Origin of the sequence: Streptosporangium sp. NPDC049046, assembly GCF_040649155.1 — a bacterium.
Classification (GTDB): Bacteria; Actinomycetota; Actinomycetes; order Streptosporangiales; family Streptosporangiaceae; genus Streptosporangium.
On record NZ_JBEZEZ010000005.1, the window covers coordinates 55,370 to 170,076 of the forward strand.

The window sequence follows — 114,707 nt, forward strand, 5'->3', positions numbered from 1 at the left end:
GGCGCGGCCGGCGGGCACCGGTGATGCTCCAGCAGACCAAGTCCCTGCACGGCTGCCGTCCCAACCCCTGGCCGTCCCCCCGGCGCTGACCCCGGCCTCGCGCCCGCGTAGGACGGGCACGGCGGGCATCTCGGGCAGGGCGATGGGGGCGATGGGGACCCTGACGGACACCCGTGGCGGCTCGATGTCGTGCCCGCCGCGTCCGGCATCGCGCGGGCGACGGATCCCCCACCGGTCCGGCGCGACGGTCACCCAGCGCCGGATCAGCTCCCCGTACGGCAAAGCGGTCACCGGGAGGGGATTCGCCGCCCCCTCCCGGGGCACCCGGTAGGCATGCGAGTAGCAGTGGTGGGCGCGACGGGAAACGTGGGCACGAGCGTGGTGTCCGCCCTCGCGGCCGATCGGAATGTCACATCCATCGTGGGCCTGGCCCGCAGGCGACCGGAGTGGGACCCTCCCAAGACCACCTGGCGGACCGTGGACGTCGCCGGCGGCGACCTGGCGCCGCACCTGGAGGGGGCCGACGCGGTCGTCCATCTGGCGTGGCTGTTCCAGCCCACCCGCGACCCCGTGACGACCTGGCGGAACAACGTCCTGGGCAGCATCAGGGTCTTCGACGCCGCCGCGCGGGCGGGTGTCTCCGCGCTCGTGCACGCCTCCTCGGTGGGCGCCTACTCCTCGGCGCCCAAGGACCTGACGGTCACCGAGGACTGGCCGACCCACGGCTGGCCCGGCGCCGCCTACGGCCGGGAGAAGGCCTACGTGGAGCGGGTGCTCGACCTGTTCGAGCGCGACCACCCGGACATCAGGGTCGTGCGGCTGAGGCCGGGCTTCATCTTCAAGCGGGAGGCGGCGGTCGGGCAGCGGCGCCTGTTCGGCGGGCCGTTCATGCCGCAGCGGCTGGTACGGCCGGGCCTGATCCCGTTCGTGCCCGAAACCCCCGAACTCCGCTTCCAGACGGTCCACGGCGACGATGTCGGCGAGGCCTACCGGCTCGCGGTCACCCGGCCGGTGTCGGGAGCCTTCAACATCGCCGCCGACCCGGTGATCGAGCCCTCGGTGCTGGCCGAGCTGCTCGGTGCCCGGCTGGTGCCCGTCTCGGGCTGGGCGCTCAGGAGCACCGTCGCCGCGGCCTGGCGGCTGAGGCTGATCCCCGCCTCGCCCGACCTGGTCGATCTGGTGCTCAGGATGCCGATCATGGACACCGGCCGTGCCCGCACCGAACTGGGCTGGCAGCCGCGCCACACGGCGGTGGACGCGATGAGGGAGCTGTTCGAAGGGCTGCGAAGCGCGGAGGGCATGGACACCCCGCCGCTGTCGCCGCGCACCGGAGGTCCCGCACGCCTGGGCGAACTCGCCGGCGGCGTCGGCGGGAGGCCGTAGAACCCGGCGCCGCGACGGCCCCGCTCCCGGCCGGGAGCCGTCACCGGGCGGAGGAACGTCGGGAGCGGGAGACGCGCCGGGTCTGTCAGGGAGGACGGGAACATGGGCAGGATCTGTGTGGGCACGGCCTCGTGGACCCACCGCTCACTGCTGGAGTCCGGCTGGTATCCCGAGGACGCCTCCACCCCGGCGAAACGCCTCGCCTACTACGCGACGCGGTTCCCGGTCGTCGAGGTGGACGCCACCTACTACCATCCGCCGTCGCGGAGCACCGTGGAGGCCTGGCGCGACCGCACCCCCGCCGGCTTCACCTTCGACATCAAGGCGTTCTCCATGCTCACCGGGCACCCCACCCGGCCCGCCTCCCTCTACAAGGACCTGCGGGAGAGCCTCGGCGCGCCACAGGGGCGCAACCTCTACCCGAAGGACGTGCCACCGGAGATCCTGGACGAGGTCTGGCGGCGCTTCCTCGACGCGCTGGGCCCGCTGCACGAGGCCGGCAAGCTGGGGGCGGTGCTCTTCCAGTTCCCGCCGTGGTTCCCGATCGGGGAGGGCAACAGGCGCCACATCCTGGAATGCGCCCGGCGCTGCGCACCGATGCGCGTCAGTGTCGAGTTCCGCGACCGCACCTGGATGAGCGAGGAGAACCGTGAGGACACCCTCGCCTTTCTCGCCGGGCACGACCTCGCGTACGTGGGGGTCGACATGCCTCAGGGGCACGCCTCGTCGGTCCCGCCGGTCCTCGCCGCGACCTCCGACCTCGCCGTGGTACGGATGCACGGGCATTCCGACAAGTGGACCAGCAAGAACGTCGACGAGCGCTTCGCGTACCTGTACTCGGAGGAGGAGCTCGCCCGCTGGGCGGCGAGGGTGAAGAAGCTCGCGGAGGGCGCCGAGATCACCCATGTGCTCTTCAACAACTGCTGCGCGGACAACTCCCAGCGCAACGCCGCCCGTTTCCGCGCCCTCGTCGGCGAATCCGGAGATCGTGGCGAGGCCGAGGACCCCCAGGGCGCCGTGAGCCCGGGGAGGCCGCGGTGAACCGGTCGGCTCCGGGCGGACCGGACCGGGCGCCGGGCGGGCGGCGCCGACGGGCCCGTTGACAAGGAAGGCCGCGCTACCTGACCTGCCGCTTCGCCCTGGTCATGGTGGCCCTGCGCTCCTCCGGGGTGGTGCCTCCCCACACGCCGTACATCTGCTGGGTGTTCAACGCGTACTCCAGGCAACGCCCGCGCACCGGGCACAGGCGGCACACCGCCCTGGCGCGCTCGTACTGCTCACGGCCCGGCCCCTCATAGGACACGGGAAAGAACAGTTCGGGGTCCTCGCTGAGACAGGACGAACGGCGAGACCAGTGGATGATCGGAATGACGTTGCTCTTAACAGGCATGGCGATCCAATTGGGAGTGGGAACGGCTCAGATGTCGGCGTCTCGGATTGAGAATCGCGTGCCCGCTGTAATGGCATTCATACCTTTTAAGCGGAAAAATCGGGCCTTCTTGACCGAGGATCTCTCCCTGGCTGAAGGTCCTGGTCGGCGGGCTTCCGGGGCGGATGGATCATCTCCCCGCGCCCGCGGGACGCCGTCCCCGAGCACCGGCCCACGCCTTCCGCCGCCGGGCCGGAGTACGGTTCGCTCCGGCCCGGCGGCGGTTCGCTAACGCTCCGCCCGCGCCCGCTCGTTGGGCACGCAGTGGGTCATCTTCATACCCTCCACCGGGCGGGGCCCGTTCTTGCCCAGTCTGGACATCCGCTCACGGTCCTCGTCACTCAGGTCCTGGCTCGCCAGCGGCTCCAGATGGGAGACGTCGTCGGGGCTGATCCCGAGCCCCTCCCCGACCCTGAGGCCGAGATCGTCCTCGACCATCAGGAAATGCCAGACCATGCGCTCCTGAACCGGGCGCGAGGCCTGGGAGATCAGGTCGACGAAGTTCCGCACGAGGTCGTCGCGCTCCCACTCCTCCATCAGCAGGTAGCGCTGGCCCGCCTGCGTGTAGTCGTTGGTACGCGGGATGCGCTTACGGGTCACCCGGCCCGAGATGAGCGGGCCCTGCTCGTCGTGGGCGGGGCTCTGCCCCTCCCTGAGCCCTCCGGTGATCGACGGCTCGTAGTTGACGTGCGGGTTCTCGCCCTGCCCGTCGACGTGATAGGTCATCAGGCCGTCGCGCTGGTTGGTGCGCACCTCGGCGTTCTTGGCCTGGTTGACCGGCAGCTGCAGGTAGTTGGGCCCCACGCGGTAGCGCTGGGTGTCGCTGTAGGAGAACGTACGGCCCACCAGCATCTTGTCGTCGGAGAAGTCGAGCCCGTCGACCAGAACCCCGGTGCCGAAGGAGATCTGCTCGTTCTCGGCGAAATTGTTGGCCACGTTGCGATTGAGGACCATCTTGCCGACCGGCATGGGCGGGAACTCGTTCTCGGGCCACACCTTGGTGTCGTCCAGCGGATCGAAGTCCAGCTCGGGGTGGTCGTCGTCGCTCATGATCTGCACCAGCAGCTCCCACTCGGGGAAGTCGCCGCGGTTGATCGCCTCGTGCAGGTCCTTGGTGGCATGCCCGAGATCCTGCCCCTGGACGACGGCGGCGTCCTCCTCGGTCATGCTGCGCACGCCCTGCTTGGGCATCCAGTGATACTTGACCAGGTGGGTCTCGCCCTGGGCGTTCACCCACTTGTAGGTGTTGACCCCGAATCCCTGCATATGCCGGTAGTCGGAGGGGATGCCGCGTGGGCTGAACAGGTTGACGATCATGTGCATGCTCTCCGGCGTCTGCGACATGAAGTCGAAGATCCGTCCCGGCTCCTGCCTGAACGTCACCGGGTCCGGCTTGAGCGCGTGGATCACGTCGGGGAACTTGATGGCGTCCCTGATGAAGAAGACCCCCAGGTTGTTGCCGACGAGGTCCCAGTTGCCGTCCTCGGTGTAGAACTTCACCGCGAACCCGCGGGGGTCGCGGGCGGCCTCCGAGGAGTCCCTGCCGCCGATCACCGTGGAGAAGCGCACGGCCACGTCGGTCCGCTTGCCCGCCTCCTGGAAGAGCCTCGCCCTGGTGTAGCGGCTGATCGGCTCGTCGCCGAGCTTGCCGTAGGCCTCGAAGTGGCCGTAAGTGGTCACCCCCCGGGCGTGAACCACCCGCTCGGGGATGCGCTCGCGGTCGAAGTGGCTGATCTTCTCCAGGAACTGGTAGTTCTCCAGCGTGGCCGGGCCCCTCGCGCCGACCGTGCGCTGGTTCTGGTTGTCGTAGACCTGGTGCCCCTGACGGTTGGTCAGGACCGGGCGGTCATCACCCGACTGGGGGCCCATGCTCGACACATCCGTCATGACAACGTTTCCTTTCCCTGCCGCGGTCGCTTCGGCGTGCCAAGTACATACCGACACACGGGCTCCTTATCCGACATAAGGCGCTTTATAGCGACAAAGGAAAAAATCTTCACGAAAAAGGGCGGCGGTTTACGGGGGGCGCGCCCCTGAGCGTCCCCCGCGCGATGCCCCTGTGCCCCTGGCCGCGCCTACCCTTCCCCGGTCGCGCCGTCGGTCCACAGGTGCCCGAAACTCATCCGCCTGACCGGCGGCAGGGCGTCACACAGGCGGAACCAGGTCTTCGCGCCGTGCCGGACGAGAGGACTACGGGAGATCATGAAATTCGTGAATCTCGCGGAGGTGCGGACGGCTCCGAAGCCGTACTCACGCATCCGGGCCTCGTAGCCGCCGACGGCCTCCGCCAGGGTGCCCCGACCCCGTTGGAACGCCACCAGCCTGCTCGCCAGCAGCGCGGCGTCGCGCAGCGCCGTGTTGGCGCCGAAGCCCATCGCGGGGGTCATGTTGTGGATGGCGTCCCCGAGCAGTGTCACCGTCGTCGTGGGCCAGCGGCCGACGGGGACGGAGGTCTTGAACGGCATCAACCGGACGCTGGCCGGATCGGCCTCGGCGACCAGGCGGCGCAGGGCGGGATGCCAGCCGGAGGTCATCGTCCCGGCCAGATCCCTGAGCCCGCCACCGTCGAGGTCCGCGGTCCCTGCCGGATAGATCCCACGAGGGGCGACGAAGGCCCACAGCACGTAGTCCTGAAGATCGTCGGCCAGAGCCCTCAGGTCGAGCCCGAACCCGGCGAGATCGGTCTCCAGACCGGCCCCATCCCCTTCCCCGGCGGCCGGCCCGGCTCCGCGGACGAAACCGAGGCCGCTCCCCTGGGCGAGGAGGCTCTCCGCCCTGCGCCTGCCGTTGAAGGCCGCGGTGAACATCGCGCTCCCGCTCGGCGGCAGGATGAGATTGAGCCCGTCGGCAAGGTTTCGTGGCAGCCACCCACGAACCCGGTCGTCCAGCGGCAACCTGGCGCCGATCGCGAGCGCGCCGGTGTCGACGCGACGGGCCCCCGGCAGATACTGCCCGCGTACGCGCGAGTCGGCGCCGTCCGCGCCGACCAGCACATCACCGGTGGCCGAGGTGCCGTCGGCGAAGAAGGCGGTGACCCTGCCGTCCGGTCTCGTCTCGTAGCGTTGGAACGTCTTACCGTGGTGGACGACGCCCTCCAGACCGGCGAGCAGGAGCCTGCGCAGGGTGGTGCGGCTGACGGCGTACTGGCCTCCGGAGGGATCGGCGGCCCCGCCGGTCATCACGCTCTCCTCCACGAACACGAGCTCGCGCAGCCGGTGGGTGTGGAAGCCGAAGCCGGGGCCGGGGTGGCCCGAGGTGGCGAGGAACGCCTCCCACAGCGGGCGCGGCAGGCAGCGGTGCAGGGCCCTGCTGCCGATCTGGTTCATGTGGATGCGGTAGCCCTGCACCCAGTCGGCGGCCTCGCGCGCACGCTCGTAGACCTGGACGTTCACCCCTGAGGGCAGTAGTGCCTGAGCCAGCGCCAGCCCTCCTATGCCACCTCCGACGACGAGGACGTCGAGTGGTTCGGCGGGCATGTCAGGCTCCTCCTTCGTCTTCGTCGGGGGTGGCATCGGAGGGCGTTTCCGGGGATCCACCGGTGGCGCCGAGAAGCCGGGGCAGTTCCTCAAGCAGCGTCTCGTGCCACGTGATCTCCGCCCGCAGGCGGATGAGGGTGTGGTCGAAGCCGAGCGGTTCTAGGCCGCGCAGGTGGGGGGTGGCCGCCTCCCTCAGCCGCTGCCAGCTCTGGAGCTCGGCGGTGAGCCTGCGATGCCGGTCCTCGAGGACGGCCCTCAGCTCCCGCTCGCCCATGTCGGCGCTGAGCTGAAGAGCGAGGTCCACGGGATCGGGCCGCAGCCGGGTGTCACGCAGGGCCGCCTCACGCAGCGACTCCAGCTCCAGCGCGCCGTCCTCGGTGATCGCGTAGACGGTCCGCGCCGGGAGGTTGCCCTGCTGCTCGGTGCGCACCGTCTCGATCACCCCCTCGGCCTCCATGCGGTGCAGCGCCCCGTACAGGGAGCCGACCTTGATGTCGGTCCACAACTCGGTCCGGTCCGTCTGCGCGCTCTGCCGGATCTGATGACCGTGCATCGGTCCCCGGCGAGCCAGCGCCCCCAGGATGAACAGTCGCGTACTACTCATGCGACTACTCAAACACGAGTAGGTGACATAGTCAAATATGAGTACTCGTAAGCGAGTGCAAGGACGAGAGAAAACCCCCGTGAGGACGTCCACCGGCTCGCTTCGGACTCGACGCCCCGCCTCACCGGGATACGCCGTCGACATCCGCGACGAACGTGCCCAGACGGTCACTCACCAGGAGAAAGACCCGAGCGATCTCTCCGTCCGGACACCCATCCGGCTCGCTTCAAGCTCGACGGGCGCATCCGGCCCGAGTCCGCCGGACATCCCCGGATGGGCCTCCCTAGATCGGCTCGCCCTCGTTCTCGTCGCCCCGATCCGGCCCTGGCGTTCCGGTCCCGCTCTGGCTCGGCGACGGTGACGGCGTAGGCTCGCCGGGCTCGGGTGTCGCCGGGACCGGCGGCGGGGTCGGGACGAACACCGTGGGCGGCAGCGGCCTCGGCAACGGCTCGGAATCGTCTTCCCTGCGCAACAGAAGCCAGACCATCACGGCCAGCAGCACGAGCAGCACGGTCAGCACGACCCCCGCGATGATCACGGACCGGCGGGTCTCGGTCGGCGGCGGCGCGCCCTTGGGCGGCGGTGGCAGCGCCGGGGAGCGGTCACCCACCCAGTGCGGCGCGAAGTCAGGGCCGTGCTGCTCACCGATCAGCGTGCCGCTGACCAGCACCGCCTCGAGGAACCGCTCCGCCCCCGCCCGGTCCGGCTCATACGGCGTGGCCACCCACGGGGCGCTCCCACCGTCCATCGCCAGCACCTGCGGGACCGCATCGGCCACGGCGGTACGCGTGCGCGTCGCCCAGGCCATCCAGCCCCGTACGCCGGAACGGCTCGCCGTCGCTTCGCGGACCCCGGTGACGAAACGGTCACGGGCCGCCGGGTCGAGCGCCGCCCCCTTGGTCAGCACCGCGACCGAGACGGCCCGGCCATCGGGCGCCAACCCGAGGTAGACCAGACCCGCGGGTCCCACGCGCAGACGGGCCTGCACGACGAAGGGCCCCAACTGGGGCGGATCACCGTACTGGAGTGGAGTGGCCACGTCTGACATGAAAGCACACCCCGCCGATCGCACCACGCTTCACGGGGACCGGGATCGACCACCCGACGGGACTCCGAACGGAACCCGCCGGACCTGCGGCAGGACCGGCACACGAACCCGCCGGGTCCCGCTGCGGGCCCTATGCGGGCCCTATGCGGGCACTGTCAGGAAATACGGAGCGAGCCCGCCGTGCGAGCCGCCACTTCATTTGATGGAATACCGACATGACCGTCGCCGAAGAACTGCCGCGCGAGACCGACACCGGATTGCTGCGCGACGCCCTGGCCGAGGTCCGGCGGGTCATCGTCGGGCAGGAACACATGGTGGAGCGGCTGCTCGTGGCACTCCTCGCCCGAGGTCACTGCCTGCTGGAGGGCGTGCCCGGGGTGGCCAAGACCCTGGCGGCCTCGACCCTGGCCACGGTGGTCGGCGGGGAGTTCGCCCGCATCCAGTTCACTCCCGACCTGGTCCCCAGCGACATCGTGGGAACCCGGGTGTACCACCCCTCCCGCGAGGCCTTCGATGTCGAGCTCGGCCCGGTTTTCGTCAACTTCCTGCTCGCCGACGAGATCAACCGGGCCCCGGCGAAGGTACAGTCGGCGCTGCTGGAGGTCATGGCCGAGCGGCAGGTGACCCTGGCCGGGGAGACCCACTCCCTGCCGAAGCCGTTCATCGTGCTGGCCACCCAGAACCCGATCGAATCCGAGGGCGTCTACCCCCTCCCCGAGGTCCAGCGCGACCGGTTCCTGTTCAAGGTCCGCGTCAGCCACCCCAGCGCCCATGAGGAGCTGGAGATCCTGCACCGGATGAGCGTGACACCGCCGACCCCCAGAGCGGTACTCGACCCCGCGCGGCTGGCCGCGCTGCAGTCCATGGCCGACCAGGTGTCGGTCCATCAGCTCGTCGCCGACTACGTGGTCAGGCTTGTGATGGCCACCCGCTCCCCCGCCGACTACGGCCTGGCCGAGCTGCAGGAGAACATCGAGATCGGCGTCAGCCCTCGGGCCACCCTCGGCCTGGTCGCCGCGGGCCGCGGCCTGGCGCTGCTGCGCGGCCGTGACTACCTGCTCCCCGACGACGTGCGCGACGTGGCGGTGGACGTGATGTCCCACCGGCTGATGCTCACCTTCGACGCCCTGGCCGACGGGATCGACCCCGAGGAGGTGGTCCGCCAGATCCTCGCCGCGGTACCACCCCCCCTGGTCGTCTGGAACCAGGGCCCCCGGTAACCCCCCGGAAAAAGGCTGTAAGGCCCAGGAGGGCTGGACCGAAGAGGGCCGTGAGGCCGCGCCGGGGACTGGACTGAGGAGAGGAAGGTCGTGAGGAACGAACGACCTTCCTCGACGAGGGAAGGAGCCGGACAAGAGCGGCCGAACCGCGACGCGAAGCGTCGCCGACCAGCACGTGAGGCCGCGCCGGGGACTGGACTGAGGAGCGAAGGAGCGAAGCGGATGAGCGACGAGGGAAGGAGCCGGGTAAGAGCGGCCTCACCGCGACGCGAAGCGTCGCAAACAAACACAGCCGAGCAGGCGTTGCGGCGGCTGGAGCTCACCATCGTCCGGCGCCTGGACGGGCTGCTGCAGGGGGCCCACCAGGGGCTCCTGCCCGGTCCGGGCAGCGAGTTCGGCGACAGCCGGGTCTACGTGCCCGGCGAGGACGACATCCGGCGGATGGACTGGGCGGTGACCGCGCGCACGACCGTCCCGCACGTGCGCGACCTGATCGCCAACCGGGAACTGGAGACCTGGGCCCTGGCGGACCTGTCGCCCAGCATGGACTTCGGCACCGCCGACATGGAGAAGCGGGATCTGGTCGTGGCCGCCGTCGGGGCGATCGGCTTCCTGTCCGGCCGGATCGGAAACCGCTTCGGCACCTACGTCCTGCACGACGAGTACGTCCACCGGATGCCCGCCAGGAGCGGCCGCCCGGCCCTGTACGGCCTGCTGCACTCGCTGATGGACGCCCCGAGGGGCCGTGCCGTCGCCGATGCCCCGGACCTGGCCGAGGCGATCGAGATCCTCGCCTCGGCGCGGCGGCGGCGCGGTCTTCGAGTGATCGTCTCCGACTTCCTCGACCCCGAGCCCACCCTCGATCCCGGCCTGGAGCTGCCCTGGGAGCGGCCGATCCGCCGGTTGGCCGCCCACCACCAGGTGCTGGCCGTCGAAGTGATCGACCCTCGCGAGCTGGAGCTGCCACCGGTGGGGCTGGTCACCATGACCGACCCCGAGACGGGCAGGAACCGCCAGATCCAGCTCACCCCCAAGGTCCGCCACGCGTACGCGGAGGCCGCCGCCGCGCAGCGGATGACCAACCGGATGGCGCTGCGCCGCTGCGGGGTGGCCCACCTGGTGCTGCGCACCGACCGCGACTGGGTGTTCGACATCGCCCAGTTCGTGCTGCGGCAGCGCCGTATGGCACACCTGACCCATCGGCCCCCAAGATCGGGAGCGACCCGGTGACCTTCCTCTCTCCGGTCTGGCTGTGGCTGTTCGCCGCGCTGGCGCTGCTCGTGGCCGGCTACGTGGCCGCCCAGTTCGCCCGGCGCCGCTACGCGCTGCGGTTCACCAACCTGCCTCTGCTGGCGCTGGTGTCCCCCGCGGGGCCCGGCTGGCGGCGGCATGTGGCCCCCGCGCTGTTCCTCGTCATGATGAGCCTCCTGATCGTGGGGGCGGCCCGCCCCGCCGACTCGGTACGCATCCCCCGCGACCGCGCGACGATCATCATCGCGCTGGACGTCTCGCTCTCGATGGAGGCCGGCGACGTCCAGCCGAACCGGATCACCGCGGCCAAGGAGGCCGCCCAGAAGTTCGTCGCCGACCTGCCGGAGCGGTTCAACGTCGGGCTGGTCGCCTTCGCCCGCTCCGCCTCGGTCGTGATCTCACCCACCACCGACCACCAGGCGGTCAGCACCTCCCTCGGCAATCTCAGCACCCGGGCGGGCACCGCGATCGGCGAGGCGGTCTTCAGCTCCCTGGAGTCGCTGCGCTCCTTCGACCAGCAGGCGGTGACCGACCCGCCTCCGGCCGCGATCGTGCTGTTGTCCGACGGCGACAACACCTCGGGCCGCTCGGTGGCTGAGGCGATCGAGACGGCGATGAACTCACGGGTGCCGGTCTCCACGATCGCCTACGGCACCCAGGACGGCACGGTCTCGATCGACGGCCGCGACGTGAACGTGCCGGTGAACAAGGCCACCCTGCAGACCCTGTCGGACGGCACCGGCGGCCGGGCCTACGAGGCGGAGTCGGGCAGCCAGTTGCGGCAGGTGTACGAGCAGATCGGCACCTCGCTGGGTTACCGGACGGTCAACCAGGAGATCACCCAGTGGTTCGTGGTGGCGGCGATCCTGGCCGGGCTGGTGACCGCCGGAGTGGCCTTGCTGCTGGGGTCGCGGATCCCCTGATCTCACACGTCGGGGCGGACATACGGCTGGGGCGGCGGGTGAGGGCGGGCGCTCCCGTCTCCGCCGACCGGCCGGGAGCGGGGCGGGTGTACGGGGTGGTCCCGCGCCTTCGGCGTCGTGGCCGCCCTGAGCCGGTCCCCGCCGTTGGTAACGTTCTACGACGTGGCACATTACTTCGAGGAGCGTCCGGAGACCGCGGGCCGTCCCGGCTCGGTCACGCTCGTGCTCCCCGACCTTCATCTGAAGCTGGAGACCGACAGCGGGGTGTTCTCCGCCGAGCGTGTCGACCAGGGCACCCGGATCCTGCTGGAGAGCGTCCCGCCTCCCCCACCGAGCGGTGACCTGCTCGACCTGGGCTGCGGCTACGGGCCGATCGCGCTGACGATGGCCTCGCGTGCCCCGGAGGCGACGGTCTGGGCGGTGGACGTCAACCGCAGGTCGGTCGAGCTGTGCGCGAGAAACGCCAGAGCCGCCTCCCTTGACAAAGTAAGGTCGATGCATGTCGACGAGGTCCCCCCGCAGGTGCGCTTCTCCGCCATCTGGTCCAACCCCGCGATCCGCATCGGCAAGGCCGCGATGCACGAGATGCTGACCCGCTGGCTGTCGCGTCTCACCCCCGACGGCGTCGCCCACCTGGTCGTCCAGAAACACCTGGGCTCCGACTCCCTGCAGCGCTGGCTGAACGAGCGGGGCTGGCCCACCGAGCGCGTGGCCTCCCGCTCCTCGTACCGGATCCTCCGGGTGGAGGCGCGCCCGGGGACGGACCCCGCGCCGTGAGCGGCCGTTCTCCGGCGGGCACCAGAGGCGCCGAGGACTCCCGACACCGGATGGCACCGGGTGGCGACTGAGCGGCACTGAGCGGCCCTGAAGTGGTGAGACACGACGAGACACGGTCACCGCGGACCGAGCGCGGAACGACCCCTGAACGAACTCTGAACGAACCCGGAACCAACGAGGAACGACGAGAAACAGTGAACGACCAATGACGGCGAATCCGCGCAGGCAACTGCGCCCGACCGATGTCAAACGCCTCAACCGCACCTGGCGGAGGAACACCGAAGGGCGGCTGGCTCTGATCCTGGAGTCGGTGACCGGCCCGTTCAACATCGGCTCCATCTTCCGCACGGCCGCCGCCTTCGGTGTGGAGCGGGTCTGGCTGGCGGGCAACGCCACCCCGCCGACCAACCCCAAGGCGCAGAAGACCGCGTTGGGCACCGACAGGCTGGTGGCCTGGGAGGAGCCGGTCCCCGTCCTGGAGGCCGTACGGGCGGCGAAGGAGGACGGGTTCGCCGTGGTGGCGGTGGAACTCACCGGCGACGCGGTGCCTCTGTCCGAGGCCAGGCTCGACGGCGACGTGTGCCTGGTGGTGGGCAGCGAGGACCACGGCTGCTCCCCCGCGCTGCTGGAGGCCGCCGACGGCGTCTGCTACATCCCTCAGGTCGGCCGGGTCGGGTCGTTCAACGTCGCGGTGGCGGCGGCGATCGCGATCGCGGAGGCCCGCCGCCAGGAGTGGTCGGGCAAGGTGCCCGCCGAGGAGTGACGGCCCTCGACGGGCGAGGTGCCGCCCGAGGAGCGACCGCCCCGGCCGGTCACGGCGACCTCTTCTCCTCCGTTCCGCGGCCGACGGCCGCGCGCCCGGCGCGGTCGCGCCCGTCGTGCCCGCCGCTCCCCTCACGCCCTTCACGCCCGTCGTGACCGTCGTGACCGCCGTGATCCCCGTCGCCGAGCGGGACCTTCTCGCCGCCGTACGCCCTGCTCATCCTGGCGCGGAGTTCACGCAGCGGGTGGTACTTCCCTCCGCGCGGCGGGCCGCCGTCCCCGCCGCCCTCCTCGGCCGCCCCTTCGAGGATCGGGACCGGCTCCTTGCCTCGGACCTGGGCCTCGATGGATTCGAGGGAGGGGACGTGGACCTCGAAGTACTCACCCGTGGGCCGGCGCTTGATCACACCGGTCTCCACGCCGTGACCGAGGGCGTCGGCGTCGCGGCGCTGCAGCCCCACACAGATCCGGTAGGTGACGAGGTACGCCAGTGCCGGGCCGAGGAAGACCAGGACCCGGCCAATGTAGATCATCTTGTTCAGCGAGAGGTGGAAGACCGAGGCGATCACGTCGTTGGAGGCCATCAGCCACAGGACGCCGTAGAACGTGACCGCCGACACGCCGATCGCGGTGCGGTGCGGGTTGTTGCGGGGACGGTCCACGATGTGGTGCTCGCGGCGGTCCCCGGTGACCCACTGCTCGACGAACGGATAGAGCGCCAGGCCCGTCAGGATGATCCCCAGAGGGACCAGCGCCGGGATCAGCACGCTCATCGGCAGCGTGAAGCCCAGGAAGTTGATCTCCCAGGAGGGCATCAGGCGCAGCGAGCCGTCCAGGAGCGCCAGGTAGAAGTCGGGCTGGGTGCCCGCCGAGATGTCGGACGGCACGTAGGGGCCGTACAGCCAGACGGGGTTGATCTGGGCGAAGGTGCCGAGCAGCGCGACGACGCCGAAGGTGAACATGAAGTAGGCGCCTGATTTGATCATGAAGGAGGGGTAGGTCGGCGCGCCCACCACGTTGTCGTTGGTGCGGCCCTTGCCCGGCATCTGCGTGTGCTTCAGCACCCACGTCAGGATCAGGTGGGCGGTGATGAGTGCCAGCAGTACGGCCGGGATGAGCAGGATGTGGATCGAGTAGAAGCGCGCGATGACGTCCTGGCCGGGATACTCGCCGCCGATGAGGAAGAAGCTGAGCCAGGTGCCCACCACCGGCAGCGACTGCGCCACACCGGCGGTGATCCTCAGGCCGGCACCGGAGAGCAGGTCGTCGAGCAGGGAGTAGCCGGTCAGGCCCTCGAACAGTGCGAGAGCCAGCAGGGCGACGCCGATCAGCCAGTTCAGCTCGCGCGGCTTGCGGTAGGCGCCGTTGAAGAACACCCGCAGCATGTGGATCATCATGCCGCCGATGAACAGCAGGGCCGCCCAGTGGTGCATCTGCCGCATCAGCAGGCCGCCGCGCACGTCGAAGCTGAGGTCCAGCGAGGAGGCGTACGCCTCGGACATCGTGACGCCCCTGAGCGGCGAGTAGGAGCCGTTGTAGACGACCTCGTTCATGCCGGGCTTGAAGAAGAACGTCAGGAACGTGCCGGTCAGCAGCAGGATGACGAACGAGTAGAGAGCGATCTCGCCCAGCAGGAACGTCCAGTGGTCGGGAAAGATCTTCCGCATGTTCCGCTTGAGGAACGTCGCCGCGCCGAGGCGATCGTCGAGGAAGACGCCCACGCGCGCCAGGCGTCCGGGAGTGCTTCCCGTGCTCATGCGCGGCCTCCGTTCTCACAACCAGGGCCTCGACGCCACCTGCCCCCGAAGAAGGAAAAACCGGGCGTAACGGCGAGACACCCCGTGGACAACCAGGTGTTTTTCCATCATCCACGGCGATAGGCAGGCCAGGGCAAAGCCTTGCCCCGGGTCAGGTCGGCGCCGGGCGGCCGCTGTCACGCCCTCCGTCCCGCTCTGCCCGTCCCCTCCCGTTCAGGGCCTTGTGATCCAAACGTTCACCTGCCCGCGATGACGCGCCCGGCCCGCAGGGGGCATACTCCTGCACGTGCAACGCCGTTACGCCTTCCTCGACCATCCCGGCCCGCTGCCCTTCGCGCACAGGGGTGGTGCCGCCGAGGGCAGGGAGAACACCTTCCCCGCCTTCGAGCGGGCCGTCGAACTCGGTTACACGTATCTGGAGACCGACGCGCACGCCACCTCCGACGGCGTGCTGCTCGCCTTCCACGACCACACCCTGGACCGGGTGACCGACCGCAGGGGCAGGATCGCCGGACTGCCGTACCGGCTGGTGCGCGAGGCGCGGATCGGCGGCGTGGACGAGATCCCGCTGATGGAGGACCTGCTGGGCTCGTGGCCCGAGGCGCGCTTCAACATCGACGTCAAGGAGTCGGCGGCCATCGCGCCGCTCGCCGCCGCGGTCAGGCGGACCGCCTCCCACGACCGGATCTGCCTCACCTCCTTCTCGGAGGAGCGGCTCGCCAGGGCCCGTGCCGCGATCGGCCGCGACGTGTGCTCATCGCTCGGCCCGCGCGGCGTGGCGACCCTGCGCGCCGCCGCCTCCACCTCCGGCTACGGCCGCCTGCTCGCCCGCCTGGCCCGCGCCGGGGTGCCGTGCGCGCAGGTGCCGGTCGGCTTCCGCGGCCTGCGGATCACCACGCCCGCCCTGATCCGCACGGCGCACGCGCTCGGCATGCAGATCCACGTGTGGACCGTCAACGACACCGGGGTGATGGAACGCCTGCTCGACCTCGGCGTGGACGGGCTGATGACCGACAACATCTCAGGGCTGCGCGGCGTGCTGGAGTCTCGCGGCCAGTGGTATCCGGGCCGTCTCGCCGCGTAAGCCGTATCCCCGCGATCCCCTGTTTCCCCTCTCCTCTCCTCTCCCCGCCTCCCCCCTCCCCCCTCCCCCCGAAAGACCGAGGACCGCCCATGACCTCAGAACAGGTCGTCGAGGACTCCCCCCAGTCCCGCCGCCGCGAGCAGCGCGGCTGGTACTTCTACGACTGGGCGAACTCCGCCTTCCCGACCACCATCCTGACGGTCTTCCTCGGCCCGTACCTGACGACGATCGCGGAGACCGCCGCCCAGGGACGCCCGTACGTGGACGTGATCGGGTTCGACGTGCGGCCCAGCGCCTACTACTCCTTCGTGGTGGGCTGTGCGGCCATCCTGCAGATCATCCTGATGCCCGTCGTGGGCGCGCTGGCCGACCACACCGGCAGGAAGAAGGAGCTCCTCGGTCTCTTCGCCTACCTCGGCGCCGGCGCGACCGTCTGCTTCTGGTTCGTCGCCGACGGACGCTACCTGCTGGGCGGCGCGCTGTTTTTGGTGTCCAGCGTCGCCTTCGCCGCCGCGTTCGTGATCTACAACTCGTTCCTGCCGGAGATCGCCACGGCGGACGAGCGCGACAAGGTCTCCGCCAGGGGCTGGGGCTTCGGCTATCTCGGCGGCGGCCTGCTGCTCGCCGTCCACCTGGCTCTGTTCCTCTATCACGAGTACTTCGGCATCACCGAGGGCGAGGCCGTGCGCATCGCCCTGTCGTCCGCGGGCCTGTGGTGGGGCGGGTTCACGATCATCCCGCTGCTGCGGCTGCGCAACCGGCGGGCGCTCCCCTCGGGCGCGGAGAACGTGGGCCAGGCCATGACCGGCAGCTTCCGGCAGCTGGGCCGCACGATCAGGGAGCTGCGGCGCTACCCGCTCACCCTGGGTTTCCTCGTCGCCTATCTGATCTACAACGACGGCGTGCAGACCGTCATCTCCTTCTCGGCCACCTACGCCGACAAAGAACTCGGACTGGATCAGACCGTACGGATCGCCGCGATCCTGATGGTGCAGTTCGTCGCCTTCTTCGGCGCCCTGCTGCTCGGCAGGCTCGCCGCCTCGTACGGGGCCAAGCGGGTCGTGCTGGCCGCGCTGATCGCCTGGATCGCCGTGGTGGCCGTGGCCTACTTCCTGCCCAAGGGCGCGGCCCTGCCCTTCTTCGCGCTGGGATTCGCCATCGCGATCGTGATGGGCGGGACACAGGCCCTGTCGCGATCGCTGTTCTCCCACGTGATCCCGAAGGGCAAGGAGGCGGAGTACTACAGCCTGTACGAGATCAGCGACAAGGGCTCGACGTTCCTCGGCTCGTTCACCCTCGGCCTGGCGCTCCAGCTGACCGACAGCTATCGCCTGGGAATCATCTCTTTGGTGATCTTCTTCGTGCTCGGATTCGTGCTGCTCGCCCTCATCAACCTGCCCAAGGCCATCAGAGCGGCCGGAAACCAGGTGCCGGAACGCATCTGAGAACCCCAGAAAAAAGGGTCCTTCGCAGACCGGGTCAAGAACGTGCGATTGGATCACCCTGTCTGTGGGAATCCACACACGGTACCAAGCGTTGTACGCCGTGGGAGACGAACCCCTCACGACGGGGCCCTCAGGAGGCATTCAGACATGGGCGAGCGTGCGCTACGCGGCACCAGACTCGGGGCGACCAGCTACGAGAACGACCGCAACACCGATCTGGCCCCGCGCCAAGAGGTGTCCTACACCTGCCCGAAGGGCCATCGATTCGACGTTCCGCTTGCCGCTGAAGCAGAGATCCCGGCGACCTGGGAGTGCCGCATGTGCGGCGCGACCGCCCTCCGGGTGGACGGCGAGCAGCCGGAGGCCAAGAAGGCCAAGCCCCCGCGAACGCACTGGGACATGCTGCTGGAGCGCCGCACGATCGAGGACCTGGAGGAGGTGCTCAACGAGCGCCTGGCGATTCTACGCGCCCAGCGCCGCAAGAGCGCCTGACCGAATTCGGAGAGTTGGCGACCCCCGGCCCCGCGAGGGCCGGGGGTCCGTTCTTTCCCGTCCCCGGGCTCTCCCCTGACCGTCGCTTCCCCCACTCGCCCCGAGGCTTCCAAGAGCCTCACCCTCCCGCTCGGAAAGAGCGTCCCCGCCTCGAGGGTCGTCCGGCTCTTCCATGCGGTGAACGAGGCGAAGTGGCCTAACCGGCTGGTTGGGAATTGGTGCTTAAGATCGATCCACTTCCCGGCTAGGGTCGCTTCCATGACCATTTCCACCAGTGAGGACACCGGCGGTTCCGCGCCGACGACGGCCCATGAGAAAGCCACGGCGCTACGGGCGCTGCACGTACCCGGCCGTCCGCTGGTAGTGCCCAACGTCTGGGACGCCGCGTCGGCCCGTGCGGTCGAGGCGGCGGGCTTCCCGGTGATCGCCACCGGCAGCGCCGCGATCGCCCCGGTGCTCGGCTACGACGACGGCGAGGAGACCCCGGTCGAGGAGATGCTGGCCGCGATCGCCAGGATCAGCCGCTCGGTCGGCCTGCCCGTCACCGCCGACATGGAGCGCGGCTACCGGCTTGAGCCCGCGGAGCTGGTCGAGCGGCTCGTCGCCGCGGGGGCGTCAGGCTGCAACCTGGAGGACTCCGACCCCCGTACGGGCGCGATGATCGACGTCGACGAGCAGATCGCCTTCCTCTCCGCCGTCAGGAGTGCCGCGACCGACGCGGGCGTGGACCTGGTGATCAACGCCCGAGTCGACGCCTACATGCAGGGGCCGGGAAGCCCCGAGGAGCGACTGACCGAATCGGTGCGGCGGGGGCGCGGTTACCTGGAGGCGGGCGCCGACTGCGTCTATCCGATCTTCGTGGCCGAGGCGGAGGCCGTTCGCGCGCTGGTCGAGGGGATCGACGGACCGATCAACATCCTGTTCCGTCCCGGCACACCGTCCATCGGCGAGCTCGCGGCCCTCGGGGTGGCCCGCGTGAGTTTCGGCCACGGCCTGCACAAGGCTGTGCAGGCGTACGCGGCACGGATGCTCGCGGCGATCCGGGACGGCGAGAGCCCTTATCCCTCCGAGCCTCCCACCCCCTGACTCCGACGGCCCGGGCCCTGGAACCGTCTGATCTCGACGGTCCAGGGCCCGGTGACCTGTCCGTCCCCACGGGGCCCGGCGCCCTCCGACCTTGGCACCCGGGCCCCCTTACGCCTCCGCCCGAGGGTGGCCATCACCACTCGTCGGCGGGCAGGTCGACGCCGTTGACGCGGTCGTAGATCACTACCCCGTCGGACAGCCTGACCACGCGCACCCTCCTGGCGAGCCCTGCCGTCTCCAGGCTGCGCGCCGAGTTCACCGCGTACTTCGGGAAGTGATAGCGGTCGTGGGTGCCGCCGTGCGGCTCGTCACGCTCGCAGACCACCTCGTAGCGGTCCTCCGGCCATACCGGAGGCGGTGGCGTCTTCTGTCCTCGACCGGCGAGCCTGCTCATCGGCCCGCCTCCTCTCCTGGGATGTTCACGTCAAGTGAGTGAGACAGTCACCGCGTGCTTGGTTTAGACATTCGTAATCACCCCATTATGGCCATGCGCAACCGAAGAACTGTAAGGTGAGCTCCCCTCGTAGTGATTGGCCGATCAACCAGTCACTGCCCGAACCACCCCACGGCCACCTCATGGCCATCCCACGACCACTCCCGCACGCCAGCTCGGCCCGACTCCGTCCTGGCACGTTCCATTACCCCCGCACGCCAGCCCGGCCTGACCCCGTCCTGGCACGTTCCATTGCCCTCCCGCATGCCAGGAGTTCGTCATGTCCCCCATCGACCATTTCGCCTACGGGCTCGTCACGCCGGTCGCCTCGTACATCATGTCGAGCACCGGATCCCTGCTGGGACTGCTGTTCGCCGCGCGGGCCCGAGGGGCGGAGGGCAGCTCACGCGCGCTCTGGCTCGGCGGCGCGGCCCTGTCCATCGGCGGGACCGGCATCTGGGTGATGCACTTCATCGCGATGATGGGCTTCGACGTCATGGGCACGTCGATCCGCTACGACGTCCCGCTCACCGTCGCGTCCGCACTGCTCGCGATCGTCGTCGTCGGCGCCGGCCTGTTCCTGGTCTCGCACCGGGAGAACAGCACCGGCGCGCTCCTCGCCGGCGGTTTGCTGACCGGCCTGGGCGTGGCCGGAATGCACTATCTGGGCATGGCGGCCATGAACATGTCCGCACACGTGAGCTACGACCCCCTCCTGGTCGGACTGTCGCTGATCATCGCGGTGGTCGCGGCGACGGTGGCACTCTGGTTCAGCGTGCGCGTGCGCGGGGCACTCGCCACCACCGGCGCCGCCCTGCTGATGGGCTTCGCGGTGAACGGGATGCACTACACCGGTATGTTCGCCATCGGGGTCGAGTTGCACGACACCCCCGCCCCGACGAGCGGGGCACAGGGAATGGACTTCATGCTGCCCCTGCTCGTCGGGATCAGCATGCTCAGCCTCGGCCTGCTCTTGGCGATCTTCCTGTCCCCCTCGGAAGAGGAGATGCGCGAGGACGCGAGACTCCTGTCCCAACTGCGGCGCGATCGCCCGAGCGAGAACCCCCGGCCCGCGGGGTCGATGGAGCCCCACGCGCGGCCGGCCCGGCGGCACGAGCCCTCCCTCTTCGACGACCACGGCTCCGGGCACTGACCGAGGACCGGCCACCCGGGCCCGGCAGTGCCGTCCCTCGTCCTCCTCCGCCTCGGCCCCGGGGAAAACCCGTGGCACCGGCCGCTTCCCCGCGGGCACACTGCCCTCGTGAGCGAAACATCGGGCCGCACGGTGAGCGTCCTCGTGACGTCGGGCACCGAATGGCTGGGAACCGTGGGCCCGTTCCCCGTGGCCGAACCCTGGTGGGCCGAGGTCGGTTCGGTCGTGACCCATCTGGAGGGCGTGCTCGGCACGCCCGTGGTGGTACTGCGCCTGGTCGACGTCGAGAACGGCGGCGGCCCTCGCGATGGCCCTCGCGACGGTCACACGACCTATCACGTCGAGGCTCTGGACCGTCCCGCGGCCGGTCCGGCCGACCTCCGGCCCGGCGCCCCGGACGTGACCGGCAGGCCGGTCCCGGGAGACCTGGCGGGCCCCGTGGCGCACCGGGCGGAGTGGGCGAAGGCGTCCGGAGTGCGCGAGGCACTGGCCTGGGCCCAGGCCGCGCTGCGTGAGGCGGGCAGACCCGCCGAGGGTCCCGTCCGGCAGGTGAGGACCTGGAACCTGGCGGGGTTGTTCCGCATCCCCACGCGCCCGGGACCGGTCTGGCTGAAGATCACTCCTGGGTTCGCCTCCGACGAGGCCCGCGCGATCGGGATGCTCGCGGCGCAGGATCCCGGCCTGGTGCCCGCGATCGTGGCGGCCGACACCCCGAACCGGCGGGTGCTCCTGGAGCACGTGCCCGGCGGCGACTGTCACGGGGCGTCGCGGGAGATCGTCGTCGAGGCGGTGAGCCGCCTGGCGAGGGCACAGGCGGCCCTCGCCGAACACGGGTGCGCGCCACCCGACGGACTTCCCGACCGCACCCCCTCGGTTCTGGCCGCGCTGGTGGGCGGACTGCTCGACGGTGAGGCGGCCGACGACCTGAACACCGGGGAGTTGCGCCTCGCCCACCGGCTCGCCGGTCGTCTGCCGTCGCTCGCCGCCTCGCTGGAGTCATGCGGCCTGCCGTGCACGCTGGTGCACGGCGACTTCCATCCGGGCAACTGGATGGCGGGACCGCGCGGCACCGTCGTGCTGGACCTCGCCGACAGCCACTACGGCCACCCCGTCCTCGACGGCCTGCGCCCCCGTGACTTCCTGCCCGGCGACCTCTGGGAAGCGGCCGCGGAAGCCTGGTGCGAGACGTGGGCCGCGGCCGTCCCCGGCTGCGACCCGGCCCGCGCGCTGCTCCTGGCCGAACCTCTGCAGCACCTCGCGTACGCGGTCCGCTATCAGGAGTTTCTCGACAACATCGAGCCCAGCGAGCGGCGGTACCACGAGGGCGACCCGGCGCAGGCCGTCCGCGCGGCCGTGACCGCCGCCGAGGCGATCGGCGTCCTCTGAAGCTGGGGGACGCCGGGCGACGCCGAAGAACACTGAGGGACGCCTGTTTCCGAGAGGGCCTCCCGCCGGGAGGTCACCGGGGACGGCGCCGCCGGGCCTCTCCGCGCCCGCGGGCCGTTTCCCTGCCGGCCGTTCGACCGCCCGTCACTCACCCGCGCACAGGGCGGGAGCCTTCTGGTGCGGGTAGACGTGGTCCAGATCGTGGTCGGGAGGCAGGACGCAACGGCGCTCGTCGCCCTCGGTGTGCGGGCATCGCAGCGCGTCGCTGCGGCGCGGCAACGTCGCCGTCTCCTCGCTCCCGGCGTCGGTGACGGCGGCTTCGTCAGTCATGGTGCGTGTCCTTCTGTGGCATCCGGGCGGTGACGGCCGGATGGTGAGCGGCCTGGACGACGGCCCGCGCGGGGCGTGCCCGGGAGAGGAGGGGAACGGGCGTCGTGAGGGCCCCTCTCCACCGATCGGCCGCACGTGCGGCGCGGCGATGCGTCCTCGCGAGTTCCGGATGCACAGAACAAGTCATTGACGCTGCTCCGTTTGGTCACTGTTGGTAACTGTCGAGAACCGGCACCTGTGCGCCGAAGGCGCGGTGACCAGTCTTTCAGAGTTCCCCCCGGCCGCGCGAGTAGGGGAAGCACCTGATCGTCCATCACTCCCCGCCGTTTCGGCCATATTCCTGAACCGTTTCGGTCGCATCACCTCTCCGGGAGGAAGGTGTTCGCGAGCACCGTGCCCTCCACCTCACCCCAGACCCGAAGGTGATCAAGCCCCCATAACATCGCGATAGGGATTTTTTGGGAGATCCCCCCGCATGCTTCTCACCAATACCTTGACATCACCCCTCACAAGGAGTGTGCATGTTACGTCGAGGTACTCTTCTGGCTGGAGCCGCCACCGTGGCTCTGTACCTGGTCGCCACCGTGTCGCCCGCCGTCGCGACAACCGCCCCCCCTGCCCCCGCCCCCCAGCCTCCGGCCGCGATGCTCGAGGCTCTCCAGCGCGACCTCGGCCTCACCGCCGAGCAGGCCGTCCAGCGCCTGGCCAACGAGCACCGCGCGGCCGCCTCGGAATCCGCCCTGACCCGGGAACTGGGCGCCAAGTACGGCGGCGCCTGGCTCAACGGCGACGCCTCCCAGCTCTCCGTGGCCACCACCGACGCCTCCGCCGCGGCCGCCATCAAGGCCAAGGGCGCGCAGCCCGTGGTCGTCAGCCGCTCCCTCGCCGACCTCGAGGCCGTCAAGGCCAAGCTCGACGGTGCGTCGGCGGAGGCGAAGGCCGGCGCCTCCCTCTGGTACGTCGACGTCACGACCAACAGCGTCGTCATCCTCACCGGCGACCAGGCCGCGGGCGAGGCCCTCGCCGCGGCCGCGGGCGTGGACAAGGGCGTCGTGAAGGTGACGCTCTCCGCCGAGAAGCCCGAGCCCTTCATCGACATCATCGGCGGCAACGCCTACTACATCGGCGGCAGCCGCTGCAGCATCGGCTTCTCCGTGTGGCGGGGCAGCACCCCCGGCTTCGTGACCGCCGGTCACTGCGGCAGGGCGGGCAACGCCACCACCAGCCCGTCCGGCACCTTCCAGGGCTCGTCGTTCCCCGGTAACGACTACGCCTGGGTCGCCACCCCCGGTCACACCCCGCGGCCCTGGGTCCGCGGCTCCGGCGGCGCCAACGTGGTCGTCCGCGGCTCCACCCAGGCCTCGGTCGGCTCCTCGATCTGCCGCTCCGGCTCCACCACGGGCTGGCGCTGCGGCACCATCCAGCAGCACAACGCGAGCGTCACCTACGCGCAGGGCACGGTGAGCGGCCTGACCCGCACCAGCGCGTGCGCCCAGCCAGGCGACTCCGGCGGCTCCTTCATCTCCGGTAACCAGGCACAGGGCGTCACCTCCGGCGGCTCGGGCAACTGCTCCATCGGCGGTACCACCTACCACCAGCCGGTCAACGAGATCCTCTCGGCGTACGGGCTGACACTCGTCACCGGCTGATCTCGCCTCCTCACCAGCCTGCTCCCCGTGAGCAACCCCCCGATGGCCGAGGAGGCCCGCCAGAAATGTCAAGGATCATTCGCTCCGGCGTCGCCCTCATCCTGGGGCTGGCCTTCCTGGTGACGGTCACCCCCGCCCAGGCCGCGCCCGCCCACGCGGCGGACGCCCGCACGGCAGCGGTTCGCGTGCTCAGGTATGACGCGAGCAGGGCCGCGGAGTTCCGATCCGCCGTCGACCAGGCGGCCCAGATCTGGAACTCCAGCGTCTCGAACGTACGACTGGTGGCCGGCAGCCCCGCGGACTTCGTGGTGCTCGCCGACAACGGCTGGCCCCGTGCGCAGCCCACCAGTCTGGGCCGCGGAACCGTGTGGATGGGCCGGCAGGCGACCGCGGAGGGTCACAACCCACTGCGGATCGCCACCCACGAGATCGGCCACATCCTGGGCCTGCCCGACCGGCGTACCGGCCGGTGCACGGACCTGATGTCCGGCGCGAGCGCGGGTACGAGTTGCACCAACGCGAACCCGAACGCGGCGGAGAAAGCCGAGGTCCAGCGCAATTTCGCCGGATTCGCCCCGGCGGTCGACTTCGGCCGGATCTACGTCGACAGTCCCGAGCACGCGGCGTCCTAGACCCCGCGAGCACCTCGCCGGTCCGGCCGTCCCCTCGGCCGGGCCGGCGAACCCGTGTCCGGGCGACCGGCCCGGCACGGCCCCGGCACCCAGGAGAACCGCCCTTCGCCGCGAGCGAGAGGGCAGATCAAAGAGGCTTCTGGAAGCAGAGGGAGCCCGGGAGACGGTCGTAAGGCGGGAAGACCGGGACGGGCGTGTAGCCCTCCCGCTCGTACATCCTCACCGCGTCCGGCTGGCGGGGACCGGTCTGCAGGACGACCCGGGGCGCGCCCAGCGCGCGGGCGGCGTCCTCGGCGGCGGCCAGCAGGGCCCGCGCCACGCGGGTACCCCGATGGGACGGGGTCACGAACATCCGCTTGAGCTCCAGGTCGCCACCCAGCCTGCGCAACGCCACGTGCCCGACCGCGACGCCCTCCGCCACGTAGGCGACCCCGGTGTAGGCGACGGTCTCCGGCTCGACGTTCATGCCATCGGGCACGAGGCCGATGACGGCGAGCAGGTCGGCGTAGCGGGCGTCCATCTCCTCCGTCATCGCTCCGCGGAGCGCCACGGCCGCCGCATCGTCCCAGCCGACCGGCCTGACCTCGACCAGGTCGGCTCCCTGTGCGAACGCGGTCATCGCGAACCCGCCCCTCTCCACGCTCTCCCGGTGTCGTTCTTCCCGCCGCGAACCGTCCCGGGCGCGCCGTACCGTCACGTCTTCGCCCTCTCACGGTCCACAGTCACACTGAATCTCGACCTGAAAGGGAGACGAGATTCCTCCAGCACCTTCGTCGGCGCCCGTCACCGCCCACGGCAGGATCTCACGGGGGCACGGGGGCACGGCGAGGTGTCCGGAGGGTCGGCGGGCGGAGGCGGGGAAGGAACCGTGGATGACCCGTTCCCACATCAGCGTCTCCGTGGACGCGCACGCCCGGCCCGAGCAGGTGTTCTCGGTCCTGACCGACTGGCCGAGGCACCACGAGTGGATGGTCCTGACCCGGGCGCGCGTCACCGCCGGAGACGGTCGCGGCGCCGGGAGCCGTCTGGAGGCCTTCACCGGGGTGGGACCGGCCGGGTTCCTCGACACCATGGAGATCACCGAGTGGGATCCGCCGAGGAGCGTGGGAGTCCGCCACACCGGACGGCTGGTGCGCGGCACCGGGGTTTTCCGCGTGCTGCCCCGCGAGGGCGGCGGCAGCACGATCGTCTGGGAGGAGGACCTCGACGTGCCGTTCGGCGCGGCCGGGCGGCTCGGCTGGCGGGTGATCAAACCGCTGAACGCGGCCCTGTTCCGGCTCTCGCTGCGCCGCCTGGCCGCGCTCAGCGACCGATGATCCCCCGGTCGGAGTCCTTGGTCCCGCCTGGGCCTCCCGCGTCCCCCGGCTCGTCGCGGATGACCTCGCCGTGGACGACCGGCCCGGAACCCGGGGGCCTCCCGCCGTCGCGCAACACGTCGAAGGGCGAACCCGCGCCGAACGGCGAGCCGAGCCCGGCACCACCCGCGTTCCTCTCGACGAGGGTGCGGATCCGGCGGGCGAGAAGCCAGGATCCGAGCCCGCGGACCATCGGCCGGGTGAACGGCAGCAGGCACAGGAGACCGAGGACGTCCGAGAGGAATCCCGGAGCGATCAGCAGCATGCCGCCCACGAGGGTCAGCCCGCCACCGGCGAGCTCGCGCTCGGGTGCCCGGCCGCTCTGCAGCGCCTCCTGGAGTCTGCGCCAGGCCCGGCGGCCCTCGCGGCGCACGATCCAGGCGCCGAGCAGGCTGCCGGCGAGCAGGAGGGCCACCGTGGGCCACCCGCCGATGAGCTGACCGACCTGGATGAGCACCCATATCTCGAGGAACGGCACCACGAGAAAGGTCAGGAACAGCAGAATGCGCATTTTTCGCCTCAACTCGTGCGACAGCCGTACGACATGAACAACGTCCCGAAGCGGCGGCGCGTTCCGCGTTCGCTCAGCGTGGACGGTTTCCTCAGGTCCTCAGCCGGCTCTCAGGACGGTGCTCCCCTCCGAGCCGGGGGCGGCCTCACGGAAGCGGCGCGGACGGCCAGGATCGGCCGGACGCACCACCGCGGGGCCAGGGGTCAGCGACCTCGGCGGCGGCGCAGGCGGGCGGGCAGACCGGTGACACCCCAGACGGTGACCCGCCACAGTGCCTCGACCACGATGCCGCGGCTCATCTTGCTCGCCCCGACGGTGCGCTCCACGAAGGTGATGGGCACCTCGGTGACGCGCATCCCGCCGCGAGCCGTGCGCAGGGTCAGGTCCACCTGGAAGCAGTAGCCCCGCGACTCGACGTCGTGCAGGCTGATCTTCTCCAGAGCCGAGGCACGGTAGGCGCGGAAGCCCGCCGTGGCGTCCCGGACCGGGAGGCCCAGCATCAGCCGGGTGTAGACGTTCGCGCCGCGTGACAGGAACTCCCGCGAGACCGGCCAGTTGACGACCTTGCCGCCGGGCACCCACCGGGAGCCGATCGCCAGATCGGCCCCCTCGGCCAGCGCGTCCAGCAGCTTGGGCAGCTCTTCCGGCTGGTGGGATCCGTCGGCGTCTATCTCCACGAGAACGCCGAACCCCTCCTCAAGACCCCAGCGGAAACCCGCGATGTAGGCGGCGCCCAACCCCTGCTTGCCACCCGGCCGGTGCAGCACGTGGACGTGGTCGTCGTCGGCCGCCAGCTTGTCGGCGATCGCTCCCGTGCCGTCGGGGCTGTCGTCGTCCGCGATCAGGAGGTGGGCGTCGGGGACGGCCTCGCGCAGCCGCCGGGTGATCAGCGGCAGGTTCTCCCGCTCGTTGTACGTCGGGACGATGACGAGCACCCGACCAAGCATCCGCTCCATCACGCGTCTCCCACCTGCTGATCGTCCTCCCGGTTCGCGAGGTGCCCCGCACCGGGCGTCCGGCGCCGCCAGGCGGTGGCCACCGCACCCGCACCCGCAAGTATCAAGGCCCACTCGGGCAGCGCACCCACGCGTGTGGCGATGGTCTGCGCGGTCCTGACCGGAACGGTCAGGACGTTCATGGCGGGAACCAGCTCGCCGGTGCGCCAGGCGATCGAACCATTCGGGGTCACATATGCCGATATACCAGTAATTGCGGAAGTGATCACAGCCCGATTGTGCTCCACGGCCCGCAACTGGGACATGGCGAGTTGCTGCGACGGCAGGTTGGTCAGGGCGTAGGTGGCGTTGTTGGTCTGCACCACCAGCGGCGTGGCACCCGTCCTGGCGGTGTCGCCCACGATGCCGTCGAAGGCCACCTCGTAGCAGTTGATCGCGCCGACGGTCACCGGCCCCAGCCTGAGGTCGCCGTCGCGGGTGCCCGCCACCGACTGCTTGCCGACCAGGGAGGCCCGCTCGAACAGGGCGAGCACGAGGCCCTGGAGCGGGGTGAACTCCCCGAAGGGGACCAGCTGCTGCTTGTCGTAGTGGGCGCCGGGGCCGGTGACCGGATCCCAGACGATGCTGCGGGTCGCCCGGTTGTTCTCCCCGATCCCGACCACGGCGCCGACCAGGACGGGCACCCCGATGTCCTTGACCGCCGCGTCGATCTCGCTCCGGGCGAACTCGTTGCGCAGCGGGTCGATGTCGGTGGAGTTCTCCGGCAGCACGACCAGGTCGGGACGGGGTGTCCTGCCCTCTCGCACCTCCCGTGCCATCTGGTGGAGCATCCGGGTGTGGTTGCCGAGGACCACGGCGGGCTCGTCGCCCAGCGGGTGCATGCCACGGCCGGGAACGTTGCCCTGGATGACGCCGACGGTCACGCTCCTGCCCTCGTCGCCGTACCGGGGAACGGCGAGGGCCGCGACCGGCACGGCCAACGCCCCAGCGAGCGGCAGGGCCAGTGCCCGCCCCCAGCGCGGGCCCCGGGCACGGCGAGGGCCGGGAACCACGGGAGAGCCGGAGGACTCGGGCGGAACCTCGGCCGAGGCCGGGAGCCGGTCCGTGCGCGAGAGCGAACCTTGGGACTCGGCCGAGGCCGGGACCTGAGCCGAGGCCGTGCTTGGGGCCGGGGCCGTGGCCGGAGCGGGGTCCGTGGTTGGGGCCGGGGCCGTGGCCGGGAAAAAGCGCAGCACCGCCAGGGCGAGCAGGCCACCGCACAAAGCCACCGCGAAGCTCACCAGCGGCGCCCCGCCGAGCGCGGCGTACGGGGTGAAGATCGACTCTCCCTGGCTGAAGGCCACTCGCGCCCAGGGAAATCCGCCGAAGGGGAACTGCCCTCGCGCCCACTCGGCCGCCACCCAGAGCGCGGCGCCCCACAGCGGCCACAGACGCAACCGGGTCACCACCGCGACGCCCGTCCCCCACGCGGCGTAGAAGGCGCTCTCCATGGCGACCAGCCCCAGCCAGGCGTCGGTGCCGATCGGGCTCACCCAGTGCAGAGCGGGCAGCAGCAGGGCGAGACCGGTGAGGAGGCCGAGCCAGGTGCCCCGGCGCGGGCGGGTGCCACGTACGGCCAGGATCGCCGAGGCCATGCCGAGCGGCGCGAGGAACCAGAGCCCGAGCGGCGGGAAGGCGAGGAACATCAGCAGACCGCCGGCCACCGCGCCCGCGGCCCGGGCGAGCGGCACCAGGCGCGAGCCGGGGGACGAAACCTCCGCGCCGAGCGGGCCGCCCGCGACACCGTCCGCACCGTCCGCCGGCACGGCCGCGGCACCGTCCGCCGGGCCGGTGGTCGCCCTCCTCGCGGGACCGGTCACCGAGCCGGTCACGGAACCGGCCGCCGCACCTCCCGCGGGAACGCCCTGCGCGGGCCGCTCCGGTACCGGAGCGGCCGTCTTGTCCTGCACCACGGGCGAGGCTCCTTGCGATGTCGTGCGGCGGGTGACGTCTGGCCTTCCTGACCGGTCTTGCTAGCCGGAACGCTACCGCCCAGCAGGCACGCCCCCAAAAATTCTCCGCCACATTAATCAGAAACAACACCAAAGCACTTCAAACCCAGCAAAACCCCGATAAGCGGACTCCAGACGCGGCAACGGGGCAGCCCGGGGTGTCGATCGACACCCCGGGCCGCCCCGACGCTTGCGGCGCTCGCACGGGAGCGGGAAGAGGGCCCGGACGACCCTTCGGACCGGTTCCGTCCCGTCGGCGGCGAGCGCGGATTGCCGTTGTCTACTGGGTGCCCGGACCCCTCCTGGGTCCAACCCCCCGCCCGGAAGGAGTGCCCCGCCTCGACGGACTGCCGTCCCTGCGCCTGGCTGTACGGACGGGGAAGACCCCCGTCACGGGCGCAGGAGACGGCGATGTCGAAAAGCGGCCGACCGGCCAGTCCCGTGCTGGACTGGGCAGCAAACTACCGAGCCCAGCGCAGATGTCAACCGTGTCACTAACAGCGGAAACATCAAGTTTTCGCAGCTGGGACATGATCGACGAGAGCCGTCAATGCTCTCATGTGATCCGATGTCGCTCAAGTCGAGCGAGGGCACCGGGAAGCGGGCCGTCGTGCACGACGCCAAGCCGCTGGGTGGCGCGGGTCAACGCCACGTAAAGATCGCTCGCCCCGCGTGGGGACTCGTCCAGGATCAGCTCCGGTTCGACCACGACGACCGCGTCGAACTCCAGCCCCTTGGCCTCGGCGACGGTCAGCACCGCCACCTGCGCGTCCAGGGCCGCCGCTCCCGGTCCGGCCACCGCGCCGTCGACGGAGCGGACCACGATCGCCCCGAACTCCTCGGCGCGCGACTCGGGAACGATCACGACGAGCCGTCCGCCCTCGACGACCTCGGCCTTGACGACCTCGGCGAGGGAGTCCGTCGGGGAGGCCGCCCACGGCCGCGCCCCCGTCTCCCGCACCGAGGCCGGGGCGCTCAGCGCCGGATCCACCAGGGTGAGCACATCGGCGGCCACGGCCATCAGCTCGGCCGGGGTGCGGTAGTTGACGCTGAGGGTCTCCTCACGCCAGCGTCCCGCCACGTACGGATCCAGGACCCGGCCCCAGGAGCGCGCTCCGGCCGACGAACCGGTCTGGGCCAGGTCGCCGACGATCGTCATCGACCGCGTCGGGCAGCGGCGCATCAGCATGCGCCAGTCCATCGGCGACAGCTCCTGCGCCTCGTCGACGATGACGTGCCCGAAGGCCCAGGTGCGGTCGGCCGCCGCGCGCTCGGCGGTGGTCAGGAAGACGTCGTCACCGAGGTGACGGGCGGCGAACTTCTCCGCGTCCATGATGTCGGACAGCCCGGTCAGCTCCAGGACCTCCTTGGCGTAGGCGAGCTGGTGCTGTCGTTCGTCGAGCGCGGCGGCGCGCTGCGCGGCCTGTTCCTCCTCGGCCATCCACGCTCCGGCCCGCAGCACGGCGGGGTCGATGTCGCCGAGCAACTCGGCGGCCTCGTCCAGGAGCGGCACGTCGGACTCCGACCACCAGTCCTCCCCCTTGCGGGGCGGCTCGCGCAGCATCAGCTCGCGCTCGGCCGCGCCGAACTCGGCCGCGGCGTGGTCGAGGCGCTCGCGGGAGGTGAACAGGCCGATCAGGAGCTGCTGCGGGGTGACGTAGGGCCACAGCCGGTTCAGCGCCGCCTTGACGGGCCGCTCGGTGCGGAGGTCCTCACGGATGTCGGCCAGCTCGTCGTCGTCGATCATCCCCTTGCCGAGCTGCCTGGCGGCCTGCCGGGCGAGCGCGTTGAGCAGGTGGCGGACGAAGACCGCGCGGGCCTCGTTGTGCGCCCTCTTGGAGCGGGCCGCCCGGCTGCGGGCGGCCTCCAGGACGTTCCCCTCCAGCTTGAGGGTGTAGCGGTCGAGCTTGATCTCGATCGGCTTGCGCGGCACCCGCTGCCGCTCGCGCACGGCCCGCGCGACGACCTGGGCCATCCGGACGTCCCCCTTGACCGCGGCCACCTCCGCACGTTCCCTGCGGCGGGGGACGACTCCCGGGTACAGCTCGGAGACGGTCGACAGCAGCACGTCGGTCTCGCCCAGGGAGGGCAGCACCTGCTCGATGTAGCGCAGGAAGGTCAGGTTCGGACCGAGGATGAGCACGCCCCTGCGGGCCAGTTTCTCCCGGTGGGTGTAGAGGAGGTAGGCGGCGCGGTGCAGCGCGACCACGGTCTTGCCCGTGCCGGGACCACCCTGCACGACCAGCACCCCGTTGAGGTCGGAGCGGATGATGCGGTCCTGTTCCGACTGGATGGTGGCCACGATGTCACGCATCCGGCCGGTGCGCCTGGCCCCGAGGGAGGCCAGCAGCGCGGCCTCCCCGTTGAGGGTGGCCACGTCCTCCTCGGTGAGGCTGTCGAGGTCGAGGAGGTCGTCGTCGATCCCGATCACCGTACGGCCCTTGGTCTGCAGGTGCCTGCGCCGGGTGACGCCCATCGAGGCCGCGGGGGTGGCGCCGTAGAAGGGCTGCGCCACCGGCGCCCGCCAGTCGATCAGCATCCGGCGCTGGTCGTCGTCGGCCATGCCGATGCGACCTATGTAGAGCGAGGTGTCGTCGGCGTTGTCGAGCCGGCCGAAGCACAGGCCGTTCTCGACCGCCCACAGACGGCCCAGGCGTTCGGCGTACATCCCCGCGAAGCTGTCGCGCTCGGAGCGGTTCTGGTGCGTGCCGCCACTTCCGCCCTGCGCGAGAACGCTGTCCAGCTGTCGCTGAGTGCGCTCGCGCAGCAGATCAAGCCGGGCATAAAGGCGGGAAACGTACTCCTGCTCCCTGGCCAGCTCGATTTGACGGGTTGCCGTCGCTCCATTATCGTTACTAGTAATGGGATACTCCGGGCCATTGCACTGGTTGTTATGACAAACCATCACCCTAGCAGGTCCGTCGAGAAGTTTACCCGTCCCGCCGTCATCACAGCTTGATTGCGGCCTCCCCTGCCTGCTTGACGAGAATCCGCGGGGCTCCTTACATTCACTCGAAGTTAGGAAAGTTTCCTAACTTCGCCGCGCAGGTGGACGCGAGGACGTACGCGGAGGACCAGTGACCCAGCCGACGCCCGGCACCCCCAGCCTGCTGCGCGCGATCAACGACCGCGCCGCCCTGCAAGCGCTGCTGGAGCGCGGCCCGCTGACCCGCCCGGAGATCGGCGTCCTCACCGGCCTGTCCAAGCCCACCGCCTCGCAGCTCCTCATCCGCCTGCAGGAGGCGGGCCTGGTCGTGCTCGACGGCATCCGCGAAGGGCTGCCCGGCCGCACCGCCGAGGTCTACCGGCTCAACCCCGCCGCCGCGCACGTCGCCGCGCTGGACGTCACGCGCGCGGGCATCGACGTCAGGGTCGCCGACATCACCGGCACCGTGACCGGCGAGCACCGTCTGCCCAGCCCCGGCCGCTCCGGCGGCGACGCGCTGGAGCGGGTCCGTGCCGCGCTGGAGGGCGCGAACGCCCCCGCGGCGCTGCGGCGCGTGGTCATCGGCGTGCAGGGCACGATCGACCCCGGTACGGGGAAGATGGCGTACGCCACCAGCAAGGACATGCCCGGCTGGCACATCCCCGACCTGGTCCGCACCCTCGGCGACGGCCTCGGCGTGCCGGTCTCCGTGGAGAACAACGTCAACCTCGTCGCCCAGGCCGAGCAGGCGCACGGCGTGGCCCGCGGGCACGCCGACTTCGTGCTGCTCTGGGCCGACGAGGGCCTGGGCGCCGCACTGGTCCTCGGCGGCCGGCTGCACCGGGGCGCCACCGGCGGTGCCGGGGAGGTCGGCTACATGCCCACCCCCGGCGCCCCGACCGCCAGGGACACCGGCCGCTACGCCAACCACGGCTACCAGGCCCTGACCGGCGGCCCGGCGGTACTCAAGATCCTCAGATCGTACGGCGTGCGCGGCACCACGCCCACGCAGGCGGTGCTGAACGCCGTGCGGGCCTCCACCTCCACCGGCAGGCGTGCCGACGACGCCCGCGCCGGGCTGCGCGACATCGCCTCCCGGCTGGCCGTCGGACTGGCCTCGATCACCTCGGTCGTCGACCCCGAGATCATCGTGCTGACCGGCGGAACCCTCCTCTCCGGTGGCGACACCCTGCGCGAACTCGTCGAGCACGAACTCCACGCGCTCACCATCCCCCGGCCCCCGCTGCTGCTGTCGACCGTCGAGGGCAACCCCGTCCTCGCCGGCGCGCTCGACCTCGCCCTCGCGACCGCCCGTGACGAGGTCTTCGGCTCAACCGTCCCCTCCTGACCCTTCCCGGCCTCGGCCGCCCTTCCCCGACTCGCACGAAACTCCCCGAGAACGCCCCCCGGATCCACCGCCCTCAGGAGGCAGCCGTCGTGCACCGACGCCTTCCCACCTTCGCCCCGACCCCCCTCACGGAGAAAAAGAACCACACGCTCTTTCCCTGGCCGGTGTCCTCGCGAGCACCGCGCGGTGTGCGGTGGAACCTCACCGGGGTGACACCCCTGCTCGTCACGGCCCCGGTGATCGTCGTGTTCCTCCTCGCCCAACAGGTCCTCATCGAGAGCGTCACGCTGACAGGAGCAAGAGGGTGAAACTCGCCGTTGTCGGAGGCGGTTCGACGTACACGCCGGAGCTGATCGACGGTTTCGCCCGGCTGCGCGACGAACTGCCGCTGAGTGAGATAGCGCTGGTCGACCCGGACGCCCGGCGGCTGAGGTCGGTGTCCGGCATGGCGCGCCGGATGCTGGCGCGGGCCGGGCATCCGGCCACGGTCGTCGCGACCTCCTCGGTCGAGGAGGGCGTCACCGGAGCGCACGCGGTCCTGCTGCAGCTGCGCGTCGGCGGCCAGGCGGCGCGCGACGTGGACGAGACGCTGCCGCTGGAATGCGGCTGCGTCGGTCAGGAGACGACCGGTGCCGGTGGGCTGGCCAAGGCGCTGCGCACGGTGCCGGTGGTGCTGGACATCGCGGAGAAGGTCAGAAGGCACGCGCCCGGCGCCTGGATCGTCGACTTCACCAATCCGGTCGGCATCGTCACCAGGGCACTGCTGGAGGCGGGGCATCGGGCCATCGGCCTGTGCAACGTGGCCATCGGCTTCCAGCGTCGCTTCGCCGCCACCCTGGGCGTCGCCCCCGCGAGGATCTCGCTGGGCCATGTCGGTCTGAACCACCTCACCTGGGAGCGGGCCGTCCACCTGGACGGGGTGGACGTGCTGCCCAGGCTGCTGGAGAGCCACGCCGAGGAGATCGGCGGGGACGTCGGCCTGCCCGCCGCGCTCATCCGCCGCCTGGGCGTGGTGCCCTCCTACTATCTGCGCTACTTCTACGAGCACGACCTGGTGGTGGAGGAGCAACGCGGCAGACCGTCGCGCGCGGCCGAGGTCTCGGCGATGGAGACGGCGCTGCTCGAGCTGTACGACGACCCCGCGGTGGACACCAAGCCCGAACTGCTGGGCAAACGCGGCGGGGCCTTCTACTCCGAGGCGGCGGTGGCGCTGATCGCCTCGCTGACCGGCGACCGCGGCGACACCCAGGTGGTCAACCTGCGCAACGACGGCACGCTGCCGTTCCTGCCCGACGAGGCGGTCATCGAGGTACCGGCCACGATCACCTCGGCGGGCGCGGCCGCACTGCCCGTCGACCCGGTGGAGCCCCTCTTCACCGGGCTCGTCGCCCACGTCACGGCGTACGAGACGCTGGCGCTCGAGGCCGCGCTGCACGGAGGCGAGGACCGCGTCGCCGACGCGCTGCTCGCCCACCCGCTGATCGGCCAGGCCTCGCTCTCCGGCGACCTGGCCAGGCGCCTGGTCGAGGCCAACCGCGGGCACCTGTCCTGGGCGACCGCGTGAGAACGGTCCTGGCGGTCGACGGCGGCAACAGCAAGACCGACGTCGCGCTGGTCGCGGAGGACGGCTCGGTCCTCGCCACCGGACGCGGCGGCGCCTTCCAGCCGCAGACCACGGGGGTGGGCGTCGCGATCGACGTGATCGGCGACACCGTGCGCTCCGTACTCGGACCGGGAACGGTCACACCGTACGCCGACCACGTGGCCGCCTACGTGGCGGGCGCGGACCTGCCCGTCGAGGAGGAGGCGCTGTGCGCGGAGATCCTCTCCCGGGGGTACGGCAGGCGGGCGAGCGTCGGCAACGACACCTTCGCGCTGCTGCGCGCCGGGGCCTCCGGGCCCGCGGGGGTGGCCGTGGTCTGCGGCGCGGGGGTGAACGCGGTCGCGGTCTCCCCCTCGGGGGAGGTGGCGAGATACCCCGCGCTGGGACGGATCACCGGCGACTGGGGTGGCGGTCTCGGCCTCGGCGAGGAGACGCTCTGGCACGCCGTGCGCGCCGAGGACGGCCGGGGCCCGGCCAGCGCGCTGGCCGTCGTGGTCCGCGAGCACTTCGGCACCCGGACCGTCGAGGAGGTGTCACTCGCCATCCACTTCGGCGAGGTGCCCCACGGCAGGCTTAGCGAGCTGGTCCCGGCGCTGATGGCGGTCGCGAACCGGGGGGACGCGGTGGCCCGATCGCTGGTGACGCGGATGGCCGAGGAGGTGGTCGTGCTCGCGGTGGTCGCGATGCGACGCCTGGACCTGCTCTCCGTCCCGACGGAGGTGGTCCTGGGCGGAGGCGTCCTCACCGCCCGCGACCCGCTGATGAGCGAGCTGCTGGAGCGAGGCTTCGCCGAGCGCGCCCCGCTGGCCAGGCCGATCGTCTCCGACGTCGCACCCGTCATGGGCGCCGCCCTGCTGGGTCTGGACGCCCTCGGCGCCACCGAGGAGGCCAGGGCCCGCCTTCGGGCCCACTTCCACGCCCTGCCCTGAGGCTCCGCCCCTCCAAAGCGGCCTCAGGACTCGATGGACTCGGCGACTCCGGCGTAGACGGTCAGCAGCAGGTCCCAGAAGCGGCCCACGTCGAGGGAGGTGCCGACCAGGGCGTTGGGAACGCGGCCCCGGAGGGCGAAGTCGGTCACGGTCATCCCCGCGGTGAAGCGGCCCGCCGTCTCGACGTCCACGACGGCGGGTTCCAGGGTGATGAGTGACGGATCGATCAGGTGGGCGATCGCGCAGGCGTCGTGGATCGCGGGGCCGTCCTCGGCGGTGATCATGCCGTAGAACCGCACGCACGGCAGGAGCAGGTCGGTGCCGAGCCTGCCCATCGTCGCCATGCGCTCCGCCACCGCCTCCGTGGTCACGGCGCCGCGGCTCACGTCGAGACCGATCATGGTCACCGTCCAGCCCGCGCCGAAGACGATCGCGGCGGCCTCGGGGTCGGCGGCGATGTTGAACTCGGCCGCGGGAGAGAAGTTGCCCCTGGTGTAGGACCCGCCGAGGATCGTGAGCCCGCGCGCCCAGTTCACGATCGCGGGCTCCCTGAGTACGGCGAGCGCCACGTTGGTCAGCGGGCCGATCGCGACCAGGGTCACCTCGCCAGGGTCGGCCCTGAGCGTCTCGATGATGAAATCGGCCGCGTGCCCGGCGGCCGGCGGGAGCGACGCCGCGGGCAGCAGCGCGTTCCCGAGGCCCGAGCCTCCGTGCACGCCCGCCGCGTCCACCCGGGGGCGCAGAAGGGCACCCGCGCTGCCCGCGACGACCGGCACCTCGCCGAACCCGAGGAACTCGCGGAGCCGCAGCGCGTTGTCGGTGGTCCTGGCCAGTTCGACGTTGCCGCCGACCGTGGTGATCCCCAGGATCTCCAGCTCAGGGCTCCCGTGGGCGAGGACGAGCGCCAGCGCGTCGTCGATTCCCGGGTCGCAGTCGATGATGATCTTTCTGGGAGGCACCCGTCCAGCTTGAATCAATTGCCTCACCCCGGCAAATCAGGAGCAACCCCCCAACAGGAGAGCGAAACCGGTCAGCGCGCCCGGAAGAACCCCCGGCGCCCCCTCATCACACGAGAGGACGAGCCCGTCCGGGACGACCCCGCCCCTGGGAAAGGTCAGGCGCGCTCCTCGGGCTTCCCTTCGTCCTGACCCGCCGGCTCAGGGGCACGATGCTCGTACGGCGTGCTGAGCACGACCGTCGTGCGGGTGGAGACGTTGGCGGCGGTGCGGATCTGGTTCAGCAACTCCTCAAGCGCGATGGGCGAGGCCACCCGCACCTTGAGGATGTAGCTCTCGTCCCCGGCCACACTGTGACAGGCCTCGACGGCGCTCAGGTGGGCCAGCCGCTCCGGCGCGTCGTCGGCGGCGGCCGGGTCGATCGGCTTGATGGAGACGAACGCGGTGAGCGGGAGCCCGATGGCGTCGTAGTCGACCAACGCGGCGTACCCGCGCAGCACCCCGCGCTTCTCCAGCCGGCGCACCCGCTGGTGCACCGCCGACACCGAGAGCCCGGTCTCCCTGGCGAGATCGGTGAAGCTCATCCGGCCATCCCTGGCCAGCAATGTGACGATACGGCGGTCGATCTCCTCCATCCGGTAAACGGTAACGGCATTCGGATCGGCGCGCGCCGTCCGCGTGTCACGGCACGGTCCCAACCGCGATCTCCGAAGAGTCCTCCTGCCGCTCCGGCGCGACGGCCTCGGCGGGGAACGTGATGACGAAGCGGGCGCCCTCGTCGTACTCGGTGTCCAGCCTGATCGTGCCGCCGTGCTGCTCCACGATCTTCCTGCAGAGCGCCAGGCCGATCCCCGTGCCCTCGTAGGCGTCCCGCTGGTGCAGCCTCTGGAAGATGATGAAGATCTTTTCTGCGAAGGTGGGCGAGATGCCGATGCCGTTGTCGGTGACGGTCATCCGCACCTCCCCGTCGATCCGCTCGGACTCGATCGTGACCCGGGGCGCGCGGTCGGGGTCGCGGAACTTCAGGGAGTTACCGATCAGGTTCTGCCAGAGCATCACGAACTGGGTCCGGTCACCGACGACCGCGGGCAGCTCACCGACCTCGATCTCGGCCCCTGACTCCTCCACCGCCGCGGAGAGGTTGGACAGAGCCCTGTCGATCACGTCGTTCAGGTCCATCTCGACGGGTTCCCTGGTGATCCGGCCCACCCGGGAGAAGGTCAGCAGCTCGTTGATGAGCACCTGCATGCGCTTGGCGCCGTCCACGGCGAAGTCGATGTAGGTGTTGGCCCTCTCGTCGAGCTGGGAGGCGTACCGCTGCTGGAGCATCTGACAGAAGGAGGCGATCTTCCGCAGCGGCTCCTGCAGGTCGTGTGAGGCCACGTAGGCGAACTGCTCCAGCTCCGCGTTGGAGCGCTTCAGCTCCTCGGCCTGGGCGGCGATCCGCAGCCGGGAGCCGCGTGCCTCCTCCAGTTCGTTGACGATACGCCCGCGCATCGCCTCCATGTCGTCGGCCAGCTCCGCGAGGTCGGCGGGGCCGCCGGTGTCCACGTGGTGCGCGAAGTCCCCCATGGTGACCCTGCGGGAGGCCTCGCGCAGCCGGGCCAGAGGGCCGAACACCGCGATCTTCAGCAACACCGCCACCGTGATGATGGTGATCAGGAAAGCGGCCAGGATGCCGAAGAAAGTGGCGTCCCTGACCGCGTGGGCGGCCTCCAGATCGGCACGGGCCGACTGCCTCGCCTGGCCCCAGGCGGTGTTCTGGACGTCGATCGCCTTTCTGACGGCGTCGAAGGAGCGCTTGCTCTCCTCCGACTGCTCGGCGCTCACGCTCTTGGGACTCTCGTCCCTGACCTTGGCGATCATCGGTTCCGCGTAGCGGGTCCGCCACTCGGCGGCCAGCCGTTCCACCTCCTGGAGCGCGCGCAGCGGTTCCGCGCCCGGCGCCAGCCGCCCGATCTGCGCCGACACGGCGAGCTCGTCGCGCCGCCCGTCCAGGTACGGCTGCAGGAACTCCTCCTTGCCGGTGAGGACGAAGCCCCGTACCCCGGTCTCCTGGTTCAGCAGGGTCGCCTGCAGGCGTTCGGCCTGGATCCTGCCCACCGAGATGTGGTCGATCAGCCTGGTGGACGCGGCCGCCGCGTTCCGCAGGACCGTGGCGCCGATGATCGCCGACAGCCCGAGCAACAGGGTCATGGCGAGCAGCACGACGTTGAACCACGTCTGCGCGCTCCAGCGGCTTTTGCGAGATCCGCTCGGAGGTGTCTCGGTGGTCATGCGGCCTCTCACTTCACGCGATGTCCGTCCCACCGGAGCGGTGGGCGACCGTTGGGGTGGACGAAAGATACCGGAACCGGACGCCGACCACGCACATGATCCCCACCCGGGGATTGTGCCACCCCGTGCCCGGCGGGACCGGATCGCACCGTACATTCGCACAATGAGCAACCTGGAAACGGATCCGCGGGAGTCGGCCTGCGGCGGCCTCGCGGACGTGTCGGCGAAACCGGTGAACGAGTTGCTGACCGGCCGGGACGTGGTGCTGGGCGGGCCCCGGGCGATGAAGGTCACCAGGACCCTGCCGAACCGGGACGTCAGGATGGTCGGCGCGTGGTGCTTCGTCGACCACTACGGTCCCGAGCGGGCGACGATGCACGTTCCCCCGCACCCGCACACCGGCCTGCAGACCGTCAGCTGGCTCGTGGAGGGCGAGGTCCTGCACCGCGACAGCCTCGGCAGCGAGCAGCTGATCAGGCCGGGCCAGCTCAACCTGATGACCGCCGGGCGGGCCATCTCCCACGCCGAGGAGTCGCCGGCCGAGGCCGTGCTGCACGGGGTCCAGCTGTGGGTGGCGCTCCCCGCCGCCGCCCGCGAGACCGCCCCGGCCTTCGAGCACCACCCGGCGCTGCCCACGCTGACCGCGGCGTCGTCGCCGGGCGTCACGGTGACCGTCATCATGGGCGAGCTGGGCGGTGTCACCTCCCCGGCGACGGTCCACACCCCGCTGGTCGGGGCGGAGATGACGCTGGAGGCGGGCGCCGGGACCTCGGTCCCGCTCCGTCCCGGCTTCGAGTACGCCGCGCTGGCCCTGTCCGGCACGGTACGGGTCGGCGAGACGGATCTCGCCCCCGGCCCGCTGCTCTACCTGGGCAGCGGGCGCTCGGAGCTGGCCGTGAGCGCCGAGGTGCCCGGGCGGCGGCTGCTCCTCGGCGGCGAGCCGTTCGAGGAGCGGATCGTCATGTGGTGGAACTTCGTCGGCCGCAGCCACGAGGAGATCGCCGGGTTCCGGCGGGAGTGGATGGAGGGCGAGGGGTTCGGCACGGTGCCCGGCACGGGAGCCGCCCCGCTGCCCGCCCCAGAGCTGCCCCTCACCCCCCTCAAGGCGCGCGGGCGCCGCCGCTGACCCCCGCTTTTCACACATCCCCCTGATCTACCTGGAACGACCGGAACGGAGGACAGGGCCGAAAGCGGAAAAGCCGGGGAAAGGCTGGACGGCCCGCGCACGAAGGCGACCCGCCACGGTCCTGAAGGCGTGACTCCGGCCGAGGGGTGCGAAGCTGGTACGACCGGCGTCGCCGGAGGCGGCGCGCGGTCGATGGGCCGGTTCTCTCTGGGAGGTAAGTCGTGTCGGACGAGTTCGACGTGGTGGTTGTGGGCGCGGGCCCCGCGGGCGAGAACGTCGCCGACCGCGCGGTCAAGGGAGGACTGACCGCCGCGATCGTCGAGAGGAACCTGGCCGGTGGCGAGTGTTCCTACTGGGCGTGCGTCCCCAGCAAGGCGCTGCTGCGCCCGGTGGAGCTGGTCGCCGAGGTCTCCCGGGTGCCCGGCCTGACGCTGGGCCCGATCGACACCGCCGCCGTGCTCGCCCGGCGCGACGAGGCGGTGTCCCACCTCGACGACGGCGGCCAGGCCGAGTGGATCAAGAGCGTGCCGGCGGAGTTCGTCCGCGGGCACGGGCGGCTGGACGGTCCCAAACGGGTCGCGGTCACCGCGAAGGACGGCTCGGTCCGCACGCTGACCGCCCGGCGGGCGGTCGTGCTGGCCACCGGCAGCGGCGCGGCCGTCCCGCCGATTCCCGGCCTGGCGGAGGCGTCACCGTGGACGAGCCACGAGGTGACGGCCGCGACGAGCGTTCCCGGACGGCTGGTCGTGCTGGGCGGCGGCGTGGTGGCCTGCGAGATGGCCCAGGCCATGCACGGGCTCGGCGCCCGGGAGACGACGGTGCTGGCGCGCGGCGGGCTGCTCGGCAGGATGGAGCCTTTCGCGGGTGAGCTGGTGGCCGAGTCGTTCGCCGAGGCGGGCATCACGGTGCGCACGGGCGTCCAGGTGACGAAGGTCGAGCGGCCCACGCCCGGGGGGCCGGTGACCGTCCACCTGTCCGAGGGCCCGCCCGTCGAGGCCGACGAACTGCTCGTGGCCACCGGCAGGCGTCCGGCGACCGGCGACCTCGGCATGGAGACCGTCGGCCTGGAGGCCGGGCGCTCGGTGGAGGTCGACGACAGCATGCGCGCGACCGGCGTCCCCGGCGACTGGCTGTACGCGGTGGGCGACGTCAACGGCCGCGCCCTGCTCACCCACATGGGCAAGTACCAGGCACGGGTGTGCGGCGACGTCATCGCGGCGCGGGCCAAGGGCGAAACCGACGACCTGCCGGGCCTGCGCGACGTGGCGGACGTATACGGCGCGCCGCAGGTGATCTTCACCGACCCGCAGGTGTGCTCGGTCGGCCGGACCGAGGCGCAGGCCCGCGCCGAGGGGTTCGACGTCCGGGCGGTCGAGTACGACCTGGGCAGGGTGACGGGGGCCTATCTGCAGGGTGACGGCTACCGGGGCAGGGCCAAGGCCGTCGTGGACGAGCGGCGCCGCGTGCTTCTCGGGGTGACCTTCGCCGGTCCGGCGGTGGGCGAGATGCTGCACTCGGCGACGATCGCCGTCGTCGCCGAGGTGCCCCTGGAGCGGCTCTGGCACGCGGTCCCGTCCTTCCCCACGGCCAGCGAGATCTGGCTGCGGCTGCTGGAGACCTACGGGCTCTGACCCGGCGTCCCGGCCGGGGGCCGACACGCTCCCGGTTCGGACCGCCGCCGGGACCGTGCGGCCGGTCACCGGCGCGCGGACCGCTCCGCCCTAGACGACCACCAGCTCGCGCGGGCGGTGGTTGACCCGCTCGCCACCCTCGTCGGTGCAGACGAGGATGTCCTCGATGCGGGCGCCGTGGGCTCCCGGCAGGTAGATGCCCGGCTCGACGGAGAAGGCGAAGCCGGACGCCAGCGGCTCGGCGTTGCCCGTGACGATGTAGGGCTCCTCGTGGGTCTCCAGGCCGATGCCGTGACCGGTGCGGTGGATGAAGTACTCGCCGTAGCCCTCGGCCGTGATCACCTCTCGCGCGGCGGCGTCGACCGCCTCGCACGGCACCCCAGGGCGCACGGCGTCGCAGGCGGCCTGCTGAGCGCGCCTGAGCACCTCGTAGTACTTCAGGAAACCCGCCGGAGGCTCGCCGACGGCGTAGACGCGCGTGGAGTCCGAGCAGTAGCCGTCGGGCATCTGGCCCCCGATGTCGACCACGATCGGCTCGCGCTCCCGCACGACGCGGTCCGACAGCTCGTGGTGCGGGCTGGCGCCGTTGGGCCCTGAGCCGACGATGACGAAGTCGACGGTGGAGTGACCGGTCGCGAGGATCGCCTCGGTGATGTCCCTGCCGATCTCGCGCTCGGTCCTGCCTGCCCGCAGGAAACCGGGCACCTGGGCGTGGACGGCGTCGATCGCGGCCCCCGCCCTGCGCAGCGCCGCCACCTCTGCCGGGGTCTTGCGCATCCTCAGCCCGCGCAGGACGGTCCCGGCGAGCACCTGCTCGGCCCCGGGGATCGCGTCGCGCAGGCGCAGCGACTGCATCGCCCACATCCGGTCGGCGAGGCCGACCTTGCGGACCGGGCCCAGCCGCCGGCCGACGACCGCGTACGGATCGTCGGTCTCGTCCCACGGGACGAACTCGACGCCGAGCCGCGACGCCGGGGAGCGCTCGGCCGCCGGCAGCTCCAGGCGGGGCACCATCAGGAACGCCTCGCCCTCGGCCGGCAGCACCAGGCAGGTGAGCCGCTCCAGCGGCAGCGCCTCGTAACCGGTCACGTAGCGAAGGTCGGGGCCTGGCGTGAGCAGCAGCGCGTCGAGCCCGGCGGCGGCGGTCGCCTCGCGGACGGCGGCCAGGCGGGTCACGGGATAGAGATCAGAGGGCTCCGTCGTCACGCCGACCAATCTAATCCCCGGCGGAACGGCGACGCATCCGGGCCCCGCCCCGGAACCGAAAGTCAGGGAAAGGAAGGCACGAGAGCAGCCTCACCACTACAATCTGTTGAAGTACGATCACACTTTGTTGGCAAAGTATCCATAAAGCCACACATCGAGAGCGAGCTACATGGTCGGCGTAGTGGGCGGCCACCAGCCACCCCTCCACCCACGAAACGACCAGGTGACCGGTCCGGCCTCATCGACCGCCGCTGAGACGGCACAGCGGTCACGCGGTGAACCGGACGAGCACATGGCCGTTGAGCGACACCTCCTCACCGCACGCCTCGCGCACGCGGAGCGCATGGGTGAGATGGGCTGGGCCGAGTGGGATCTCCAGACCGGAGAGTCCACCTGGTCCGATCAGGCGTACACCATATTCGGCCGCGCCCCCGGCGACGGCCCGATCCACCTGCGTGACCTGGTCGGTCACGTCGAGGCGGCCGACCGGCCCGACCTCGACCGGCTGCTGTGGTCCGTCGTGCACCGGGCCCAGGCCGGGGAGGCCGAGTTCCGCATCCGCCGCCGCGGTGAGCTGCGCCACCTGCGCGCCGCGCTCGACCCCGTCGTGAGCGACGGGCATCTCAGCGTGCACGGCGTCGTCCAGGACATCACCGGCCGCCGCCGCGCCGAGCGGATCATGTCGGAGTCGCGCAGCAAGCTGCTGCGGATCCGTGAGCAGGTCGCGGAGGAGCACGACATGAGCGTGACCCTGCGCGAGGCGATCATGCCGGGCCTGGGAGACAGCATCGACCTGCCGCACGCGCGCATCGCGGTCCGCTACGTCGCGGCCGGGATCGACCCCGGCCTGGGCGGCGACTGGTACGACGCCGTTCCCCTCGCCGACGGCAGGGTGCTGCTCGCCATCGGCGACGTGTCCGGACACGGGATGCCCGCGATCTCCCAGATGGCCCAGCTGCGCCACGCCCTGATCGGCCTCGCGATGACCGGCCACTCCCCCGCCAGGCTGCTCGCCTGGCTCAACGACCTCGTGCTGCACCGGATGCCCGAGACGACGGCGACCGCGGTCGTCGGCCATCTCGACCCGGACACCAGGACGTTCACCTGGGGGCAGGCGGGGCACCCCGCGCCGATCCTGGTCCGTGAGGGGACGGCCACCCAGCTCGACCCGCCCGCCGGGGTGCTGCTGGGCGCCACCCCTGACGAACCGTACGAGACGGCCGGGGTCGAGCTGCGGGAGGGTGACCTCCTGCTGCTGTTCACCGACGGGCTGGTGGAGCGGCGCACCCGCGACATCGACGAGGGACTCGCGCTGACCATGGAGGCCGCGGCCCTGCTACGAGGAGACCCGGACAACGGGCTCGACCGGCTCATCGAGGTGATCGGCGGCCCCAACCCCGAGGACGACACCTGCGTTCTGGCGATCGGAGTGCTCGGCTGATTGGTTAAATGGTCGCCATGCCCGGCCTGATGCTCCTTGACACCCCCTCGCTGTACTACCGCGCCTTCTACGGCATCCCCGAGTCGATGACCGCCCCCGACGGGATGCCCGTCAACGCGGTGCGCGGCGTCATCGACATGATCGCCATGTTGGTCCGGCGGCACTCCCCCACCGAACTCGTCGCCTGCATGGACGCCGACTGGCGCCCGGCCTTCCGGGTGGCGGCCATCCCGACGTACAAGACCCATCGGCTCGTCGAGGGCGGTGCCGAGGAGACTCCCGACACGCTCGCCCCGCAGGTGCCGGTGATCGAGCGGGTGCTCGACGCGGTGGGCATCGCCCTCGTCGGTGTTCCCGGCTACGAGGCCGACGATGTGATGGGCACGTTCACCACGCGCGCGAGCGGTCAGGTCGACGTCGTCACCGGCGACCGCGACCTGTTCCAGCTGGTCGACGACTCCCGGCCGGTCCGGATCCTCTACACCGCGAGGGGGGTCAAGAACCTCCAGCTGGTCGACGAGGCCGCCGTCACCGAGAAATACGGTGTCCCGGGCCGCTCGTACGCCGACTTCGCCACCCTGCGCGGCGACCCCAGCGACGGGCTGCCGGGCGTGCCGGGGGTGGGCGACAAGACCGCCGCGGCCCTGATCACCCGGTTCGGCTCGCTGGAGGCGCTGCTGCGGGCCCTCGACGGGGGCGAGGGAGGCGGCGACCTGACCGCCGGGCAGCGCGCCAGGCTGTCGGCGGCCCGCGACTACCTGCGGGTGGCCCCCGAGGTGGTCCGGGTCGCCCGCGACGTCCCCCTTCCCGAGGCGGACATCGCGCTTCCCGCCAAGCCCCGTGATCCGGAGGCGCTCGCGGCCCTGAGTGAGCGCTATGGCCTGTCCGGGCCGCTGGAGCGCCTGACCTCGGCGCTCTGACGGCTCATCCCCCGCCTTCCCGCCTCCGACCTGCTCTTCCGCCGTGCCGATCACCGTCGCCCCGACCGGCCGGTGAGCAGTCCGCCGCGAGCCGGTAGGTTGCTCCCTGTGCCTCACAAGAGCATCCTGGTGCCCGAAAGGGCCCATCCACGGCTCGGCGACGGTTTCGAGCGGATCCGCCGTGAGATGAAACTGCCCGACGGATTTCCCCGGGCGGTGATCGACGAGGCCGAGTGGGTCGCCGAGGTGCCCGCCCTGCCCCGGCTGGACCGTACCGACCTGCCCCTGATCACCATCGACCCTCCGGGCGCGATGGACCTCGACCAGGCCGTGCACCTGGAGGAGCGGTCCGGCGGCTACCGCGTCTGGTACGCCATCGCCGACGTCGGGGCGTTCGTCAGGCCCGGTGGCGCGATCGACGCCGAGGCCCGCCTCCGCGGCGAGACGGTCTACCTGCCCGACGGGCGCGTGCCGCTGCATCCGCCCGTCCTGTCAGAGGGTGCCGCCAGCCTGCTGCCGGGGGTGACCCGGCCCGCCGCGCTGTGGTGCGTCGACCTGGACGCCGAGGGCCTGATCGTCGGCGCGGACGTGAGCAGGGCACTGGTACGCAGCCGCGAGCGGCTCGACTACGACTACGCGCAGGCCGCGGTCGACACCGGCACCGCCGACGGCACTCTTCGGCTGCTGGCCGAGATCGGCCGGCTCAGACTCGCCCAGGAGCGGGCCAGGGGCGGCGTGACGCTGCCCACCCCCGACCAGGAGGTCGTCCCGGAGAAGAACGGCTACCGGGTCGAGTTCCGCGCCCCGCTCGCCGCCGAGGCGTGGAACGCGCAACTCTCGCTGCTGACGGGCATGGCCGCCGCCTCCATGATGCTGGACGCCGAGATCGGCCTGCTGCGGGTGCTCCCGCCCGCCCCCGCCGAGAGGATCACCCAGGTCCGCCGGGTGGCCGCCGCGCTGGGCGTGCCCTGGCCCGAGGGTGCCGGGTACGGCGACGTCGTCCACTCCCTCGACCCAAGGATCCCCGAGCAGGCCGCGTTCCTGCAGGAGTCGACGGTGCTGCTGCGCGGCGCCGGATACGTCGCCTTCAACGGCGAGCCGCCCGCGCAGGCGGAGCACGCCGCCGTGGGGGCACCGTACGCGCACGTGACCGCTCCGCTGCGCCGCCTCATCGACCGCTACGCCACGGAGATCTGCCTGGCCATCGCGGCGGGCGAGCCGGTGCCCCAGGAGATCCAGCGGACCATGGGCGAACTGCCGGAGATCATGCATGCCACCGGGCGCCGCGCGGGCGGCGTCGAGCGGGCGTGCGTGGACCTGGTGGAGGCATTCGTCCTGCGCGAGCGGGTGGGCCAGACGTTCGACGCCGTGGTGATCGACGTGGCCGAGGACCGGCCGTGGGGTCAGGTGCAGGTCACCGACCCCGCGGTGGTGGCCCGCTGCGACGGCGAAGGGCTCCCGCTGGGAGAGGCCGTACGCGTGCGGCTGACACGCGCCGACCCGGCCACCCGCGAGGTCCGCTTCAGCCTGGCCTGACCCGTTCCCGGACTCGACCGAGATCCCGCGAAGCTCTCCACCGGGCCTCCGCGGCGGGTTTCCGGCCGCGGAGGTCCGCCGGAGAGGCCGGAAAGGAGGGAAACAGGTCGGCGGCAGGAGCTCAGGTCAGGGACGAGTAGGCCACCACCCCGCGCCGCAGGGCGTCCATCGACTTGCCCGCGGTCTGCTTCACCTTGCTCCCCGCCGGGGCCGCGTCGGAGATCTGACCGAGGAGGTCGAGCAGCTGCTTGGTCCAGCGGACGAAGTCTCCCGCGGCCAGTTCCGCGCCGGGCACGCCGTCACGGAGCACGGCGTCCAGGCTGTGACCCTTGGCCCAGCGGAAGGCCGCCCAGGCGAAGCCGAAGTCGGGCTCCCTGATGAACGACAGGCCGTGGTCGCTCTCGATCGACTCCAGCTCACCCCACAGGCGCACCATGTCCGCCAGCGTCTTCTGAGCCGCTCCCCCGGGGATCCTGGGCTGGCGGGCGTCGTCGGCCTGCCGCGACTCGAAGACCAGCGACGACACGCACGCGGCCAGCTCGGCCGGGTCCAGGTTGTTCCAGAGTCCCGCGCGCAGGCACTCGGCGGTCAGCAGGTCCAGCTCGGTGTAGAGCTGGGCCAGGCGGCGGCCCTCCGCGGTGACGCTCTCACCGTCGAGGTAGCCGAGCTGGTCGAGCACCCCGCAGACCTTGTCGAAGGTGCGGGCGATGACGTGGGAGCGGCCCTCGACCCTGCGGCGCAGGCCCTCGGTCTCGCGGAGCAGCTTGTAGTAGCGCTCGGCCCAGCGGGCGTGGTCCTCGCGCTCGTCACACCCGTGACAGGGATGCCGGCGGATCTCGGTGCGCAGCCGGTTGATCTCGTCGTCCTCCGCGGCGTGGTCGCGTGCCCGCACGGGCTTGCCGAAGTCACGGTCGCCGATCTTGGCGTGCACCGAGGAGACCAGGTTGGCCCGCTCCTTGGGCGAGCGGGCGTTGAAGTTCTTCGGGATGCGCAGGTGCTCGACCGGCTCGACCGGGACGGGAAAGTCGGCCGGTGACAGCTTCTTGACCTGCTTGCCGATGGTCAGCACCAGCGGGGAGGGCCCCTCTCCCCGGGAGTTGAGGCCGGGGTCGAGGACGACGGCCAGACCGGCCCTGCGCCCGCCGGGCACCCTGATGATGTCACCCGGCTTGAGCGCCTCCAGCGAGCGCAGCGCCTGCGTCCTGCGGGCCGCGCCGCGCCGGCGCGACAGCTCGGCCTCCCGGTCGGACAGGGCCCTGCGCATCGCGGCGTACTCCTCGAAGTCGCCCAGATGGCAGGTCATCGCCTGGCGGTAGCCCTCCAGGGCCTCCTCCGCTCGGCGCACCTGCTTGGCGATGCCCACCACGGCCCGGTCGGCCTGGAACTGCGCGAACGAGGACTCCAGGAGGGTCCTGGCCCGCTCCCTGCCCACCTGGCCGACGAGGTTGACGGCCATGTTGTAGGAGGGACGGAAGCTGGAGCGCAGCGGGTAGGTGCGGGTGCTGGCCAGGCCGGCGACCTGGAGCGGGTCGGTGCCCGGCTGCCACTGGACGACCGCGTGGCCCTCCACGTCGATGCCTCGGCGCCCGGCCCGTCCGGTGAGCTGGGTGTACTCGCCGGGGGTGAGGTCGGCGTGGGTCTCGCCGTTCCACTTGTCGAGTTTCTCGATCACCACGGAGCGGGCGGGCATGTTGATGCCCAGCGCGAGCGTCTCGGTGGCGAACACGGCCTTGACCAGGCCCCGGGTGAACAGTTCCTCGACGACCTCCTTGAAGGCGGGGAGCATCCCAGCGTGGTGGGCGGCCAGGCCGCGCTCCAGGGCGTCGCGCCACTCCAGGTAGCCGAGCACACCCAGGTCCTCGTCGGGCAGGTGCGCGGTGCGCTCGTCGACGATCTGCCGGATCTCGTGACGCTCGGCGTCGGTGGTGAGCCGGATGCCGTCATGCAGGCACTGCATGACGGCGGCGTCGCAGCCCGCCCTGGAGAAGATGAACGTGATCGCGGGCAGCAGGGCGTCGGCGTCCAGGCGCTCGATGGCCGCGGCACGGTCCGGCGGACCGTTCCTGCGAGGACGTGAGTAGCCGCGGCGCCCCCTGCCGTACGCCTGGCGCTCCTCGTCCTTGGCGATGCGCAGGAGGTTGGGGTTGATCTGCGGGCGCCGGTCGTCGTCTCCGGTGACGAACAGGTCGTAGAGGCGGCTGCCGACGAGCATGTGCTGCCAGAGCGGGACCGGGCGGTGCTCGTCGACGATGACGCTGGTGTCGCCGCGGACCTCTCCCATCCACTCGCCGAACTCCTCGGCGTTGCTGACCGTGGCCGACAGGGCGACCAGGCGCACCGACTCGGGCAGGTGGATGATCACTTCCTCCCAGACCGCGCCGCGGAACCGGTCGGCGAGGTAGTGGACCTCGTCCATGACCACGAAACCGAGCCCCGCCAGGGTGGAGGACCCGGCGTAGAGCATGTTGCGCAGCACCTCGGTCGTCATGACGACGATGGGAGCCTCGCCGTTGACGCTGTTGTCGCCGGTGAGCAGGCCCACCTTGTCGATGCCGTATCGCTTGACCAGGTCGTTGTACTTCTGGTTGGACAGCGCCTTGATCGGGGTGGTGTAGAAGCACTTGCGGCCCTCGCGCAGGGCGAGATGCACCGCGAACTCGCCCACGACGGTCTTGCCCGAGCCGGTGGGCGCCGCCACGAGGACTCCGTCACCGGCCTCCAGGGCCCGGCAGGCGTCGAGCTGGAAGTCGTCCAGCTCGAAGTCGTAAAGACCGCGGAACGAGGTCAGCGCCGGCCCGCTCTCGGCCTGGCTCTGACGGAAGGCAGCGTATCGTTCCGCTGGGGTCGTCATGGCTCCAGCCTACCGATATCGGGATTCCGGCCCGTCCCCCTTCTCCCCGGATCCCGTCGATCGCGCGGGCCACCCCGGCGGGCCGTCCGGGCGGCGCCGCACGGTCCTCGTCCAGGACCGTCGGCGTACGTCGGCGGCCCTAGACGAGGACCGCCAGCGCGCCGGGGACGATCTCGCATGTCAGCGGGGTGGGGCCGATCCGCTCGCCGTCGGCGTAGGCGATCACTCCTTGGGCCTCCAGGGTCACCCGGCGGGCGCGGAGCATGGTGACGGCGGGATGGGCGCCGTGGGAGCCCCGGTAGACGCGGGGGAAGGTGCGCAGGAACTCCATCTTGGGGATGGCCCCGAGGATCGTCACGTCCAGCAGGCCGTCGTCGGGGACCGCGCCGGGACACACGCGCATGCCCGCGCCGTAGGAACGGGTGTTGCCGACCGCGACAAGCATCGCCTCACGCTCGACGATCTCGTCGTCCAGGCCGATCCTGAACGGGATGGGCCGGAAGGAGCGCAACTCCTCGGCGAGGGCGACAAGATATCTCGCCATACCCGGCGGCCAGGTCATGGTGTTGGCCCGCTCGTTGACCCGGGAGTCGAAGCCACAGGCCAGCACCCCGGCGAACCACTCGTCCTCGCCCGCCTTCACGGCGTCGACCGTGCGCACCCGCCCGCGCAACACGGTGTCGGCCGCGGCGAGCGGCGCCTTCAGCGGGATGCCGAGCGCGGCGGCGATGTCGTTGCCCGTGCCCACGGGGATGACGCCCAGTGGTACGCCGCTGCCCGCGGCCGCCTGGACGGCGAGGTGGACCAGGCCGTCGCCGCCGAAGGCCACCAGCGCCTCCGGCTCCTCGGCAACGGCCGTGCAGGCGCGTTCCAGCGCGTCGGAGGCGGAGTCTCCGAGGATCACCGAGACCTCGCGTCCACCCTGCCGCAGGCGGTCGAGCACCGGGGAGAGCAGCCCCCGGGAACGGCCGCCGCGGGCGGCGGGGTTGACGAGGACTGCGATCTCTGCGGGCACAGACCGGAACTTATCCGCTATTTGCCGGGATCGGGGTCGGTCGTTCTCGAATCGATAGGAGCCGGATCGTCGACCGGGGTCACGGCACCCACGGGCGAGACGTCGTCGTCGAGCGAGGAGGCCTCGTCGTCGGAGAGGTGGGAGAAGTCCTCACCCTTGGACTGTCTCTTCTCCCTGAGATACATGAACCCCTCGGCCAGACCGAACAGCAGCACCATCGGCAGGGCGAGCGCGATCATTGTGAACGGGTCGCCGCCGGGGGTGGCGACCGCGCCGAAGACGAACATGAGGAAGATGACCATGCGGCGGTGCTTGGACACCAGCGAGCGCGGCAGCACCCCGATGATGTTCAGGAACACCATGAGCAGCGGCAACTCGAAGGAGATGCCGAACACGATGATCATGATCAGCGCGTAGCTGAGATACTCGTTGATCGTGAGGCCGGTCAGCGTTCCCGGAGGGGCGAAGCCCAGCAGGATCGACAGGCCCGTGTCCATCACGAAGTAGGCCAGCGCGGCGCCCGCGAGGAACAGCGGGACGGCCAGCACCATGAACAGGATCGAGTAGCGCTTCTCGTTGCGGTACAGGCCCGGGGTGACGAAGCCCCAGATCTGCCAGAGCCAGATCGGCGAGGAGACCACGAGGCCGAACATCGCGGCGACCTTGAGGTTCACGAAGAAGGAGTCGAAGACGCCGAGGATCAGCATCGTGCACTGCCCCGGCCTCAGCTCCTGCGCCTGGGGAAGCCCGCAGTAGGGAGCCGACACGAACTGCCAGATCGGGTCGAAGAAGATGAAACCGACGATGGTGCCGGCGACCAGACCGAGCAGGGCGATGACCAGCCGGTTACGCAGCTCGCGCAGGTGCTCCATGAGCGGCATGCGGCCGTCGCCCGCCTCTGCGGGCGACGGTGCCGCCCCGTTCCGGCCCGATTTGGGCCACTTCAGCAGCGCCATTCGCGAATCCTGGGGTGACGAGTCGAGTGATGGGGGTAGATCTTCAGGCTACCGCCGATCACTGCTGCTTGGGCGCTCCGGCCTGGGCGCGCAGCCGGGCGGCCTGCTCCTCGAGGCGGCGGGCCTCCTCCTCGACGCTCAGCGCGGGAGCCGGAGGCTGCGTCGCCGCCGGGATCGACTGCGGCGCCGGGGCGGCGGGCTGGGGCTGCGCCTGGACGACCGTGGCGGTCGCGGTCTCCGTCTCGTCCTCGTCGCGGAGCTTGGCGGTCTCCGACTTGAAGATGCGCAGCGACCGGCCGAGCCCGCGGGCGGCTTCCGGCAGCTTCTTGGCACCGAAGAGCAGCACCAGGATCAGGCCGATGATGATCAGCTCAGTGGGTCCGAGGTTGGGCATTACACATCCTTACGCCGGGCGACGTGCGGTCTTTGCCTCCGATCGTACGCTCCCCCGGCGACAGACTCATCCCTTTGGCCCCGCGCGATCGCCGTACGCTCGCCGAACAGGACCCGAACGGGCTCCAGTCTCCCCTCCGTCCGATCGACCTCACGGCTCAGCGCGGCGGCCGCGCGCAGCACGCGAACGGCGAGGAAACCCAGCAGGGCAAGCCCTCCGAAGGCGAGTGAGACCGCGGCGATGATCCAGCTCATGTCGGGAGACTCCGGCTTCGTACATCAGGAAAGCGACTCATAACGATTCAGCGCGGCGGTGGCCGCGGCCCGGACGCTCTCGTCCAGCGAGGCCGGAGAGACCACCCTGCCGGTGTCCCCGAGGCGCAGCGCCAGGCGTACCAGCCACCCCTGGTCCCTGGCCCGCAGGGCCACCCGCACCCGGCCCTCGCCGAGCTCGGTGACCCGCTCGCACGGGTAGTACTCGGCGACCCAGCGGCCCGCGGGGGTGAGTTCGAGCTCCACCAGCTCGTCGGTCGGCGAGGGCCGGAACACCCCGGGCGTCACCTCGTCGGCCACGGCGTCCGCGGGCGGGTCGGCGGGCACGTCGAGCACGTCGACGGAGAGCATCCGGTCCAGCCGGAACAGCCGGACCGCCTCGGCCCGGTAACACCAGCCCGACAGGTAGGGGCGGCCGTCCACGACGACCAGGCGCATCGGATCGACCTCACGCGGGGTGATCTCATCGCGTCCCGGCACGTAGTAGCGCAGCGACAGCCGTCTGCCGCGCCGCAGCGCCTCGTTGACGACGGGCAGCGCGTCGGGCGCAGCGTCGACCTCCACCGCGACCTGGCTGCTGACCGCCGCGGCGCCCTCGCCCGAGGCCCGCTCGAACTTGGCGATGACCCGGGCCAGCGCGTCGCGCTCGCCGAACTCCGGCATCTCGGCGAGCAGGCGCAGGGCGACCAGCAGGGCACTGGCCTCGTCCACGCCCAGCCGCAGCGGGCGGGCGATGGTCTCGGCGTTGTCGATGACGATCTCCCCGCCGTCCCACGACACGTCGATCAGGTCGCCGGGGGTGTGGCCGGGCAGCCCGCACATCCACACCAGCTGCAGGTCGTCGATGAGCTGCTTCTCGCTCAGCCCGAAGATCTTCGCGACCTCGGGCACCTGTGCCCCGGGGTGCGACATCAGGTAGGGCACCAGTGCGAGCAGCCTGGGCAGGCGGTCGGCCGTGCTCACGCGAGAGCTCCCTTCAGGCGGCAGATGACCGCGTCACGGGCGTCCGGGGGGCCGACGACCTCCGCGTCCGCGGCGAAACCCACGATCCATCCGGCCAGCCTGCCGGGGTCGGTGAAGTCGACGTCCAGCTCGTCCCAGTCCTCGCCGGCGGGCCGCACCGCCTTCGCCACCTGGCGCAGCCCCTGGCAGGTGTCCCGCCTGACCCGGATGAGGGCGGTGCGCTCGCGCACGGCGGCGTCGCTGTAGACGACCATGGACTTGATGTCGACGTCCTCGGGCACCACCACCGAACCCGGGCGGCCGAGGGTGGTGACCGGCCCGCTGATGCGGCTGAGCCGGAAGACCCTCGGCGCCTCCCGGTCGCGGTCGTGGCCGACCATGTACCAGCGGCCCCGGCGGCTGACGACGCCCCACGGCTCCACCGTGCGGGTCAGCACGTTCTGGCTCGCCGCCGCCCGGTAGGCGAAGCGGACCGCGCGCCGGTCGCGCACGGCCTCCCACAGCGCGGGAAAGGACGGGTCCTGGGTGTCGACGCGCAGCTCCAGCGCGCCGCCGAGCACCCCGTGGGCCTCGTCGGTCTGCACGCCCCCCGCGCGCAGCTTCAGCAGGGCCCCGCTGGCCGCCTCGGCCAGGCTGGCCCGCTGCCACACCTGTGCCGCCAGGCCGACCACGGCGGCCTCGTCGGGCTCCAGGGTGATCTCCGGCAGCTCGTACGCCGAGCGGACGATCCGGTATCCGGGATCCTCCTCCCACGGGTCCTTGTGGACCTCGATCGGGATGCCTATCTCCCGCAGCTCGTTCTTGTCCCGCTCGAACATCCGCTGGAAGGCCTCGTCGTTGTCGGCGTCGTAACCGGGCACCGCCTGGCGGATGTGCTCGGCACTGAGCGGCCGCCGCGTGGCCAGCAGGCAGATCACGAGATTGAGCAGCCGCTCGGTCTTCCGGCGCGACATCCGGCCTCCTTCCTGTTCGAGTGACGCTACCCTTCCCCCGTGATCAGATGGCGCAGGGGCGAGGTCGTACGGATCCGGCGCGAATGGCCGGGGGCGGTGGAACTCGACGTGACCACCGAGGACGGTGAGGCGCGCGCGCTCGCCTACCCGGCCCTGGTGGGACGTCCCGAGCCCGGTGACGTGGTGCTGCTCAACACGACCGCGCTCGCGATGGGTCTCGGTACGGGAGGTTACGCCATGGTGGTGGCTGTCCCCGACCGTTTGCCACAAGATCCTCAAGGCCCCGGACACCTGGTGAAGGCACGCTACACCCCGTTGCAGGCCACCGTCCTCGGCGCGGACGAGCAGGATTCGCCCTTCCACGAGGTCCTGCGCGACGCGGACTCCGTGGACGGCATGCCGGTGATCGTCGCCGACCTGCACTCGGCCCTGCCCGCGATCCTCTGCGGCCTGTACGGCCAAAACCCCCCGCAGCCTGGCGAAACTCAGAAAACCGATGGCCCGGAGCGCGGCAGACCCCTCAGGGTCGCCTACGTGATGCTCGACGGCGGCGCGCTGCCCGCCTGGTTCTCCATGTCGTGCGCACGGCTGCGGGAGACCGGCTGGCTGTGCGGGGTCGTCACCGTGGGCCAGGCGTTCGGCGGCGACGTGGAGGCGGTGACCCCGCACACGGGTCTGCTGGCGGCCAGGCACGTCCTGGAGGCCGACGTCGCGATCGTCACCCAGGGACCGGGCAATCTGGGCAGCGGCACCCGCTGGGGTTTCTCCGGAGTCTCGGCCGGCGAGGCGGTCAACGCCGCCGCCGTCCTGGGAGGCCGCCCGGTGGCGGCGCTGCGGGTCAGCGAGGGCGACCTGCGCGAGCGCCACATCGGGGTCTCGCACCACTCGCTCACCGCCTACGGCCGGGTGGCGCTCACCCCGGCCCACGTCGCCGTGCCCGTGCTGCCCGGCGACTTCGGCAGGCGGGTGGCCGAGCAGTCACGCCCGCTCGCCGCCCGCCACGAGCTGGTCGAGGTGGCGGTGGACGGTCTGTACGAGGCGCTCCAGGGATCTCCGGTGCGCCTGTCCACGATGGGCCGGGGTCTGGACGAGGACCTCGCCTACTTTCTCGCCTCGGCCGCCGCCGGGCGCCACGCGGCCTCGCTGCTGTCGTAGAAGTCCTTGAAGGTGAAGGCCTCCGGGGTGGGGCCTTCGGCCCTCAGCCTCTCCAGACGCTCCATCCCCTCGGGAAGGGTCGGCTCGTACCCCTCGGGGATCCACCACATCACCGAGTACGGCTGCGCGATGCGCAGGAACCACTCCCTGCGCCGCTGCAGGAACGCCAGGTGGTCGCTGCGGTAGACGTACTCCCACAGCGCGTCACGCGACCGCCACACGGAGTAGTTGATCAGCAGGTGGTCGCCGTACATGTGCTCGACCGTGTCCTCGGGACCGTCACCCCCCTTGAGGCGCCACACGAAGCCGGGGTCGGCCTCGGCCAGCCGGTTGAGAGGTTCGAGGCCCGCCATGAAGGAGGCGAGTTCGAGGGAGTCCTTGGGCGCGCGCATGTGGGCGACGTTCATCTGGGCCAGGTGCATGGGCACAGCAGATCATCCACAGTCCTTCTATGTCAATCTTCATTATTTTTAGAAAAGGCGACGCAGCACTCCCCGGGCCGTGGGTCCAGCCTGGCCGTCGAGGCGTCCTGACCGAGCGCGTCGAGCATCCCCCGGCACAATCCCAAATTCACCGAGCAGACCAGCAGCGGATGCTCCTCGGCGGGCACGTGGAACGGGCAGTTGCGCAGCCGCACCCGGCCGTCCTCCTCGTAGGGCTCGTATCCGCGCCGCCGCAGCACACCGGCGAGATCCTCCCCCTGCTCGGCGAACCGGGCCCCCGCACGCCGGGCGACCTGCTCGGCCCTCTCGTCCCCGCCGAGCGACTCCACCGCCTCCGCCAGCACCAGGGCGAGGGTCCGGTAGTCCCTGGCGGGCACGTTGACCTGCCACTCCCCCCGCGCCCTGCGATACACCTTCGCCGGCCTGCCGCTGCCGGGCCCCGTCCGCTCCGTCAACCGCCGGAACCCGCTCTCGAGCAGGCCCGCCTCGACGAGCCTGTCGAGGTGGAAGGCGGCCAGGGTCCGCTGCACCCCCACCGCCTCGGCCGCCTCGTTACGTCCCACGTCATGGCGCTGGAAGGCCACGTAGTCGTAGACGGCCCGGCGCACCGGGTCGTGAAGTATCGCCACCGTGTCGAGATCGTCGCCGCTCACAGGCGGATTGTAGGCCGAGGTCGCGGACTTCACGCCTCCGCCCGTACGGGACCCGGCGGGCGGGAACGCGGCCGCCCTTTCCTGGACACGAGACCGGGCGGACGACGCCGACGCCCGGTCCTGACCTGGACCTGGCCTCGGCCGAGCCCTGAACCGGAAAAGCACGGAGCCCGGCCGTACGCGTACGGCCGGGCTCCGTGATGGGACGGCTCGCACCGGCGGCGGCCCGGTGGGCCGCCGCCGGAGGCGGAATGTCAGATCAGTCGGTCAGCGGGCTCAGTAGGCGCCCAGCACGTCGACCAGGAAGACCAGGGTGTCGGTGCCCTTGATCTTGTCGCCGGAGCCCTCCTTGCCGTAACCGAGGTCCGGCGGGATGCTCAGCAGCACCCGGCTGCCGACCGGGACACCGACCAGACCCTGGTCCCAGCCCTTGATGACCTTGCCGGTGCCGATCTGGAACATGATCGGCTGGGCGCCGCGGGACCAGCTGCTGTCGAACTCGGCGTCCGATCCCCAGATCTTCCCGGCGTACTGGACCAGGATCGACTGGCCGGACTTGACCTCGGGGCCCGTGCCCTGGATCACGGTCTTGGCGACGAGCTCCTTGGGAGCCTTCTTCTTGGTCTTGGTAGTGAGCTTCGGCGCGGCGTCGCCGGCCGGATTCTCCACCGTGACACCGTCGAGACCGGGGTCGGTCGCGGTGCCCTTGGCGGCCTTCTCCTGGGGGACGCCCACGACGTCGACCACGAAGACCTGCGACTGGCCGGGAGGGGCCTGCGCCTGCTGCTCGGCGGGCAGCGCGTCCTTGGCGACGACCGACATGAACCTGCCGCCGCCCTTGGTCTCGGCGAAGCCCTTGCGGAGGATCTCCGGGACCTGCTCGTTGAGCGTGATGACCTGCGGCCCGCCCTCGTCGTAGGTCGAGCCGGCGAGCTTGTTCTCCTTGCCGTCCCAGGTGAAGACGGTGAAGTTGGCGATGACGCTGGCGCCGGGCTTGGCGGCCTCCCCCGTGGTGCCGGGGGTGAGCACCTTGTAGGAGGAGGTCTCGACGACCTTCGGCGGGAACGCGACGGTCGGCTTGGCGCCCGCCTGCCCGGTCACCTGCAGCTCGGTGACCTCCCCCGCGCTGGCGGAACTGGAGGCGCCGGTGGCCGCGCCTCCGTCGGAGCCGCATGCTGCGGCGAATATCAAAGGCACTGCGGCCAGTACGGCCATGCTGCGGCGGCGCATAGGTATCCCTCAAGCAGACGTCAGGTTCGCGCCACATTACCCGTCCCGGCGTACGGAGGAGGTAAGGCCGGGAACGAGCTTGCCGAAGTATGACCGTCACATCCCGGCGATGAGCTTGTCCACCCTCTCGTCGACGCTACGGAAGGGGTCCTTGCACAGCACGGTGCGCTGCGCCTGATCGTTGAGCTTCAGGTGCACCCAGTCGACGGTGAAGTCGCGGCGCTTCTCCTGCGCCTTGCGGATGAACTCACCGCGCAGCCGGGCCCGGGTGGTCTGCGGCGGCACCGACTTGGCCTCGAAGATCTTCAGGTCGGAGGCCACCCGCTCCACCGCACCGCGCTTCTGCAGCAGGTAGAACAGGCCACGGCGGCGGTGCACGTCGTGGTAGGCGAGGTCGAGCTGAGCCACCCTGGGGCTCGACAGCGGCAGGTCGTACTTCTGGCGGTAGCGCTCGATCAGCTGGTACTTGGTCACCCAGTCGATCTCGCGGGCGACCTTGTCGAGGCTGCCGGTCTCGACCGCGTTGAGCGTGCGCTCCCACAGCTCCAGCACCCGGTGGCTGACCTCGTCGCCGCCGCGGCGGTCGACGAAGTCACGGGCCTTGGAGAGGTATTCCTCCTGGATCTCCAGCGAGGACGCCTCCCGGCCGTTGGCCAGCCGCACCCGCCGCCGCCCGGTCATGTCGTGGGAGACCTCCCTGATGGCCCGGATCGGGTTCTCCAGGGACAGGTCGCGCATCACGGTGCCCGCCTCGATCATGCGGAGCACCAGGTCGGTCGCGCCGACCTTGAGCAGCATGGTCGTCTCGCTCATGTTCGAGTCGCCGACGATGACGTGCAGGCGGCGGAACCGCTCGGCGTCGGCGTGCGGCTCGTCACGGGTGTTGATGATCGGACGCGACCGGGTGGTGGCGCTGGAGACGCCCTCCCAGATGTGCTCGGCCCGCTGGGAGACGCAGTAGACCGCTCCACGCGGGGTCTGCAGCACCTTGCCCGCCCCGCAGATGATCTGCCGGGTGACCAGGAACGGGATCAGCACGTCCGCCAGGCGGCCGAACTCGCCGTGCCGGCCGACCAGATAGTTCTCGTGGCAGCCGTAGGAGTTGCCCGCCGAGTCGGTGTTGTTCTTGAACAGGTAGATGTCGCCGGCGATCCCCTCCTCACGGAGGCGTTTCTCCGCGTCGACGAGGAGGCCCTCCAGAATGCGCTCGCCCGCCTTGTCGTGGGTGACGAGCTCCACGACGTTGTCACACTCGGGGGTGGCGTACTCGGGGTGGCTCCCCACGTCCAGATACAGGCGCGCCCCGTTGCGGAGGAAGACGTTGCTCGATCGGCCCCAGGAGACGACGCGGCGGAATAGATAACGCGCTACCTCGTCGGGTGACAGCCGCCGCTGCCCCCTGAACGTGCAGGTGACGCCGTACTCGTTCTCAAGCCCGAAGATGCGACGATCCATTGCCTCACACTATTCGCCGAACCCCTCTCGTGGGAGGGATCATGGGGTTTTCGGTCGTACGGCTTATGCCCCAGGCTGTGAGCGCCTAAGCGCGGACGCGCCCCGCGCCCGGTTCCCGCCGGGCGCGGGTGGCGCGAAGGCGCCGGGATCGACGGCCTCGATCAGCCTCCGCCCTGCCAGAAGATCTCGACAACCTTGGTGATCCTGCCGTTCTCCGTGGTGATCAGGGCCGGCCGGTGGAGGCCCTCGACCCCGGTCAGCGAGGCGGCCTCCCTGACGTTGTCGATCAACGTCTGACGGGTGCAGCTCTCGGTGCCGAGGTTGGTGGCCTTGTCGTAGGTCTGCGTCGTGTTGTCGCAGCCGCTGTCGGCGAGAAACAGTACGTCCTCGGCGATGGGCGCCAGGTAGCGGACCACGTCACCTTCCTCGGGGCCGTCGAAGTGACCGTCCTCGCCACCACGCTGGACGAAGCGGATCGGCCGGTACTCGGCCACCCCGTTGTCGTCCACGTCGGTGAGCCAGCCCCTCAGGACGCCCTCGAAGGGCGGCGGACGCCCCTTGCTCCAGTCGTGTTCCGGAGCCGCCTGGAACTCGGTACCGAAGAGCTCGGGGACGGCCGCGGCGGAGCCCGGGGTGGGGGTCGGCGCGCCCGTCGAGGGAGCGGGCGCGGAGGAGGACGCGACCGGCAGGGGGGCGGAGGAGGACTCCGCGGCGCAGCCTGAGGCCAGCGCCACGGCCGCGAGCAGGGCCAGCGCCACACCGGGCCGTCGAGGAGCCGCGAGGGCGGTCATATGAGGGGCGGATCCGGTCCGGATCCGGGAGGTGTTGTTCACACGGAGTGTGACCAGCGTGGAGCGGGACCGGTTGTCCGGAGACGATGTGATCCAGGACACACCGCAGCGACACCCGTTCCCGCCTCGCCGGAAGCTGTGTTCCCGGCGAGGCGGGAACGGGTGTCGTGAGGTGTCGTCCGGCGCCGGAGCGCCACTTGCCCGCGTCGGGCTTTTGCGCGACACGGACCACGGGGTGCCGCTGACCGGCCCGTCCGGCGCGGGGACCGTGCTGCCACCGTTCTCAGGCGTCCCGCAGGAGAAGACCTGCCTTCCGGCGTGGGGGTGTCGTCCTGCAGAGGACGGCACCCCCACGCCGTGCGGTCAGACCACCCGGCGCGGCACCGGCGTCGCCCGCGGACGCGGTCAGCCGCTGGATCCGGTGTCGATGTCGCCGTCGGGCGCGGTCGGCGGGGCGCCCGGCGTCTCGGGGGCGGAGAGGGGGTTCTCGCCCCCTGCCGTCTTCTCGCCCCCGGCCACGGGGGCACCTTCGGCCAGCAGTCGCTCCAGCCTGGGGCCGTTGAGCCGTAGGAACTTGCGGTGCGGGCGGTTGCGGTCGAGCACCGCCACCTCCAGCTGGTTCGCGGGGAAGCGCTCGCCTCCCGGCTCGGTCAGCGCGAACAGCGCCGCCTCCAGCGCCTCGGTCAGCGACAGGCCGTCGCGGTAGCGCTCCTTGAGACGGGCCGCCACCGTCTCGGCCTGGCCGCCCATGGCCACCAGCCCCGCCTCGTCGAAGACCGAGCCGTCGAAGGTCAGCCGGTAGATGTGGTCCTCGTCGGAGGAGTCACCGACCTCGGCGACCACGATCTCCACCTCGAACGGCTTCAGCGACTCGGTGAAGATCTGGCCGAGGTTCTGCGCGTAGAGGTTGGCCAGGCCACGGGCGGTGACGTCGTCGCGGGCGTAGGTGTAGCCGTTGATGTCGGCGTATCGGATGCCGCCGAGGCGCAGGGCCTCGAACTCGTTGTAGCGGCCGACCGCGGCGAACCCGATCTTGTCGTAGATCTCGCTGATCTTGTGCAGGGCGCGGGACGGGTTGGGAGCGACGAACAGGATGCCGTCCTCGTACTGCAGGACGACGACGCTACGGCCCCGCGCGATCCCCTTGCGCGCGTAATCCGCCTTGTCCCGCATCTGCTGCTCGGGCGAGACATATCCAAAAGGCATGGACACCTGGGGTGATCCTCTCGTGTTAGCGCAGCGGGGCGGTGGGGCCGTCGGGGTGGTCGGCCCGGGACTCGACCACGACCCGGACGAGCTCTCCGACCTCCTCGTCGGGAAGCCGGCGGTATCCGTCGGCGGTGATCACCGCGACGATGGGCCAGATCTTGCGGGTGATGTCGGGGCCGCCGGTCGCCGAGTCGTCGTCGGCCGCGTCGTAGAGTGCGTGGATCAGCGTCAGCACGGTCTCCTCGGGGGAGGCACCCTCGCGGTAGAGCTTCTTCAGAGCACCTCGCGCGAAGATCGAACCGGATCCGATCGAGTGGTAGTGGTGCTGTTCGTAGGGACCGCCGCCCACGTCGTAGCTGAAGATGCGGCCACCGTCGACATCGGGGTCGTAGGCGGCGAAGAGCGGGACGACCACGAGCCCCTGCATCGCCATCGGCAGGTTGCCGCGGATCATCGTGGCGAGCCGGTTGGCCTTGCCCGTCACCGAGAGCGTGCGGCCCTCGCGCTTCTCGTAGTGTTCGAGCTCCACCCGGTAGAGGCGGGCCATCTCGATGCCCGTGCTCGCCGTCCCCGCGATGCCCAGGCCCGAGTGGTCGTCGGTGCGGAACACCTTCTCCATGTCACGCTGGGAGATGATGTTGCCGGAGGTCGCCCGGCGGTCTCCCGCGATCACCACGCCACCGGCGCACATCGCCGCGACGATCGTGGTGGCGTGCGGGATGTGATCGCCCACCGAGGTCCCCAGGACCTCGTTACGGCCAGGCAGCAAGTCCGGCGAATGGGACCTGACGAACTCGGTGAACGAGGAGCTCCCGGTGTCGGTAAAGATGTGATTCACCATGCCGGCGGGCAGGTCCCTGTGAGATCCCACGCGACTCCCTCCAAAGGTGCGGTCCTTTAAGGCCCGACCTTACTCATCTTGCCGTGCTGCTTGCACTTCCCTGGATCAGCTCAGCGCGAACCACACTCCGCCGGGCTTTTGAATCTTTACGGATGATCGGCTCCGGTCACCGGATCTCGCGCCGATCCCCCTCGGGGCACGGCGAACACGACGGGGGCGCGAAGATGGCGAAGGCCCGCCCGGCCCGCGTGGGAGGCGGGGCGGTGGCCGTGGGACGGCTCTCGATTCCCTCCGGGAGCATTCCCGGAGGGGTCTCCCCTGGTCGGCTCAGCGTGTTCGCGGCGCTCGGAGGCGGAGCACCCACCAGGGCGCTCCCGGCGGGGTGCGGCCGCACGTCACCCGCCAGCCGGGCCCGGCGGGAGCCGAGCCGGGCCCGCGGTCAGAACGGGTCCCCCGGCTCCCCGCCGGATCCGTCCTCACCTCTGACCTTTGACTCCGACGGACGAACCTACTGTCCGCCCTTCTGCACGTAACTCCTCACGAACTCCTCTGCGTTCTCCTCCAGCACCTCGTCGATCTCGTCGAGGATCGCGTCGACGTCGTCGGAGAGCTTCTCGTGACGCTCCTGAACGTCGGAGGTCTCCGCCGGGGCGGTCTCCTCGACTTCCTTGTCGGTCCGGCCGGTCTGCTTCTGGCCGCCGGTGTCCTTGCTTGCCATGTGTGGCACCTCCACCTGGGGGACGGATCTGATTCATATCTTCCCCGAACCGGGCGACATTGCGCGCGGATCATCCCGCGATCTTTGCGGGAGCCCGTACTGGCCGCGCCGAACTTCCCTCCGTCAGGGGACCTCCCCCCGGGGCCCGAGGTGAAATCCACCCACCTTGACTGGATAGCATCTCTATCCAATAATCGGATAGCACCACTATCCAAAGAAGAGAGCCCCATGTCACCGTCGTCGCTGAGCGCAGCCGGAATACTCCTCATCACCGTGCCCGCCGTGGCCTTCGGCGGGGCCTCCCTGCTCGCGCACATCATGCGCGGCATCCCCGGCTACCTGGACAACCCGGTGCGGCGTGGCCTGTGGCGGGCCGGCCACGCACACGCGGGCGTCCTGGTGCTCCTCGCGCTCGTCGCCCTGCTCTACATCGACCACGCGGATCTGCCCGGCGGCCTGAAGGACCTGACGCGGATCCTGATCGTGGCGGCGCCGATCCTGATGCCCCTGGGCTTCTTCCTGTCCGTCGTACGCCCCTCCGACACGAAACCGAACCGGCTGATCTGGCTGGTCCCCGCGGGCGGGGTGGCACTGGGAGCGGGCACGCTGATGCTGGGGATCGGTCTCCTCTGAACCTCTACGAATCCCCACGAACCCCGCAGCGACGCTCCCGGCGGCGCCTCGATCTCCGCCGGCGCCTCCGCGTCCGCGCACGAGCGCCCCATGGCCCCGCATCGGTTCGTGTGAGCATCATCACTCACCGGATCCAGGCGAATTCACCGCCCGAGGGAGATCGGGAACGTTCCAGGTAGGTCTTCGCGACCGAAAACTGCGATCATTGGGGGGTGAGCACCATCATCGCGCGCAGGTACAAGCTCGTCTCACGCGTCGGACAGGGGGCGACCGGCGTCGTCTGGCGTGCATACGACCTGCTTCTGGAGCGAGAGGTGGCCCTCAAGGAGATACTTCTGCCACCCGGGCCCGCCGCGGCCGAGCAGCGGCGGCGGGTGGTCAGGGAGGCTCGCATGGCGGCGCGGCTGAGCCACCGGGGCATCGTGACGGTGCACAACCTCACCGAGGAGTCCGAGCGGCTCTGGATCGTCATGGAGTTCCTGGAGGCGCTGACGCTGCACGACACGCTCGTGCAGGCGGGCCCGCTCCCGGTGGATCTTGTGGCGGCGATGGGGTGCCGCCTGCTGGAGGCGTTGCGGCACGCGCACGACGGCGGGGTGATCCACCGCGACATCAAACCCGCCAACATCATGCTGACCGGCGATCGCGTGGTGCTGGCCGACTTCGGCTTCGCCGCGCCGGAAGGGGCCGCGACGACCTCGACCCGGGGCACCCCGGCCTTCATCGCGCCGGAGGCGTTGCAGGGCAGGGGCGGCACCCGCGAGGCGGACATGTGGTCGTTCGGCGCGACGCTGTACATGGCGGTGGAGGGCAGGACCCCGTTCCGCACGGTGAACTCGATGGCGGCGCTGGTCGCGGCCCTGCGCGAACCGCCGCGCGCGCCGAAGCGGGCGGGCGCCCTGGAGCCGGTGCTGCGAGGGCTGCTGCGCAAGGATCCGCGAGCGCGGCTGAGCGCCGAGCGGACCTCGAAGATGCTTGAGGACGTGCGCTGCTTCAGTGCGGCCTGAGGCCGTTCACGAACGTTTCCGAAACGCTTTCACCACCCTCGGGAACGGTTTTCCGGAATCCGTAAACGGGTTTTACGGACGTGAAATAAGACGACATCAAGCCCACGCGCCTAAATCGTTACAGAGAATCACCCTAGGTAATCACCCGGTGCATCGTTCCAGATGAAAATATGAATCAGCTGAGGTGCCCGGCTTCTATGTGCAGCAGGTGATTCATGGGAACAGGTGCGAGGAAGGCACGCTTACTGGGTGATCGCTATCACCTGGCCTCGCCGATCGGGCGGGACGGTGTGGGCACGGTGTGGCGGGCCCACGACTCCCTGCTCAGGCGGAACGTGGCGATCAAGGAGATCCAGCCTCGGTTCACCGAGGACGGGATGGACATGCACGACGCACGGCGGTGGGCCCTGCGCGAGGCGCGCTCGGCCGGGAGGCTGAACCACCCGGCGGTGATCTCCGTGCACGACCTGCTCGAGGAGGACGGGCGGCTCTGGATCGTCATGGAGTTGCTGGAGGCCCTCACACTCAAGGAGACCGTGCGGCACCTGGGCCGCCTGCCGATCCACTGGGCGGCGTGGATCGGCTTCCAGTTGCTGGGCGGGCTGCGCCACGCGCACGGGGCGGGTGTCCTGCATCGGGACATCAATCCGCGCAACATCCTGCTCACCGGCGACCGGGTGGTGCTGGCCGACTTCGGCGTCGCGGCACTGCACGGCGATCCGGGCGACTCCACGACCGTACCGTTCGTCCATGTCCCCTCCTTCGTCGCGCCGGAGCGGCTGCGGGGCAGTCCACCGACCCCGGCGAGCGACCTGTGGTCGCTCGGTGCGAGCCTGTACTTCGCGGTGGAGGGCCGCCCTCCGCGCCCCACCTCCCGCACACCGGCGCAGCGCCTTCCCGTGGGCGGTGGGTACGAGGATCCGGCGACGCCGGCCGGAGTGCTGTGGCCCGTCCTGGAAGGGCTGCTCCGGCGCGACCCGGCTGCCCGCATCAGCATGGGACAGGCCGGCCGTATGCTGTCGGCGATCCTCCACACGGAGGGGGTGGCGCTGGCCCCGCCACGGTTGCCCGCGGCCAGGCTGCCACCGGACGCCTTCGCCTAGGATCTCGCGGCGTTTCACCCGATGTTCGAAACGGGGAAAAGCGTCCTTCGTCTCCTCTTCCGCCGGGCGATCCCGGGTTTCGCGAAATCGGGCCGTCCGGCGGAGCGCGCTTCTCGAATAAATGGACACAAGGCCGCGGATAAAGGCCGGTGGAGGTAACGGGAAGGTCGGATGCCGGGATTTCCGGCTCACGAACCGGCTCGAACCGCGGGGGGTTGTCAGACGGCCGGGACCCGGCGGCAGGCCTCGACGAACCTGGAGGCCAGATGGGGACTGCCGGCCCAGTGCAGGTGCAGGTAGGAGGCGGTGATCCGGTCGTCGGCGAACCCGTCGGCGCCACCGCGCCAGCGGAACAGCGGCCGGTCGGGGACGGGCTCGACCGCGGTGCGGTGGAACTCGTGGCCCCGGTAGCGCTCGCCGTCCCTGGTGAGCGGCGAGTCGCGGACGGCCACCGCGTCGCGGTAGCCGAGGGTGAGGGTGCCGGTCATCCTGGCCTCGACGTCGAGGAGCCCGCACATCGGCCTGCCGTCCAGCCTCCTGGAGAGATACAGCAGGCCCGCGCACTCGGCCGAGATCGGCCCCTCGAACGCGGCGACCTGGTCGCGCAGCGGCTCGTTGGCCGACAACTCGGCCGCGTGGACCTCAGGGAAACCGCCTCCGATCACGATCCCGCGAGTCCCCTCCGGGAGGGCCTCGTCGACGAGCGGGTCGAAGGGGACGATCTCGGCTCCCGCCGCCGCCAGCAGCTCGGCCTGCTCGGTGTAGCCGAAGGTGAAGGCCCGCCCTCCGGCGACCGCGATCCTCGTGACGGGAGCGGCGGGCGGTCCGGGAGTCCACGGGACGGCGGGCAGCGGCGGCGCGCCGCGGGCGAGTCGCAGGAGTTCCTCCAGGTCGCAGGAGGCGGCGACCAGGTCCGCGACGGCGTCCAGGGCACCGGCGGCCTGGGGGCGGCGCTCGGCGACGGGAACCAGGCCCAGGTGCCTGGAGGGGGCGGTGACGGCGTCGCTGCGACGGATCGCCCCGAGTACGGGGACGCCGCTCTCGGTGAGCGCCTCGCGGCAGACGGCCTCGTGCCGCTCGGAGCCGACCCGGTTGAGGATCACTCCGCCGAGCCTGATCCGGGTGTCGTAGGAGGCGAACCCGTGCACCAGCGCCGCGACGGAGCGGCTCTGCCTGGCGGCGTCCACGACCAGGACCACCGGGGCCCCGAGCAGCCTGGCGACGTGCGCGGTGGAGGCGAACTCGGTGGAGCCCGCGCCGTCGTACAGGCCCATCACGCCCTCGACGACCGCGATGTCCGCCCCGGCCGCGCCGTGCAGGAAGAGGGGGGCGACGAGGTCCTCCCCCGTCAGGAACGGGTCGAGGTTGCGTCCGGGGCGGCCGGTGGCCATGGCGTGGTAGCCGGGGTCGATGTAGTCGGGCCCCACCTTGTGCGGGGACACCGCCATGCCCCGGCGGGCGAGGGCCGCCATCAGGCCGGTCGCCACGGTCGTCTTACCCGCTCCTGAGGCGGGGGCCGCGATCACGATCCGGGCTACCATTCGATGCCCTTCTGCCCCTTCTGCCCCGCGTCCATGGGGTGTTTGATCTTACCCATCTCCGTGACGAGGTCGGCGGCGGCGAGCAGTCGGGGGTCGGCGTCGCGGCCGGTGACGACGACGTGCTGGCTTCCTGGCCGTCCGCGCAGGGTCTCGACCACCTCCTCGACGTCGATCCAGCCCCACTTCATCGGGTACGTGAACTCATCCAGCACGTACAGGCGGAACGTCTCGGCGGCGAGGTCGCGTCTGATCTGCTCCCAGCCCTCGCGGGCGTCGGCGGCGTGGTCCTCCTCGTTGCCGGGACGCTGGATCCAGGACCAGCCCTCGCCCATCTTGTGCCAGGAGACCGGCCCGCCCTCACCGGAGTCGCCGAGCACCCGCAGCGCCCGCTCCTCTCCGATGCGCCACTTGGCGGACTTGACGAACTGGAAGACCCCGATCGGCCAGCCCTGGTTCCAGGCGCGCAGGGCCAGACCGAAGGCCGCGGTGGACTTGCCCTTGCCCGGTCCCGTGTGGACGATCAGCAGCGGCCGGGTGCGGCGCTGTCTGGTGGTCAGGCCGTCCTCGGGCACGCTGACGGGTCTGCCCTGCGGCATCGTCGCCCTCCCCTCACTGTCGTGTCACTGTCATCTGGTACGGCCTTCTCGCCGTACTCACCGGCCTCGGACCTTCGCGGTCACGCGGCGCCGCGCCTCTCCCGGACCATCCCGGCCAGGTCGGTGAGTTCGTCGAGGCGTACGGTCTCCGCGCCCATCCTCGCCGCCAGGGAGGCGGCGAGGCCGAGGCGCACGGGCCCGCCCTCGCAGTCGACCACCACGCCAGCCACCCCGGCCAGCAGTTCCGCCGCGCGCTGGGACTCCTCGGCGGTTCCCGAGGTGGTCCGCCCGTCGGTGACCAGGACCACCAGCGGGCGTCTGGACGGGTCGCGCAGGCGTTCGACCCTGAGCACCTCGGCGGCCCGCAGCAGACCGGCGGCCAGCGGGGTCCGGCCTCCGGTGGGAAGCTCGCGCAGCCGGGCCGCGCCGGCCTCGACGGAGGAGGTGGGCGGCAGGACCAGGTCGGCGCGGGCGCCGCGGAAGGTGACGAGCCCGACCTTGTCGCGGCGCTGGTAGGCGTCGAGGAGCAGGCCGAGCACCGCTGTCTTGACCGCGCGCATGCGCTGCCTGGCGGCCATCGAACCGCTCGCGTCCACGACGAACAGCACCAGGTTGCCCTCGCGGCCCTCGCGGACCGCCTCCCTGAGATCGCCGCGGCGCAGCAGCAGTCCTGGCCCGTTCCTGCCCCGCGCGACCTGGTACGGGGCGGCGGCGCCGATGGTGGCCCGCAGGTGGAGGGAGCCGGTGCGGCCCTCGGGGACCCTGGCGCCCGTGGTACGGCCCAGGGGTGTCCTGGCGCGTGACCGGCGCCCGGGAGCTCCGGCACCGACGCCCGGGACGGTGAACAGTCTGTTCCCGCTCCCGGGCTCGGCGTCGACGATCTGCTCGCGGGCCGGTGCTCCCCCGGTCGCCTCCGACGGTTCCCGGGGTTTCGCGGCCTGAGCCTCCCCCGCCTCGGCGCCGAGGGTGTCCCGGGCGTCGGCGGCCCCGTGCGGGGAGGCGTCCCCGCCGTCGTGTCCTCCAGAGCCGCCCGGGTCGTCCGAGGTGGCGTCCCCGGCCTCGGAGCCGCCGGATACGGGTTCCGGGCCTCCCTCGTCTCTGCCGGGATCGGGGCCGCCGGGGTCGTCCGGCCCCTGGGGGCCGTCAGGATCGGGGCCGGGGTCGTCGGGGATCCTGTCCAGGAGATCCTGGAGCTTGGACTCGTCCAGGCCGGGCGCGTCGAAGGGGTCACGGCGACGGCGGTGCGGGAGCGCGAGCCTGGCCGCCTCCCGGACGTCGTCGGCGGTGACGGAGGTGCGGCCCTGCCAGGCGGCGTGCGCGATCGCCGCGCCGGCGGTGACCAGGTCGGCCCGGAGCCCGTCCACCTCGAAGCCCGCGCAGACGGTGGCGATCTTGAGCAACGCCGCCTCCGGCAGGACGACCTGGGCGACCCCGGCTCGGGCCTCGGCGATGCGCGTGGCCAGCGCCCGCTCCTCGTCCGACCAGGCGGCGGCGAACGCGGCGGGGTCGGCCTCGAAGGCCAGACGGCGCCGGACCACCTCCGCCCGCTGGGACGCCTCCCGCGAGGCCCTTACCTCAACGGTCAGCCCGAAGCGGTCGAGCAGTTGCGGGCGCAGCTCCCCCTCCTCGGGATTCATCGTCCCGACCAGCAGGAACCGGGCGGCGTGCCGTACCGACACCCCCTCGCGCTCGACGTAGCAGGTGCCGAGGGCCGCGGCGTCGAGCAGCAGGTCCACCAGGTGGTCGTGGAGAAGGTTGACCTCGTCGACGTACAGGACACCCCGGTGGGCGCCCGCGAGGAGACCGGGTTCGAAGGATTTCACGCCCTCGGTGAGGGCCCGCTCGATGTCGAGGGAGCCGACGAGGCGGTCCTCGGAGGCGCCGACGGGCAGCTCGACCAGGCGGGCGGGTCTGATGGACCGGGCCGCCGGTCCCTCGGGGGCCTCGTGTGACCCGTGTGGCCCGTCGGGACAGCCGGGGTCGAGGGCGGCGGGGTCGCAGGAGAACCGGCAACCGGTCACCACCTCGACAGGCGGCAGGAGAGCGGCCAGCGCCCGCACGATCGTGGACTTGGCGGTGCCCTTCTCCCCTCTGACCAGTACTCCCCCGACGCGAGGGGAGACCGCGTTGAGGATCAGCGCGAGTTTCAGGTCCTCCAGCCCCACGATCGCGGTGAAGGGATAGCGGGGGTTGCGCACCTTGGGATCTCCTTCGCATCGTCGGGATGTTCATCGCGTTCACGTCGTCGGGTGGTCGCGCCGTCAGGGGAGGTGGCTGAGCCGCCAGCGCCCGCCGCGCCCGGTGAGTGCCACCCGGGCCAGCGGCGCGACGTCGACGCGCCAGAAGGAGCGGGCGGGGGCGCCGAGGACGTGGACGACCGCGGCACGGATGACCGCCGGATGGGTGATCGCGACGGCCCTGCCGGGAGTACGGAGGGCGAGCCAGCCGGAAACCCTGGCGAGGAGCGCGGTGATCGACTCCCCGCCGTGCGGCGCCGCGCCCGGATCGCCGAGCCAGGAGGCGAGCGCCTCGGGCTCCGCGGCCTCGACCTCGCCGAGCGTCATGCCACTCCAGCGGCCGTGGTCGCAGTCGGCGAGCAGCGGGTCGTGCTCCGCCCGCAGGCCGAGCGCCGCCGCCGTCTGGACGCAGCGCAGCTCGGCCGGGCAGGCCGCGGGACCGGGGTCTGCCCAGCCGAGGTACCGCGCCATCCTCTCGGCCCGGCGCAGGCCGCGTTCGTCGAGTGGTTCGTCGACGGGGAACGCGGCCCGCGCCGTCGCCGAGGTGGAGGCGTGGCAGACCAGGAGCAGGCGGGTGACCCCCGAGGGGGTCGTCACACCGGGCCGCGCCTGCGTGCGGCGAAGGCGAACAGCGCGCCGACACCGGCCCAGAAGACCGCCTGGGTTCCTATCGAGGCGATCCGGAAGTCCCACAGGAGATCGGCGGGGAAGCCCTGGGGCACCTCCGAGATCTCCGGCAGGAGGATCCAGGCCGCGACGACGGGGACCAGGAAGGCGGCGCCCGCCGACAGCCAGCGCACCCACGGTTCACTCCGCGAGGCGTAGCGGTGGGCGGCGGTGCCGGCGGCGACGGCGAGGATCCCGATGGCCACGGCGACCAGATAGAGCACGGTGCGCTGGTCGATCGTCTCCGGGTCACCGACCGCCGGTGGGTTGGCGGGATATTTCATGAAAGGGATGAGGACGACGGAGGTGAACGCGGCGGCGGCGAGCGTGACCGCGAGCACCGGTTCCGAGCGAGGTCCCGCCCGGCCGCGTACGGCCGCGTAGACGAGGGAGAACAGTCCCCCGATCGCCAGGCCGTACAGGCCGAGGGCGAGGAAGAGCCCGAAACGCTGCCCGTCCCTGCTGACGAGGGCCTCCTCCTCGTCGTGGGAGTGGGCGGCGGTCCCGGTGTCGTCGTGTGGTTCGGCCGAGGAGGCGGCCGCGGCCGCCTCCTCGAGCGCGATGGCCTGGTCGATGCGTGGTTCGCCGACGGTGTAGGCGAAGACGGCCGCGAGCAGCCCTGCGAGCAGTCCGGCGACGAGGCCCCGGACGATGAGTTTGGAGATCACCTGCGGCTCAGTGGCACGGTACGCCGAGCAGGTGACGTCCGTCGTGCATGAGTTCGTGCAGGTAGTTTCCCGCCTGGGAGATCGCCCCCTGGTCGAAGGTGACCAGATAGGCGAGAAGCAGCAGCGCCGGTACGGCGAGCAGCCAGCGGGTGAGCGAGTGCCATGGGATGGGCTGGGTGTGCGGTGCCGAGATCTGGCTCACGGCCACCTCCTCCGGGATTGACGCGTCCCTTTTCGTAGGTCGGTGGCGGCCGAGTGTGACCTGGCTCCCGGCCCTCGCGGGCCGGATTACAGTGGCGCGACCGCACCGGAATTTCACCGGATTTCCCTCGCACCGCCACAAAGCACCCGGAACGTATCCCGAATCTCCGTCCCCCGTCAATCCAGGTGTCCGGTTTGACGGGATCCGGTAGGCGCGAAGAGGGGGAGGCGGCCCGGCCGGGCCACCTCCCCCTCTCAGGCCCTTCTCAGGCCCCGCTCAGCACGTCACTGCTCGCCGGTGAGCGCCGTCACCAGCTCAGCGGCGGTACGGCAGCGGTCGAACAGCTCGCCCACGTGGGCCTTGGTGCCGCGCAGCGGCTCAAGGGTGGGGACGCGCTGCAGCGACTCACGGCCGGGGATGTCGAAGATGACCGAGTCCCAGGAGGCCGCGGCCACCGACTCGCTGTACTGGCTCAGGCAGCGGCCTCGGAAGTAGGCCCGGGTGTCGTTGGGCGGCACCTCGATGGCCCTCTGGACCTCCTCCTCGGTCACCAGGCGCTGCATGCGGCCCCGGGCGACCAGCCGGTTGTAGAGCCCTCGGTCGGGACGGATGTCGGAGTACTGGAGATCGACGAGCTGCAGACGCGGATGCGACCAGGGAAGGCCGTCACGGGTCCGGTATCCCTCCAGAAGCTCCAGCTTGGCCACCCAGTCGAGCTCGCCGGACAGCTGCATCGGATCCTCCGCCAGGCGGGTGAGGACCGACTCCCAGCGCTCCAGGATGTCCTTGGTGGGCTCGTCCAGGCCGTTGGCGCTGCGCTCCTCGGCATACTTTCGCGCGAGCTCCAGGTATTCCATCTGGAGCTGCACCGCCGTCAGCTTGCGGCCGTCGCGCATGGAGATCTCGTACTTGAGCGTGGGGTCGTGTGAGACCGCGCGCAGGGCCTGGACGGGGTTGTCCACGGCGAGGTCGCGGGTGAAGTAGCCGTCCTCGATCATCGCCAGGACGAGCGCGGTGGACCCCAGCTTCAGGTAGGTCGAGATCTCCGACATGTTGGCGTCACCGATGATGACGTGCAGGCGACGGTATTTCTCCGGGTCGGCGTGGGGTTCGTCCCGGGTGTTGATGATCGGCCGCTTGAGCGTCGTCTCCAGCCCCACCTCGACCTCGAAGAAGTCGGCCCGCTGGCTGATCTGGAAACCCTCGCCCCGTGAGTCCTGACCGATGCCGACCTTGCCCGCGCCGGTGACGACCTGCCGGGAGACGAAGAACGGCGTCAGGTGTCTGACGATGTCGGCGAACGAGGTGGCCCGGCGCATGAGGTAGTTCTCATGGCAGCCGTAGGAGGCGCCCTTGTTGTCGGTGTTGTTCTTGTAGAGCTGGATCGGGGCGTTGGCCGGCATCGCCGAGGCGCGAACCGCCGCGTCGTGCATCACCCGTTCGCCCGCCTTGTCCCAGATCACCGCCGCCCGAGGATTGGTGCACTCGGGTGTGGAGTATTCGGGATGGGCGTGGTCCACGTACAACCGGGCCCCGTTGGTGAGAATCACGTTCGCCAGGCCGAGGTCCTCGTCGGTCAGCTGGCTCTGGTCCGCCACCTCCCGCGCGAGGTCGAACCCCCGTGCGTCCCGCAACGGGTTCTCCTCCTCGAAGTCCCATCGCGCGCGCCGTGCCCTGGCGGCCGAGGCCGCCAGATAGGCGTTCACGACCTGAGAGGAGGTCACCATCGCGTTGGCCCCCGGCTGTCCGGGCACGGAGATGCCGTATTCGGTCTCGATGCCCATCACCCGCCGTACCGTCATGCGCACCCTCTGTTCGTCAGGGACTGTTTCTCTCCGTGGTATCTATTCCCGACCCTAGACCCTTCACTATGCCCGGTGGTCGGACAGTTATGGCACCGAAGCCTTTTCGCCCGTTGCGAGGGGGATCGAGGAGAGCGCGGGGAGCTGTGACGGGGACGGGGATGCGGCCCTTCTCCGCCGCACGGATTTGACGAACTCCTGAAGCGGACGCTCGGCCACCCGGTACACCAGATAGGAGAACGCCGTCGCGGCCAGCACCGTGACCAGGGCGGTCAGCGGGGGCGGCAGCACGTCCCGCAGCGCGGGGACGATCAGGACCGCGGCCGGGGTGTGGAACAGGTAGAGCGGGTAGGTGAGCGCGCCCAGGACGACCAGGCCGCGCCAGCGCAGCCATCCCAGCCATCCCAGCGCCACCATGGCCATGAGCACGTAGAAACCGACCACGGTGGCGACCACGGCCCACTCGGGCACGGGCATCGCGGCGTAGCCGACCTTCTCGACGCGCCCGGCCACCCGGTCGATCGCCGCGCTCACGGCCAGGCCGCCGCTGATCCCGGCCAGGCACCACAGGACGAGTCTGGGACCGAACCTCGTCATCAGGAAGAACGCCATGCCGCCGACGAAGTACGCCGCGTACTTGGGCATGACCACGAGCTCGACCCACGCCTCGTCGCTCCCGGCGAAGAACCCGGCCGCCAGCAGCCAGACGCCCATGAAGACCAGGCAGCGGTTGAGCGTCACCCCGAAGATCACCAGGATCGAGATCAGTACGTAGAAGCGGAGTTCCACCCAGAGCGACCAGTAGACGCCGTTGGCGTCGTAGACGCCGAGGGCCCGCTGGAGCATCGTGAGGTTGATCCCGTACTCGCCGAGGCTGAGCTTGGGGTCCAGGGCCGTGGCGGCGGTCAGCCCGTACACCGCGGCGGTGACGGCCACGCTGACCCAGTAGGCGGGGTAGAGCCGCACCAGCCGGGAAAGGGCGAACGCCCCCAGGCTCCGCCCCCAGATGCTCATCAGGATCACGAACCCGCTGATCATGAAGAACAGCTCGACGCCGAGGATGCCGAGCCCGGAGACGGTGGAGATCGCCGGGAACAGTTCGGCAGGGCGGTCGCCCCACACCGAGGCGAAGGCGATGAAGTAGTGGAAGGCGAGCACCGCGATGGCGGCGAGGAAGCGCAGGAGATCGAGTTCGGCGAGGCGGCCGCTTCCCCGAAGCGCCTCGCGAGACCCCGTGCCGTTCACCGGGCGGCCGGACCGGAATGTTCACGCACGCCACTTGGACGGCGTCTCGATCATTCGGGTTCCCCGTGACAGCTGTCTATTTCCGGCCATTTCTGGGGCGGCTGTGAAAGGAGAGCCGACCTCCCGAGGAAAAAAGGTTTAAACACGACAAAAGCCACAGGCTGTCGAGTGTGTCGCGGCAGGCGTGACAACGCCGACGGCGCGGTCCCACGAGGGGAACCGCGCCGCCGGTCACACGTGGTTACAGGTACTGACCGGTGTTGGCCACCGTGTCGATGGAGCGTCCGGCCTCCGTGCCCTGCTTGCCCGTCACGAGGGTGCGGATGTAGACGATCCGCTCGCCCTTCTTGCCGGAGATGCGGGCCCAGTCGTCGGGGTTGGTGGTGTTGGGCAGGTCCTCGTTCTCGGAGAACTCGTCCACGCAGGCCGCCAGCAGATGCTGGATCCGCAGGCCCTTCTGGCCGGTCTCCAGGAACTGCTTGATCGCCATCTTCTTGCCCCGGTCGACGATGTTCTGGATCATCGCGCCGGAGTTGAAGTCCTTGAAGTACAGGACCTCCTTGTCGCCGTTGGCGTAGGTCACCTCGAGGAAGCGGTTCTCCTCGCTCTCGGTGTACATCCGCTCGACGACCCGCTGGATCATGCCGGAGATCGTCTCCTGACGGTTGGAGCCGTGTTCGGAGAGATCCTCGGCGTGGAGCGGGAGCTCCGGGATGAGGTACTTGGAGAAGATGTCCTTGGCCGCCTCGGCGTCCGGCCGCTCGATCTTGATCTTGACGTCCAGGCGGCCGGGCCGCAGGATCGCCGGGTCGATCATGTCCTCGCGGTTGGAGGCGCCGATCACGATGACGTTCTCCAGACCCTCGACACCGTCGATCTCCGACAGGAGCTGGGGAACGATGGTGTTCTCGACGTCGGAGGAGACGCCCGAGCCTCGGGTCCGGAAGATCGAGTCCATCTCGTCGAAGAACACGATCACCGGGGTCCCCTCGGAGGCCTTCTCGCGAGCCCGCTGGAAGACCAGGCGGATGTGCCGCTCGGTCTCGCCGACGTACTTGTTGAGAAGCTCGGGACCCTTGATGTTGAGGAAGAAGCTCTTGCCGGACTGGCCGGTCTTCTCCGCGACCTGCTTGGCCAGGGAGTTGGCGACGGCCTTCGCGATGAGGGTCTTACCGCAGCCGGGCGGCCCGTAGAGCAGGACACCCTTGGGCGGGCGGAGCTTGTGCTCACGGAAGAGGTCGGCGTGCAGGTACGGGAGCTCGATGGCGTCCCGGATCTGCTCGATCTGCCGCATGAGCCCGCCGATCTCCTCGTAGGAGATGTCGGGCACCTCCTCCAGGACGAGCTCCTCGACCTCGGACTTGGGGATGCGCTCGTAGACGTAGCCCGAGCGTGGTTCGAGCAGCAGGGAGTCACCCGCCCGGATCGGCTGGTCCAGCAGCGACTCGGCGAGCTTCACCACCCGCTCCTCGTCGGCGTGTGAGATCACCAGCGCACGCCGGCCGTCCTCAAGGAGCTCCTTGAGCATCACGATCTCACCGAGGTCCTCGAAGCCGAGGGCCTCGACGACGTTGAGCGCCTCGTTGAGCATGACCTCCTGGCCACGCTTCAGCGACTCGACCTCCACCGCGGGGCTCACGTTCACCCTGAGTTTGCGGCCACCGGTGAAGACCTCCACCGTGCCGTCTTCTCTGGCTTCGAGGAACACACCGAACCCGGATGGCGGTTGCGCCAGCCGGTCTACCTCCTCCTTCAGGGCGACAATCTGGTCTCTGGCCTCCTTGAGGGTGGCCACCAGACGCTCGTTCTGGCCGGTTACGGCCGCGAGGTTCGCCTGCACGTCATGGAGACGCTCTTCGAGAATCCTGGCCTGCCGGGGAGACTCCGTCAGCTTCCGACGCAACGCGGTGATCTCCTCCTGCAGGAAGGAGACCTGTGTTGTGAGGTCGGCGACCTCCCGTTCGCGCTGCGCGGCACGAGCTTCAGCGTCGTCGCGAGCTGCCACGGCGTCACCTCCTTCCCAGTCGAGACCGACTACTCAAAACCCTACCCATCTAAGGGCTGTCCCTTACCTGGCTGAGCGGTGTTCATATGACTACATTAAGTGCGTGGTGATTAATCCCTTTTGGGGGTTTTAGTCCTAGAAGTATAAGAACACGAAGGTCTGCTCCCGTGTCACGCTCAGACGGACCGTCGTGGCCGAATCGTCATCATGTGGCGGAAGACGTGGAAGTCGCGGACTCCTCGCCATGTGCCCCCTTCGCCGGACGTCTACGTCGAGGTGGTGGCGTCACCCCGTCGGCCATGCGACGGGCCGTGACCAGAAACCCGGTGTGGCCGACCATCCTGTGGTCGGGCCGCACGGCCAGTCCCTCGACATGCCAGTCACGAACCAGGGTCTCCCACGCATGGGGCTCGGTGAAACTCCCGTGCTCCCGCAGAGTTTCGACCGTACGTGAGAGCTGGGTCGTGGTCGCGACATAACAGCAGATCACGCCGCCGGGCGTGAGTGCCCGGGCCGCGGCGTCCACACATTCCCACGGGGCGAGCATGTCCAGGATGATCCGGTCGACGTCGCTCTCGTCCAGAGCCTCGACGAAGTCGCCGACCACCAGGCGCCACTGCTTCATCGGACCGCCGTAGAACTTCTCCACGTTCTTGGTGGCGACCTCGGCGAAGTCCTGACGCCGCTCGTAGGAGGTGAGGGTGCCCTCGGAGCCGATGGCGCGCAGCAGGAAACAGGTGAGCGCGCCGGAACCGACACCCGCCTCCACCACCCGGGCACCGGGGAAGATGTCGGCCATGGCCACGATCTGGGCCGAGTCCTTGGGATAGATCACCGCCGCGCCTCGCGGCATGGACAGCGTGTAGTCCTGAAGGAGGTGCCTGAAGGCCAGATACTGGGTGCCGCCGGACGAACGCACCACCGAGCCCTCAGGCCGGCCGATCAGCTCACTGTGCGGGATCCCGCCCTTGTGCGTGTGAAACACGCCGTCTTCCTTCAACGTCACCGTGTGACGCTTGTTCTTGGGGTCGGTGAGCTGAACCTGATCCCCGGCCTGAAACGGCCCATGCCTGCGAAAACCCATGACCGCAAGGTTATCGGCGCGCGGCGGTGTCCTCGGACGGTCCGGAACACGGCCCCCGGGCAGGACGGGTGCCAACCCCGAGGCGCCGGGAGGGCGAGACGGGAGAGATCGGAGAAGGGAGCGGGCAGGGCGGAGGGGGCGTAGGTCGTCCGCAAATTGATTCGCCGTCATAAGAGGGCACCTGGTAGCTGTTATGGGGTGTTTTCCCATGATGTGATTCCGGCCGGCCCCGTTGTCCTGAGGCCGCTCGCCCCGGCCGACGCCGAGGCGATCACCCGGGCCTGCGCCGACCCGGAGATCGTCCGCTTCCTCCCTCTCGTCCCCGTGCCGTACACCCGGGACGACGCACTCCAGTACATGGAGCGGTGCCACCAGGAGTGGCAGACAGGAGGTGCCCCTTTCGCGATCGCGGACGCGACGACGGACGAGTGGCTGGGCAACATCGGCCTCATGGCCCGTCCTCGCGGGGGCATCGAGATCGGCTATCTGGTCGCCCCCTGGGTGCGGGGCCGCGGGGTGGCCACGGCCGCCACCGCCGCGCTGACCGCGTGGGGGTTCCGCCACGGGGTCGAGCGCGTCGAACTGCTCGCCAACGTGGAGAATCTGGCCAGCCAGCGGGTCGCCCTCGCCGCGGGGTTCCACCACGAGGGCGTGCGGCGTGGGGCCGAGGAACAGCGTGACGGCACCCGGCACGACCTGGTGGGCTTCGCGCGCCTGCGCGGCGACTCCGGCGAGCGCGTGCCGCCCCTGCTGCCGGACTTCCCCGGCGGATCCCTCACCGACGGGGTCGTACGGCTCAGGCGGCTCACCGTCTCCGACACCGCCGACTACCTGGCGCTGCGGAACCTTCCCGACGTCATGAGGTACAGCGTCCCTTCCGAACCCTCCACATTCGAGAAGGTCGAGGAGCGCTGCCGTACCGCGGGCGCGAACTGGCTGGCGGGCAGGGGCGCCGAGGTCGCGATCCTGGACGCCGCGACGGGCGCGTTCGCCGGGGACATCCAGCTCACCGGGGTGATCCCCCCGCTGGGGCAGGCGATGACGGGCTACAGCCTGCGACCGGAGTTCCGTGGCAGGGGCTTCGCCACCAGGGCGGTGAACCTGCTGGTCGGCTGGGTCTTCGAGCACACCCCCCTGGCCAGGATCATCGCGGGCACCTCTCCCGGCAACGTCGCCTCGCACCGCGTGCTGGAGCGCGCGGGCTTCACCCGCGAGGCGCTGCTGCGTGGGATGCTGCCCGGCCCGGACGGCACACGCCTGGACGACCTGCAGTGGTCTCGCCTGCGAGACGACGTCCGGCGCTAGCCTGGACGACGTCCGAGCGCCGGCCCCGATCGACCCGCGGTGATCGTCCGCCGCGGGTCGATCGGGGCCGGATCGTCACGCCCGCGACTCCAGGCACCGGCCGTGCACCGCCCCGGAGGTCGCGGGCGATCCCAAACATCCGGCCCATCAGGAAGCCCCGGCCGGGTCTCAGTCGGCGCCGAAGCGGGCCCTGAGCTTGGCGTAGGCGGCGTCGGTGCCCTGGAGCGCCCGATCGATGTCGGCGTCGGTGTGGGCCGCGGACAGGAACCAGTTGTGCCACGGGTGGAGGTAGACCCCCTCCTCCAGGCAGGCCGCGGCCCAGAACATGCCCTTGTCCAGCGTCGCGTCGCCCTCGAAGGAGAGCCACGGGATCTGCACCGGCCCCGTCTGGTTGACCGTGAAGCCGTGGGAGGCCGCCTGGGCGGCCAGGCCCTCACGCAGGCGGGTGCCCGCGCGCTCCATCAGGGCGATGCCGTCGATGGCGCGCAACGTCTCGATCGTGGCCTTGGCCGCGGCCATCGGGGCGGCGTTGAACCAGAAGGAGCCGGTGGAGTAGAGCGTCTGGGCGGGCCCGCGCAGGGAGTCCACACCGGTGACCGCCGCGATCGGGTGGCCGTTGGCCATGGCCTTGCTGAAGGCGTACAGATCGGGGCGCACGCCCAGGGGTTCCCAGGAACCGCCCAGGTCGATCCGCCAGCCCCCGCGCACGTCGTCGATCACCAGAGCGGCCCCGATCCGGTCGGCCAGGGCCCGCACCCCCCGGGCGAACTCCGCGGCGACGAGTTCCTGGTCCTCGAACGAGTCGTGCTTGAACGGCGTCACGATGATCGCGGCGACGTCGCCCTCCGCCTGGGCCGCGGCGGCCTCGACACTGGCGAGGTCGTTGTAGGTGAACTCGACCAGGTCGGCACGCTCGTTGGGGGTGGTCCCCGCCGGGCTGGGCGTGCACCACGGGTCGGCCCCGTGATAGGCGCCGTGCGCCATGAGGACCTTGGTCCTGCCGGTGGCGGCGCGGGCGACCATCAGTGCCTGGGTGGTGGCGTCGGTGCCGTTCTTGGAGAACATCACCCAGTCGGCCTGCGGGACGGTCTCCACCAGCAGCTCGGCGAGCTCCACGTAGACGGGACCGGGACCGTTGAGGCAGTCGCCCGCGGTGAGCTGTGCGGCGACGGCGCCCTCGACGGCGGGATGACGGTGACCGAGCACGACGGGTCCCCACGAGCACATGAGATCGACGTACTCACGTCCGTCGGCGTCACGTTGGCGGCATCCTTCTCCCCCGACGAAGAACTGCGGGTAGGCGGGACCGTGCAGGGCCGCGTTGAGATGGCCGTACATGCCGCCGGGGACGACCTTGGCGGCCCGCTCCCTGAGTTTGGCGTCGATGGACATGCGCCGTCCTTTCGTCTCTGGTCATGTCTGGATGGGTTCGGCGGCTCCGCGGCCGAACCCCGCCGTCCGTACGGTCGCGGGGCCGGGGTGCGTGAACGACGGGGTCACTTCTCGTCCCGTAGCTCCCTCGCACCGTCCAGACCCGCGTCCGAGCCCAGGCCCCCGGCGACCCGGGCGGCCAGCGCGGTGCCGAGCCGCGCGGCACCGGCCACGTCACGGCCGTCGACCAGACCCGCGACGAACCCGGCACAGTAGGCGTCGCCGCAGCCGGTGGTGTCGACCACGGGGACGTCAAGGGCGGGAACGCGGGTGACGCCCTTCGCGTCGGCGATCAGGCTCCCGTCCGCGCCGAGCGTGACCAGGACGGCCGAGGCCCCCTGCGCCAGCAGTGCGTTCGCGGCCTCCTCCACATCCCCCGCCTCACCGGCGCCGCTCATCAGCAGTGCCTGCTCCTCGTTGGGCAGGAGGTAGTCGACGTGAGGAAGGAAGACGCGGACCCCCTGCATGAGATCTGGCATGTTGGACAGCAGGTCCATGGTGACGATCGTGCCCGCCGCTCGCGCCTCGTCCAGCAGCGCGAAGAACGCGGGGTCGTACAGGCCCCAGGTGACGTCCATGCCGCCCAGGTGCACGACCCGCGCGCCGAGGACGGTCTCACGGGCGACGTCCGCGGTGGACAGCCCCAGGTTCGCGCCGGGAACGTGGAAGGACGGGCGCCCGCCGTCGGGGCGGATCGGCAGGATCGAGGCGGCGGTCTGCTCCCCCTGCCTGCGGACGATCCCGGTCACGTCGACCCCGCGCCGCCCCATCATCATGACGAGCAGGTCGCCGAGCTCGTCGTCCCCGATCGCCCCCACCGAGGCCACCGGGACACCGAGCGCGGCCAGGTCGACGGCGGTCGCGGCGGCGGCGCCCGCGGCGGTGACACGGATCTGCTCCAGCAGGTGGGTGTCCTGGCCGGCGGGGATCGACTCCACCGGTCTGGCGAGCACGTCCACGATGTGCGCACCGAGGGTGACGACGGTCATATCGAGTCCTCCTCATGTCTTCAGCGGATAATAGACGGGCGACCGACTAAAATGTCAACGAATCCGTTCAGGGAGGAGCGAGGTGCCGAAGATCGTCAATCACGGCGAGCGCCGCGAAGAGGTCGTGGAGGCCGCGCGCCGCGTCATCCTGCGCGAGGGCATCGAGGCCGCCACGACCCGGGCCATCGCCAGGGAGGCCGGTTACTCCAACGGCGTGCTCACCCACTACTTCACCGACAAGGACGACATCATGCTGTCGGCGCTGCGCTCCTCGCACCGACGCATCGTGGAACGCCTGCGCGGCAAGCTGACCGGTCTCACCGGTCTGGCCGCGCTGCGCGAACTCCTCCTCGACAACCTCCCGCTGGACGACGAGCGCGCCCGCGAGAGCGGGCTGGAGATCGGCTTCTGGAGCCGCAGCCTGACCAGCCCGGCGATGCTGGAGGCGCAGCGCGCCGAGGCCGAGGAACTGCGCTACCTGGTACGCAGCCTGCTCGGTGCGGCGGCCGCCGACGGAGAGATCACCACCGCCGACGACCTCGACGACGTCACCGAGCGGCTGCTCGCCCTCGTCGACGGACTGAGCGCGCACCACCTGCTCTATCCCGACAGACTCGACGCCGCGCGCCTGGAACGGATGCTCGACGCCGAGCTCGACCGCCTCCGTCCCACCGGCGGGTAGGCCCGCGCGGCCTCACGGTCCCGCCCGATCCTCGGACGAGGCCCACCGCGCTCGCCGGAGAACGCGCCGGGCGGCCGGACAGCCACCGGCCCGGAACCCTCAGGGCCGGCACCCGCGGAGCGTCCCGGACCGGCGCGGACCTCCCAAGGCCGCGGGACTCTCAGGCCAGCAGGGCGTAGAGCCGGTCGGCCACTCCCCTGGCGGTGGGCCGCTTGGCCGCGTCGCCAAGGCACGCCTGGACCAGGTCCGACAGCTCCGGTTCCAGGCTCGGGTGGATCGACGGCGTCGTGCTGTACACCTTGCGCAGGGTGAGCAGCGGGTCGTGGGTGGGCAGCTCCCCGTAAAGACCGTTGCCACTCACCGCCCAGTGCAGTGTCGCGCCCAGCGACCACACATCGCCCCCGGGGGTGGGGGTCTCCCCCTGCAGCAGCGTGGGGTCGGTGAACTCCACCGAGCCGATGTCCCCCATCCCGGTCACCGTCGCACCAGGCATCAGCACCTGCGACAGGCCGAGGTCGGAGAGCTTGCCACCGTCCTCGGTGAGCAGCACGTTGCCGGGACGGATGTCGCGGTGAACGATGCCCTCCTCGTGCAGCGCCTGCGCCGCGTGGGACACGCAGGCGACCGCGCGCAGCACCCGCTCACGCGAGGGACGCTCCGCGGGACGCGCCAGCGAGCCACCCGGCAGGTATTCCATCGAGTAGTAGAACACCCCGCCCTGCTGGCCGGCGTCGTAGAGCCGCACAAGGTACGGGGAACGCACCGCGGCGAACGCCTTCAACTCCCTCGTGGCGCGGCGGAACGCGTCGCTCCCGGTGCCGCCCACCACCTTCACCGCGACCAGGTCCGCCTCGACGGGCAACCGTTCCGGCCTCTTCGCCAAGTAGAACTCGCCGTGGTTGCCCGCCCCCAGTGACCGGACGAACTCGTAATCGGCGATGCCTTCCACCAACGGTCTCCCTCCATACCCGCGCGACGTTCGCGGCGACATCCCCCACACGGTAACGTCGCCCTCGACATTCTCGGGGCTTTTCTTTGCATACGGAAAGCGTGCTCGCAAGTGCTGCACATGGATCTGCTCCTGCTCGACCTCGTCATCGTCCTGGCGGCGGCCCGGCTGTTCGGAGCACTGGCCAGAAAGCTCGGCCAACCCCCGGTCATCGGCGAGATCGTGGCGGGCATCCTGCTGGGCCCCACGCTGCTGGGCCCCCTCATCGGTGACCAGCTGTTCGGGCCGGAGATGCGGCCCCCGCTGCAGGCGCTGGCCAACGTCGGCCTCGTGCTGTTCATGTTCGTCGTCGGCCTGGAGCTGGACCAGAAGCTGGTCAGGGGCAAGGGCCGGATCGCGGTGACCGTGGCGCTCGGCTCGACCGTGGTGCCCTTCGTCCTGGGGTGCGTGCTCGCGCTCAGCATCGCGGGCGAGCACGTGGGCCGCGACAGGACGCTGCCGTTCGTGCTGTTCATGGGGGCGGCGATGTCCGCCACCGCGTTCCCCGTGCTGGCCAGGATCCTCACCGACCGGGGAATGCAGCGCATCACGCTCGGCGGCCTCGCCCTCGCCTCCGCGGCCGTCATCGACGTGCTCGCCTGGACCGCTCTGGCGGTGGTCGTGGGCATCGCCGGGGCGGGAGAGGCCGAAGGGCAGTGGAAGGTCCTGCTCGCCCTGCCGTACGCACTGGTGATGTTCCTGGTGGTCAAGCCCCTGCTGGCCCGCCTGGTGCCCGCGTACGAGAAGGCCGGGCGGCTCACGCCCGGACTGCTCTCGCTGGTGCTCATCGGCCTGATCGGGTCGGCCTGGGCCACCGAGTGGATGCACGTCCACTTCATCTTCGGGGCGTTCGTGTTCGGCGCGGTGATGCCCCGCGAGGGAGCCGAGCGGCTCAACCACGAGATCCTGGAACGGCTGGAGCAGCTCGCCGTGCTGCTGCTGTTGCCGATGTTCTTCGTGGTGGCGGGGCTCAACGTCAACCTGCGCGAGCTCGACCTGTCCAGTCTCGGCACGCTCGCCGCGATCCTGGCCGTCGCGATCGGCGGCAAGCTGCTCGGCTCCTACGCCGCGGCCCGGACGCAGCGACTGCCCGGACGGCAGTCCTGGACGCTCGCGGCCCTGCTCAACACGCGAGGACTCACCGAGATCGTCATCCTCACCGTCGGCCTGCAGAAGGGCGTGCTCGACGACGAGCTGTACTCGCTGATGGTGGTCATGGCCCTCGTCACGACCGCGATGACCGGTCCGCTGGTGCGCAGGCTCTACCCCGACAGGCGGGTGGCCCGCGACATCGCCGACGCCGAGCGCGCCGCCCTGGGGGTGACCGCCGCCCACCGGGTGCTGGTGGTCGTACCCGATCCCCCCGCCGAGCAGGCCCCGCTCGTCGGCCTGGCCACCGCCCTGGCACTCTCGACGTCCCCGTCGACCCCATCCGAGGTGGTCCTGGGCCACCTGCGTCCCTACCCCTCGGGACGCCTGGAGGTCGGCAGCGGCCTCTCCTCGGAGCTGGCCGAGCTGGCCGAGACCCTTCACGAGCTGGAGACACTGGCCACCACGGCCCGCGAGCGCGGCTCGGACAGCAGGGTGGTGAGCCGGTTCAGCGCGGACGTGGCGGGCGAGCTGCCGGGGCTGGTCTCCGGCGCCCATCCTGACCTGCTGGTGCTGCCCGCCGACATCCCCGGCTACGCCGATGTGCGCGACGGCGCCACCTGCCGCGTGGTGACCGTGGCCATGCCCGTGCCGCCGTCCATGTTCGAGCAGGCCGGGCCTGGCTCAGAGCCGGTGGCGGTGCACCACGGCTCGGGTGGCGACGCCGCCGCCCACGTGGCGCTCGGCCTCGCGACACTGCGGGGGCGTCCCCTCGTCGTCACCGGAGGGAACCGGGCCTCGGCGCTGGCCCAGCGACTGGCCAAGCTCGGGGTGGAGGCCACCTCGGGCCCGGTCCCCGAGGGCGCGCTGGTCGTCGCCGCAGACACGGCGAACGTCCCCCAAGACGTTCATCTGCTGGTTCGCGCCGAACAGGACCCCGACCCCGTCGACTGGGCCGAGGCCGTCTCCGCCCTGCGCCCCCCGATCCCGCAGCCCTGACGCCTGCCCTGCCGATCCTGCCCCCGGGCTCGGAGCGCCTTACGCTCCTGACCGCCCCCCCTGAACGCGTATCGGCGGCACGGCCCACGGCCGTGCCGCCGAAGAAGGCGAGGGGTGCTCCTCAGCGGTTGCGGTGCGACTCGTAGCGCATGGTGCGTGAGACGCCGATCCGCACGGTGGTGCCGGGCAGGATCGCGACCGGCTCGTTCGGCGGGATGTCGTAGAAGTTGGGGTCACCGGGCGGCTGGATCTGGGTGCCGTTGACCGACCCCAGATCGACCAGGTTGACGTCCCAGCCGTCCAGCGCCACCCGCAGGTGACGGCGGGAGACCGAGCCGTCGGGGCTGGTGACCTTGGCCGCGCGCACCGAGCCGTCCGCCACCTCGGGAGCCCGCTCGGGGTCACGGCCCACCAGATAGTCGGTGTCGAGCCGCAGCGTCAGGCCGTCGTCCAGGAGCAGCACCCCCAGCGGCGGGCGCGGTCCCTTGTAGGGGACGAGGGTGCGCTGGACCAGCGCGATGCCACAGACCGCGCAGTAGGGAACGCGAGGGTCGTTGAAATGGTCGTTCTTGCAGTCGACCCCGTAGACCAGCGGCCGCGCCTCGGGCTCGGCCGCCGGGCCGGGCGCGGGAGCGGCGGAGGGTTCGCCTCCCGGCTGCTGCGCTCCCCCGGGTGTCAGCAACTCGTACTCGAACGGCTGGTCGCGCACGTCGATGGGATCGCCGCCGATCCCGCTCGCCATGGCGGTGTCGATGTCCTCGTGGTGGACGACCGCGGGAGCGGGCCCGGTGGAGGGACCGCCGGACTGCACACCCGGGTGACCGGGAGAGGAGAGCGGGCCCTGCGGCATCGGCTCGGAGTGCCACCCCTGCGGCTGCGGCTCGCGCCGCGGCTCCGCGGGCGGGGCGACCGGCGGGTAGGGATCGGCCGGGCCCATGGGGTAGGGCGGAGGCTCCGGAGACGCCGACCACGCGGGAGGTGCCGACCGCTCGGGCGGCGCGGACATCGGGACGGATTCGGGGACCGCGGGCTCCATCCGGGGGGCGGCGTGCTGTGCCTGCTGGACGTGCTGCCCTTGGGGGGCGGCGGACTCCGCCCGTGGCACGGCACGCGGGGCGGCGCCCGGTTCGGTCGGGTCGCACGAGACCCCACCCGCGACGATCACCCCGGCGTCCAGCCGGGAGAGCGGGTGCGCGGCCTCCGCATCGGGCAGGCGCAGCTCCACCCGGGTCACCGGGCCGGGAACCAGCCGGTCGGACCAGGTGAGCGCGTCGCGCCCCGCGAGCTGGATCTCACCGTTCGCGCCGGTCACCGACGCGAACGCGGGGCCGCTGACCAGGACGGCCACTCCCCCGCCGACGGGGCCGGCGACGGCGCACGCCACCGGCTCACCCATCATGGCGGCGAGGATCTGGGCGACGCGGCGGGCCAGCGCCCTGCCGTCGCCGCCGGAGGCCGCGGTCTCCCGCAGCGCTCCCAGCAGATCCTCAACGACGGCCTCGGCCGCGTCGCACACCAGCAGCAGGCCACCCTCGTGGGCCACCAGCCCGTTGCCCGGAAGCGGACGCACCACTCCGAAGCCCTGGTCGGTCACAGAACTCTCCCTCCCCGGAAACGCCATCGGATGAACGGCACCCTCATGGGACCGTTCGTCACCAACCAGATGCATACCCAGACGACGGTGAAATGCGTCCAGAAGGCGGCCGGTGGGACCGGATCGATGAAATCAACCGCACCGGACCGTAGCAAAAAGTACAGCACAAGACCTTCGGGGACGAGCGTCAGCAGGCCGAAGAGAGTCGGCCAGTCCTTCTCCCATCTGAACTGCATCAGGAAGTGGTATATCAGCTCCCAGACGACCCCCAGCACGGCCACCGCCGCGATGACCAGGAGGCCGTTGACGTAGCGGCCGGAGAGCGGCCCGGAACCGGGGAGCAGCGGAACGATCAGCAGGGTGATGACCACGCCGACGGTGGCGAGCATGAGCAGGCGCGTCTGAATACGGCCCAGCAGGGTCGGAACCACGAGAACTACTCCTTACACCGGCGAGTTGCGGGCCCATTTGAACCACTGCGAGGTCGACCGTAGCGGCCCCATCTTCTTGACGAATCCTCGCTTCGCCAGGTCGTCCGCTATCTCCTGTGCCGCGATCTGCAGGCCGAGGAAGGTGTCGACGCCGGGGAAGTAGCCGCCGAGTGTGGCCGACCCCGAGGCGTAGAGGGCACCGTCACCGTTGGCCGTCCCCTTCACCTCGAAGTGTCGCTCCACCTCCAGCCGGCCCACCGGGTTGCGGAACGCCCCGCCGTGCTGGAGCAGGTCCGCGAAGATCCGGTGCTCGGCGATGTCGGCCTCGAGGCCCGTGCAGTCGATGATGTAGTCGGACACCGGCTCGCGGACGATGCCGTCGCTGCTGCGCACGTAGCTGACGAGCCGCCCGTCGTGGCTCTGCTCCACGCGGTCGACGGTGCCCTGCACGGGGTGGTAGTAGCCGCCGCTGCGGCCCGCCCGCATCTGCTCCTGCCAGCGCCGCCTGTAGGGGGTGTTGGTGCCGCCCATCTCCTTGTACTTCCTCGCACGGTCGGCGCCCTCCAGCTTGCGCATCTGCGCCTTGAGCTGGCCGCCCCACACCGACTTGGGATAGTTGAAGCCCTGGTAGGCCCAGCCGTCCCCGCCCTTGCGGCGCGACCAGATGTGCGGCCCGTGGGAGCCGCTGACGAACGTGCGGAAGATGTGGATGACCTGGGTCTGCAGGTTGTGTCGCTCCCGGTCGTCGAACAGCCGCTGGAGCACCCGGGAGGCGACGATGCCGCCACCGCGGATGACCACGGTGCCCGGCCTGGTCTTCAGGAACTCGTAGACCTGCTCGTGCGGCTCGTAGGCGTTGACGACGCGCTGGTAGTCACCGTGCTTGGTGCGGAACTCCTGCAGGTCCGGCAGGAACTTCAGGCCCGGGTAGCCGATCGCGATGTGCACGAAGCGCGACCGGAAGATGATGCGCTTGGTCGGCGCCGCGCCGTCGGGCGGGGTGACCACGGTGAAGTAGCCGCCGCCCGCCCTGCGGCGGACCATCCGCACCTGCCCCTTGACCAGCATGTCCCAGTAGTTGATGCGCTTGGCCTCGCGTTCGAGGTTCTCGAAGACGGTGCCGGCGCGCGGGGTCCAGTAGTCGTTCAGGAGGGGCTCGGTGAGGATCTGCCACAGGTATGACGGCTTCTTCTCCTTCCACGCCTCTTCCAGGGCGTAGGAGGGGAAACCCCACAGGTTGTCCGGGCGGGAGGAGGAGTCGGAGCGGATCCGCTCACCCCGGGGGATCTGCGAGCATCTGGTGAGGAACTCGTAGGTCTGCCACGGATGGTCGATGTTGGACACCACCCGCATCTGCGAGGTGGGAACGCCGTAGATCCTGAGGTAGTCGAGCGTCACAAAAGATCCCATGCCACCACCGACCGTCAGGAAGGGGATGTCGTACATGGGGATGCCCGCGGCCGCGACCATCTGGTCGGTCCATTCGGGGGCGCCGAGAAGATCCGGCGTCAGATCACCGGCAGGCGCCGGTGTTTGGGGGGGTGCCAATTGACGTCCCTTAAGCTACGTGGCCAGCCCATTCGCTGGCCAAAACCCTAGTCCTGGTGAGAGCCGAAGACGAGTGGGACGAACAGGTACGTTCCTCTCCTGCCATCCCCCGTCTTCGGCGAGTATCCAGTGAGACGCCTGTAAATCACCTGTGGTTCGCTTAAACCCCGCTGAACACGCGGTTCACGTCCGAGGTCGCGAGCACGCCGAAGATCTCGCCGCCCCGCTCCACCAGAAGATACTCCCCGGCCGGAGCATCGCGCATGGCGTCGATCAGCGGCTCGCCCTCCAGGTCCGCGGCCAGCACCAGCGACGGCTCCAGGCTGCGCGCGAGCGAACCCGCCGTCACCCAGGGGCGGCGGCTCTCCGGGGTGGACTCCACCGCGACCTCGTTCACGATGCCCGTGGGACGACCCTCGTGGTCGACCACCACCATCGCCCCCGCCTGTGCCTCCCCGGCCCGCCGCAGGGCCTCGGCCAGCGGCACGTCGCCGGTCACCGCGATGGCCCGCCTGGCGAGGGCGCGGGCGTTGACCTCGGGGATCCGGGCCCGCACGCGGGCGCCGCGCAGCGACTGGGTGGCGCCGAACCAGATGAAGGCGGCGAGCAACAGCGACCAGATGAGCATCAGGCCCGGTTCCTGCCCAGCCACCAGCGTCAGCCCGACGGGCAGTACGACCAGGGCGACGGCCAGCACCCGGCCCGCCCAGGCCGCCGCGACCGTGCCGGAGAGCGGCTTGCGGGTGATCTTCCAGACGCCGGCCCGCAGCATGCGCCCGCCGTCGAGCGGCAGCCCCGGGAGCAGGTTGAAGATCCCGACCATCAGGTTGGCGAGCCAGAGCTGGAAGACCAGGACGCCGGCGATCGTGCCGGGGTCGATGACGTAGGAGGCGGCGAATCCGATCGCGGCCAGCCCGAGCGAGAGCAGCGGCCCGGCGAAGGCCACCATGAACTCCCTGCCCGGGGTCTCCGGCTCGCGCTCGATCTCCGAGACACCGCCGAGCAGGTAGAGCGTGATGCGCCGTACCGGCAGGCCGTACATCCTGGCCACCACGCAGTGCGCCAGCTCGTGCAGGAGCACCGAGACGTACAGCAGCACCGCGAAGACGAACGCGACGACATAGGTGAGCGGGATGCTCAGATCGGGCAGCCGGTAGGCCACCACGCTCTGGAACGAGTAGGTGATGAACGCCGCCACGATGAACCAGGTCGGCGAGACGTAGATCGGGATGCCGAACGGGCGGCCCATCAGCAGCCCTGGACTATCCTGGCGTGGGCTGTCGCTGCTCACCGCTGCTTCACCATTTCCTTGTTCAATCCACCCTCAGTCCTCGATGGTACGCGCCATCGGGCCTCCGGTAGGCGCCACGGGGGCACCTCGGGCACAAACTGTCGTCACCGTGACCTACAGTGCGGTCATGTCACCGACCGAGCCCACGATCGTCGGAGCCCTGTCGCCGTCGCGCGCGGGTGACTTCATGACGTGCCCGCTGCTCTACCGCTTCCGGGTGATCGACCGGCTTCCCGAGCCGCCGTCGCCCGCCGCGGTGCGGGGCACGATGGTCCACTCGGTGCTGGAACGCCTGTACGACCTTCCCGCCCCGCAGCGCACGGTCTCCGCGGCCCACGACCTGCTGGAGCCCCAATGGCACAGGCTCCAGCAGGAGGACCCCTCCTATGCCGGGATGTTCACCGGCGACGACGACCGCGCCGAGTGGCTGGCCCAGGCCCGCGTCATGCTGGAGCGTTACTTCACCCTTGAGGACCCCACCTGTCTGGAGCCCGCGGAGCGGGAACTCTACGTGGAGGCGGTGCTCGGCAGCGGTCTGATGCTGCGGGGTTACATCGACCGGCTGGACGTGGCGCCCACCGGTGAGGTCCGCGTCGTCGACTACAAGACCGGCAGCGCCCCGGGTCCCGCCTTCGAGGCCAAGGCGCTGTTCCAGATGAAGTTCTACGCGCTGGTCCTGTGGCGGTTGCGCGGCTCGGTGCCCCGCATGCTCCAGCTGATGTACCTCGGGGGCGGAGGTGAGGTCCTGCGCTACACCCCCGACGAAGCCGACCTGCTGGCCACCGAACGCAAGGTCCAGGCCCTGTGGCAGGCGATCGAGCGCGCGCTGGAAACCGGCGAGTGGCGCTCCAGGCCCAGCAGGTTGTGCGACTGGTGCAGCTACAAGGACCTGTGCCCGGAGTTCGGCGGCACTCCCCCGCCCGTCCCCGAGCGGCAGCCGGGCGACACCGTTCGCAGCAACCGGCGGTCCGCCAAGATCTCGCGGGCGGCCACCGACGAACTGTAGTGGCTGTTCCGATCGCGACACTACGCGTCGCGGTGATGACGCTTGCCCCCCCAACGCGACCTGCCTCGGGAAACATCCCCGCAGACATGCCCGTGATCTGTCCTGGAGGGACGACCCGTGAGGCCGCGCCGGGGACTGGAGTGAGGAGAACGGGGTCGTGAGGAACGAACGATCTCGTTCTCCGAGGAAAGGAGCCGGACAAGAGCGGCCTCACCGCGACGCGCCAGCGTCGCCATCGGCACCGTCCTTCGTGGGGATGAGGGTGATATCCACCTCTGGCAGGGTGGCACCGGCGGAGGGGCGCCTACATTGATTGTGTGCGCGACACCATCGGCAGCCTGCGGGCATGGTTCCACGGGCACCCGCTGATTCCCGACGTGATCTTCGGTGGAGTGCTGGCCGCCGCCTCGGTCCCCTTCGCCCACGTGGCCCACGCCTTCGGCGATCCCGCCCGTCTGAGGGAGCCGGACGCGATGGGTCTCGGCCTGATCGTGGCGGGCTGCCTGTCGGTGGCGCTGCGCGGCCACCGGCCGTTCCTGATGCTCTTCCTGGTCTGCGTGGCCGAGGTCACGCTGGCCTCCACGGGACGCAACCCCTCCCTGCTCTGGCTCGTCACCCTGGTGCTGGTCTACACGATCGCCGCCCGGCGCGGCCTGGCTCTCAGTCTGTGCGCCCCTGCGCTCGCCCTCGCCGGTCACCTCCTGTCGGCGGCGGCGGGGGGCCGGCTCGGCGAGTGGAGCAGCCATCTACTGATGGCCGTCTTCACCGTCTCCCTGTGGATCGCGGGCCGGAACGCGCTGCTGCGCCGGGCCTACCAGGCGGAGCTGCGTGACCGGGCGCGGCGCATGGAGCGCGTCAGGGAGGCCGACACCCGGGCGGCGAGGGCCGAGGAGCGCTCCCGCATCGCCCGCGAGCTTCACGACGTGGTCGCCCACCATGTGAGTGTGATGACCGTCCAGGCCGCCGCGGCGCGCCGGGTGCTGGCCGGCAACCCAGAGGGGGCGAGAGAGGCGCTGTCGGCGATCGAGGAGCTCGGCCGGACGGCGATGGCGGAGATGCGCAGCATGGTGGGCGTGCTCAGGACCGAGGGGGCCCTCGTCGAGCGCAGCCCGCAGCCGGGGGTGCGCGAGATACCCGCCCTGGTCGACCAGATGCGCGAGGCGGGGCTGCGGACGCAGCTGTGCATCGAGGGCGAGCGGGCCGCCCCGGAGACGGCAGGAGCGGCGGAGGTGGCGGGGACGGTGAGAACGGCAGGGACGGCAGGGACGGCAGGGACGGTGAGAACGCTGCCTCCCGGTGTCGACCTCGCCGCGTACAGACTCGTCCAGGAGGCCCTCACCAACAGCCTGCGGCATGCGGGGCCGCAGGCACGGGCCTGGGTGAGGGTGCGGCACGAACCGGGCGAGCTGGCCATCCAGGTCGAGGACGACGGCCTCGGCCCGCGGGCGCGTGCGGAGGACGGGGAGGCGACCGGGCACGGATTGGCGGGTATTCGCGAGCGTGTCGCCCTCTATGGTGGACTTCTGAGGATCGGCCCGCGCGACGGGGGCGGATTCGAGGTCAATGCCCGGTTCCCCCTCAAGGACACGTGATGACGATCAGAGTGCTGCTGGTGGACGACCAGCCACTGCTGCGCACCGGCTTCCGCCTGATCCTGGAGGCCGAGGCCGATCTCACCGTGGTCGGCGAGGCCGGAGACGGCAAGGCGGCACAGGACCAGTCGCGGGCGCTGCTGCCCGACGTGGTGCTGATGGACGTCCGGATGCCTGGCGTGGACGGCATCGAGGCGACCCGCAGGATCGTGCGGGAGGCCACCGTGGGCGCGCACGTGCCGCGGGTGCTGGTGCTGACGACCTTCGACCTCGACGAGTACATCGTGGAGGCGCTGCGCGCCGGAGCGAGCGGGTTCCTGCTGAAGGACGTCCCGCCCGAGGAGTTGGTGCAGGCCATCCGGGTGGTGGCGGCGGGCGACGCCATCGTCGCGCCGAGCGTCACCAGGCGGCTGCTGGACAAGTTCGGCGCGCACCTGCCCTCGATGCACCAGCAGTCGACCCCTGCGCGCCTTGACCGGCTGACCGAGCGCGAGCTGGAGGTGCTCCGGTTGATCGCCAAGGGCATGTCCAACGCGGAGATCGCCGCCGAACTGGTGGTGAGCGAGACGACGGTGAAGACCCATGTCGGCAACGTCCTCACCAAGCTGGGCCTGCGCGACCGCGTCCAGGCCGTCGTCCTGGCGTACGAGACCGGCCTGATCACGCCGGGCGCGCTTCCCTGACGCCTCTCACGCGCCCGCGCCGACCTTGGGCGCCCCTGCCCCGCTCGCGAAGGCGCCGGGGCGCCCTCACGACGCACCCGCCCGCGCGGCGTACGGGGAGCGGGGCGAGTGCGGTCAGCTCGAGACGGCCTGCAGGGGCGGCTGCTCCGTGGGGGCGTTCTCCGGGAAATGGCAGGCGACCTGGTGTCCCGGAGCCAGCGTCTCCAGCGGTGGTTCCACCTTCTTGCAGATCTCCTGGGCCTTCCAGCACCGGGTGTGGAACCGGCAGGCGGGCGGCGGGTTGAGCGGGCTGGGCACGTCGCCCTGGAGACGGATGCGCTCGCGATCCCTGCGCCGGGCCGGGTCCGGGACGGGCACCGCGGACATCAGCGCGTTGGTGTACGGGTGCATGGGCGACTCGTACAGCGCCTTGCGGTCGGCCAACTCGACGATCTTGCCGAGATACATGACCGCGACCCGGTCGCTGATGTGCCGGACCACCGACAGGTCGTGCGCGATGACCACATAGGTCAGGCCGAGCTCGTCCTGCAGGTCCTCCAGGAGGTTGACCACCTGCGCCTGGATCGACACGTCCAGCGCGGAGACCGGCTCGTCGGCGATGATGAGCTTGGGCTTGAGCGCGAGCGTGCGGGCGATGCCGATGCGCTGGCGCTGGCCGCCGGAGAACTCGTGCGGGTAGCGGTTGTAGTGCTCGGGGTTGAGCCCGACCAGCTCCAGGATCTCCTGGACCGCCTTCTTGGTGCCCTGCTCGGTCTGGATCCCCTGGATGCGGAACGGCGCGCCGACGATGGCACCGACCGTGTGGCGGGGGTTGAGCGAGGAGTAGGGGTCCTGGAAGATGATCTGCACGTCGCGCCGGAGCGGCCGGATCTTGGACTGCGACATGTGGGTGATGTCGTGTCCCTCGAAGACGATCTTCCCGCCGGTCGGCTCGATGAGCCTGGTGATCATGCGCCCCGTCGTGGTCTTGCCGCAGCCGGACTCGCCCACCAGGCCGAGGGTCTCCCCCTTGAAGACGTCGAAGCTGATCCCGTCGACCGCTTTGACCGCACCGACCTGGCGTTTGAGCAGGCCCTTGGTCACCGGGAAGTGCTTCTCCAGCCCTTGCACTGACAGAATTGGCTCGGTCACAGACTTTCCGTTCGTCGAACGCACGGCCTGGGCGACGGGTGTGTCGGCTCGCTCGCTCACGAGGACTCCAGGTTCGCTTTGATCTCGTTCTCCCAGATGTCCCGCCTGACCTCACGGGGCAGGTGGCACCGGACCAGATGGCCGCCCTCGCCCTCGACCAGCTCGGGCACCTCGGTGTTCGCCCTTCCGCCGGTACGGTCGGCGTATTCGCAGCGCGGGTGGAAGGCACACCCGGCGGGCACGTTGATCAGAGAGGGCGGAGTGCCCTTGATCGGCAGCAGCCGTTCGGTCCGCTCCCGGTCCAGGCGCGGCATCGATCCCAGCAGGCCCCAGGTGTAGGGATGCTCCGGCCGCTCGAAGATGCTCTCCGACGTGCCGTACTCGATGCCCTTGCCGCCGTACATCACCAGGATGTCGTCCGACAGCTCCGCGACGACACCCAGGTCGTGGGTGATGACGATCAGCGCGGCGTTGAAGTCGCGCTGCAGGTCGCGCATCAGGTCCAGGATCTGCGCCTGTACCGTCACGTCGAGGGCCGTGGTCGGCTCGTCCGCGATGAGGAGCTCCGGGTCGCAGGAGAGCGCCATGGCGATCATCGCGCGCTGGCGCATGCCGCCGGAGAACTCGTGCGGATAGCTGTCGACGCGCCTGTCCGGCTGCGGGATGCCCACCCGGCCCAGCATCTCGACGGCGTGCTTGCGCGCGACCCTCTTGCTGACCTGATTGTGGATCCGGTACGCCTCCACGATCTGCGCGCCCACCGTGTAGAAGGGGTGCATCGCGGAGAGCGGATCCTGGAAGATCATCGCCATCTTCTTGCCGCGCAACGTCCTGACGTGGTCGGCCGAGGCGGAGACGAGTTCCTCACCGTCCAGCCAGATCTCGCCGGAGATCTTCGCCCTGCCTCCCTTGTGCAGGCCGAGGATGCCCAGCGAGGTGACGCTCTTGCCGGATCCGGACTCGCCCACGATGCCGAGCGTCTTGCCGCGCTCCAGCTGGAAGGAGAGCCCGTCGACCGACTTGACGAGGCCGTCATCCGTCGGAAAGTGGATCCGCAGGTCCCTCAGTTCGAGAAAGCTCGACGGAGCGCTCATCCAAGCCTCACCCTCGGGTCGACCACCGCGTACAGCAGGTCGACGATCAGACTGGCCAGTACGACGAAGAGCGCCGCGACCATGGTGACCCCCATGATCTTCGGAAGGTCGTTCGTCACGATGGCCTGGACGGCGTAGTCGCCGATGCCCTTCAAGGAGAACGTGCTCTCGGTGAGCACCGCGCCACCGAGCAGCAGGCCGAGGTCCAGACCGAAGATCGTCAGAATGGGTGTCAGCGCGGCGCGCAGCCCGTGCTTGACGACCACCCTGGACTCCTGCATGCCCTTGGCCCTGGCCGTGCGAATGTAGTCCTCGCTCATGGTCTCCAGCATTCCCGCCCTGGTCAGACGCGCGTAGGACGCGGCGTAGAGGAACGCGAGTGTGATCCATGGCAGGAGGAGGTTGTAGGCCCACTGCGCTGGATTCTCGAAGAACGGCGTGAAACTGCCGCCCGGCGCGGTGATGCCCAACCCGTAGCTGAAGACGACGAGGGAGACGATGCCGGTGAAGAAGATCGGCAAAGAGACGCCGGCGAGCGCGATGCTCATCGCCGCCCGGTCGAAGATCGTGCCTTTTCTCAGCGCGGACAGCACGCCTGTCGCGACGCCGCCGAACAACCAGATCACCGAGGCGCCCAGGGCGAGCGAGAGGGTCACCGGGATGCGTTCCACCAGGTCGGGCCAGACCGGCTGCCGCCTGATGAAGGAGTAGCCGAAACAGGGGGCGGGGCACTCCTCGATGGAGGCACCCGTGTCGAACTCCGAGCCGACGAAGACGCCTGAGATCCAGCGGCCGTACTGCACGGGAACCGGGTCGTTGAACCCGAGCTTCTCCGCCGTGACCGCGATCATCTCCGAGTCGGCGGACCTGCCCATGTAACGGCTGGCGAAGTCCTCGGCCGTGGCGCCCGCGATGCGGGGAATCACAAAGAAGATCGAGAAGGTGACCATGCTCACGATGACGAGCATGAGCAGCGCGCCGACCAGGCGGCGGATGATGTAAGTGACCACAGTCCCCCCGGCTCCAGGGGCCGGCCCCGCGGGCCGGCCCCTTCAAGCCTCGACTAACCGAACTCGACTAACCGAACTGGATTTCCGACGCTTACTGGACACCCAGGTTCAGGTAGTCGTACATGTCGAACGCACCGGTGACGAAGACGTTCGTCGCGCCCTGGGGACGGACGAGGACACCCTTGGACCAGACCGAGGGCAGCACGTAGGCCTGCTCCATCACCCTCTGGTCGATCTCGCCCCAGAGCGCGTCACGCTTGGCGACGTCGCTCTCCTGGAAGACCTGGTCGATCTTCGCGTCGATCTCCTTGTCCTTGATGCTGAGGTTGTAGTTACCGCCCGACTCACGGATGGTCCGGCTGTCGACGATCTGCGACATGAAGCCGAAGCCGTCGTTCCAGTCGGCGCCCCAGCCGTTGGTGGCCAGGCCGATGCCGTTCTTCTTCACGAAGTCCGGCTTGCCGGCGTAGAGCGCGAAGTAGTCACCGGTGGGGTAACCCTTGAGCGTCAGCTTGATGCCGGCCTTGGCCAGCGCCTGCTGGAGCGACTCGGCGGTCGCCTTCTCCTTGGGACGGTCGGCGCGGTAGGCCATGGTGGTCTCGAAACCGTCGGGCTTGCCGCACGCGGTGAGGGCCTCCTTGGCCTTCTCCACGTCGCCGGTGCCGGTCGGGTAGAGATCCAGCTTCTTCCAGCCGCCGATCGACGGCGGCATCAGACCGGTCGCGATGTCACCGCCGGCGAACTCGCCGCCGTAGGCGTTCTGCAGACCCACCCGGTCGGCGGCGAAGATGACCGCCCTGCGGCAGTCCACGTTGTCCAGCGGGGCCACGTCGGAGATGATCGAGGTGTACCAGGTGCGGGCGCCGGTGGGGTTGTCCGCCCGGGCCTTCAGCGTCGGGTCGCCCAGCACGCGACCGAGCGCGGCGGGCTGGACGCCCGAGCCGGCGAGGTCGATGTGCAGGTCACCGGAGATGATCCGGTTGTCCAGGTCGTCGGCGTTGACGCCGAGGGAGATCTCGTAGCTGTCCGGCAGCGCCTTGCGGATCGGGTCGGTCGCCGGGTCCCAGTGCTCGTTGCGGACCAGGGTGTACTGCTTGCCCGCCTCGACCTTGTCGAACTTGTAGGGGCCGGAGGCGACCACGTGCTCGCGGTACTTGACGCCGGTGTCCTTGTCCTTGGGGACCGGGATCGTGCCGGGCAGCGCCGCGAAGTTGTCGAAGCCGCCGTAGGCCTTCTTCAGGTGGAAGACGATCGTCTGGTCGTCCGGCGTCTCGATCGCGGAGTCGGTGTTGACGTCCGGGGTCTTGTAGACGCTCTTGAAGTCCTTCGGCAGGTCCAGCCAGTCGTTGAAGTACGTGGGGCCGTTGACAAGGGTCTCCTTGTCCATGGACCGCAGGACCGCGTACTTGACGTCCTTGGACGTGATCGGCGTGCCGTCCTCGAACTTCAGACCGGCGCGAAGCTTGTAGGTCCAGGTCTTGCCGTCGTCACTCGACTCGCCCAGGCTCTCGGCCAGGTCCGGGGAGAGCTTGCGGCCCTCGGCGCCGGGGGCGGGGGTGTAGGTCACCAGCGAACGGCCGTAGATCCGGATGAGGTTCCAGGAGAGCGCGTAGTAGGTGTCACCGGGGTCCACCGAGTCCCAGTCCTCGGAGATCGCCATCTTCAGGACGCCACCCTTCTTGTCGGAAGGGTTGAACACCGCCTCGAGTCCGGCGTTGAACGCCTCCGCGGCCGCCGGCGCGCCCGACGAGCCGTCGGCCGGCTTCGTCTCGCTGCCGCCACCGCCACCGCAGGCGGAGAGCCCCAGGGAGAGAGCGGCACCCGCGGCCGCGAAGGCCACTGCGGATTTCTTGTTCATTTACTTGCACCCCTTGTTAATCCGGGAGAACGGGAGGTTGAAGGTCAACGGGACGCTTTCGGGTCCAGGGCATCGCGCAGCCCGTCGCCGAAGAGGTTGAAAGCCAGCACCGTGATAAAGATCGCCATGCCAGGGAAGAACATGAAATGCGGCACGTTATAAAACTTCACCGCTTGTGAGAGCATGCCTCCCCAGGTCGCCGTGGGCGCCTGGATGCCGACTCCCAGGAACGAGAGCGCGGCCTCGAACAGGACGTTCGTGGGAATGAGCAGCGTCGCGTAGATGAGGATCGGCGCGATCAGGTTCGGCAGGATCTCCCGGAACAGGATGTACGGTCCGCGTGCGCCCAGGCTGCGGGCGGCGTCGACGAACTCGCGTTCCCGCAGTGACAGTGTCTGGCCTCTGATGATCCTGCCGATGTAGGGCCAGTTGAAGAAGCCGATCACGAAGATCAGCAGGCCGATGCGCAACGTGTCGCCCGTCACGCCGAGGCTCTGCTCGAACTGGCCGAGAACACCGACCAGGGCCATCGCGAAGACGAGGAGGGGGAAGGCGAGGAAGACGTCCATCGTGCGGCTGATCAGGGTGTCGACCCAGCCGCCGAAGTAACCGGCCATCACTCCCATGACGGTGCCGATGACCACCGAGAGCACGGTGGCGAGGACCGCGATCAGCAGCGAGATCCGTGCTCCGTAGACCACCCTGCTGAAAAGGTCGCGGCCGTTGACCGGCTCCACCCCGAACAGGAAGTCCCCGCTGATGCCCGTACCGCCCTGGGGGGTCATGGTGGAGGTGTCGATCATCTCCTGGTGGAACTCGTTCGGCGGGTGGCCGAACACGTCCACGATCAGCGGAGCGAAGATCGCGGTGAGGATCAGCAGGACGACCACGCCGGCGCCGACAAGCGCGACCTTGTCGCGCTTCAGGCGCATCCATGCGATCTGTCCGAGCGATCGGCCTTGGATGGCTTTCACGCCCGCCCCCGCGAGCACTGCCTCCGGCGGGACCTCAGGGGCCTTGCCGGGGGCGTCGAGCGGTGCGGTCATACAGTTGGCCCCCTGGATCCCAGACGACGTCGTCCGTTAACGCGTTCCCCGGGTCGGGGTAGCGCGCCGTTAGTCTACGGGCCGTTATTAGTGGTCCCGAGGGCAGAATCTATGGGCTGAACTGCGCTGACCAGTCCCCTGAGGCGCTATGTGGCTCAACTGTGATTCACGCGAAATTCATTCGTTTTGATCTTGAAGGTAATGTCCGGACGCCGTTCCGCTTCTGTCTCGGATTCGTGACATTGAAATGAGGCGGTTACCCAGCGTCACCCGATCCCGCGGCGCTTGAGGATGTCCTCGATATCGGAGAAGTCGTCGGCGGCGGCCGGCTTCGCCGCGGGCTTCGATCCGGCTGCCCGGGAGACCGGCGAGGGCGCGGGCGTGCGCTTGGGGAGCGGCTGCGTGGCGGCCGTCGCGCCGGGCACACCCGATGTCACGGCCTCGCTCCGCGTCGGGGCGCCCGTGGCGGACGCCGGGGACGCCGGAGACGCCCCGGACGCCGCGGCCTTGAGGCGGCGGCCACGCATGAAACCGGAGACCAGGAAGAGCAGCACGGACAACCCGGTCACCGCCACCCCGGACCACACCACGGGGTTGAACACCAGACCGGTGAGGAACCCGCCGATCGCCGTGCCGATCCGCCACACGGTCGGCAGCGCGCCGGTCAGGTAGGCGGCGATGGGCAACAGCGACCAGGCCACCGCACGCAATCCCGCCGCGGCGCCCCGGCGTCGCATCAGCAGGAAACTCAGTACCAGCCCCACACCGGTGACCCCGGCGCAGAGCGGCAACCACGCGATCTGTTCGTACGACACAGCGGACCGCCCCTCATATCGGCTTACCCGGATATCCATCCTGGCACGTCAAATCGGGACGGGCCCTCCTTCCTGAGGAGGGATCACCCCCTAAGGGATACGGCCCGGCTCGCGTGAAAGATCAGGGACGTCCCCCATCGGACCGTCCCCCGGGTGGCCGTCCGCCCTGCCGGCCACCCGCCGAGGAGTTCTTCGTGGAGGGACTAACCGTCGGCGGGACCGGCGGCTGAGGACCCGCGGGCGGGTGACTCGGCGAGGGGCGGCTCCCCGAGGGAGAGCGAACGCAGGACCGCCACGTCGACCTCCAGCAGCGAGCCGACGACGAGGCGGCCGGGCGCGGAGGGAATCGGCAGCACGCTCGGCACCGCCACCACCCGGCAGCCCGCGGCGGTGGCCGACGTCACCCCGTTCGGGGAATCCTCCAGGGCGACGCAGCGGGCCGGATCGACCCCCAGCAGCCGGGCCCCCGTCAGGTAGGGCTCGGGGTGGGGCTTGGTCCTGGTGACGTGGTCAGCGGTGACCACGTGGTCGAAGTTGTGCTCGCCGATGCTCTTCAGGCACGCCTCGGCGATCGGCCTGGCCGAGGAGGTGACCAGCGCGGTGGCCAGGCCCTCCTCGCGCACCTCCGCCAGCAGTTCCAAGGCCCCGGGCATCATCTCCACCCCGCCCGAGAGCTTGGCGATCATGCCCTCCAGCATCCAGGTCTCCACCTCGGCGCAGTCGGCGTCACCACCGGAGACCCGCAGCATGTAGGCCGCGGTGACCGCCAGGGAGCCGCCCACCGTGTTCTCCTGGTGGGCCTCCCCCCACTCGCCGCCGAGTCGTTCCATCACCTCGGTCTCCACCTGAAACCAGATCTTCTCGCTGTCGACGAGAAGCCCGTCCATGTCGAAGAGAACAGCTTCCATTTCCCGTGAATCCTCCTGGCCGATCACACACCGGTTCATACGGTCAGCTTCTCGGCCCCGAATGGCCGAGCTTGTGGCTCCTCGCCGTGCATGGGGTGCACGGTTCGGGCCGCGTCGTCGGCAGTGTGACTCACTGCCCAGCCCGCGCACCGCGGCTTCCCCCAAGTCTGTGTCGGCAGACGCCTGAATGACGGTACTCATCAGGTGTATCTCCCTGATCAGGAGTTACACCGAAAACCACCGTACAGTCCTGGGAGCCGGCCGAGTCCGCGCGAGCGGGCGAGGCTCGGCGTGTGACGGCGCGCGGACCGCAACGTCCTGATCGTCCACACCGCGCCGGGAAGGTGACGTGAAGGCCCCCTCACCACATAGGCTTAGCCGGGTAGGGCGTGAGGTGAGAAGGAGGGGGCGCGTGATCGAGATCGAAGGTCTGCCCGAGCTCGTCGACCCGGTGATGATCGCCGCGTTCGAGGGGTGGAACGACGCGGGTGAGGCTTCGAGCGGAGTGATCGCGCACCTGGAGGACGAGTGGAAGGCGACCCCGCTGGTCTCCCTGGACCCGGAGGAATACTACGACTTCCAGATGACCCGCCCGATCGTCGAGATGGGTGAGGGACTGACGCGCTCCATCACCTGGCCGACCACCAAGCTGTCGGTGGCCAGGCCGCCGGGCGTCGACCGCGACGTGGTGCTGCTGCGCGGCATCGAGCCCAACATGCGCTGGCGCGCGTTCTGCGAGGAGATCGTGCTGGTCTGCCGCGAGCTGGGAGTCGAGCTCGCGGTCCTGCTCGGCGCGCTGCTCAACGACTCGCCGCACACCCGCCCGGTGCCGATCGTGGGATCGGCGACCGACGAGGGCCTGGCCAGGGCGATCAACCTGGAGCTGAGCCGCTACGAGGGACCGACGGGCATCGTCGGCGTCCTCCAGCACTCGCTGGGCGCCGCCGGGCTGCACGCCGTGTCACTGTGGGCCTCGGTGCCCCACTACGTGGCCCAGCCGCCCAACCCGAAGGCCACCATGGCACTGCTCAGCCGGATGGAGGACCTGCTCGACATCCCGATGCCGCTGGGCGAGCTGGCCGAGGAGTCCCGGGCCTGGGAGCACGGCGTCGACGAGCTCGCCTCCCAGGACAGCGAGGTCGCCGAGTACGTCAAGGAGCTTGAGGAGCGCAAGGACGCCGCCGAGCTGCCCGAGGCGAGCGGCGACGCCATCGCCGCCGAGTTCGAGCGCTATCTGCGCCGCCGCGACCGTGACTCCGACGGCTGAACTCACGGCGTACGGTTACCACCGGCCGCCCTTTTTCGCCTAGGTTGAGATCAGTTGATCCTGGGGTCAGGCCCGGGCCGACAGCACTGATCGGGCGCGTCCCGGATCCTCGGGGACGCCGAACGGCAAACCGGATGTCGGCGACTCCACGGCCGGGAAGGACACGGCCTCCCGCGGGGGGCCGACGAACGACGCATCACTGCCACGACCACCTGTCCATGTGACTGCGCACGTTAGGGCGACCATGGCGACTCCCTACATCGACCCCTACCACAAGACCGCCGACCCGCGCGGGAACGCGCAGGACGCGCGGCTCCGCGTCCTCGAGCTGGCCGCGTTCATGAAACGCGAGGAGGCCGGCGACGCCTCGCAGCCGCGCTCCCGGGGCACCGCCTCCGGGCACGCCGTCGACATGTTCCTCGCCCTGCTGCAGGATCGGCTCCCGGTCTGGCGGCGCATTCTCGACGACCTGATGTATCTGGTCGGCAAGGGCCGGGTGAGCGAGAACCTTCTGCCCATCGCGCGAGCCGGCATCGACTACTACTGCGAGGTCCAGTCGGCGGCGCTTCCCGCCTTCACCTCCCCCTCGGTCACCGTCCGGTTCCGCGAGGCGATGCGTGACAGCGACATCGACCCGATGTCCGAGATCATCCCGATCGCCACCTATCTCGCGGCCGAGGAACGGGCGGGGCGCCTCTCCCCCGGGGTCGTCCCGGTCGCCAGCGCCAGGCTGCTGCTCGCCGGGTGCTTCCGCCACGCCTACTACGAGATACTTCTCGGCCCCGACTTCCTGCCGTCACGTGACGAGGTCGCCGAGGAGATCGTCCGGGAGCTGAGACTGGAGCCCCAGCGAGACTGATCGCCTCCCGGGACCACCGGCGCCAGGTGACCCCCTGAGCCGGGACGTTCGCGCTCCGGCGCTGCCTGGCGTGCCCCGGCCCCCGCCGCCACGGACGCACGGCGGGTCTGGCCGCCTTTCGAGGCCGCCGCTGCCAGGCGGGCCTGGTCGAACCGGGCCCACACCAGCGCGGCCAGGTCGGCGTCCACCCCCAGCGGCGCGGCGACCAGGTCGGCGCCGGACGCCGCCAGGCGGTCCTGGAAGAAGCCGGGGGCCAGGAGATAGGAGGCGAGCGCGATCCGCGGCGCGGGTCCCGAGCGCAGCCGGTCCAGGGCCTCGGCGACCGAAGGGGTGCCCGTCGCGGCGAAGGCCGCGGTGACCGGACGGGAGAGCCGGACCGACAGCAGCCGGGCCGCCGCCCGCACGTCGGCGAGCGCGGCGGGATCGGACGACCCCGCCGCCCCCAGGATCACCGAGTCGGCCGCCCTCAGCCCGGCGGCGGACAGCCGCCGGGCGAGAACGGCGGCGAGCAGCGGGTGCGGCCCCAGCGGCGGCGCCACCACGGCGTCCGGCCTGGCCGCGGCCACCACGGAGGGCAGGTCGATGTGGACGTGGTAACCGCCCGCCAGCAGCAGCGGGACCACCACGACGGGGCCGGGCAGTCCGGGAAGCATGTCGGCGAGCAGAGGTGAGCTGATCTCCAGGAACGCCTGCTCCACACGTGTGCCCCGGCGCCCCCCGCGCACCAGGTCCCGCAGGCCCGCCAGGGTCTCCTCCCCAGCAGAACTGCGTGTGCCGTGCCCGGCCAGGACCAGAGTCGTCACAGGCCTTCGCCCCGGTCACAGGCCAGGCGGTAGCCGCGCTTGACGACCGTCTCGACGATCCCCGCGGGGCCGAGGGCGCGGCGCAGCCGGGTGATGGCCATCTCGACCGCGTGTTCGGCCGAGTCGCGCGACGGACCGCCGGGGAGCACGGTCCTCAGATCCGAACGGGCCACCACGTGTCCCGGCTTGTCCGCCAGGCGCTTGAGGACCGCCATCGGTGCCGGCGGCAGCGGCTTCAGCTCGCCGTCCACCGCGACGGCGTGGCCGCGAATCTCCAGCTGGTGGCCGCCCGCGACCAGACGGGTGACACTGTGCTCGGGCAGGTGCCTGGCGAGGGCACGGGCCAGCGTGCCCAGGCGGGAGCGCTCGGGCTGCACGGTGGGCACCCCGCGCGCCTCCAGCGGCCCGGCGGTGACCGGGCCCACGCAGGCGGCGACGACCGGTCCGGCGAAGGCCGCGATCAGTGCGTCCTCCAGGCCGTCGGCGCGGGCGGAGTTGAGCATGGCCAGTACGGCCGGGGCACTGGTGAAGGCCACCGCGTCCACCCCGCCGGAGATGGCCTGGCTGACCAGTCGCCGCAGCGGCGAGACGTCGCGGTAGGGCAGCCACCGGTAGACCGGCACCTCGATGACCTCCGCGCCCGCCTCGCGCAGCGCGGTCACGAAACCGGTCAGCGGCTCCCCGTGCAGTTGCACGGCGATGCGGCGGCCGCGCAGGTCCTGGGCGAGCAGGTGCTGCTTGACCTCCTCGCACGACTCCGTGGGCGGGGTCCAGTGGTCGATCAGACCCGCCGCCCTGACCGCTCCGCGCGCCTTGGGCCCGCGGGTCAGCAGCCTGGCCGAGGTCAGATGCTCGGAGAGGTCGCTGGACAGCCCCCAGCCCTCGGCCGCGGCCATCCAGCCGCGGAAGCCGACGCCGGTGGTGACCACCACGTCGTCGATCGGGGCCGACAGACTGGCACGGGTCGCGGCCAGCAGGTCGGCGTCCTCCGCCAGGGGAACCAGCCGAATCGCCGGGGCGCGCACCACCCTGGCGCCCCTGCGTTCCAGCAGTGCGCAGAACTCCTCGCGCCGCCGGGTGGCGGTGACCCCGATCGTGAACCCGGCCAGCGCGTCGGGCGCGGTCTCGGGAGAGCCGATGGGACTGTCCAGAACGGCCATGCTCATCTGTCGTTCACCACTCCTCGCTCGATGTTTCCTCGGTATCCGGCCGTCCACGACTCCACGCTGCCCGCTCCGCGCCCGCCCCCGCTCACGCGGAGCCCACCTCCACCGTCGCGCCGGTGACGCGGATCGGATAGGTCGGCACGGCCACCGCGGGATCGTCCAGGCACACCCCCGTCACGAGGGAGAACACCTGCTTGTGCATGGGGGAGGCCACCACGGGCTCTCCGGCCCTGGTGCCCACGATCCCGCGGGACAGGACGTGGGCGCCGCTGAACGGATCGAGGTTGCCGATCGCGAACAGGGAGCCGTCGAAGGCGCGGAACAGCGCGATCTGCCTGTCGCCGACGAGCGCGCACGCTCCGCGCTCGGGCAGCAGGTCGGTGTAGGAGCAGACCGGGGTCCAGCGGGTCGTCTCCAGGTCTTCTCTCAGTGCTGTCATCGGTGAAGGTCTCCTCTCCTCGGGTCCTCGGGGTGCGACGGTGACGGTACGGGCGGGCAGGGCTCAGAACGGTCCGGGACCGCTCAGGAACGGACGACCTCCAGCGGGATCAGGACCGGTTTCACCTGGTCGCGCTCGGTCTCGAAGGCGATGGACGGGTCCGGGGTCCCGGGGGCGTTGACGAAGGAGACGAACCGCCGCAGCTTCTCCGGGTCCTCGATCGTGGCACGCCACTCGTCGGCGTAACCGGCCACGTGCCGCTCCATCTGGGCCTCCAGGTCGGCGCAGATCCCGAGGGAGTCGTCCAGGACGACCTCCTTGACGTAGGCCAGGCCCTGAGCCTCCAGCCAGGCGGAGGTGCGCTGCAGGCGGTCGGCGGTGCGGATGTAGAACATCAGGAACCGGTCGATGACGCGGACCACTTCCTCGGTGCTCAGGTCGGAGGCGAACAGGTCGGCGTGGCGCGGGGTGAAACCGCCGTTGCCGCCCACGTAGAGGTTCCAGCCCTTCTCGGTGGCGATGACGCCGAAGTCCTTGCCCCGGGCCTCGGCGCACTCGCGGGCGCAGCCGGAGACGGCCGACTTCAGCTTGTGCGGTGAGCGCAGGCCCCGATAGCGCAGCTCCAGCGCGATGGCCATGCCCACGGCGTCCTGCACCCCGTAGCGGCACCAGGTCGAGCCGACACAGGACTTCACCGTGCGCAAAGCCTTGCCGTACGCGTGCCCGGACTCGAAACCCGCGTCCACCAGGCGCTTCCAGATCAGCGGGAGCTGCTCCACTCGTGCCCCGAACAGGTCGATCCGCTGCCCGCCGGTGATCTTGGTGTAGAGACCGAAGTCGCGGGCCACCTCGCCGATCACGATGAGGCTCTCCGGGGTGATCTCCCCGCCGGGGATGCGCGGCACCACCGAGTAGGTGCCGTTGCGCTGGATGTTGGCCAGGAAGTGGTCGTTGGTGTCCTGCAGGGCGGCCTGCTCGCCGTCGAGGATGTGGCCGTTGCCGAGCGAGGCGAGGATCGAGGCGACGACGGGCTTGCACACGTCGCAGCCACGCCCGGTGCCGTGCTCGGCGATGAGGTACGAGAACGTCGTGATGCCACGCACCCGGACGATGTCGAACAGCTCCGCCCTGCTGTACGCGAAGTGCTCGCACAGTGCCTTGGAGACCTCCACGCCCGAGGAGACGAGGATCTGCTTGAGCGTCGGAACGCAACTGCCGCAGGTGGTGCCGGCGCGGGTGCACGCCTTGATGCCGGGGACGTCGGTGAGACCGTGCTCGGCGATGGCCTCGCACACCTGCCCCTTGGTGACGTTGTTGCACGAGCAGATCTGCGCGTCGTCGGGGACCTCCATGTTCGCCGGACCGCCGGTGAACAGCAGCTCGCTCGGCGAACCCGGCAGGTCACGGCCGACGAAGGGCTTGAGGGTGTTGTACGGGGTGGCGTCGCCGACGCAGATCCCGCCGAGCAGGGTGCGGGCGTCGTCGCTGACGAACAACTTCTGGTAGACCCCGCCCACCGGGTCCATGAAGGTCACGTCCAGCGCGCCCTCCATCGCCCCGAACTGGGCGACCTCCACACCGAGCAGCTTGAGCTTGGTCGACAGGTCGGCGCGGGTGAAGACCGCCTCGCCTCCCATGATGCGGTCGGCGGCGACCTCGGCCATCGTGAAGCAGGGCCCCGCCAGCCCGTAGACCATCCCTTCGTGCAGGGCGCACTCGCCGACCGCGTAGATCGCCGGGTCGTCGGTGCGCATCCCGTCGTCCACGGCGATCCCGCCGCGTCCGCCGACCTCCAGGCCCGCCTGCCTGGCCAGCTCGTCGCGCGGCCTGACGCCCGCGGAGAAGACCACGATCTGCGCCTCGACGGTCTCACCGTCCGGCTTGACCAGGCCCGCGACCCGCCCGTCCGGGCCCGCGACGATCTCCTTGGCCCCCGCCTCGGTGTGCACGCTCAGGCCGAGCGCCTCCACGTGGCCGCGCAGGACGGCGCCGCCGCCCTCGTCGACCTGCCGGGGCATGAGCCAGCCGCCCATCTCCACGACGTGCGTCGCCAGCCCCAGGCCCCGCAGCGCGTCGGCGGCCTCCAGCCCCAGCAGCCCTCCGCCGATCACGACGCCGCTCGTGGCGCCCGAGGCGGCCTGCCTGATCGCGTCGAGGTCGTCGATCGTGCGGTAGACGAAGCAGCCGTCCAGCTCCCTGCCCGGCACCGGCGGCACGAACGGGCTGGAACCGGTGGCCAGCACCAGCACGTCGTACGGCTCTCGGTGCCCGTCGGCGGTGGTGACCTCACGCGCCTCCCTGTCGATGCGCACGACCCTGGACGACAGCCGCAGCACGACCCCTTCCGGCGTCGGATAGGTGAGGTCCTCGATGCTCCTGCCCGCCAGGTAGGAGGTGAGCGCCACCCGGTCGTACGCCGGCCGGGGCTCCTCCCCCAGCACCGTGATGTCGCCCGCGAAGCCCTTGGCGACCAGCGCCTCGACCAGCCGGTGCGATGTGGGTCCGTGTCCTACCACGACAAGCCGTGACATGGCCGCGCTCCTTTTCCCGTCCGCTCCGCTGTCGTCTTCCCGTACGTTCCGCCGTCGTCCGCCGATCCCTCGGGGCCGGTCGTGGCGCCGTTCTTCCCCGCCCGCGGCGCGGCCGTCCCTCCCGAGGAGTAGGCGCCCTGACGTGAGGCGATGACGGTGACGGTCTCGTCCGCCGCGGCGTCTCTGCCGTACCGCGGAGCGCGGTGGGGGTGGTACGCCGTCGTCCCAGCCTTCACACGCGTCTGGGGGGGAAGTGAGACCGGCATGGATCCGATGGTGCTTTCAGGTGGTTTCACGGCGTGGTCTCCCCTGTTACCGATGTGCTACAAGCCGCTAACCGCGTTCACATACGCGATGAGGCCGATGTGAGTTGTCCGTCGGCAGGACCGGTGTCGGATGTGAGCGAAACCGGGTACCTGTCACGCCGGCGATCACACGCGCGCCGCCGCCAGGCTCGGCACCGATCCTGCGGTACGCAGGTAGCAGGCCCAGGTGATGACCGCGCACACCAGGTAGAAGGCGGCGAAGGAGGCGAGTGCGGCACCCGCTCCCCCGGTGGCGGCGATGGAGCTGCCGAAGCCACGGTTGATGAAGAACCCACCGAAGGCACCGATCGCGGAGATGATCCCGATCGCGGCGGAGGCGTCCCGCTTCCCGACGGCCACGGCGGCCTCGTGGGCCTTGGTACCCGCCGCGAGACCCGCCACGGCCTTCGCCCGGAAGATCGCCGGGATCATCCGGTAGGTGGAGCCGTTGCCGATGCCGGTGGTGGCGACCAGGAGCATGTAGGCGCAGAAGAACAGCGCGAAGGCGTGCTGGGACAGGCCCTGCCAGACCAGCGCCGCCGCGCCCGCCATCGCGGCGAAGTTGACAAGCGTCACCCGCGCCCCGCCGAGCCGGTCCGACAGCCAGCCCCCGATCGGGCGGACCAGCGAGCCGAGCAGCGGGCCGATGAAGGCCAGCGCCACCAGGGATGCCTGCTCGGGGAACTGGCTCTTGATGAGCAGCGGGAACGCGGTGGAGTAGCCGATGAAGGAACCGAAGGTGCCGATGTACAGGACCGACATGATCCAGGTCTGGGCCCGGCCGGCGACCTTCAGCTGGTCCGCGGGACTGGCCTTGGCGGAGGTCAGGTTGTCCATGAAGAAGTAGGCGCCGATCGCGGCGGCCAGGATGAACGGGACCCAGAACAGTCCCGCGGCGGCCAGGCCGAACGCCCCGATCACCAGGGGCATGACGAGCTGCACGGAGCTGACCCCGATGTTGCCGCCCGCCGCGTTGAGCCCGAGCGCCGAGCCCTGCCTGTCCTGGGGGTAGAAGTAGGTGATGTTGGCCATGCTGGAGGCGAAGTTGCCGCCGCCCAGGCCCGCCGTGGCCGCGATGACCAGGAACACCCAGTAGGGGGTGGCGGGGTTGCCGACCGCGACGGCGAGCAGCACCGCGGGCACGAGCAGGAGCAGGGCGCTGACGACGGTGAAGTTTCTGCCGCCGAACCTGGCCGGGGCGAAGGTGTACGGGATGCGCAGCGCGGAGCCGATCAGGTTGGGCAGGGCGACGATCCAGAAGAGCTGGTCGGTGGAGAAGTCGTAGGAGCCGAGTTGCACGGCCACGATGCTCCACACGGTCCACAGCGTGAACCCGAGGTGCTCGGCGAAGATGGAGAAGACCAGGTTCCTGCGGGCCACCTTCCTGCCCTGTCCTTGCCAGAAGTCGGGGTCGTCGGGCCGCCAGTCGCTGATCCAGGGCTTGGCCATCGTTCGTTCCTCCTGCGATTTCGGGGGCTTCGATCCCGAAATCTAAGAGGACGGCATTACGCACATTTACTATCTGTGATGGTGCGCCGGTTACGTGTAACTAACCATGGAAATACGCAATGCACAGGTCGCACCATCGCAACATTCCGGAAACACGAAGGGCTGACGGAGTAACGATTGAGTCAGGGCGGCAGCGGGAACCGTCTTCGACGTCAGTCCGTCCGCTTCGGGGAGTGCGCGTGGCCGTCCAGCCGATCCGACTGTTCGACGATCCCGTGCTCCGCACGGTGTCCGAGCCGGTGACCACCTTCGACCGCGAGCTGCGCGTCCTGGTCAAGTCACTCCAGGCCACGATGCGCGCCGGCACGGGCCGCGCGGGACTGGCCGCCCCGCAGATCGGCGTCCCCTTGCGGGTCGTCGTCTACGAACTGGACGGCAAGTCCGGCCATCTGGTGAATCCGCGCCTTGAGCTGTCCGATCGGAAGATCGTGGCCGATGAGGCCTGCCTGTCCGCGCCGGATCGCTGGTGGCCGCTGGAACGCTCCTACATGGTCACCGCCCGTGGCCGTGACATGTTCGGCAAACCCGTCACCGTCCGCGCCCTGGGCATGCTCGCCCGCGTCCTGCAGCACGAGGCCGATCACCTCGAGGGCACCCTCTTCGTCGACCACCTCCCCGAGGAGGATCGCGAGCGCTTCCTCGACTCCATTTCGTGACTTGCGCATCACTGCGACCTCGGATAGGATCGCATGGTTGCAGTCGTAGCTCTCAGTTTAGCCTTATCATCTCAAGTGCTTATGAGAAGTCCGCCGACAGCGGACGTTACACAGTTTCTCCGGATGGTTTCCGCGGGTGCATGGTAGGGTCCGCAACGCAGCCCCGTGCCGCCGACCTGGTGGTTCGGTGAGGCTCCCAATGAGGAGAAGTAGTTTTGTCTGAGGGCACCGTTAAGTGGTTCAATGCCGAAAAGGGCTTCGGATTCATCGCACCGGATGACGGCACCGCCGATGTCTTCGTGCACTACTCGGCTATCAACTCCGGCGGCTACCGCAGCCTGGAGGAGAACCAGCGTGTCAGCTTTGTCACCACGCAGGGCCAGAAGGGCCCGCAGGCCGACCAGGTTCAGGTCATCTGATCTGGTTTGACCTCAAAGGCTTCAGACTGAGCCCGCACCGCTCGCGCGGTGCGGGCTCAGTCGTCTCTTGGGCCCGGACCTCTCTTGGGCCGCCCTCCGAGCGCGGGGACCCGTTGGTGCCGGAGATGCCCGTGTCACCGGGCATCCCCTAGGCCGGAGCGGGAGTGCCCGGCACGGACGACCACCGGCCCCTAGAGTTCGACCCCGAGCAGCGCGTCCACGGTCTTCCTGACCAGGACCGGCGCGTCCGGGTCACTGCCCCCCTCCGACAGGGCCCGCTCGGCCCAGTCGTCGACGGCCGCGAGGGCTCCGGGAGCGTCCAGGTCGTCGGCGATCCGGGCGCGTACCCTTTCGAGCACGACGTCGGCGTCGGGGCCGGTCTGCAGCCCCGCGGCCGAGCGCCAGCGCGCCAGCCGCACCTCCGCCGAGGCCAGCTGCTCCGGGGTCCACTCCCAGTCGGCACGGTAGTGGTGGGCCAGCAGGGCCAGCCGGATGGCCATCGGGTCGGTCTCCTGGCGCAGGCGGGAGACGAAGATCAGATTGCCCTTCGACTTGGACATCTTCTCGCCGTCCAGGGCGACCATGCCCGCGTGCACGTACGCCCTCGCGAACGGCCACTCCCCGCAGGCCACGTGGCCCTCGTGGGCACCGCACTCGTGATGGGGGAAGATCAGGTCGGAACCGCCACCCGCGACGTCGAAACCACTGGACAGGTTCGCCAGGGCGATCGCGGTGCACTCGATGTGCCAGCCGGGTCTGCCCACGCCGAAGGGGGAGGGCCAGGACGGCTCCCCCGGGCGCTCCGCGCGCCAGAGAAGCCAGTCGAGCGGATGCTTCTTGCCCGGCCGGTCCGGATCTCCCCCGCGCTCGCCGAACAGGGCGAGCATGCGCTCCTCCGAGTAGCCGGAGACGGCGCCGAACTTGGGGGCCGCGGCCACGTCGAAGTAGACGTCGCCGTCGAGCTCGTAGGTGGCGCCCTTGTCACGCAACGACACGATCAGGTCGGCGACCTGGTCGATCACCTCGGTCACGGCGACGTAGTCGCGCGGGGGGAGGACGCGCAGCGCCTCCATGTCGGTCCGGAACAGCTCGATCTCGCGTTCGGCCAGGTCACGCCAGTCGATGCCGGTCCGTCCCGCACGTTCGAGCAGGGGGTCGTCGACGTCTGTGGCGTTCTGGGTGTAGTGCACCTCATGACCGGCGTCGCGCCAGGCACGATTGACCAGGTCGAAGGCGAGGTAGGTGTTGGCGTGGCCCAGATGGGTGGCGTCGTAGGGCGTGATGCCGCAGACGTACATCCGTGCCGTGGGACCCGGCTTTGTGGGGCCGACCTCTCGCGCGGCGGTGTCGAACAGCCGCAGCGGGACACCGGCACCGGGAAGCCGAGGAACCTTCGGCTCAGACCACGATCTCATGAAATGCAGCCTATCCAGCAGACAGACCACCCCGGTTGGCGCGGGGTGGTGGGTGTACGGGGCACTCACCTCAACTCCGGAAGCCGACCGGATCATTCCGTGAGGATCTCGCGGAAGGCGCCGGGATCGCGAGGGTCGGCGGTGAAGTCGTAGCGCACGCCGCCGGGTGCCAGGGCCAGCAGGGTGACGGACCCCGAGCCGAAGGTCCGTCCGTCGGGCAGCTCGTGATGGACGATCATCGTGCGAGGGTCCTCGGAGGAGATGCCCGCTCCCGTGGCGAGTTCCCGCCACTCATCCCATGGACCGTCGAGCTTCGAGGGGCGGCCCGCCCCGGCGAACAGGGGGCGGAAGAACGCCACGCGCTCGTTCTCCTCACCGCGCTCCCATCCGCTGTTGACGATCATGTGGGTTCCCGGGGGAAGGTCGTCCCTCTTCAGGGTGATCCCGTCCCAGTGCCACAGCCGGGCCCCGCCGGGATCGGCGCGTAGCAGGTGGAAGGGGTCATAGTGCCCGAGTTCGCCCTCCGTCGGCCGGTCTCCGGCGGCCGCCAGGAGAGCCAGGTCGCCCCGTGATCGGCGGGTCTCCTCGGGAGCGAGCAGGCCGAGCCCGTTGAGGAGGGCGCCGACCCTCCGGGCCCCGGGGTCGACGGCCAGCCAGGTGCCGCCTCCCAGGAGATCGCACCCGCCGATCAGGCCGGGCCGGCTTTGTGGCCAGTGCCGGGCCGGGGGAACCCAGGGGCGGGCGGTGAACTCGTCGCGCACCCCGACCACGATCAGGGGGATCTCGGCGCTCGGATCGATACTGACGACAACCGTGCACATGCCCGGAGGCTACGCCCTCGCGGGAGGCGGGCTCGGACCGGGGTCACGCGCCCACAGGAAAAGCCCACAGCAAGGCCGCGGTAGGGCCGCCGACAGGACAAGGGCGCGGGCGTCGCCCGCGAGGGCGACAAGGCCTCTCAGATCGGCGGCCAGGGGATGGCGGGCCAGTCCTTGGAGGGCACGGGGTGCAGGCCGGTGTCGAGGAGCCTGCGGACCCGCGCCCAGGTGGCCTCGACCTCGTGAAGGGTGAGGAGCTCACGGAGGCGGCGGCCGAGGCGGCCCTGCTCCAGGTCGGCCTCAAGGCGGGTCAGGGCGTTCATCGCCTCGCGGGACAAGGGCTTGCCGCGCCACTGCCAGAGCACGGTGCGGAGCTTGTCCTCAGCGGAGAAGGAGACCCCGTGATCGACGCCGTAGACATGGCCGTCGGCGAGCGGCAGCAGGTGGCCTCCCTTCCGGTCGGCGTTGTTGACGACCGCGTCGAAGACGGCCATCCGCCGCAGGGAGGGCTGGCGGCTGCGGATCAGCACCATCAGGTCGATCTCGGGGTCGGTGTCGATCCACAGCTGACACATTCCCGGGCCGAAGGGGCCGTCGCGGTAGACGGTGGGCGGCACGATCCGCCAGCCGATCGCCGCGGAGACCTCGTAGGCGGCGACCTCGCGGGCGGCCAGGGTGCCGTCGGGAAAGTCCCAGAGGGGGCGTTCGCCCCGTACCGGCTTGTACACGCAGGCCGCCGCGAGCCCGCCGAGCCGGACCGAACAGTAGAGCGTCATGTTGGTTGCCTCGACCAGGCGGCCCGCCACATCCAGTTGGCCGTCACGGAGCAGACGCGTCGCGGTCTCGTCGTCCAGCCCCGCGGCCGGCGCCGCACTCAGCGTCGGCTCGCTCTCAGCACTCATTCGCCTCCTCCAGCAGATGAAGCGCTACTACCCCGGTAACCGTTGAGCCGCACACAGATATGCCCCTCGGCGTCGAGAGGTTGGGCGCAGAGCGGGCAGGGCGGTCGACCGGCGGCGACGAGGGCCATGGCCCGCTTGGTGAAGGCCCTCGCGGCGCCGGGACTGATGTGCACGCGCAGCACCGTGGGCTCGACGAGCGGGGACGGCTCGAACTCCTCATCCTCGGCGGTGGCCTCCTTGGCCTCGATGACCACCTGGGCGGCCTCGGAGTCCCAGGCCAGGGCCATGACACCGACGCGGAAGTCCTCGCTGATCGGCACATCGAGGGGGGCGTTGTCCGTCAACGCGGCCGGGGCGACGGAGGGGACGGCGGCACCGCCCTCACCTCGCCGCAACACCTCGTCGAGC

The 114,707-nt window shown here is 70.5% G+C and carries 105 protein-coding genes and 1 riboswitch (2 of these 106 running past the window's edge); of the genes, 40 read left to right on the forward strand and 65 right to left on the reverse strand.

Annotated elements, in window-relative coordinates:
• The 3 genes from AB0B96_RS08390 to AB0B96_RS08400 all read left to right on the forward strand — a co-directional run.
• Nucleotides 1-89, forward strand: partial view of a DUF3152 domain-containing protein gene (locus tag AB0B96_RS08390; RefSeq protein WP_362897206.1) — the 3' end only. The gene continues 679 nt to the left of window position 1, outside the view; the window shows 89 of its 768 coding nt (coding positions 680-768); the start codon falls outside the window, past its left edge; its stop codon occupies nt 87-89.
• 244 nt (nt 90-333) lie between these two features.
• Complete coding sequence (locus AB0B96_RS08395; RefSeq protein ID WP_362897207.1) at nt 334-1,383, forward strand: NAD-dependent epimerase/dehydratase family protein; 1,050 nt, start codon at nt 334-336, stop codon at nt 1,381-1,383.
• 102 nt (nt 1,384-1,485) lie between these two features.
• Nucleotides 1,486-2,424: a DUF72 domain-containing protein gene (locus AB0B96_RS08400; protein ID WP_362897208.1), complete on the forward strand. Its 939-nt coding sequence runs from the start codon at nt 1,486-1,488 to the stop codon at nt 2,422-2,424.
• A gap of 76 nt (nt 2,425-2,500) precedes the next feature.
• Here AB0B96_RS08400 and AB0B96_RS08405 read toward each other — a convergent pair whose 3' ends face one another.
• From AB0B96_RS08405 to AB0B96_RS08425, 5 genes are all read right to left on the reverse strand, one after another.
• A complete protein-coding gene (locus tag AB0B96_RS08405; RefSeq protein WP_350948354.1) occupies nt 2,501-2,773 on the reverse strand; it encodes a WhiB family transcriptional regulator in 273 nt (90 codons plus the stop codon).
• A gap of 267 nt (nt 2,774-3,040) precedes the next feature.
• Nucleotides 3,041-4,699, reverse strand: coding sequence for a catalase (locus AB0B96_RS08410; protein WP_362897209.1), 1,659 nt, complete (start codon nt 4,697-4,699; stop codon nt 3,041-3,043).
• Between the two features lie 188 nt (nt 4,700-4,887).
• Nucleotides 4,888-6,288 carry an FAD-dependent monooxygenase gene (locus tag AB0B96_RS08415; RefSeq protein ID WP_362897210.1) on the reverse strand — a complete coding sequence of 467 codons (1,401 nt, stop codon included), beginning with the start codon at nt 6,286-6,288 and terminating at the stop codon, nt 4,888-4,890.
• 1 nt (nt 6,289) lies between these two features.
• The gene (locus AB0B96_RS08420) at nt 6,290-6,892 is read right to left on the reverse strand and encodes a PadR family transcriptional regulator (protein WP_362897211.1); all 603 of its coding nucleotides are present in this window, start codon (nt 6,890-6,892) and stop codon (nt 6,290-6,292) included.
• 283 nt (nt 6,893-7,175) lie between these two features.
• Nucleotides 7,176-7,940, reverse strand: a complete 765-nt coding sequence (locus AB0B96_RS08425; protein WP_362897212.1) for a hypothetical protein — start codon at nt 7,938-7,940, stop codon at nt 7,176-7,178.
• Between the two features lie 215 nt (nt 7,941-8,155).
• Here AB0B96_RS08425 and AB0B96_RS08430 point away from each other — a divergent pair, with 215 nt between their 5' ends.
• From AB0B96_RS08430 to AB0B96_RS08450, 5 genes are all read left to right on the forward strand, one after another.
• Nucleotides 8,156-9,160, forward strand: coding sequence for a MoxR family ATPase (locus AB0B96_RS08430; protein WP_350948349.1), 1,005 nt, complete (start codon nt 8,156-8,158; stop codon nt 9,158-9,160).
• Nucleotides 9,161-9,382: 222 nt separating this feature from the next.
• Nucleotides 9,383-10,390, forward strand: coding sequence for a DUF58 domain-containing protein (locus AB0B96_RS08435; protein ID WP_362897213.1), 1,008 nt, complete (start codon nt 9,383-9,385; stop codon nt 10,388-10,390).
• Complete coding sequence (locus AB0B96_RS08440; protein WP_362897214.1) at nt 10,387-11,334, forward strand: VWA domain-containing protein; 948 nt, start codon at nt 10,387-10,389, stop codon at nt 11,332-11,334. Before AB0B96_RS08435 ends, AB0B96_RS08440 begins: the two co-directional genes overlap by 4 nt.
• Before the next feature lie 162 nt (nt 11,335-11,496).
• The gene (locus AB0B96_RS08445; protein ID WP_350948346.1) at nt 11,497-12,111 is read left to right on the forward strand and encodes a methyltransferase; all 615 of its coding nucleotides are present in this window, start codon (nt 11,497-11,499) and stop codon (nt 12,109-12,111) included.
• Nucleotides 12,112-12,316: 205 nt separating this feature from the next.
• Nucleotides 12,317-12,874, forward strand: a complete 558-nt coding sequence (locus AB0B96_RS08450; RefSeq protein ID WP_362897215.1) for a TrmH family RNA methyltransferase — start codon at nt 12,317-12,319, stop codon at nt 12,872-12,874.
• Nucleotides 12,875-12,923: 49 nt separating this feature from the next.
• Here AB0B96_RS08450 and AB0B96_RS08455 read toward each other — a convergent pair whose 3' ends face one another.
• On the reverse strand, nt 12,924-14,630 hold the full coding sequence (locus AB0B96_RS08455; protein WP_362897216.1) for a ubiquinol-cytochrome c reductase cytochrome b subunit: 1,707 nt from the start codon (nt 14,628-14,630) through the stop codon (nt 12,924-12,926).
• Between the two features lie 286 nt (nt 14,631-14,916).
• Here AB0B96_RS08455 and AB0B96_RS08460 point away from each other — a divergent pair, with 286 nt between their 5' ends.
• The 4 genes from AB0B96_RS08460 (at nt 14,917) to AB0B96_RS08475 (ending at nt 18,737) form a co-directional block, all read left to right on the forward strand.
• A complete protein-coding gene (locus AB0B96_RS08460; RefSeq protein ID WP_350948343.1) occupies nt 14,917-15,714 on the forward strand; it encodes a glycerophosphodiester phosphodiesterase family protein in 798 nt (265 codons plus the stop codon).
• 89 nt (nt 15,715-15,803) lie between these two features.
• A complete protein-coding gene (locus tag AB0B96_RS08465; protein WP_362897217.1) occupies nt 15,804-17,159 on the forward strand; it encodes an MFS transporter in 1,356 nt (451 codons plus the stop codon).
• A gap of 147 nt (nt 17,160-17,306) precedes the next feature.
• A complete protein-coding gene (locus tag AB0B96_RS08470) occupies nt 17,307-17,651 on the forward strand; it encodes an RNA polymerase-binding protein RbpA (RefSeq protein WP_350948341.1) in 345 nt (114 codons plus the stop codon).
• Nucleotides 17,652-17,909: 258 nt separating this feature from the next.
• Entirely contained in the window at nt 17,910-18,737 is an 828-nt protein-coding gene (locus AB0B96_RS08475; protein ID WP_350948340.1) for an isocitrate lyase/phosphoenolpyruvate mutase family protein, read from the forward strand.
• A gap of 133 nt (nt 18,738-18,870) precedes the next feature.
• Here the strand turns inward: AB0B96_RS08475 and AB0B96_RS08480 are convergent, their stop codons facing one another.
• Nucleotides 18,871-19,131: a hypothetical protein gene (locus AB0B96_RS08480; protein WP_350948339.1), complete on the reverse strand. Its 261-nt coding sequence runs from the start codon at nt 19,129-19,131 to the stop codon at nt 18,871-18,873.
• Between the two features lie 319 nt (nt 19,132-19,450).
• Here AB0B96_RS08480 and AB0B96_RS08485 point away from each other — a divergent pair, with 319 nt between their 5' ends.
• Together AB0B96_RS08485 and AB0B96_RS08490 are read left to right on the forward strand one after the other, a co-directional pair.
• Entirely contained in the window at nt 19,451-20,323 is an 873-nt protein-coding gene (locus AB0B96_RS08485) for an MHYT domain-containing protein (RefSeq protein ID WP_362897218.1), read from the forward strand.
• Between the two features lie 108 nt (nt 20,324-20,431).
• Nucleotides 20,432-21,709: an aminoglycoside phosphotransferase family protein gene (locus AB0B96_RS08490; protein ID WP_362897219.1), complete on the forward strand. Its 1,278-nt coding sequence runs from the start codon at nt 20,432-20,434 to the stop codon at nt 21,707-21,709.
• Between the two features lie 144 nt (nt 21,710-21,853).
• On the opposite strand, the gene AB0B96_RS08495 is transcribed toward AB0B96_RS08490, so the two are convergent.
• On the reverse strand, nt 21,854-22,039 hold the full coding sequence (locus AB0B96_RS08495) for a hypothetical protein (RefSeq protein WP_350948336.1): 186 nt from the start codon (nt 22,037-22,039) through the stop codon (nt 21,854-21,856).
• Nucleotides 22,040-22,599: 560 nt separating this feature from the next.
• Here AB0B96_RS08495 and AB0B96_RS08500 point away from each other — a divergent pair.
• Complete coding sequence (locus AB0B96_RS08500) at nt 22,600-23,688, forward strand: S1 family peptidase (protein WP_362897220.1); 1,089 nt, start codon at nt 22,600-22,602, stop codon at nt 23,686-23,688.
• A 65-nt stretch (nt 23,689-23,753) separates the two neighbouring features.
• Nucleotides 23,754-24,320, forward strand: a complete 567-nt coding sequence (locus AB0B96_RS08505) for a snapalysin family zinc-dependent metalloprotease (RefSeq protein ID WP_362897221.1) — start codon at nt 23,754-23,756, stop codon at nt 24,318-24,320.
• Between the two features lie 127 nt (nt 24,321-24,447).
• Here AB0B96_RS08505 and AB0B96_RS08510 read toward each other — a convergent pair whose 3' ends face one another.
• Entirely contained in the window at nt 24,448-24,939 is a 492-nt protein-coding gene (locus tag AB0B96_RS08510; protein WP_350948333.1) for a GNAT family N-acetyltransferase, read from the reverse strand.
• Between the two features lie 253 nt (nt 24,940-25,192).
• Between AB0B96_RS08510 and AB0B96_RS08515 the strand changes: the two genes are divergently transcribed.
• A complete protein-coding gene (locus AB0B96_RS08515; RefSeq protein WP_350948332.1) occupies nt 25,193-25,636 on the forward strand; it encodes an SRPBCC family protein in 444 nt (147 codons plus the stop codon).
• On the opposite strand, the gene AB0B96_RS08520 is transcribed toward AB0B96_RS08515, so the two are convergent.
• From AB0B96_RS08520 to AB0B96_RS08535, 4 genes are all read right to left on the reverse strand, one after another.
• Entirely contained in the window at nt 25,623-26,186 is a 564-nt protein-coding gene (locus AB0B96_RS08520; protein WP_362897222.1) for an FxsA family protein, read from the reverse strand. The two genes, AB0B96_RS08515 and AB0B96_RS08520, sit on opposite strands and share 14 nt — an antisense overlap.
• A gap of 203 nt (nt 26,187-26,389) precedes the next feature.
• Complete coding sequence (locus AB0B96_RS08525; protein ID WP_350948330.1) at nt 26,390-27,142, reverse strand: polyprenol monophosphomannose synthase; 753 nt, start codon at nt 27,140-27,142, stop codon at nt 26,390-26,392.
• Entirely contained in the window at nt 27,142-29,094 is a 1,953-nt protein-coding gene (gene lnt / locus AB0B96_RS08530) for an apolipoprotein N-acyltransferase (protein ID WP_362897223.1), read from the reverse strand. Before lnt ends, AB0B96_RS08525 begins: the two co-directional genes overlap by 1 nt.
• A gap of 595 nt (nt 29,095-29,689) precedes the next feature.
• Nucleotides 29,690-32,038 carry an ATP-binding domain-containing protein gene (locus AB0B96_RS08535; protein WP_350948457.1) on the reverse strand — a complete coding sequence of 783 codons (2,349 nt, stop codon included), beginning with the start codon at nt 32,036-32,038 and terminating at the stop codon, nt 29,690-29,692.
• A gap of 172 nt (nt 32,039-32,210) precedes the next feature.
• On the opposite strand from AB0B96_RS08535, the gene AB0B96_RS08540 reads away from it, so the two are divergent.
• The 4 genes from AB0B96_RS08540 (at nt 32,211) to AB0B96_RS08555 (ending at nt 35,939) form a co-directional block, all read left to right on the forward strand.
• Nucleotides 32,211-33,407 (forward strand): ROK family transcriptional regulator, encoded by a 1,197-nt coding sequence (locus tag AB0B96_RS08540; protein WP_362897224.1) that lies wholly within the window; start codon nt 32,211-32,213, stop codon nt 33,405-33,407.
• 89 nt (nt 33,408-33,496) lie between these two features.
• Nucleotides 33,497-33,715 carry a hypothetical protein gene (locus AB0B96_RS08545; RefSeq protein ID WP_362897225.1) on the forward strand — a complete coding sequence of 73 codons (219 nt, stop codon included), beginning with the start codon at nt 33,497-33,499 and terminating at the stop codon, nt 33,713-33,715.
• Nucleotides 33,712-34,971, forward strand: a complete 1,260-nt coding sequence (locus AB0B96_RS08550) for a 6-phospho-beta-glucosidase (protein WP_362897226.1) — start codon at nt 33,712-33,714, stop codon at nt 34,969-34,971. The genes AB0B96_RS08545 and AB0B96_RS08550 overlap by 4 nt, the downstream gene beginning before the upstream one ends.
• A complete protein-coding gene (locus tag AB0B96_RS08555; RefSeq protein WP_362897227.1) occupies nt 34,968-35,939 on the forward strand; it encodes a BadF/BadG/BcrA/BcrD ATPase family protein in 972 nt (323 codons plus the stop codon). Before AB0B96_RS08550 ends, AB0B96_RS08555 begins: the two co-directional genes overlap by 4 nt.
• 23 nt (nt 35,940-35,962) lie before the next feature.
• Here the strand turns inward: AB0B96_RS08555 and AB0B96_RS08560 are convergent, their stop codons facing one another.
• The 3 genes from AB0B96_RS08560 to AB0B96_RS08570 all read right to left on the reverse strand — a co-directional run bounded on the left by AB0B96_RS08560 (nt 35,963) and on the right by AB0B96_RS08570 (nt 39,172).
• Entirely contained in the window at nt 35,963-36,898 is a 936-nt protein-coding gene (locus AB0B96_RS08560) for a nucleoside hydrolase (RefSeq protein WP_362897228.1), read from the reverse strand.
• 155 nt (nt 36,899-37,053) lie between these two features.
• A complete protein-coding gene (locus AB0B96_RS08565) occupies nt 37,054-37,530 on the reverse strand; it encodes an Lrp/AsnC family transcriptional regulator (RefSeq protein ID WP_362897229.1) in 477 nt (158 codons plus the stop codon).
• 46 nt (nt 37,531-37,576) lie between these two features.
• On the reverse strand, nt 37,577-39,172 hold the full coding sequence (locus AB0B96_RS08570; protein WP_362897230.1) for an ATP-binding protein: 1,596 nt from the start codon (nt 39,170-39,172) through the stop codon (nt 37,577-37,579).
• A gap of 163 nt (nt 39,173-39,335) precedes the next feature.
• On the opposite strand from AB0B96_RS08570, the gene AB0B96_RS08575 reads away from it, so the two are divergent.
• Nucleotides 39,336-40,298 carry a pirin family protein gene (locus tag AB0B96_RS08575; protein ID WP_362897231.1) on the forward strand — a complete coding sequence of 321 codons (963 nt, stop codon included), beginning with the start codon at nt 39,336-39,338 and terminating at the stop codon, nt 40,296-40,298.
• Between the two features lie 221 nt (nt 40,299-40,519).
• Nucleotides 40,520-41,929: an NAD(P)/FAD-dependent oxidoreductase gene (locus AB0B96_RS08580; protein ID WP_362897232.1), complete on the forward strand. Its 1,410-nt coding sequence runs from the start codon at nt 40,520-40,522 to the stop codon at nt 41,927-41,929.
• 90 nt (nt 41,930-42,019) lie between these two features.
• Here AB0B96_RS08580 and AB0B96_RS08585 read toward each other — a convergent pair whose 3' ends face one another.
• Nucleotides 42,020-43,135 (reverse strand): Xaa-Pro peptidase family protein, encoded by a 1,116-nt coding sequence (locus tag AB0B96_RS08585; RefSeq protein ID WP_362897233.1) that lies wholly within the window; start codon nt 43,133-43,135, stop codon nt 42,020-42,022.
• 292 nt (nt 43,136-43,427) lie between these two features.
• Between AB0B96_RS08585 and AB0B96_RS08590 the strand changes: the two genes are divergently transcribed.
• From AB0B96_RS08590 to AB0B96_RS08600, 3 genes are all read left to right on the forward strand, one after another.
• Nucleotides 43,428-44,576 (forward strand): SpoIIE family protein phosphatase, encoded by a 1,149-nt coding sequence (locus tag AB0B96_RS08590; RefSeq protein WP_362897234.1) that lies wholly within the window; start codon nt 43,428-43,430, stop codon nt 44,574-44,576.
• Nucleotides 44,577-44,593: 17 nt separating this feature from the next.
• Nucleotides 44,594-45,496, forward strand: coding sequence for a 5'-3' exonuclease H3TH domain-containing protein (locus AB0B96_RS08595; protein WP_362897235.1), 903 nt, complete (start codon nt 44,594-44,596; stop codon nt 45,494-45,496).
• Between the two features lie 108 nt (nt 45,497-45,604).
• Nucleotides 45,605-47,032 carry an RNB domain-containing ribonuclease gene (locus AB0B96_RS08600; protein ID WP_362897236.1) on the forward strand — a complete coding sequence of 476 codons (1,428 nt, stop codon included), beginning with the start codon at nt 45,605-45,607 and terminating at the stop codon, nt 47,030-47,032.
• 121 nt (nt 47,033-47,153) lie between these two features.
• Here AB0B96_RS08600 and AB0B96_RS08605 read toward each other — a convergent pair whose 3' ends face one another.
• The 7 genes from AB0B96_RS08605 to AB0B96_RS08635 form a co-directional block, all read right to left on the reverse strand.
• Complete coding sequence (locus AB0B96_RS08605; protein ID WP_362897237.1) at nt 47,154-49,883, reverse strand: DEAD/DEAH box helicase; 2,730 nt, start codon at nt 49,881-49,883, stop codon at nt 47,154-47,156.
• A 139-nt stretch (nt 49,884-50,022) separates the two neighbouring features.
• Nucleotides 50,023-50,898 carry a YegS/Rv2252/BmrU family lipid kinase gene (locus AB0B96_RS08610; RefSeq protein WP_362897238.1) on the reverse strand — a complete coding sequence of 292 codons (876 nt, stop codon included), beginning with the start codon at nt 50,896-50,898 and terminating at the stop codon, nt 50,023-50,025.
• A gap of 17 nt (nt 50,899-50,915) precedes the next feature.
• A complete protein-coding gene (gene tatC, locus AB0B96_RS08615; protein WP_362897239.1) occupies nt 50,916-51,854 on the reverse strand; it encodes a twin-arginine translocase subunit TatC in 939 nt (312 codons plus the stop codon).
• Between the two features lie 58 nt (nt 51,855-51,912).
• Nucleotides 51,913-52,248 carry a Sec-independent protein translocase subunit TatA gene (gene tatA / locus AB0B96_RS08620; RefSeq protein ID WP_350948313.1) on the reverse strand — a complete coding sequence of 112 codons (336 nt, stop codon included), beginning with the start codon at nt 52,246-52,248 and terminating at the stop codon, nt 51,913-51,915.
• Nucleotides 52,248-52,502: a hypothetical protein gene (locus AB0B96_RS08625; protein ID WP_362897240.1), complete on the reverse strand. Its 255-nt coding sequence runs from the start codon at nt 52,500-52,502 to the stop codon at nt 52,248-52,250. Before AB0B96_RS08625 ends, tatA begins: the two co-directional genes overlap by 1 nt.
• 24 nt (nt 52,503-52,526) lie before the next feature.
• A complete protein-coding gene (locus AB0B96_RS08630) occupies nt 52,527-53,483 on the reverse strand; it encodes a WYL domain-containing protein (protein WP_350948311.1) in 957 nt (318 codons plus the stop codon).
• A complete protein-coding gene (locus AB0B96_RS08635; RefSeq protein ID WP_350948310.1) occupies nt 53,480-54,436 on the reverse strand; it encodes a WYL domain-containing protein in 957 nt (318 codons plus the stop codon). The genes AB0B96_RS08630 and AB0B96_RS08635 overlap by 4 nt, the downstream gene beginning before the upstream one ends.
• Nucleotides 54,437-54,475: 39 nt before the next feature.
• Here AB0B96_RS08635 and AB0B96_RS08640 point away from each other — a divergent pair, with 39 nt between their 5' ends.
• The gene (locus AB0B96_RS08640) at nt 54,476-55,591 is read left to right on the forward strand and encodes a DUF3866 family protein (RefSeq protein WP_362897241.1); all 1,116 of its coding nucleotides are present in this window, start codon (nt 54,476-54,478) and stop codon (nt 55,589-55,591) included.
• Here the strand turns inward: AB0B96_RS08640 and AB0B96_RS08645 are convergent.
• The 8 genes from AB0B96_RS08645 to AB0B96_RS08680 form a co-directional block, all read right to left on the reverse strand.
• Nucleotides 55,537-56,013, reverse strand: coding sequence for a DUF3291 domain-containing protein (locus AB0B96_RS08645; protein WP_362897242.1), 477 nt, complete (start codon nt 56,011-56,013; stop codon nt 55,537-55,539). The genes AB0B96_RS08640 and AB0B96_RS08645 overlap by 55 nt on opposite strands.
• A gap of 32 nt (nt 56,014-56,045) precedes the next feature.
• Nucleotides 56,046-56,687 (reverse strand): transcriptional regulator, encoded by a 642-nt coding sequence (locus AB0B96_RS08650; protein WP_350948308.1) that lies wholly within the window; start codon nt 56,685-56,687, stop codon nt 56,046-56,048.
• Between the two features lie 276 nt (nt 56,688-56,963).
• The gene (locus AB0B96_RS08655; protein ID WP_362897243.1) at nt 56,964-57,917 is read right to left on the reverse strand and encodes an FKBP-type peptidyl-prolyl cis-trans isomerase; all 954 of its coding nucleotides are present in this window, start codon (nt 57,915-57,917) and stop codon (nt 56,964-56,966) included.
• 96 nt (nt 57,918-58,013) lie between these two features.
• Complete coding sequence (gene pafA / locus AB0B96_RS08660) at nt 58,014-59,372, reverse strand: Pup--protein ligase (protein ID WP_350948306.1); 1,359 nt, start codon at nt 59,370-59,372, stop codon at nt 58,014-58,016.
• Between the two features lie 161 nt (nt 59,373-59,533).
• Nucleotides 59,534-60,163, reverse strand: coding sequence for a hypothetical protein (locus AB0B96_RS08665; RefSeq protein WP_362897244.1), 630 nt, complete (start codon nt 60,161-60,163; stop codon nt 59,534-59,536).
• 405 nt (nt 60,164-60,568) lie between these two features.
• Nucleotides 60,569-61,369: a proteasome subunit alpha gene (gene prcA, locus AB0B96_RS08670; RefSeq protein WP_350948304.1), complete on the reverse strand. Its 801-nt coding sequence runs from the start codon at nt 61,367-61,369 to the stop codon at nt 60,569-60,571.
• A gap of 25 nt (nt 61,370-61,394) precedes the next feature.
• A complete protein-coding gene (gene prcB / locus AB0B96_RS08675) occupies nt 61,395-62,213 on the reverse strand; it encodes a proteasome subunit beta (protein WP_362897391.1) in 819 nt (272 codons plus the stop codon).
• A 508-nt stretch (nt 62,214-62,721) separates the two neighbouring features.
• Complete coding sequence (locus AB0B96_RS08680) at nt 62,722-62,931, reverse strand: ubiquitin-like protein Pup (RefSeq protein WP_329079325.1); 210 nt, start codon at nt 62,929-62,931, stop codon at nt 62,722-62,724.
• 228 nt (nt 62,932-63,159) lie between these two features.
• Between AB0B96_RS08680 and AB0B96_RS08685 the strand changes: the two genes are divergently transcribed.
• The 3 genes from AB0B96_RS08685 (at nt 63,160) to AB0B96_RS08695 (ending at nt 65,674) form a co-directional block, all read left to right on the forward strand.
• Nucleotides 63,160-63,564, forward strand: coding sequence for a hypothetical protein (locus tag AB0B96_RS08685; RefSeq protein ID WP_362897245.1), 405 nt, complete (start codon nt 63,160-63,162; stop codon nt 63,562-63,564).
• 212 nt (nt 63,565-63,776) lie between these two features.
• Nucleotides 63,777-64,571 carry a serine/threonine-protein kinase gene (locus tag AB0B96_RS08690; RefSeq protein WP_350948302.1) on the forward strand — a complete coding sequence of 265 codons (795 nt, stop codon included), beginning with the start codon at nt 63,777-63,779 and terminating at the stop codon, nt 64,569-64,571.
• A 215-nt stretch (nt 64,572-64,786) separates the two neighbouring features.
• Nucleotides 64,787-65,674, forward strand: a complete 888-nt coding sequence (locus AB0B96_RS08695) for a serine/threonine-protein kinase (RefSeq protein ID WP_362897246.1) — start codon at nt 64,787-64,789, stop codon at nt 65,672-65,674.
• Between the two features lie 218 nt (nt 65,675-65,892).
• Here the strand turns inward: AB0B96_RS08695 and AB0B96_RS08700 are convergent, their stop codons facing one another.
• From AB0B96_RS08700 to AB0B96_RS08745, 10 genes are all read right to left on the reverse strand, one after another.
• A complete protein-coding gene (locus tag AB0B96_RS08700; protein WP_362897247.1) occupies nt 65,893-67,215 on the reverse strand; it encodes a cobyrinate a,c-diamide synthase in 1,323 nt (440 codons plus the stop codon).
• Nucleotides 67,209-67,811 (reverse strand): cob(I)yrinic acid a,c-diamide adenosyltransferase, encoded by a 603-nt coding sequence (cobO, locus tag AB0B96_RS08705; protein ID WP_362897248.1) that lies wholly within the window; start codon nt 67,809-67,811, stop codon nt 67,209-67,211. Before cobO ends, AB0B96_RS08700 begins: the two co-directional genes overlap by 7 nt.
• Before the next feature lie 80 nt (nt 67,812-67,891).
• Entirely contained in the window at nt 67,892-70,009 is a 2,118-nt protein-coding gene (locus tag AB0B96_RS08710) for a VWA domain-containing protein (protein WP_362897249.1), read from the reverse strand.
• Between the two features lie 63 nt (nt 70,010-70,072).
• The gene (locus tag AB0B96_RS08715) at nt 70,073-70,645 is read right to left on the reverse strand and encodes a histidine phosphatase family protein (protein ID WP_362897250.1); all 573 of its coding nucleotides are present in this window, start codon (nt 70,643-70,645) and stop codon (nt 70,073-70,075) included.
• The gene (locus AB0B96_RS08720) at nt 70,642-71,382 is read right to left on the reverse strand and encodes a CbtA family protein (RefSeq protein ID WP_362897251.1); all 741 of its coding nucleotides are present in this window, start codon (nt 71,380-71,382) and stop codon (nt 70,642-70,644) included. The genes AB0B96_RS08715 and AB0B96_RS08720 overlap by 4 nt, the downstream gene beginning before the upstream one ends.
• A gap of 7 nt (nt 71,383-71,389) precedes the next feature.
• Nucleotides 71,390-71,584, reverse strand: coding sequence for a CbtB-domain containing protein (locus tag AB0B96_RS08725; RefSeq protein WP_350948295.1), 195 nt, complete (start codon nt 71,582-71,584; stop codon nt 71,390-71,392).
• Between the two features lie 34 nt (nt 71,585-71,618).
• A riboswitch (cobalamin riboswitch) is annotated at nt 71,619-71,749 on the reverse strand.
• 119 nt (nt 71,750-71,868) lie between these two features.
• Complete coding sequence (gene dop / locus AB0B96_RS08730) at nt 71,869-73,386, reverse strand: depupylase/deamidase Dop (RefSeq protein WP_350948294.1); 1,518 nt, start codon at nt 73,384-73,386, stop codon at nt 71,869-71,871.
• Nucleotides 73,387-73,473: 87 nt separating this feature from the next.
• Nucleotides 73,474-74,631 (reverse strand): acyltransferase, encoded by a 1,158-nt coding sequence (locus AB0B96_RS08735; RefSeq protein ID WP_362897252.1) that lies wholly within the window; start codon nt 74,629-74,631, stop codon nt 73,474-73,476.
• A gap of 241 nt (nt 74,632-74,872) precedes the next feature.
• Nucleotides 74,873-76,636 (reverse strand): proteasome ATPase, encoded by a 1,764-nt coding sequence (arc, locus tag AB0B96_RS08740; protein ID WP_362514351.1) that lies wholly within the window; start codon nt 76,634-76,636, stop codon nt 74,873-74,875.
• 205 nt (nt 76,637-76,841) lie between these two features.
• Nucleotides 76,842-77,720, reverse strand: coding sequence for a tRNA (adenine-N1)-methyltransferase (locus AB0B96_RS08745; protein WP_350948291.1), 879 nt, complete (start codon nt 77,718-77,720; stop codon nt 76,842-76,844).
• A gap of 213 nt (nt 77,721-77,933) precedes the next feature.
• On the opposite strand from AB0B96_RS08745, the gene AB0B96_RS08750 reads away from it, so the two are divergent.
• Nucleotides 77,934-79,025, forward strand: a complete 1,092-nt coding sequence (locus AB0B96_RS08750; protein WP_362897253.1) for a GNAT family N-acetyltransferase — start codon at nt 77,934-77,936, stop codon at nt 79,023-79,025.
• A 168-nt stretch (nt 79,026-79,193) separates the two neighbouring features.
• Here AB0B96_RS08750 and AB0B96_RS08755 read toward each other — a convergent pair whose 3' ends face one another.
• Entirely contained in the window at nt 79,194-80,417 is a 1,224-nt protein-coding gene (locus AB0B96_RS08755; RefSeq protein WP_362897254.1) for an aminotransferase class III-fold pyridoxal phosphate-dependent enzyme, read from the reverse strand.
• A gap of 104 nt (nt 80,418-80,521) precedes the next feature.
• Entirely contained in the window at nt 80,522-81,445 is a 924-nt protein-coding gene (locus tag AB0B96_RS08760) for a PfkB family carbohydrate kinase (protein ID WP_350947655.1), read from the reverse strand.
• Between the two features lie 82 nt (nt 81,446-81,527).
• Here AB0B96_RS08760 and AB0B96_RS08765 point away from each other — a divergent pair, with 82 nt between their 5' ends.
• Nucleotides 81,528-82,127, forward strand: coding sequence for a TetR/AcrR family transcriptional regulator (locus AB0B96_RS08765; protein WP_362897255.1), 600 nt, complete (start codon nt 81,528-81,530; stop codon nt 82,125-82,127).
• Nucleotides 82,128-82,287: 160 nt separating this feature from the next.
• On the opposite strand, the gene AB0B96_RS08770 is transcribed toward AB0B96_RS08765, so the two are convergent.
• The gene (locus AB0B96_RS08770) at nt 82,288-83,076 is read right to left on the reverse strand and encodes a serine/threonine-protein kinase (protein ID WP_362897256.1); all 789 of its coding nucleotides are present in this window, start codon (nt 83,074-83,076) and stop codon (nt 82,288-82,290) included.
• 120 nt (nt 83,077-83,196) lie between these two features.
• Here AB0B96_RS08770 and AB0B96_RS08775 point away from each other — a divergent pair, with 120 nt between their 5' ends.
• A complete protein-coding gene (locus AB0B96_RS08775) occupies nt 83,197-85,203 on the forward strand; it encodes a cation:proton antiporter (protein ID WP_362897392.1) in 2,007 nt (668 codons plus the stop codon).
• Nucleotides 85,204-85,324: 121 nt separating this feature from the next.
• Here AB0B96_RS08775 and AB0B96_RS08780 read toward each other — a convergent pair whose 3' ends face one another.
• The 4 genes from AB0B96_RS08780 to AB0B96_RS08795 all read right to left on the reverse strand — a co-directional run bounded on the left by AB0B96_RS08780 (nt 85,325) and on the right by AB0B96_RS08795 (nt 90,025).
• A complete protein-coding gene (locus AB0B96_RS08780) occupies nt 85,325-86,797 on the reverse strand; it encodes an FHA domain-containing protein (RefSeq protein ID WP_362897257.1) in 1,473 nt (490 codons plus the stop codon).
• The gene (locus AB0B96_RS08785) at nt 86,794-87,228 is read right to left on the reverse strand and encodes a hypothetical protein (protein ID WP_350947659.1); all 435 of its coding nucleotides are present in this window, start codon (nt 87,226-87,228) and stop codon (nt 86,794-86,796) included. Before AB0B96_RS08785 ends, AB0B96_RS08780 begins: the two co-directional genes overlap by 4 nt.
• Before the next feature lie 12 nt (nt 87,229-87,240).
• Entirely contained in the window at nt 87,241-88,776 is a 1,536-nt protein-coding gene (locus AB0B96_RS08790; RefSeq protein ID WP_362897258.1) for a hypothetical protein, read from the reverse strand.
• Nucleotides 88,777-88,936: 160 nt separating this feature from the next.
• Complete coding sequence (locus tag AB0B96_RS08795; RefSeq protein ID WP_362897393.1) at nt 88,937-90,025, reverse strand: site-2 protease family protein; 1,089 nt, start codon at nt 90,023-90,025, stop codon at nt 88,937-88,939.
• 169 nt (nt 90,026-90,194) lie between these two features.
• Here AB0B96_RS08795 and AB0B96_RS08800 point away from each other — a divergent pair, with 169 nt between their 5' ends.
• The 3 genes from AB0B96_RS08800 to AB0B96_RS08810 all read left to right on the forward strand — a co-directional run bounded on the left by AB0B96_RS08800 (nt 90,195) and on the right by AB0B96_RS08810 (nt 93,348).
• Complete coding sequence (locus tag AB0B96_RS08800; RefSeq protein ID WP_362514319.1) at nt 90,195-91,073, forward strand: RecB family exonuclease; 879 nt, start codon at nt 90,195-90,197, stop codon at nt 91,071-91,073.
• A 317-nt stretch (nt 91,074-91,390) separates the two neighbouring features.
• Nucleotides 91,391-92,665: a histidine kinase gene (locus AB0B96_RS08805; protein WP_362897259.1), complete on the forward strand. Its 1,275-nt coding sequence runs from the start codon at nt 91,391-91,393 to the stop codon at nt 92,663-92,665.
• Nucleotides 92,665-93,348, forward strand: a complete 684-nt coding sequence (locus AB0B96_RS08810; protein ID WP_350947663.1) for a response regulator transcription factor — start codon at nt 92,665-92,667, stop codon at nt 93,346-93,348. Before AB0B96_RS08805 ends, AB0B96_RS08810 begins: the two co-directional genes overlap by 1 nt.
• A gap of 114 nt (nt 93,349-93,462) precedes the next feature.
• Here the strand turns inward: AB0B96_RS08810 and AB0B96_RS08815 are convergent, their stop codons facing one another.
• From AB0B96_RS08815 to AB0B96_RS08845, 7 genes are all read right to left on the reverse strand, one after another.
• Nucleotides 93,463-94,479, reverse strand: coding sequence for a dipeptide ABC transporter ATP-binding protein (locus tag AB0B96_RS08815; protein ID WP_362897260.1), 1,017 nt, complete (start codon nt 94,477-94,479; stop codon nt 93,463-93,465).
• Between the two features lie 56 nt (nt 94,480-94,535).
• Nucleotides 94,536-95,573: an ABC transporter ATP-binding protein gene (locus tag AB0B96_RS08820; RefSeq protein ID WP_362897261.1), complete on the reverse strand. Its 1,038-nt coding sequence runs from the start codon at nt 95,571-95,573 to the stop codon at nt 94,536-94,538.
• Nucleotides 95,570-96,583: an ABC transporter permease gene (locus AB0B96_RS08825; RefSeq protein WP_362897262.1), complete on the reverse strand. Its 1,014-nt coding sequence runs from the start codon at nt 96,581-96,583 to the stop codon at nt 95,570-95,572. The genes AB0B96_RS08820 and AB0B96_RS08825 overlap by 4 nt, the downstream gene beginning before the upstream one ends.
• Nucleotides 96,584-96,674: 91 nt before the next feature.
• On the reverse strand, nt 96,675-98,441 hold the full coding sequence (locus tag AB0B96_RS08830) for an ABC transporter substrate-binding protein (protein WP_362897263.1): 1,767 nt from the start codon (nt 98,439-98,441) through the stop codon (nt 96,675-96,677).
• A 44-nt stretch (nt 98,442-98,485) separates the two neighbouring features.
• Nucleotides 98,486-99,487 carry an ABC transporter permease gene (locus AB0B96_RS08835; RefSeq protein ID WP_362897264.1) on the reverse strand — a complete coding sequence of 334 codons (1,002 nt, stop codon included), beginning with the start codon at nt 99,485-99,487 and terminating at the stop codon, nt 98,486-98,488.
• A 266-nt stretch (nt 99,488-99,753) separates the two neighbouring features.
• Nucleotides 99,754-100,302 carry a cellulose synthase gene (locus AB0B96_RS08840; protein WP_362897265.1) on the reverse strand — a complete coding sequence of 183 codons (549 nt, stop codon included), beginning with the start codon at nt 100,300-100,302 and terminating at the stop codon, nt 99,754-99,756.
• Nucleotides 100,303-100,505: 203 nt separating this feature from the next.
• Entirely contained in the window at nt 100,506-101,210 is a 705-nt protein-coding gene (locus tag AB0B96_RS08845; RefSeq protein WP_362897266.1) for an HAD family phosphatase, read from the reverse strand.
• A 412-nt stretch (nt 101,211-101,622) separates the two neighbouring features.
• On the opposite strand from AB0B96_RS08845, the gene AB0B96_RS08850 reads away from it, so the two are divergent.
• Together AB0B96_RS08850 and AB0B96_RS08855 are read left to right on the forward strand one after the other, a co-directional pair.
• Complete coding sequence (locus tag AB0B96_RS08850) at nt 101,623-102,477, forward strand: PAC2 family protein (protein WP_350947671.1); 855 nt, start codon at nt 101,623-101,625, stop codon at nt 102,475-102,477.
• A gap of 244 nt (nt 102,478-102,721) precedes the next feature.
• Nucleotides 102,722-103,336 (forward strand): hypothetical protein, encoded by a 615-nt coding sequence (locus AB0B96_RS08855; RefSeq protein ID WP_362897267.1) that lies wholly within the window; start codon nt 102,722-102,724, stop codon nt 103,334-103,336.
• Here AB0B96_RS08855 and AB0B96_RS08860 read toward each other — a convergent pair.
• The 5 genes from AB0B96_RS08860 to AB0B96_RS08880 all read right to left on the reverse strand — a co-directional run bounded on the left by AB0B96_RS08860 (nt 103,240) and on the right by AB0B96_RS08880 (nt 110,029).
• Nucleotides 103,240-104,139: a sirohydrochlorin chelatase gene (locus AB0B96_RS08860; RefSeq protein WP_350947673.1), complete on the reverse strand. Its 900-nt coding sequence runs from the start codon at nt 104,137-104,139 to the stop codon at nt 103,240-103,242. The two genes, AB0B96_RS08855 and AB0B96_RS08860, sit on opposite strands and share 97 nt — an antisense overlap.
• The gene (locus AB0B96_RS08865) at nt 104,136-105,305 is read right to left on the reverse strand and encodes a uroporphyrinogen-III synthase (protein ID WP_350947674.1); all 1,170 of its coding nucleotides are present in this window, start codon (nt 105,303-105,305) and stop codon (nt 104,136-104,138) included. The genes AB0B96_RS08860 and AB0B96_RS08865 overlap by 4 nt, the downstream gene beginning before the upstream one ends.
• A gap of 85 nt (nt 105,306-105,390) precedes the next feature.
• Entirely contained in the window at nt 105,391-105,744 is a 354-nt protein-coding gene (gene nirD, locus AB0B96_RS08870; RefSeq protein WP_350947675.1) for a nitrite reductase small subunit NirD, read from the reverse strand.
• Between the two features lie 83 nt (nt 105,745-105,827).
• Nucleotides 105,828-108,275 (reverse strand): nitrite reductase large subunit NirB, encoded by a 2,448-nt coding sequence (gene nirB, locus AB0B96_RS08875; protein ID WP_362897268.1) that lies wholly within the window; start codon nt 108,273-108,275, stop codon nt 105,828-105,830.
• A gap of 431 nt (nt 108,276-108,706) precedes the next feature.
• Complete coding sequence (locus AB0B96_RS08880; protein ID WP_362897269.1) at nt 108,707-110,029, reverse strand: MFS transporter; 1,323 nt, start codon at nt 110,027-110,029, stop codon at nt 108,707-108,709.
• A gap of 239 nt (nt 110,030-110,268) precedes the next feature.
• Here AB0B96_RS08880 and def point away from each other — a divergent pair, with 239 nt between their 5' ends.
• Entirely contained in the window at nt 110,269-110,745 is a 477-nt protein-coding gene (gene def / locus AB0B96_RS08885) for a peptide deformylase (RefSeq protein ID WP_362897270.1), read from the forward strand.
• A gap of 215 nt (nt 110,746-110,960) precedes the next feature.
• Nucleotides 110,961-111,164 (forward strand): cold-shock protein, encoded by a 204-nt coding sequence (locus AB0B96_RS08890; protein WP_344903117.1) that lies wholly within the window; start codon nt 110,961-110,963, stop codon nt 111,162-111,164.
• A 191-nt stretch (nt 111,165-111,355) separates the two neighbouring features.
• On the opposite strand, the gene mshC is transcribed toward AB0B96_RS08890, so the two are convergent.
• The 4 genes from mshC to AB0B96_RS08910 all read right to left on the reverse strand — a co-directional run.
• Entirely contained in the window at nt 111,356-112,579 is a 1,224-nt protein-coding gene (mshC, locus tag AB0B96_RS08895) for a cysteine--1-D-myo-inosityl 2-amino-2-deoxy-alpha-D-glucopyranoside ligase (protein WP_362897271.1), read from the reverse strand.
• A 92-nt stretch (nt 112,580-112,671) separates the two neighbouring features.
• Complete coding sequence (locus AB0B96_RS08900; RefSeq protein WP_362897272.1) at nt 112,672-113,400, reverse strand: NRDE family protein; 729 nt, start codon at nt 113,398-113,400, stop codon at nt 112,672-112,674.
• Between the two features lie 137 nt (nt 113,401-113,537).
• Nucleotides 113,538-114,299 (reverse strand): SCO1664 family protein, encoded by a 762-nt coding sequence (locus AB0B96_RS08905; RefSeq protein ID WP_350947681.1) that lies wholly within the window; start codon nt 114,297-114,299, stop codon nt 113,538-113,540.
• Nucleotides 114,296-114,707 carry the 3' portion of a DUF3090 domain-containing protein gene (locus AB0B96_RS08910; RefSeq protein WP_362897273.1) on the reverse strand. Its footprint extends 164 nt past the window's final position, so the window shows 412 of its 576 coding nt (coding positions 165-576); its start codon lies beyond the right edge, outside the window; the stop codon is at nt 114,296-114,298. The genes AB0B96_RS08905 and AB0B96_RS08910 overlap by 4 nt, the downstream gene beginning before the upstream one ends.

Coding starts and splice junctions, on each gene's coding strand:
- AB0B96_RS08395 (WP_362897207.1), top strand. CDS start 334: ATGCGAGTAGCAGTGGTGGGCGCGACGGGAAACGTGGGCACGAGCGTG.
- AB0B96_RS08400 (WP_362897208.1), top strand. CDS start 1,486: ATGGGCAGGATCTGTGTGGGCACGGCCTCGTGGACCCACCGCTCACTG.
- AB0B96_RS08405 (WP_350948354.1), bottom strand. CDS start 2,773: ATGCCTGTTAAGAGCAACGTCATTCCGATCATCCACTGGTCTCGCCGT.
- AB0B96_RS08410 (WP_362897209.1), bottom strand. CDS start 4,699: ATGACGGATGTGTCGAGCATGGGCCCCCAGTCGGGTGATGACCGCCCG.
- AB0B96_RS08415 (WP_362897210.1), bottom strand. CDS start 6,288: ATGCCCGCCGAACCACTCGACGTCCTCGTCGTCGGAGGTGGCATAGGA.
- AB0B96_RS08420 (WP_362897211.1), bottom strand. CDS start 6,892: ATGAGTAGTACGCGACTGTTCATCCTGGGGGCGCTGGCTCGCCGGGGA.
- AB0B96_RS08425 (WP_362897212.1), bottom strand. CDS start 7,940: ATGTCAGACGTGGCCACTCCACTCCAGTACGGTGATCCGCCCCAGTTG.
- AB0B96_RS08430 (WP_350948349.1), top strand. CDS start 8,156: ATGACCGTCGCCGAAGAACTGCCGCGCGAGACCGACACCGGATTGCTG.
- AB0B96_RS08435 (WP_362897213.1), top strand. CDS start 9,383: ATGAGCGACGAGGGAAGGAGCCGGGTAAGAGCGGCCTCACCGCGACGC.
- AB0B96_RS08450 (WP_362897215.1), top strand. CDS start 12,317: ATGACGGCGAATCCGCGCAGGCAACTGCGCCCGACCGATGTCAAACGC.
- AB0B96_RS08455 (WP_362897216.1), bottom strand. CDS start 14,630: ATGAGCACGGGAAGCACTCCCGGACGCCTGGCGCGCGTGGGCGTCTTC.
- AB0B96_RS08465 (WP_362897217.1), top strand. CDS start 15,804: ATGACCTCAGAACAGGTCGTCGAGGACTCCCCCCAGTCCCGCCGCCGC.
- AB0B96_RS08470 (WP_350948341.1), top strand. CDS start 17,307: ATGGGCGAGCGTGCGCTACGCGGCACCAGACTCGGGGCGACCAGCTAC.
- AB0B96_RS08475 (WP_350948340.1), top strand. CDS start 17,910: ATGACCATTTCCACCAGTGAGGACACCGGCGGTTCCGCGCCGACGACG.
- AB0B96_RS08480 (WP_350948339.1), bottom strand. CDS start 19,131: ATGAGCAGGCTCGCCGGTCGAGGACAGAAGACGCCACCGCCTCCGGTA.
- AB0B96_RS08485 (WP_362897218.1), top strand. CDS start 19,451: ATGTCCCCCATCGACCATTTCGCCTACGGGCTCGTCACGCCGGTCGCC.
- AB0B96_RS08495 (WP_350948336.1), bottom strand. CDS start 22,039: ATGACTGACGAAGCCGCCGTCACCGACGCCGGGAGCGAGGAGACGGCG.
- AB0B96_RS08505 (WP_362897221.1), top strand. CDS start 23,754: ATGTCAAGGATCATTCGCTCCGGCGTCGCCCTCATCCTGGGGCTGGCC.
- AB0B96_RS08510 (WP_350948333.1), bottom strand. CDS start 24,939: ATGACCGCGTTCGCACAGGGAGCCGACCTGGTCGAGGTCAGGCCGGTC.
- AB0B96_RS08515 (WP_350948332.1), top strand. CDS start 25,193: ATGACCCGTTCCCACATCAGCGTCTCCGTGGACGCGCACGCCCGGCCC.
- AB0B96_RS08520 (WP_362897222.1), bottom strand. CDS start 26,186: ATGCGCATTCTGCTGTTCCTGACCTTTCTCGTGGTGCCGTTCCTCGAG.
- AB0B96_RS08525 (WP_350948330.1), bottom strand. CDS start 27,142: ATGGAGCGGATGCTTGGTCGGGTGCTCGTCATCGTCCCGACGTACAAC.
- AB0B96_RS08535 (WP_350948457.1), bottom strand. CDS start 32,038: ATGGTTTGTCATAACAACCAGTGCAATGGCCCGGAGTATCCCATTACT.
- AB0B96_RS08565 (WP_362897229.1), bottom strand. CDS start 37,530: ATGGAGGAGATCGACCGCCGTATCGTCACATTGCTGGCCAGGGATGGC.
- AB0B96_RS08570 (WP_362897230.1), bottom strand. CDS start 39,172: ATGACCACCGAGACACCTCCGAGCGGATCTCGCAAAAGCCGCTGGAGC.
- AB0B96_RS08575 (WP_362897231.1), top strand. CDS start 39,336: ATGAGCAACCTGGAAACGGATCCGCGGGAGTCGGCCTGCGGCGGCCTC.
- AB0B96_RS08590 (WP_362897234.1), top strand. CDS start 43,428: ATGGCCGTTGAGCGACACCTCCTCACCGCACGCCTCGCGCACGCGGAG.
- AB0B96_RS08595 (WP_362897235.1), top strand. CDS start 44,594: ATGCCCGGCCTGATGCTCCTTGACACCCCCTCGCTGTACTACCGCGCC.
- AB0B96_RS08605 (WP_362897237.1), bottom strand. CDS start 49,883: ATGACGACCCCAGCGGAACGATACGCTGCCTTCCGTCAGAGCCAGGCC.
- tatC (WP_362897239.1), bottom strand. CDS start 51,854: ATGGCGCTGCTGAAGTGGCCCAAATCGGGCCGGAACGGGGCGGCACCG.
- tatA (WP_350948313.1), bottom strand. CDS start 52,248: ATGCCCAACCTCGGACCCACTGAGCTGATCATCATCGGCCTGATCCTG.
- AB0B96_RS08625 (WP_362897240.1), bottom strand. CDS start 52,502: ATGAGCTGGATCATCGCCGCGGTCTCACTCGCCTTCGGAGGGCTTGCC.
- AB0B96_RS08635 (WP_350948310.1), bottom strand. CDS start 54,436: ATGTCGCGCCGGAAGACCGAGCGGCTGCTCAATCTCGTGATCTGCCTG.
- AB0B96_RS08645 (WP_362897242.1), bottom strand. CDS start 56,013: ATGCACCTGGCCCAGATGAACGTCGCCCACATGCGCGCGCCCAAGGAC.
- AB0B96_RS08655 (WP_362897243.1), bottom strand. CDS start 57,917: ATGCGCCGCCGCAGCATGGCCGTACTGGCCGCAGTGCCTTTGATATTC.
- pafA (WP_350948306.1), bottom strand. CDS start 59,372: ATGGATCGTCGCATCTTCGGGCTTGAGAACGAGTACGGCGTCACCTGC.
- AB0B96_RS08665 (WP_362897244.1), bottom strand. CDS start 60,163: ATGACCGCCCTCGCGGCTCCTCGACGGCCCGGTGTGGCGCTGGCCCTG.
- prcA (WP_350948304.1), bottom strand. CDS start 61,369: ATGCCTTTTGGATATGTCTCGCCCGAGCAGCAGATGCGGGACAAGGCG.
- prcB (WP_362897391.1), bottom strand. CDS start 62,213: ATGGTGAATCACATCTTTACCGACACCGGGAGCTCCTCGTTCACCGAG.
- AB0B96_RS08680 (WP_329079325.1), bottom strand. CDS start 62,931: ATGGCAAGCAAGGACACCGGCGGCCAGAAGCAGACCGGCCGGACCGAC.
- AB0B96_RS08685 (WP_362897245.1), top strand. CDS start 63,160: ATGTCACCGTCGTCGCTGAGCGCAGCCGGAATACTCCTCATCACCGTG.
- AB0B96_RS08695 (WP_362897246.1), top strand. CDS start 64,787: ATGGGAACAGGTGCGAGGAAGGCACGCTTACTGGGTGATCGCTATCAC.
- AB0B96_RS08700 (WP_362897247.1), bottom strand. CDS start 67,215: ATGGTAGCCCGGATCGTGATCGCGGCCCCCGCCTCAGGAGCGGGTAAG.
- cobO (WP_362897248.1), bottom strand. CDS start 67,811: ATGCCGCAGGGCAGACCCGTCAGCGTGCCCGAGGACGGCCTGACCACC.
- dop (WP_350948294.1), bottom strand. CDS start 73,386: ATGACGGTACGGCGGGTGATGGGCATCGAGACCGAATACGGCATCTCC.
- AB0B96_RS08745 (WP_350948291.1), bottom strand. CDS start 77,720: ATGGGTTTTCGCAGGCATGGGCCGTTTCAGGCCGGGGATCAGGTTCAG.
- AB0B96_RS08755 (WP_362897254.1), bottom strand. CDS start 80,417: ATGTCCATCGACGCCAAACTCAGGGAGCGGGCCGCCAAGGTCGTCCCC.
- AB0B96_RS08760 (WP_350947655.1), bottom strand. CDS start 81,445: ATGACCGTCGTCACCCTCGGTGCGCACATCGTGGACGTGCTCGCCAGA.
- AB0B96_RS08775 (WP_362897392.1), top strand. CDS start 83,197: ATGGATCTGCTCCTGCTCGACCTCGTCATCGTCCTGGCGGCGGCCCGG.
- AB0B96_RS08795 (WP_362897393.1), bottom strand. CDS start 90,025: ATGGGCCGCCCGTTCGGCATCCCGATCTACGTCTCGCCGACCTGGTTC.
- AB0B96_RS08800 (WP_362514319.1), top strand. CDS start 90,195: ATGTCACCGACCGAGCCCACGATCGTCGGAGCCCTGTCGCCGTCGCGC.
- AB0B96_RS08810 (WP_350947663.1), top strand. CDS start 92,665: ATGACGATCAGAGTGCTGCTGGTGGACGACCAGCCACTGCTGCGCACC.
- AB0B96_RS08820 (WP_362897261.1), bottom strand. CDS start 95,573: ATGAGCGCTCCGTCGAGCTTTCTCGAACTGAGGGACCTGCGGATCCAC.
- AB0B96_RS08830 (WP_362897263.1), bottom strand. CDS start 98,441: ATGAACAAGAAATCCGCAGTGGCCTTCGCGGCCGCGGGTGCCGCTCTC.
- AB0B96_RS08835 (WP_362897264.1), bottom strand. CDS start 99,487: ATGACCGCACCGCTCGACGCCCCCGGCAAGGCCCCTGAGGTCCCGCCG.
- AB0B96_RS08845 (WP_362897266.1), bottom strand. CDS start 101,210: ATGGAAGCTGTTCTCTTCGACATGGACGGGCTTCTCGTCGACAGCGAG.
- AB0B96_RS08855 (WP_362897267.1), top strand. CDS start 102,722: ATGGCGACTCCCTACATCGACCCCTACCACAAGACCGCCGACCCGCGC.
- AB0B96_RS08865 (WP_350947674.1), bottom strand. CDS start 105,305: ATGAGCATGGCCGTTCTGGACAGTCCCATCGGCTCTCCCGAGACCGCG.
- nirD (WP_350947675.1), bottom strand. CDS start 105,744: ATGACAGCACTGAGAGAAGACCTGGAGACGACCCGCTGGACCCCGGTC.
- nirB (WP_362897268.1), bottom strand. CDS start 108,275: ATGTCACGGCTTGTCGTGGTAGGACACGGACCCACATCGCACCGGCTG.
- AB0B96_RS08880 (WP_362897269.1), bottom strand. CDS start 110,029: ATGGCCAAGCCCTGGATCAGCGACTGGCGGCCCGACGACCCCGACTTC.
- mshC (WP_362897271.1), bottom strand. CDS start 112,579: ATGAGATCGTGGTCTGAGCCGAAGGTTCCTCGGCTTCCCGGTGCCGGT.
- AB0B96_RS08900 (WP_362897272.1), bottom strand. CDS start 113,400: ATGTGCACGGTTGTCGTCAGTATCGATCCGAGCGCCGAGATCCCCCTG.
- AB0B96_RS08905 (WP_350947681.1), bottom strand. CDS start 114,299: ATGAGTGCTGAGAGCGAGCCGACGCTGAGTGCGGCGCCGGCCGCGGGG.